109 protein-coding genes, 2 pseudogenes and 1 riboswitch are annotated in these 111,230 nt (G+C 74.3%); of the genes and pseudogenes, 49 read left to right on the forward strand and 62 right to left on the reverse strand.

Annotation, left to right across the window (positions count from 1 at the left end; translation table 11 throughout):
* Both AB0H75_RS20905 and AB0H75_RS20910 read left to right on the forward strand, forming a co-directional pair.
* Nucleotides 1-713: pseudogene (locus tag AB0H75_RS20905) on the forward strand (hypothetical protein); the annotation flags it as partial.
* A gap of 172 nt (nt 714-885) precedes the next feature.
* Nucleotides 886-1,884, forward strand: a complete 999-nt coding sequence (locus AB0H75_RS20910; protein ID WP_367798460.1) for a coiled-coil domain-containing protein — start codon at nt 886-888, stop codon at nt 1,882-1,884.
* Here the strand turns inward: AB0H75_RS20910 and AB0H75_RS20915 are convergent.
* The 3 genes from AB0H75_RS20915 to AB0H75_RS20925 form a co-directional block, all read right to left on the reverse strand.
* Nucleotides 1,878-2,807 carry a pirin family protein gene (locus tag AB0H75_RS20915; protein ID WP_367798462.1) on the reverse strand — a complete coding sequence of 310 codons (930 nt, stop codon included), beginning with the start codon at nt 2,805-2,807 and terminating at the stop codon, nt 1,878-1,880. The two genes, AB0H75_RS20910 and AB0H75_RS20915, sit on opposite strands and share 7 nt — an antisense overlap.
* A 34-nt stretch (nt 2,808-2,841) precedes the next feature.
* A complete protein-coding gene (locus tag AB0H75_RS20920; protein WP_367798464.1) occupies nt 2,842-3,963 on the reverse strand; it encodes an MBL fold metallo-hydrolase in 1,122 nt (373 codons plus the stop codon).
* A gap of 201 nt (nt 3,964-4,164) precedes the next feature.
* Complete coding sequence (locus tag AB0H75_RS20925; RefSeq protein ID WP_367798466.1) at nt 4,165-4,524, reverse strand: Ig domain-containing protein; 360 nt, start codon at nt 4,522-4,524, stop codon at nt 4,165-4,167.
* Between the two features lie 92 nt (nt 4,525-4,616).
* Here AB0H75_RS20925 and AB0H75_RS20930 point away from each other — a divergent pair, with 92 nt between their 5' ends.
* Nucleotides 4,617-4,844 carry a hypothetical protein gene (locus tag AB0H75_RS20930; RefSeq protein WP_367798467.1) on the forward strand — a complete coding sequence of 76 codons (228 nt, stop codon included), beginning with the start codon at nt 4,617-4,619 and terminating at the stop codon, nt 4,842-4,844.
* 211 nt (nt 4,845-5,055) lie between these two features.
* On the opposite strand, the gene AB0H75_RS20935 is transcribed toward AB0H75_RS20930, so the two are convergent.
* From AB0H75_RS20935 to AB0H75_RS20950, 4 genes are all read right to left on the reverse strand, one after another.
* A complete protein-coding gene (locus tag AB0H75_RS20935) occupies nt 5,056-5,781 on the reverse strand; it encodes a DUF3152 domain-containing protein (RefSeq protein ID WP_367798469.1) in 726 nt (241 codons plus the stop codon).
* An 84-nt stretch (nt 5,782-5,865) separates the two neighbouring features.
* Complete coding sequence (locus tag AB0H75_RS20940; RefSeq protein ID WP_367798471.1) at nt 5,866-7,341, reverse strand: NAD(P)/FAD-dependent oxidoreductase; 1,476 nt, start codon at nt 7,339-7,341, stop codon at nt 5,866-5,868.
* A 72-nt stretch (nt 7,342-7,413) separates the two neighbouring features.
* Nucleotides 7,414-7,851, reverse strand: coding sequence for a type II toxin-antitoxin system PemK/MazF family toxin (locus tag AB0H75_RS20945; RefSeq protein ID WP_367798473.1), 438 nt, complete (start codon nt 7,849-7,851; stop codon nt 7,414-7,416).
* Between the two features lie 41 nt (nt 7,852-7,892).
* Complete coding sequence (locus tag AB0H75_RS20950; RefSeq protein WP_367798475.1) at nt 7,893-8,729, reverse strand: helix-turn-helix domain-containing protein; 837 nt, start codon at nt 8,727-8,729, stop codon at nt 7,893-7,895.
* A 180-nt stretch (nt 8,730-8,909) separates the two neighbouring features.
* Here AB0H75_RS20950 and AB0H75_RS20955 point away from each other — a divergent pair, with 180 nt between their 5' ends.
* A complete protein-coding gene (locus tag AB0H75_RS20955; protein WP_367798477.1) occupies nt 8,910-9,689 on the forward strand; it encodes an acyl-CoA thioesterase domain-containing protein in 780 nt (259 codons plus the stop codon).
* A 7-nt stretch (nt 9,690-9,696) separates the two neighbouring features.
* Here AB0H75_RS20955 and gndA read toward each other — a convergent pair whose 3' ends face one another.
* Together gndA and AB0H75_RS20965 are read right to left on the reverse strand one after the other, a co-directional pair.
* The gene (gene gndA, locus AB0H75_RS20960) at nt 9,697-11,121 is read right to left on the reverse strand and encodes an NADP-dependent phosphogluconate dehydrogenase (protein ID WP_367798479.1); all 1,425 of its coding nucleotides are present in this window, start codon (nt 11,119-11,121) and stop codon (nt 9,697-9,699) included.
* Between the two features lie 69 nt (nt 11,122-11,190).
* A complete protein-coding gene (locus AB0H75_RS20965; RefSeq protein WP_367798481.1) occupies nt 11,191-11,883 on the reverse strand; it encodes an HAD family hydrolase in 693 nt (230 codons plus the stop codon).
* Between the two features lie 23 nt (nt 11,884-11,906).
* Here AB0H75_RS20965 and AB0H75_RS20970 point away from each other — a divergent pair, with 23 nt between their 5' ends.
* A complete protein-coding gene (locus AB0H75_RS20970) occupies nt 11,907-12,545 on the forward strand; it encodes an SDR family oxidoreductase (protein ID WP_367798483.1) in 639 nt (212 codons plus the stop codon).
* Between the two features lie 100 nt (nt 12,546-12,645).
* Here AB0H75_RS20970 and ptsP read toward each other — a convergent pair whose 3' ends face one another.
* From ptsP to AB0H75_RS21010, 8 genes are read right to left on the reverse strand one after another with little or no spacing between them, the layout of a single operon-like run.
* A complete protein-coding gene (gene ptsP, locus AB0H75_RS20975) occupies nt 12,646-14,418 on the reverse strand; it encodes a phosphoenolpyruvate--protein phosphotransferase (RefSeq protein WP_367798485.1) in 1,773 nt (590 codons plus the stop codon).
* Nucleotides 14,411-14,692, reverse strand: a complete 282-nt coding sequence (locus AB0H75_RS20980) for an HPr family phosphocarrier protein (RefSeq protein WP_367798487.1) — start codon at nt 14,690-14,692, stop codon at nt 14,411-14,413. The genes ptsP and AB0H75_RS20980 overlap by 8 nt, the downstream gene beginning before the upstream one ends.
* Before the next feature lie 18 nt (nt 14,693-14,710).
* Nucleotides 14,711-15,715 carry a zinc-dependent dehydrogenase gene (locus AB0H75_RS20985; RefSeq protein ID WP_367798489.1) on the reverse strand — a complete coding sequence of 335 codons (1,005 nt, stop codon included), beginning with the start codon at nt 15,713-15,715 and terminating at the stop codon, nt 14,711-14,713.
* Nucleotides 15,712-16,140 (reverse strand): PTS sugar transporter subunit IIA, encoded by a 429-nt coding sequence (locus tag AB0H75_RS20990; protein ID WP_367798491.1) that lies wholly within the window; start codon nt 16,138-16,140, stop codon nt 15,712-15,714. The genes AB0H75_RS20985 and AB0H75_RS20990 overlap by 4 nt, the downstream gene beginning before the upstream one ends.
* Nucleotides 16,133-16,441: a PTS lactose transporter subunit IIB gene (locus AB0H75_RS20995; protein ID WP_367798493.1), complete on the reverse strand. Its 309-nt coding sequence runs from the start codon at nt 16,439-16,441 to the stop codon at nt 16,133-16,135. Before AB0H75_RS20995 ends, AB0H75_RS20990 begins: the two co-directional genes overlap by 8 nt.
* A gap of 3 nt (nt 16,442-16,444) precedes the next feature.
* Nucleotides 16,445-17,569, reverse strand: a complete 1,125-nt coding sequence (mtlA, locus tag AB0H75_RS21000; protein WP_367798495.1) for a mannitol-specific PTS transporter subunit IIC — start codon at nt 17,567-17,569, stop codon at nt 16,445-16,447.
* A 32-nt stretch (nt 17,570-17,601) separates the two neighbouring features.
* Entirely contained in the window at nt 17,602-18,600 is a 999-nt protein-coding gene (pfkB, locus tag AB0H75_RS21005; protein WP_367798496.1) for a 1-phosphofructokinase, read from the reverse strand.
* Nucleotides 18,597-19,358: a DeoR/GlpR family DNA-binding transcription regulator gene (locus AB0H75_RS21010; RefSeq protein ID WP_367798498.1), complete on the reverse strand. Its 762-nt coding sequence runs from the start codon at nt 19,356-19,358 to the stop codon at nt 18,597-18,599. Before AB0H75_RS21010 ends, pfkB begins: the two co-directional genes overlap by 4 nt.
* Before the next feature lie 102 nt (nt 19,359-19,460).
* Here AB0H75_RS21010 and AB0H75_RS21015 point away from each other — a divergent pair, with 102 nt between their 5' ends.
* Complete coding sequence (locus AB0H75_RS21015; protein WP_367798500.1) at nt 19,461-20,339, forward strand: hypothetical protein; 879 nt, start codon at nt 19,461-19,463, stop codon at nt 20,337-20,339.
* Between the two features lie 56 nt (nt 20,340-20,395).
* A complete protein-coding gene (locus tag AB0H75_RS21020) occupies nt 20,396-21,274 on the forward strand; it encodes a hypothetical protein (RefSeq protein WP_367798502.1) in 879 nt (292 codons plus the stop codon).
* Nucleotides 21,275-21,339: 65 nt separating this feature from the next.
* Here AB0H75_RS21020 and AB0H75_RS21025 read toward each other — a convergent pair whose 3' ends face one another.
* The 4 genes from AB0H75_RS21025 to AB0H75_RS21040 form a co-directional block, all read right to left on the reverse strand.
* On the reverse strand, nt 21,340-21,702 hold the full coding sequence (locus AB0H75_RS21025) for an MmcQ/YjbR family DNA-binding protein (RefSeq protein ID WP_367798504.1): 363 nt from the start codon (nt 21,700-21,702) through the stop codon (nt 21,340-21,342).
* A gap of 99 nt (nt 21,703-21,801) precedes the next feature.
* Entirely contained in the window at nt 21,802-22,218 is a 417-nt protein-coding gene (locus AB0H75_RS21030) for a CBS domain-containing protein (protein WP_367798506.1), read from the reverse strand.
* 84 nt (nt 22,219-22,302) lie between these two features.
* Nucleotides 22,303-23,706, reverse strand: a complete 1,404-nt coding sequence (locus AB0H75_RS21035) for an aspartate aminotransferase family protein (RefSeq protein WP_367798508.1) — start codon at nt 23,704-23,706, stop codon at nt 22,303-22,305.
* Nucleotides 23,699-24,322 (reverse strand): helix-turn-helix domain-containing protein, encoded by a 624-nt coding sequence (locus AB0H75_RS21040; RefSeq protein ID WP_367798510.1) that lies wholly within the window; start codon nt 24,320-24,322, stop codon nt 23,699-23,701. The genes AB0H75_RS21035 and AB0H75_RS21040 overlap by 8 nt, the downstream gene beginning before the upstream one ends.
* 242 nt (nt 24,323-24,564) lie before the next feature.
* Here AB0H75_RS21040 and AB0H75_RS21045 point away from each other — a divergent pair, with 242 nt between their 5' ends.
* Nucleotides 24,565-25,371: a class I SAM-dependent methyltransferase gene (locus tag AB0H75_RS21045; RefSeq protein WP_367798512.1), complete on the forward strand. Its 807-nt coding sequence runs from the start codon at nt 24,565-24,567 to the stop codon at nt 25,369-25,371.
* A 31-nt stretch (nt 25,372-25,402) separates the two neighbouring features.
* On the opposite strand, the gene AB0H75_RS21050 is transcribed toward AB0H75_RS21045, so the two are convergent.
* Both AB0H75_RS21050 and AB0H75_RS21055 read right to left on the reverse strand, forming a co-directional pair.
* Nucleotides 25,403-25,918: a hypothetical protein gene (locus tag AB0H75_RS21050; RefSeq protein WP_367798514.1), complete on the reverse strand. Its 516-nt coding sequence runs from the start codon at nt 25,916-25,918 to the stop codon at nt 25,403-25,405.
* 67 nt (nt 25,919-25,985) lie between these two features.
* On the reverse strand, nt 25,986-26,999 hold the full coding sequence (locus AB0H75_RS21055) for a hypothetical protein (RefSeq protein ID WP_367798516.1): 1,014 nt from the start codon (nt 26,997-26,999) through the stop codon (nt 25,986-25,988).
* A gap of 131 nt (nt 27,000-27,130) precedes the next feature.
* On the opposite strand from AB0H75_RS21055, the gene AB0H75_RS21060 reads away from it, so the two are divergent.
* On the forward strand, nt 27,131-28,069 hold the full coding sequence (locus AB0H75_RS21060; RefSeq protein ID WP_367798518.1) for a GNAT family N-acetyltransferase: 939 nt from the start codon (nt 27,131-27,133) through the stop codon (nt 28,067-28,069).
* Nucleotides 28,070-28,122: 53 nt separating this feature from the next.
* Complete coding sequence (locus AB0H75_RS21065) at nt 28,123-28,902, forward strand: arylamine N-acetyltransferase (protein ID WP_367798520.1); 780 nt, start codon at nt 28,123-28,125, stop codon at nt 28,900-28,902.
* A gap of 28 nt (nt 28,903-28,930) precedes the next feature.
* On the opposite strand, the gene AB0H75_RS21070 is transcribed toward AB0H75_RS21065, so the two are convergent.
* Nucleotides 28,931-29,557 (reverse strand): nucleotidyltransferase domain-containing protein, encoded by a 627-nt coding sequence (locus AB0H75_RS21070; protein ID WP_367798522.1) that lies wholly within the window; start codon nt 29,555-29,557, stop codon nt 28,931-28,933.
* Nucleotides 29,558-29,600: 43 nt separating this feature from the next.
* Between AB0H75_RS21070 and AB0H75_RS21075 the strand changes: the two genes are divergently transcribed.
* The 4 genes from AB0H75_RS21075 (at nt 29,601) to AB0H75_RS21090 (ending at nt 36,651) form a co-directional block, all read left to right on the forward strand.
* Nucleotides 29,601-31,499 (forward strand): propionyl-CoA synthetase, encoded by a 1,899-nt coding sequence (locus AB0H75_RS21075; protein WP_367798524.1) that lies wholly within the window; start codon nt 29,601-29,603, stop codon nt 31,497-31,499.
* Nucleotides 31,500-31,583: 84 nt separating this feature from the next.
* Complete coding sequence (locus AB0H75_RS21080; protein ID WP_367798526.1) at nt 31,584-34,487, forward strand: NACHT domain-containing NTPase; 2,904 nt, start codon at nt 31,584-31,586, stop codon at nt 34,485-34,487.
* Between the two features lie 162 nt (nt 34,488-34,649).
* On the forward strand, nt 34,650-35,549 hold the full coding sequence (locus AB0H75_RS21085) for a hypothetical protein (protein WP_367798528.1): 900 nt from the start codon (nt 34,650-34,652) through the stop codon (nt 35,547-35,549).
* Nucleotides 35,550-35,694: 145 nt separating this feature from the next.
* Nucleotides 35,695-36,651 (forward strand): hypothetical protein, encoded by a 957-nt coding sequence (locus AB0H75_RS21090; RefSeq protein ID WP_367798530.1) that lies wholly within the window; start codon nt 35,695-35,697, stop codon nt 36,649-36,651.
* On the opposite strand, the gene AB0H75_RS21095 is transcribed toward AB0H75_RS21090, so the two are convergent.
* Nucleotides 36,582-37,859, reverse strand: coding sequence for a glycosyltransferase (locus AB0H75_RS21095; protein WP_367798532.1), 1,278 nt, complete (start codon nt 37,857-37,859; stop codon nt 36,582-36,584). The two genes, AB0H75_RS21090 and AB0H75_RS21095, sit on opposite strands and share 70 nt — an antisense overlap.
* A gap of 4 nt (nt 37,860-37,863) precedes the next feature.
* On the reverse strand, nt 37,864-38,763 hold the full coding sequence (locus AB0H75_RS21100) for a formylglycine-generating enzyme family protein (protein WP_367798534.1): 900 nt from the start codon (nt 38,761-38,763) through the stop codon (nt 37,864-37,866).
* 108 nt (nt 38,764-38,871) lie between these two features.
* Here AB0H75_RS21100 and AB0H75_RS21105 point away from each other — a divergent pair, with 108 nt between their 5' ends.
* From AB0H75_RS21105 to AB0H75_RS21115, 3 genes are all read left to right on the forward strand, one after another.
* The gene (locus AB0H75_RS21105) at nt 38,872-40,104 is read left to right on the forward strand and encodes a cytochrome P450 (RefSeq protein ID WP_367798536.1); all 1,233 of its coding nucleotides are present in this window, start codon (nt 38,872-38,874) and stop codon (nt 40,102-40,104) included.
* Nucleotides 40,105-40,114: 10 nt separating this feature from the next.
* On the forward strand, nt 40,115-41,074 hold the full coding sequence (locus AB0H75_RS21110; protein ID WP_367798537.1) for a Ppx/GppA family phosphatase: 960 nt from the start codon (nt 40,115-40,117) through the stop codon (nt 41,072-41,074).
* 84 nt (nt 41,075-41,158) lie between these two features.
* Nucleotides 41,159-41,524, forward strand: coding sequence for a hypothetical protein (locus tag AB0H75_RS21115; protein WP_367798538.1), 366 nt, complete (start codon nt 41,159-41,161; stop codon nt 41,522-41,524).
* Between the two features lie 126 nt (nt 41,525-41,650).
* Here the strand turns inward: AB0H75_RS21115 and AB0H75_RS21120 are convergent, their stop codons facing one another.
* Together AB0H75_RS21120 and AB0H75_RS21125 are read right to left on the reverse strand one after the other, a co-directional pair.
* The gene (locus AB0H75_RS21120) at nt 41,651-42,112 is read right to left on the reverse strand and encodes an ATP-binding protein (protein WP_367798539.1); all 462 of its coding nucleotides are present in this window, start codon (nt 42,110-42,112) and stop codon (nt 41,651-41,653) included.
* Between the two features lie 80 nt (nt 42,113-42,192).
* Nucleotides 42,193-42,738, reverse strand: coding sequence for a TetR/AcrR family transcriptional regulator (locus tag AB0H75_RS21125; RefSeq protein WP_367798540.1), 546 nt, complete (start codon nt 42,736-42,738; stop codon nt 42,193-42,195).
* 95 nt (nt 42,739-42,833) lie between these two features.
* Here AB0H75_RS21125 and AB0H75_RS21130 point away from each other — a divergent pair, with 95 nt between their 5' ends.
* A complete protein-coding gene (locus AB0H75_RS21130; RefSeq protein ID WP_367798541.1) occupies nt 42,834-44,417 on the forward strand; it encodes an MDR family MFS transporter in 1,584 nt (527 codons plus the stop codon).
* Here AB0H75_RS21130 and AB0H75_RS21135 read toward each other — a convergent pair.
* On the reverse strand, nt 44,398-44,718 hold the full coding sequence (locus AB0H75_RS21135) for an STAS domain-containing protein (RefSeq protein ID WP_367798543.1): 321 nt from the start codon (nt 44,716-44,718) through the stop codon (nt 44,398-44,400). The genes AB0H75_RS21130 and AB0H75_RS21135 overlap by 20 nt on opposite strands.
* A 69-nt stretch (nt 44,719-44,787) precedes the next feature.
* Here AB0H75_RS21135 and AB0H75_RS21140 point away from each other — a divergent pair, with 69 nt between their 5' ends.
* On the forward strand, nt 44,788-45,717 hold the full coding sequence (locus AB0H75_RS21140; RefSeq protein WP_367798545.1) for a GNAT family N-acetyltransferase: 930 nt from the start codon (nt 44,788-44,790) through the stop codon (nt 45,715-45,717).
* An 83-nt stretch (nt 45,718-45,800) separates the two neighbouring features.
* On the opposite strand, the gene AB0H75_RS21145 is transcribed toward AB0H75_RS21140, so the two are convergent.
* The 6 genes from AB0H75_RS21145 to AB0H75_RS21170 all read right to left on the reverse strand — a co-directional run bounded on the left by AB0H75_RS21145 (nt 45,801) and on the right by AB0H75_RS21170 (nt 51,687).
* Nucleotides 45,801-46,118, reverse strand: a complete 318-nt coding sequence (locus AB0H75_RS21145; RefSeq protein WP_367798547.1) for a DUF6355 family natural product biosynthesis protein — start codon at nt 46,116-46,118, stop codon at nt 45,801-45,803.
* A gap of 137 nt (nt 46,119-46,255) precedes the next feature.
* Nucleotides 46,256-47,554, reverse strand: coding sequence for an AAA family ATPase (locus AB0H75_RS21150; RefSeq protein WP_367798549.1), 1,299 nt, complete (start codon nt 47,552-47,554; stop codon nt 46,256-46,258).
* Nucleotides 47,551-48,978, reverse strand: coding sequence for a hypothetical protein (locus AB0H75_RS21155; RefSeq protein WP_367798551.1), 1,428 nt, complete (start codon nt 48,976-48,978; stop codon nt 47,551-47,553). Before AB0H75_RS21155 ends, AB0H75_RS21150 begins: the two co-directional genes overlap by 4 nt.
* A 3-nt stretch (nt 48,979-48,981) precedes the next feature.
* A complete protein-coding gene (locus AB0H75_RS21160; RefSeq protein ID WP_367798553.1) occupies nt 48,982-50,142 on the reverse strand; it encodes a hypothetical protein in 1,161 nt (386 codons plus the stop codon).
* Entirely contained in the window at nt 50,139-50,930 is a 792-nt protein-coding gene (locus AB0H75_RS21165) for a hypothetical protein (RefSeq protein WP_367798555.1), read from the reverse strand. The genes AB0H75_RS21160 and AB0H75_RS21165 overlap by 4 nt, the downstream gene beginning before the upstream one ends.
* 58 nt (nt 50,931-50,988) lie before the next feature.
* A complete protein-coding gene (locus tag AB0H75_RS21170) occupies nt 50,989-51,687 on the reverse strand; it encodes a class I SAM-dependent methyltransferase (RefSeq protein ID WP_367798557.1) in 699 nt (232 codons plus the stop codon).
* Between the two features lie 124 nt (nt 51,688-51,811).
* Between AB0H75_RS21170 and AB0H75_RS21175 the strand changes: the two genes are divergently transcribed.
* Together AB0H75_RS21175 and AB0H75_RS21180 are read left to right on the forward strand one after the other, a co-directional pair.
* Nucleotides 51,812-52,270 (forward strand): hypothetical protein, encoded by a 459-nt coding sequence (locus AB0H75_RS21175; RefSeq protein WP_367798558.1) that lies wholly within the window; start codon nt 51,812-51,814, stop codon nt 52,268-52,270.
* Nucleotides 52,267-52,896, forward strand: coding sequence for a TetR family transcriptional regulator (locus AB0H75_RS21180; RefSeq protein ID WP_367798560.1), 630 nt, complete (start codon nt 52,267-52,269; stop codon nt 52,894-52,896). The genes AB0H75_RS21175 and AB0H75_RS21180 overlap by 4 nt, the downstream gene beginning before the upstream one ends.
* Before the next feature lie 77 nt (nt 52,897-52,973).
* Here the strand turns inward: AB0H75_RS21180 and AB0H75_RS21185 are convergent, their stop codons facing one another.
* The 3 genes from AB0H75_RS21185 to AB0H75_RS21195 all read right to left on the reverse strand — a co-directional run bounded on the left by AB0H75_RS21185 (nt 52,974) and on the right by AB0H75_RS21195 (nt 56,101).
* Nucleotides 52,974-53,999, reverse strand: a complete 1,026-nt coding sequence (locus tag AB0H75_RS21185) for a phosphotransferase family protein (RefSeq protein ID WP_367798562.1) — start codon at nt 53,997-53,999, stop codon at nt 52,974-52,976.
* Nucleotides 54,000-54,087: 88 nt separating this feature from the next.
* Nucleotides 54,088-55,278 carry an acyl-CoA dehydrogenase family protein gene (locus AB0H75_RS21190; RefSeq protein ID WP_367798564.1) on the reverse strand — a complete coding sequence of 397 codons (1,191 nt, stop codon included), beginning with the start codon at nt 55,276-55,278 and terminating at the stop codon, nt 54,088-54,090.
* A gap of 40 nt (nt 55,279-55,318) precedes the next feature.
* The gene (locus AB0H75_RS21195) at nt 55,319-56,101 is read right to left on the reverse strand and encodes a CPBP family intramembrane glutamic endopeptidase (RefSeq protein ID WP_367798566.1); all 783 of its coding nucleotides are present in this window, start codon (nt 56,099-56,101) and stop codon (nt 55,319-55,321) included.
* Nucleotides 56,102-56,205: 104 nt separating this feature from the next.
* Between AB0H75_RS21195 and AB0H75_RS21200 the strand changes: the two genes are divergently transcribed.
* Nucleotides 56,206-56,559, forward strand: coding sequence for a DUF6285 domain-containing protein (locus AB0H75_RS21200; RefSeq protein WP_367798568.1), 354 nt, complete (start codon nt 56,206-56,208; stop codon nt 56,557-56,559).
* Nucleotides 56,560-56,591: 32 nt separating this feature from the next.
* Here the strand turns inward: AB0H75_RS21200 and mctP are convergent, their stop codons facing one another.
* The 3 genes from mctP to AB0H75_RS21215 form a co-directional block, all read right to left on the reverse strand.
* Nucleotides 56,592-58,202: a monocarboxylate uptake permease MctP gene (mctP, locus tag AB0H75_RS21205; protein WP_367798570.1), complete on the reverse strand. Its 1,611-nt coding sequence runs from the start codon at nt 58,200-58,202 to the stop codon at nt 56,592-56,594.
* Nucleotides 58,199-58,408 carry a DUF3311 domain-containing protein gene (locus AB0H75_RS21210; RefSeq protein ID WP_367798572.1) on the reverse strand — a complete coding sequence of 70 codons (210 nt, stop codon included), beginning with the start codon at nt 58,406-58,408 and terminating at the stop codon, nt 58,199-58,201. The genes mctP and AB0H75_RS21210 overlap by 4 nt, the downstream gene beginning before the upstream one ends.
* Nucleotides 58,409-58,696: 288 nt before the next feature.
* Nucleotides 58,697-59,245 carry a VOC family protein gene (locus tag AB0H75_RS21215; RefSeq protein WP_367798574.1) on the reverse strand — a complete coding sequence of 183 codons (549 nt, stop codon included), beginning with the start codon at nt 59,243-59,245 and terminating at the stop codon, nt 58,697-58,699.
* A gap of 78 nt (nt 59,246-59,323) precedes the next feature.
* Here AB0H75_RS21215 and AB0H75_RS21220 point away from each other — a divergent pair, with 78 nt between their 5' ends.
* Nucleotides 59,324-60,214 (forward strand): SDR family oxidoreductase, encoded by an 891-nt coding sequence (locus AB0H75_RS21220; protein WP_367798576.1) that lies wholly within the window; start codon nt 59,324-59,326, stop codon nt 60,212-60,214.
* An 88-nt stretch (nt 60,215-60,302) separates the two neighbouring features.
* Here the strand turns inward: AB0H75_RS21220 and AB0H75_RS21225 are convergent, their stop codons facing one another.
* The 7 genes and pseudogenes from AB0H75_RS21225 to AB0H75_RS21255 all read right to left on the reverse strand — a co-directional run.
* Nucleotides 60,303-61,247: a helix-turn-helix transcriptional regulator gene (locus tag AB0H75_RS21225; RefSeq protein ID WP_367798578.1), complete on the reverse strand. Its 945-nt coding sequence runs from the start codon at nt 61,245-61,247 to the stop codon at nt 60,303-60,305.
* A complete protein-coding gene (locus AB0H75_RS21230; RefSeq protein ID WP_367798580.1) occupies nt 61,229-62,833 on the reverse strand; it encodes a CocE/NonD family hydrolase in 1,605 nt (534 codons plus the stop codon). The genes AB0H75_RS21225 and AB0H75_RS21230 overlap by 19 nt, the downstream gene beginning before the upstream one ends.
* 82 nt (nt 62,834-62,915) lie before the next feature.
* Nucleotides 62,916-66,428: a S8 family serine peptidase gene (locus AB0H75_RS21235; RefSeq protein ID WP_367798582.1), complete on the reverse strand. Its 3,513-nt coding sequence runs from the start codon at nt 66,426-66,428 to the stop codon at nt 62,916-62,918.
* A gap of 138 nt (nt 66,429-66,566) precedes the next feature.
* On the reverse strand, nt 66,567-68,018 hold the full coding sequence (locus tag AB0H75_RS21240) for a glycosyltransferase family 39 protein (protein WP_367798584.1): 1,452 nt from the start codon (nt 68,016-68,018) through the stop codon (nt 66,567-66,569).
* Between the two features lie 34 nt (nt 68,019-68,052).
* Nucleotides 68,053-68,670, reverse strand: coding sequence for a TetR/AcrR family transcriptional regulator (locus AB0H75_RS21245; protein WP_367798586.1), 618 nt, complete (start codon nt 68,668-68,670; stop codon nt 68,053-68,055).
* The gene (locus AB0H75_RS21250) at nt 68,667-69,506 is read right to left on the reverse strand and encodes an oxidoreductase (protein WP_367798588.1); all 840 of its coding nucleotides are present in this window, start codon (nt 69,504-69,506) and stop codon (nt 68,667-68,669) included. Before AB0H75_RS21250 ends, AB0H75_RS21245 begins: the two co-directional genes overlap by 4 nt.
* A pseudogene (locus tag AB0H75_RS21255) lies at nt 69,502-69,702 on the reverse strand (hypothetical protein); the annotation flags it as partial. The pseudogene AB0H75_RS21255 and the gene AB0H75_RS21250, both read right to left, overlap by 5 nt.
* A gap of 269 nt (nt 69,703-69,971) precedes the next feature.
* On the opposite strand from AB0H75_RS21255, the gene AB0H75_RS21260 reads away from it, so the two are divergent.
* The 3 genes from AB0H75_RS21260 to thyX all read left to right on the forward strand — a co-directional run bounded on the left by AB0H75_RS21260 (nt 69,972) and on the right by thyX (nt 74,289).
* Complete coding sequence (locus AB0H75_RS21260; RefSeq protein ID WP_367798590.1) at nt 69,972-72,098, forward strand: anthranilate synthase component I; 2,127 nt, start codon at nt 69,972-69,974, stop codon at nt 72,096-72,098.
* A gap of 59 nt (nt 72,099-72,157) precedes the next feature.
* The gene (locus AB0H75_RS21265; RefSeq protein WP_367798592.1) at nt 72,158-73,417 is read left to right on the forward strand and encodes an amidohydrolase family protein; all 1,260 of its coding nucleotides are present in this window, start codon (nt 72,158-72,160) and stop codon (nt 73,415-73,417) included.
* 89 nt (nt 73,418-73,506) lie between these two features.
* Nucleotides 73,507-74,289: an FAD-dependent thymidylate synthase gene (thyX, locus tag AB0H75_RS21270; protein ID WP_367798594.1), complete on the forward strand. Its 783-nt coding sequence runs from the start codon at nt 73,507-73,509 to the stop codon at nt 74,287-74,289.
* A gap of 30 nt (nt 74,290-74,319) precedes the next feature.
* Here thyX and AB0H75_RS21275 read toward each other — a convergent pair whose 3' ends face one another.
* Genes AB0H75_RS21275 through AB0H75_RS21285 form a run of 3 tightly spaced genes read right to left on the reverse strand, consistent with a single transcriptional unit; the run spans nt 74,320 to nt 75,904 of the window.
* Nucleotides 74,320-74,628 (reverse strand): hypothetical protein, encoded by a 309-nt coding sequence (locus AB0H75_RS21275; RefSeq protein WP_367798596.1) that lies wholly within the window; start codon nt 74,626-74,628, stop codon nt 74,320-74,322.
* 2 nt (nt 74,629-74,630) lie between these two features.
* Nucleotides 74,631-75,710 carry a WD40/YVTN/BNR-like repeat-containing protein gene (locus AB0H75_RS21280; protein ID WP_367798598.1) on the reverse strand — a complete coding sequence of 360 codons (1,080 nt, stop codon included), beginning with the start codon at nt 75,708-75,710 and terminating at the stop codon, nt 74,631-74,633.
* Nucleotides 75,707-75,904 (reverse strand): hypothetical protein, encoded by a 198-nt coding sequence (locus tag AB0H75_RS21285; RefSeq protein ID WP_367798600.1) that lies wholly within the window; start codon nt 75,902-75,904, stop codon nt 75,707-75,709. The genes AB0H75_RS21280 and AB0H75_RS21285 overlap by 4 nt, the downstream gene beginning before the upstream one ends.
* 134 nt (nt 75,905-76,038) lie before the next feature.
* On the opposite strand from AB0H75_RS21285, the gene AB0H75_RS21290 reads away from it, so the two are divergent.
* Complete coding sequence (locus tag AB0H75_RS21290; RefSeq protein WP_367798602.1) at nt 76,039-76,833, forward strand: helix-turn-helix domain-containing protein; 795 nt, start codon at nt 76,039-76,041, stop codon at nt 76,831-76,833.
* A gap of 146 nt (nt 76,834-76,979) precedes the next feature.
* Here the strand turns inward: AB0H75_RS21290 and AB0H75_RS21295 are convergent, their stop codons facing one another.
* Nucleotides 76,980-78,794, reverse strand: coding sequence for a sialidase family protein (locus AB0H75_RS21295; RefSeq protein ID WP_367798604.1), 1,815 nt, complete (start codon nt 78,792-78,794; stop codon nt 76,980-76,982).
* Between the two features lie 88 nt (nt 78,795-78,882).
* A complete protein-coding gene (locus AB0H75_RS21300; protein WP_367798606.1) occupies nt 78,883-80,001 on the reverse strand; it encodes a globin domain-containing protein in 1,119 nt (372 codons plus the stop codon).
* Between the two features lie 382 nt (nt 80,002-80,383).
* On the opposite strand from AB0H75_RS21300, the gene AB0H75_RS21305 reads away from it, so the two are divergent.
* From AB0H75_RS21305 to AB0H75_RS21315, 3 genes are read left to right on the forward strand one after another with little or no spacing between them, the layout of a single operon-like run.
* The gene (locus AB0H75_RS21305; RefSeq protein ID WP_367798608.1) at nt 80,384-81,067 is read left to right on the forward strand and encodes a gamma-glutamyl-gamma-aminobutyrate hydrolase family protein; all 684 of its coding nucleotides are present in this window, start codon (nt 80,384-80,386) and stop codon (nt 81,065-81,067) included.
* 9 nt (nt 81,068-81,076) lie between these two features.
* Nucleotides 81,077-81,994 (forward strand): alpha/beta hydrolase, encoded by a 918-nt coding sequence (locus tag AB0H75_RS21310; RefSeq protein ID WP_367798610.1) that lies wholly within the window; start codon nt 81,077-81,079, stop codon nt 81,992-81,994.
* 40 nt (nt 81,995-82,034) lie between these two features.
* Nucleotides 82,035-82,832: an enoyl-CoA hydratase/isomerase family protein gene (locus AB0H75_RS21315; RefSeq protein ID WP_367798612.1), complete on the forward strand. Its 798-nt coding sequence runs from the start codon at nt 82,035-82,037 to the stop codon at nt 82,830-82,832.
* Nucleotides 82,833-83,267: 435 nt separating this feature from the next.
* On the opposite strand, the gene AB0H75_RS21320 is transcribed toward AB0H75_RS21315, so the two are convergent.
* On the reverse strand, nt 83,268-83,858 hold the full coding sequence (locus AB0H75_RS21320) for a class I SAM-dependent methyltransferase (protein ID WP_367798614.1): 591 nt from the start codon (nt 83,856-83,858) through the stop codon (nt 83,268-83,270).
* 128 nt (nt 83,859-83,986) lie between these two features.
* Here AB0H75_RS21320 and AB0H75_RS21325 point away from each other — a divergent pair, with 128 nt between their 5' ends.
* The 13 genes from AB0H75_RS21325 to AB0H75_RS21385 all read left to right on the forward strand — a co-directional run bounded on the left by AB0H75_RS21325 (nt 83,987) and on the right by AB0H75_RS21385 (nt 98,315).
* On the forward strand, nt 83,987-85,594 hold the full coding sequence (locus AB0H75_RS21325; protein WP_367798616.1) for a sensor histidine kinase: 1,608 nt from the start codon (nt 83,987-83,989) through the stop codon (nt 85,592-85,594).
* Nucleotides 85,591-86,262, forward strand: coding sequence for a response regulator (locus tag AB0H75_RS21330; protein WP_367798618.1), 672 nt, complete (start codon nt 85,591-85,593; stop codon nt 86,260-86,262). Before AB0H75_RS21325 ends, AB0H75_RS21330 begins: the two co-directional genes overlap by 4 nt.
* A gap of 154 nt (nt 86,263-86,416) precedes the next feature.
* Nucleotides 86,417-86,830: a hypothetical protein gene (locus tag AB0H75_RS21335; protein ID WP_367798620.1), complete on the forward strand. Its 414-nt coding sequence runs from the start codon at nt 86,417-86,419 to the stop codon at nt 86,828-86,830.
* A gap of 10 nt (nt 86,831-86,840) precedes the next feature.
* Nucleotides 86,841-87,434 carry a phosphoribosylanthranilate isomerase gene (locus AB0H75_RS21340; RefSeq protein WP_367798622.1) on the forward strand — a complete coding sequence of 198 codons (594 nt, stop codon included), beginning with the start codon at nt 86,841-86,843 and terminating at the stop codon, nt 87,432-87,434.
* A 48-nt stretch (nt 87,435-87,482) separates the two neighbouring features.
* Nucleotides 87,483-88,274 carry a GNAT family N-acetyltransferase gene (locus AB0H75_RS21345; RefSeq protein ID WP_367798624.1) on the forward strand — a complete coding sequence of 264 codons (792 nt, stop codon included), beginning with the start codon at nt 87,483-87,485 and terminating at the stop codon, nt 88,272-88,274.
* Between the two features lie 53 nt (nt 88,275-88,327).
* A complete protein-coding gene (locus AB0H75_RS21350; protein WP_367798626.1) occupies nt 88,328-88,909 on the forward strand; it encodes a CDP-alcohol phosphatidyltransferase family protein in 582 nt (193 codons plus the stop codon).
* A 4-nt stretch (nt 88,910-88,913) separates the two neighbouring features.
* On the forward strand, nt 88,914-91,418 hold the full coding sequence (locus tag AB0H75_RS21355) for a sugar phosphate nucleotidyltransferase (protein WP_367798628.1): 2,505 nt from the start codon (nt 88,914-88,916) through the stop codon (nt 91,416-91,418).
* 269 nt (nt 91,419-91,687) lie between these two features.
* A complete protein-coding gene (locus AB0H75_RS21360; protein ID WP_367798630.1) occupies nt 91,688-92,200 on the forward strand; it encodes an FHA domain-containing protein in 513 nt (170 codons plus the stop codon).
* 23 nt (nt 92,201-92,223) lie between these two features.
* The gene (locus AB0H75_RS21365) at nt 92,224-92,850 is read left to right on the forward strand and encodes a MerR family transcriptional regulator (protein ID WP_367798632.1); all 627 of its coding nucleotides are present in this window, start codon (nt 92,224-92,226) and stop codon (nt 92,848-92,850) included.
* A gap of 130 nt (nt 92,851-92,980) precedes the next feature.
* A complete protein-coding gene (locus AB0H75_RS21370; RefSeq protein WP_020539830.1) occupies nt 92,981-93,451 on the forward strand; it encodes a bifunctional nuclease family protein in 471 nt (156 codons plus the stop codon).
* A 195-nt stretch (nt 93,452-93,646) separates the two neighbouring features.
* Complete coding sequence (locus AB0H75_RS21375) at nt 93,647-94,219, forward strand: MerR family transcriptional regulator (protein WP_367799035.1); 573 nt, start codon at nt 93,647-93,649, stop codon at nt 94,217-94,219.
* 49 nt (nt 94,220-94,268) lie between these two features.
* Nucleotides 94,269-94,366, forward strand: a riboswitch (glycine riboswitch).
* Between the two features lie 167 nt (nt 94,367-94,533).
* Nucleotides 94,534-97,401 carry an aminomethyl-transferring glycine dehydrogenase gene (gcvP, locus tag AB0H75_RS21380; RefSeq protein WP_367798634.1) on the forward strand — a complete coding sequence of 956 codons (2,868 nt, stop codon included), beginning with the start codon at nt 94,534-94,536 and terminating at the stop codon, nt 97,399-97,401.
* Nucleotides 97,402-97,514: 113 nt separating this feature from the next.
* On the forward strand, nt 97,515-98,315 hold the full coding sequence (locus tag AB0H75_RS21385) for a tetratricopeptide repeat protein (RefSeq protein WP_367798636.1): 801 nt from the start codon (nt 97,515-97,517) through the stop codon (nt 98,313-98,315).
* A gap of 15 nt (nt 98,316-98,330) precedes the next feature.
* On the opposite strand, the gene AB0H75_RS21390 is transcribed toward AB0H75_RS21385, so the two are convergent.
* Nucleotides 98,331-98,690 (reverse strand): hypothetical protein, encoded by a 360-nt coding sequence (locus tag AB0H75_RS21390; protein ID WP_367798638.1) that lies wholly within the window; start codon nt 98,688-98,690, stop codon nt 98,331-98,333.
* Nucleotides 98,691-98,772: 82 nt separating this feature from the next.
* Between AB0H75_RS21390 and AB0H75_RS21395 the strand changes: the two genes are divergently transcribed.
* Nucleotides 98,773-99,372 (forward strand): alpha/beta family hydrolase, encoded by a 600-nt coding sequence (locus AB0H75_RS21395; protein ID WP_367798640.1) that lies wholly within the window; start codon nt 98,773-98,775, stop codon nt 99,370-99,372.
* A gap of 176 nt (nt 99,373-99,548) precedes the next feature.
* Here the strand turns inward: AB0H75_RS21395 and AB0H75_RS21400 are convergent, their stop codons facing one another.
* A complete protein-coding gene (locus AB0H75_RS21400) occupies nt 99,549-99,734 on the reverse strand; it encodes a DUF5999 family protein (RefSeq protein ID WP_242376759.1) in 186 nt (61 codons plus the stop codon).
* A gap of 197 nt (nt 99,735-99,931) precedes the next feature.
* Nucleotides 99,932-100,492, reverse strand: coding sequence for a TetR/AcrR family transcriptional regulator C-terminal domain-containing protein (locus AB0H75_RS21405; protein WP_367798643.1), 561 nt, complete (start codon nt 100,490-100,492; stop codon nt 99,932-99,934).
* Nucleotides 100,493-100,605: 113 nt separating this feature from the next.
* On the opposite strand from AB0H75_RS21405, the gene AB0H75_RS21410 reads away from it, so the two are divergent.
* Nucleotides 100,606-101,004 (forward strand): hypothetical protein, encoded by a 399-nt coding sequence (locus tag AB0H75_RS21410; RefSeq protein WP_367798645.1) that lies wholly within the window; start codon nt 100,606-100,608, stop codon nt 101,002-101,004.
* Nucleotides 101,005-101,108: 104 nt separating this feature from the next.
* On the opposite strand, the gene AB0H75_RS21415 is transcribed toward AB0H75_RS21410, so the two are convergent.
* The 3 genes from AB0H75_RS21415 to AB0H75_RS21425 all read right to left on the reverse strand — a co-directional run bounded on the left by AB0H75_RS21415 (nt 101,109) and on the right by AB0H75_RS21425 (nt 104,264).
* Nucleotides 101,109-102,494 (reverse strand): RNA polymerase sigma factor, encoded by a 1,386-nt coding sequence (locus tag AB0H75_RS21415; RefSeq protein ID WP_367798647.1) that lies wholly within the window; start codon nt 102,492-102,494, stop codon nt 101,109-101,111.
* Between the two features lie 164 nt (nt 102,495-102,658).
* Nucleotides 102,659-103,072 (reverse strand): hypothetical protein, encoded by a 414-nt coding sequence (locus tag AB0H75_RS21420; protein ID WP_367798649.1) that lies wholly within the window; start codon nt 103,070-103,072, stop codon nt 102,659-102,661.
* A 43-nt stretch (nt 103,073-103,115) separates the two neighbouring features.
* Nucleotides 103,116-104,264, reverse strand: coding sequence for an AMP-binding protein (locus tag AB0H75_RS21425; protein ID WP_367798651.1), 1,149 nt, complete (start codon nt 104,262-104,264; stop codon nt 103,116-103,118).
* Between the two features lie 99 nt (nt 104,265-104,363).
* Here AB0H75_RS21425 and AB0H75_RS21430 point away from each other — a divergent pair, with 99 nt between their 5' ends.
* Both AB0H75_RS21430 and menD read left to right on the forward strand, forming a co-directional pair.
* Nucleotides 104,364-105,275, forward strand: coding sequence for an o-succinylbenzoate synthase (locus AB0H75_RS21430; protein WP_367798653.1), 912 nt, complete (start codon nt 104,364-104,366; stop codon nt 105,273-105,275).
* A complete protein-coding gene (gene menD / locus AB0H75_RS21435; protein WP_367798655.1) occupies nt 105,272-106,936 on the forward strand; it encodes a 2-succinyl-5-enolpyruvyl-6-hydroxy-3-cyclohexene-1-carboxylic-acid synthase in 1,665 nt (554 codons plus the stop codon). The genes AB0H75_RS21430 and menD overlap by 4 nt, the downstream gene beginning before the upstream one ends.
* Before the next feature lie 22 nt (nt 106,937-106,958).
* Here the strand turns inward: menD and AB0H75_RS21440 are convergent, their stop codons facing one another.
* Together AB0H75_RS21440 and AB0H75_RS21445 are read right to left on the reverse strand one after the other, a co-directional pair.
* Nucleotides 106,959-107,855, reverse strand: a complete 897-nt coding sequence (locus AB0H75_RS21440) for a 5'-3' exonuclease H3TH domain-containing protein (RefSeq protein ID WP_367799037.1) — start codon at nt 107,853-107,855, stop codon at nt 106,959-106,961.
* Nucleotides 107,855-109,051, reverse strand: a complete 1,197-nt coding sequence (locus AB0H75_RS21445; protein ID WP_367798657.1) for a PP2C family protein-serine/threonine phosphatase — start codon at nt 109,049-109,051, stop codon at nt 107,855-107,857. The genes AB0H75_RS21440 and AB0H75_RS21445 overlap by 1 nt, the downstream gene beginning before the upstream one ends.
* A 155-nt stretch (nt 109,052-109,206) precedes the next feature.
* On the opposite strand from AB0H75_RS21445, the gene AB0H75_RS21450 reads away from it, so the two are divergent.
* Both AB0H75_RS21450 and AB0H75_RS21455 read left to right on the forward strand, forming a co-directional pair.
* Entirely contained in the window at nt 109,207-110,316 is a 1,110-nt protein-coding gene (locus tag AB0H75_RS21450; RefSeq protein WP_367798659.1) for a M24 family metallopeptidase, read from the forward strand.
* 59 nt (nt 110,317-110,375) lie between these two features.
* Nucleotides 110,376-111,143, forward strand: coding sequence for a protein phosphatase 2C domain-containing protein (locus AB0H75_RS21455; RefSeq protein WP_367798661.1), 768 nt, complete (start codon nt 110,376-110,378; stop codon nt 111,141-111,143).
* Nucleotides 111,144-111,230 lie beyond the last annotated feature (87 nt).

Raw genomic sequence — 111,230 nt, forward strand, 5'->3', positions numbered from 1 at the left:
CCGGCGCCCTGCCCGGTACGGCCCTGCCCGGCACGGCTCCGCCTGGCGCCACCGCTCAGCCCACCCCCGGCGGCCCGGTCGCCACGCCGCCGGCCGCCGCCCTGCCCGGTACGCGGGGCATCCGTCCGGCGGTTCCGCCGACCGGCTCGCCCGGCGGTGACCTTCCGCGTCCCGCCCGTCCTCCGGTGACCCGCGGGCCCGCCACCCCCACCGCCGCGCCGCCGCGCTCCCAAGAGCCGCGCCCGTCCTCCCACGCCACCTCTGCGCCCCCGGCCGCCAGGACCGCCGTGCGTGCCACCGCCACCACCGAGCCCGCCGGCCCGCCTCCGGCCACGACCAAGGCCCCGGGCGCCACGAAGGCCCCGGCCACCAGGGAGGTCCCGGCCACGAAAGCCCCGGCCACGAAAGTCCCGGCCACGAAAGCCCCAGTCACGACGAAAGCCCCAGTCACGACGAAAGCCCCGGCCGCCACGAAGTCCCCCGCCATTGGCGAGCCGTCCGGCCGCCGGCCAGGGCCGTTGTTGTCGGTCTCGGTGCGGGTCTCGGTCGGCGTGCCGCTGCTCGACGGCGGCGTCAAGCAGCTGGAGGCGGACATCGGCGTCGGCCTGGGCTCCAGCCTCCTCGGCCTGGTCGCGGTGCCCGGCTCGGTGCTGGCCGGGCGGCAGATCGTGGTCCGCAGGACCCGCCGTCCCGGCGAAAAGGGCACCCCATAATCGTCATAAGGCGCATACCGCCGCACATGATCCTCTACTATCGGGCGTCGGACGGAGGGCCCCGGCCCTCGCGGCTTCGCGGACAAGGAGAAGTGTGGCGGCTGCGTCCCCCGCTCGGCGCCCACGCGCCGGACGGCCGCACCCGGCCGCCGCCCCCACCGTGGCCCCCACCGTGGCTCCCACCGTGGCCCCCGCCGCAGTCCTGGTCACCGTCCTGGTCACCGTCCTGGTCGCGGCCCTGGCCGCAGGGCTCCCGGTCGCCGCGGGCCCGGCGCACGCCGACCCCAAGCCCACCGCCGAGCGGCTCAAGCGGGAGCTGGCCACCCTCCAGAAGGACACCGACCGGCTCATCACCGACTACTACGACAGCCGCATCGCCCACCAGAGGGCCGACAAGGCCGCCAGGGCCGCCCGTGCGAAGCTCGCCGCCGCCCAGCAGGTCTACGACCTGCGCTCCACCGAGCTACGCGCCCTGGCCGTCGCCCACTACACCGGCGCCCGGCCGGACCAGGCCACCCTGCTCGCCTCCGGCGCGGATCCCGGGGCGCTGCTCAACCGGCTGGCTCTCGTCCAGCACCTGGTCACCCTCCAGGACGCCAGGCTGCGCGGGTTCGCCCGGGTCAGGGACGAGCGCGCGCGGGCCCAGGAGGAGACCGCGGCCCGCGCCGAGGAGCTGGAGCGCGCGCTCGGCGAGCTGGAGGAGCGCAAGGAGAAGGCCGAGAAGCAGATCGAACGCGTCAAGGACAAGATCGACCAGCTCTACCGGGCGCCCGGGATGCGGCCCGACGGCACGTTCGTCCCGCAGCTCCCGCAGGGGCCGGACAACATCACGCCGCGCATGGCGCTGGTCAAGCAGCTCATCGCCGAACGCTTCGAGGTGCCGTTCGGGATCGGCTGCTACCGCGCCATCCAGGACGGCGGCGAGCACCCGCTCGGCCGGGCCTGCGACTTCATGCTGAGCCGCGGCGGCGCGCTGCCGTCGGCGGCCGAGCGCGCCCGCGGCGACCGGATCGCCGCCTGGGCCATCAAGAACGCCCGGCGCCTCGGCATCATGTACATCATCTACCGCCAGCGCATCTGGCACGCCCGCACGGGCACGTGGCGGGCCATGTCGGACCGCGGCGGCACCACCGCCAACCACTACGACCACCCGCACATCTCCGTCTACTGAGGGGGCCGCCCGCGGACCCGCCCGCGCGGCTTGAGCCGGACGGCGGGCAGGGCGGGCGCGGGCAGCGGGTCGCCGTCGAACCCCTCGACGGTGCCGAACCCCTCGCCCTGCGCCCACTCCTTGCGGAAGGCGGCGATCTCCTCGTGCGAGCGTCCCACGAAGTTCCACCACATGACGATCTCCTCGCCGAACGGCGCGCCGCCGATGAGCAGCACCCGCCCACGCCCGGACAGCCGCACCCCGGACCGGCCCGGCGGCAGGTAGGCCAGCGGCCCCCGTTCCAGCCCGCCGACCTGCCCGTCGAGCAGCAGCAGCCCGTGCTCGAACCCGGGGTCGAGGGGCACCTCGCCCGCTCCGTCCACCGCGATCTCCGCGCCCGTGAGCGGGGTGCGGGCGGTGGCGGGGGAGAGCACCCCGCCGAGCGACCCCATGATCACCGTGGCGGTGTATCCCGGGCCCTCCAGCACCGGCAGCGCCGCGTGGTGCTCGAAGGCGGGCGCGTCGTGCCGGTGCTCGGCGGGCAGCGCCACCCAGAGCTGCACCCCGTGCAGCACCTCCTCGGCCGACTCCTCCGAGTGGGAGATGCCGCGGCCGGCGGTCATGAGATTGAGCTGCCCAGGGCGTACCTGCTGCCGGCTGCCCAGGCTGTCGCGGTGCAGCACCTCGCCGGCGAGCAGCCAGGTCACGGTCTGCAGGCCGGTGTGGGGGTGCGGGGGCACGCGCATGGCGGTCAGCTCGGGGCCGTAGGCGTCCAGGAAGCACCAGGCGCCGATGAGGCGCCGGTGGGCGCCAGGGAGGGTGCGGCTGACCGCCATCGCGCGCGGCCCGCCCAGCGGCACCGCGCGCCCCGGCAGCAGCTCGTCGCCGGGGCCGGGCTCGGCGCCGCAGCGGATCTCCTCCGGCTCACGCTCCAGGTTGCTCACCCTGGCACTGTACGCCCGCCCGTACCCTCGCGGTTCAGCCCAGCGTCTCCCACCAGCCGTCCACCGCCGGGGCGGCCGCGGCGTCCACGACCTCGCCGGGGCGCGGCACCACGATGGAGACCTCGCGGGCCTTGGCCTCGCGCCACAGCCGGTCCACCGGCTCCGCCCACGGGTGCAGCGCCAGCGTGAACGTCGCCCAGTGCACCGGCAGCAGCAGCTCGCCGCCCAGGTCGAGGTGGGCGCGGACGGCCTCCTCCGGGTTCATGTGCACGTCCGGCCAGGAGGGGCTGTAGGCGCCGATCGGCATGAGCGTCAGGTCGAACGGCCCGTGTGCCGACCCGATGCCCCGGTAGCCCTCGAAGTAGCCCGAGTCGCCCGCGTAGAAGACCCGCTTGGCCGCCCCCGCGACCACCCAGGAGCCCCACAGCGTGTCGTTGCGGCGCAGGGTCCGCCCGGAGAAGTGCCGGGCCGCCGTGGCGACGAAGCGCAGCCCCGCGACCTCGGTCTCCTCCTCCCAGTCCAGCTCGACGATCCGGTACGCGGGCACGCCCCACCGCTCCAGGTGCGCCCCGATGCCGAGCGGCACCAGGAAGGGGGCCTTCTGCGTCCGGGTCAGCGAGCGCACCGTCGCCATGTCGAGGTGGTCGTAGTGGTCGTGGGAGATCGCGATGGCGTCCACCTGCGGCAGCCCGGCGAGCGCGACCGGCAGCGGGTGGTGCCGCTTGGGGCCGACGAGCTGGGAGGGCGAGACGCGCTCGCTCCACACCGGGTCGAACAACACCCGCCTGCCCTCGATCTCCACCAGCGTCGAGGCGTGGCCGTACCAGACGGCGCGCAGGCCGTCGGCGGGGGCGGGGCCGGCCGGCGGCACGCGCAGCGGCACGGGGCCGGCCGGGCGGCGCTGCTCCTTGTTCTTGGCCAGCTCGCCGAGCAGGTTGACCGGCGGCGTGTTCATCAGGTCGGTCGGCTCGGGCATCGGGTTGTAGAAGGACCCGTCCTTGAACTGCTTCGATCCGAGGATGCGTGCCGCCCGCTCCGGGCCCGAGCCCAGCGGCCGCACGCCCAGCTCGGCCGGCACGTCGCGCAGCACCCAGCCCGCCGCCGCCAGGGCGGCGCCGCCCGTCAGGATCCGCCGTGCCGTCCGCATTCCTGCCATCGCCCACTCTCCCCTGGAGTTTCCGAGCAATCCACGTCACTCAATTCCCGTAACCGGGACCGGAGTCCCGGTGTTCCACCTCCGTACGATATATCGCGACAGTTTCGGCCGTGACGACCGGCCCCAGGGGAAGGCGCGCGCCGCCGCCGTCGTCGTAGAAGTAGACCTCGGCCGAGCCGACGGTCTGCGGCGAGGGCCAGGTCAGCTCGGCCCACTGCGCGCCGGTCCGGGGCCAGGTGCCCCAGCGGGGGTTGGCGGGGTCGCCGGGGTGCTGGGCCGGTCGTGGTCGCGGAGCCGCACGGTGAAGGTGGAGGTACCGGGCGCGGCCGGGGTGCCGGTGATCGCGCCGGTGAAGCGGTCCAGGGCGAGCCCGGCCGGCAGCGAGCCGCCGGTGACCGTGTCGTAGCGGTAGTCGAAGGTGATCGGGAGCGTGGGCTCCAGCGCGGTCTTCTCGTCCTGCTGCACGTGGATGGGCATGGACTGCTGGGACGTGGTCCCGCCCGCGTCCCGGACCGACAGCCGCAGCGTGTACTGCTCGTCGGGGCCCGGCCGCGCTTCCACCGTGGTCAGCGGCGAGCGGCACCCCGCCGCGGCGAGGGCGAGCGCGCAGCCCCGCGGCGCGCTCGCGGGCCGCCTGGAAACCCTCCGGGCCGGTGATGTGCCCGATCCGGGCGCGGCCGGTCGCCGGCAGGTGGCGGGTGGCCAGGACGCCGCCGCCCCGGTCGTCGAAGATGATCGAGTGGTCCGACTCGTCGGTGGAGCGCGTCATCGCGTACACCACCGGGACCGGCAGGTCCGGCCCGATGCTGGGGCGCGGCTCGGTGCGGCGGCCGGTGACGATGAGGCCCTCCACCCGGCGGGCCGGCAGCCGCTCCAGGTAGTGGCGCTCCCTGATGGGGTCGTCGCGGGTCTCGTCCCGCATCCGGCCCCGGCCGTTGAGCGCCTTGGAGGCGGTGCCGACCGACACGGCGACCGCCGCCGCGACGTCCCTGATCGTGGCCGGGCGGGCGGCCTGCCCGGAGGGCTGGCCAATCGTCGGTCCTTCGCGTGCTCGTGGCCCTACGGAGGTGCGTGCCACTCTACGCGGCGCCCTCACGGCCTCCTGTCCGCGGGCCGCGGCGTGCCGGGCGTGCGGCCGGGGAAGGGCCACGGGTTCGGCCGGCAGCGGCCCAGCGACTTCGACTGCTGCGCCATGACCGGGGCCGGTCGTCCGGGGCCGGGGCAGGAGAGGTGGCCGTGGCCGAGGGCGTGGCCCACCTCGTGGCTGATGAGGTAGCCGCGGTAGGCGGTCAGGTCGCCGCCGTACTGGGGGACGCCCACCGCCCAGCGCAGGGCGTTGATGATCGAGCGGGTGCCGTTCCAGCAGGACAGCTCGCCGCCGGTGCGCAGCGGGCGGCACTGGCGGATCGTCGTGCCCGGGCTGGTCAGAGCGACGCGGACCCGCACCGGGCCGTGGTCCACCCGCTGGAAGCGGGCCCAGCCGCGGGCGTCGTTGAGGATGCGGTGCACCTGGGCGGCGAACTCGCGGGGCGCGAACGGCAGCCCTCGCTCCACCTCCACCAGGTAGCGCACGGGGCTGCCGGGGCCGGGCCGCGCGGGTGCGGTGCCGGGGACGACGGCGTACCTGCCGGAGGCCGCGAACGGCACCTGGACCACGGGCGGGGGCCGTTCGGCCGGTCCCGGCCCCGGCGGCGGCGCGGGCGCGACGGATCTCCGGGACGGGCCGGGCGGTCCCGGGACGGACCGCACGGCGGGCTCCGCGCCGCAGCCGGCGGCGAGCAGGAGCACGAACAGCAGGAACGGTACAGCGCGCGGCAATCCGGCCTCCCCACGACAAGAACGACGGTGGGGAGGAAACCGATCATACGCTGGGCAAACCGAACGTCCGCGGGCAGGGGGACGTCAGGAACGGGCCGGGGCGTAGGGCGCGAGATCGATGGGCGGGCTCTCGCCGAGCGCCAGCGCCGCGGCCACCTGGCCCGCGAACGGCCCGGCCGTCAGCCCGTACGCGCTGAGGCCCGTCGCCACCACCACGCGGGAGGTCAGCGGGCCGATCAGCGGCCGGCCCGGGGCGTTCACCGGCCGCAGGCCCACCCGGGTCTCCGTCACCGTCGCCGCCGCCAGCCCCGGCGCGATCCGCAGCCCCGCGCTGAGCACCTCCTCCAGCCCGCCCAGGGTCACCCTCGGCGCGAACCCGACGTCCTCCACCGTCGCCCCGATCACCACCCGCGAGCCGGGGAAACCCAGCAGGTACGGCGCGGCGCTGGGCAGCACGATCGGCCACCACGCGGTGTCCACGCCCTCCAGGGTGGCGTGCAGGATCTGGCCCCGCCTGGGGAACACCGGCAACTCGGCGCCGAGCGGCCGGCACACCTCCCCGGTCCACGCCCCGGCCGCCACGATCACCACATCGGCCGCCACGGGAACCCCGTCACCGTCGCTGGCCGCCACGGGAACCCCATCACCGTCGCTGGCCGCCACGGCAAACCCGTCGCCGTCCCCCGCTGCCACTGGGGCTCCGTCGCCGGGCACCCGAGCCGTGCCCGCGCTCGCGTTCGCGCCCGCGCTCGTGCCCGCGTTCGTGCCCGCGCTCGTGCCCGTGGGCGGTGGCGCGGGCGTCCCGGCGGCGGGGGCGAACGGCGTGGCCTGCCGCCACGACCCAGCGCCCCCGCTCCCGGCCTCGGCCCCGCTCCCGGGCTCGGCCCCGCTTCCGGCCTCGGCCCCGCTTCCGGCCGCTGGGGCGCGGCCGGTCTTCGCTCCGCTCTCGGCTCGCGTGCCGGGGGAGACCGGGTGCGGCGGCCGGTGGCCCGCCTCGTTCGGTCGCGGGGCGGTCGAGGGGTGGACGAGGACCTGGCCGTCCGGGGTGAGGGTGGCGGTGCCGGGGTGGATCCGGGCGCCCCGAGCGACGGCGGCCTGGAGCAGGGCGTCGCGGACCGAGCGGCCGTCCACGCGGGCGGCCCCCGGCACGAGCAGCGCGCTCAGGCTGTCCGACAGCGGCGGGAACAGCTCGGACGGAGCCGCCACGTCCGTGACCTCGCCCATCTCCGGCGCCTGCGCGTACCGGCGGCGCAGCAGAGAGCGCACCGGCTCCAGCTCCGCCGGGTCCTCGGCCACCAGCAGCGCGCCGACCTTGGCGTACCCGATGTCCTCGCCCAGCGCCTCCACGAGGTCCGGGTAGCGGCGCGCGCCCTCGCGGGTGAGCCGGTACCAGTCGTCGTCCTCGGGATGGTCCACCCACGGGCAGACGATGCCCGCGCCCGCCTGCGTCGCCTCGCCCGGATACCCGCCGTCCACGACGGTCACGGACACGCCCCGGCCCGCCAGGTGGTAGGCCGCGCTGGCCCCGACGATGCCGCCCCCGATCACCACAACACGCATACGCCAATGATCGCAGCCCCCTGACCAGCGCCGATGGCCGGGTCAGCGGACACCGTGGCGGTGGCGGGCGGGTCAGTGGCGGCGGGCCGCGTCCCAGCCGTACGCGTGCGTCAGGTGGGCCGCCACCCGGGCGAAGCGGTCGGCGTCGAGGACGGCGCCCTCGCGCCGCAGGTCGTCCTCGCCGAGGACGAAGACCCGGTCGAGCCGGAGATAGGAGGCCCGGCCGTCGCTGCCCCACGCGCCGATCGGCAGCCACTCGGGGCCGCCGTCGCCCTTGCTGGAGAGCATCATGCCCAGCAGGCGGCGGCCGGTGCGGCCGACCACCAGCAGCGGCCGGTCCTTGCCGCGGGACGGGTCCTCCTCGTACGGCACCCACGCCCAGACGATCTCGCCCGGGTCGGCCAGCCCGTCGAGGTCGGGGGAGTAGGCCAGCGTCACCGGCCCGTCGAGGGAGTGGATCTCGCGTACCGCACCCCGGGCGGGCCGGGGGTCCTCACCTAGATCGCGCATTGGGGGAGCTTATGGCCGGTGGCGGGCGGAAGGCGACTTGATCATTCCCTTCCGGGCGGGGCGAGCAGGCGGCGCAGGGCGGCCGGGGTGTGGCCGGCGTGCCGGCGGATCGTGCGCGTCATGTGGGCCTGGTCGCTGAAGCCCAGCTCGGCGGCGAGCTCGGCCAGGCTCGTCGCCCCGCCCTCCAGGCGGTCGAGCGCCCGCCCGACGCGGACCCGGTTGCGGTAGTGGGTCAGCGAGACGCCGAGCTCCTGGGTGAAGGCCCTGCTCAGCCGGTAGGGGGAGACCTTCAGCAGCGCCGCCAGCGACAGCAGGCCGCCGGCCGCGGGATGGCCGGCGGCGATGGCCTCCCGCGCGGCACCCACGACGGCCCCTGCCCCCGCCCCCGCTCCGGCCCCAGCTCGCGCGGCGGTGGCCGGAGTGGCGCCGGTGACCTGGGACAGGGCGGCCGCGACGAGGGGAAGCAGGGACTCGGTCAGCGCGAACGCCGGATCGCCGGACCGGGCGGCCGCCAGGACGCGGCGGTGCGCCAGGTCGAGGCGGGCGTCCACGTAGAGGGTGGAGCGGGCGGGGCGGGTGTCGTCGCCCGCGAGCGTGCGCCACAGGCCGGGCGACAGGGCCAGCGACGTGCACAGGTCGCCGCCGCCCGCCGGGTGGGCGAAGCGCTCCTCCTCGCCCGGCAGCGCCAGGTAGGCCGTCGCCGGATCGACCACGGCCGCACGCCCGCCCGCCCGGCGGCGGAACGTGCCGCGGCGCGCCAGCACCACCCGGTGCCGGTCGCTCAGCTCGGCGGCCGACCAGCCCCGGTGGTCGTCGACGCAGGTGACGGCGTCAAGGTCGAACCCGGGCCCGGTGGCGACACGGACGGACGAACGCACGCCCAGCACTTTACGCGGCCCCTCCGACAAAAGGCCGCGCCCGGACGCCGCGCCCGGACGCCGTGCCCGAACTCCGTGCCCGGACGCCGTGCCCGAACTCCGTGCCCGGACGCCGCCGCCGCGCCCGAACTCCGCCGCCGCGCCCGGCACGGGCCGTCCCCTGCTCTAGAATCTGATTCTGTGCCGTTGACGACAGCGTTCTTCACCCGCAAGCAGGGCGAGCTGGTCCCCGCGCCGCACGCCCGCGGTCCCTGGTCCCCCGACATGCTCCACGGCCGCCTCCTCGGCGGGCTGGCCGCCCGCGCCCTGGAGGAGCGCCACGCCGAGCCGGGCCTGCACTTCGCCCGGCTGACGGTCGACCTGTTCCGCAACAGCCCGCTGCTGCCGGTCACCGTCGAGACGTCCCTGGTCAGGGACGGGCGCAGGATCCGCGTCGCCGACGCCGTGATCTCCACCGACCAGGGCGTCATCGGCCGGGCCAGCGCCGTGCTGCTGCGCCAGGGCGAGCAGCCCGGCGGCGAGCAGAGCATCGTCACGCCCGCCTGGGACGAGCGCCCGCCCGAGGGCCCGCCGGTCACCTCCGAGGGCTGGCAGCCGCCGTTCGACCTGTGGCGGATCACCGAATGGGGCGGCCCCGGCGCCGGCCGGGTGTGGCTGCGCGAGACGTTCCCGCTAGTGGACGACGAGCCGGTGACGCCGTTCGTGCGCGCCGCGCTGGCCGCCGACTTCGCCAGCCCGATCAGCAACGTCGGCACGAACGGCCTCGGCTTCATCAACGCCGACTACACGCTCACCCTGGCCCGCCTGCCCGAGGGCGAGCTGGTCGGCGTCGAGGCCACCGGCCACCTCAGCGCGGCCGGCGTCGCGACCGGGCAGGTCACCCTGCACGACACGGCGGGGCCGTTCGGCTTCTGCGCGGTGACGGCGGTGGCCAACCCGGTCGCTCTCATCAGCCGGTGACCGGCGGTCAGGCCGGCCGCTCGGTACGGTCGCCGGACCAGTCGACGTGGAAGGCGCCCTCGCGGTCCACCCGGCGGTAGGTGTGCGCGCCGAAGTAGTCGCGCAGCCCCTGCACCAGCGCGGCCGGCAGCCGGTCGCGGCGCAGCCCGTCGTAGTAGGCCAGCGCCGAGGAGAAGCCGGGCGTCGGCACGCCGATCCGCACGGCCGTGGTCACCACGCGCCGCCACGCCTCCTGGCCCGCCGCCAGCGCCGCCGCGAACGTCGGGTCGGCCAGCAGCGTCGGCAGGTGCGGGTCGGCGTCGTAGGCGGCCCGGATCCGGTCCAGGAACTTGGCCCGGATGATGCAGCCGCCCCGCCAGATGGTGGCCATCGCGCCCAGGTCGAGGTCCCAGCCGTACTCCCGGGACGCGGCCGCCATCTGGTCGAAGCCCTGCGCGTACGCCACGATCTTGGACGCGTACAGCGCCTGCCGCACGTCCTCGACCAGCTCGCGCCCGTCCACCCCGGACAGCTTCGGGCCGGCGAGCGAGGCCGCGGCGGCCCGCTGCTCCGGATGGCCGGACAGCGCCCGCGCGAACGTCGCCTCGGCGATGCCCGTCACCGGCACGCCCAGGTCGAGCGCGCTCTGCACGGTCCAGCGGCCGGTGCCCTTCTGCTCGGCCTGGTCCACCACCACGTCCACGAACGGCCGGCCGGTCGCGGCGTCCACTTGCTCCAGCACCTCGGCGGTGATCTCGATCAGGTACGAGTCCAGCTCGCCCCGGTTCCACTCCCGGAACACCTCCGCCAGCTCGGCCGGCGTCGTGCCCAGGGCCTGCCGCAGCAGGTCGTAGGACTCGGCGATGAGCTGCATGTCGGAGTACTCGATGCCGTTGTGCACCATCTTGACGAAGTGGCCCGCGCCGTCCGGCCCGACGTGCACGCAGCACGGCACGCCGTCCACCTTCGCCGAGATGTCCTGCAGGATCGGCCCGAGCGCCTCCCACGACTCCGCCGAGCCGCCGGGCATGATGCTCGGCCCGTTGAGCGCGCCCTCCTCGCCGCCGGAGATCCCGGTGCCGACGAAGTGCAGGCCGCGCTCGCGCAGCGCGGCCTCGCGCCGCCGGGTGTCGGCGAAGTGCGCGTTGCCGCCGTCCACGATCATGTCGCCGGGCTCCATCAGCTCGGCGAGCTGGTCGATGACCGCGTCGGTGCCGGCGCCGGCCTTGACCATGATGATGGCCCGGCGTGGCCGCTTGAGCGAGGCCACGAAGCCGGCGAGGTCCTCCGACGGCACGAACGTGCCCTCGCCGCCGAACTCCTCGACCAGCGCCTGCGTGCGGCCGTGCGAGCGGTTGTGCACGGCCACGGCGTAGCCGTGCCTGGCGAGGTTGCGCGCCAGGTTGCGCCCCATGGTGGCCAGGCCGGTGACGCCGATGTCTGCCAAGTCCATTTCAAGCTCCTCTACGGGGAATACGCATGATCCAGCCCGGGAGTTCGGCACGGTATTCCGGATCCGGGCTCAATCGTCGAGCCGCACGCCGAGTTCGTCGAGCCGGCTCAGCATGTCGGCCGGGTCGGCGTACACCCGGAACGCGCCTGTCCGCTCCAGCTCGTCCCTTCCGTACCCACCCGACAGCAGCCCGATGCCGAGCGCGCCGGCCCGGCGGGCCGCGAGCAGGTCCCAGACGCTGTCGCCCACCACCATGGCATGGACCGGCTCCACCCGGACCAGAGCCGCACCGGCGAGGAACAGGTCGGGGTCCGGCTTGGCCCGCCGCACCAGGTCGCGGGTGACCATCGGGGTGTCCTCGGGCAGGCCCAGCAGGGCGAGGGACAGGCGGGCGGTGCGGGCGTAGCCGCTGGTGCAGATGGCCCACGGCACGCCGCGCGAGGTCAGCTCGGCCAGCAGCTCGGGCGCGCCGGGCAGCGGCCGCACCGAGTCGGCCTGCCGCTCGTACGCCTCCATGTGGGCCACCTGCAACCGGTCGATCTGCTCGCGCGACAGCTTGAGCCCGGTCTCGCGCAGCAGCGCGTGGACGAACAGCCCGCCGCTCATGCCGATGCGCCGGTGGATCCGCCACACCGACAGGTCGATCCCCATGCTCGACAACGCCTGCCGCCAGGCGATCACGTGCTGGTAGACGCTGTCGATCAGGGTGCCGTCGAGGTCGAACAGAAACGCCGGGGTCGGGGCGTGCGGAAACTGCGTCATGCCTCCATGACACCATGAGTCCCATGCGGATCATCATCGCGGGCGGTCATGGGAAGATAGCGCTGCGGCTGGCGGCGCGCCTCAGGGAGGGCGCGGTCGGCCTGGTGCGCAACCCCGCGCACGTCGCCGACGTCGAGGCCACCGGGGCACAGGCCGTGGTGTGCGACCTGGAGCGGGCGAGCGCCGAGGAGGTCACCGCCATCGTGCGCGGCGCCGACGCCGTCGTGTTCGCGGCCGGCGCCGGGCCCGGCAGCGGCGCGGCCCGCAAGGACACCGTCGACCGGGCCGCGTCCGTGCTCGTGGCCGACGCCGCCGAGCGCGCCGGCGTGGGGCGCTTCATCCAGATCTCCTCGATGGGCGCGGGCCGGCCCGCCGCCGGCGGCGACGAGGTGTGGGCCGCCTACATCAGGGCCAAGACCGAGGCCGAGGACGACCTGCGCCGCCGCGACCTGGCCTGGACGATCCTGCGCCCCGGCCGCCTCACCGACGAGCCCGGCACCGGCCTGGTCAGGCTCGCCCCCGAGGTGCCGCCGGGGGAGGTGCCGCGCGACGACGTGGCCGCCGTGATCATGGCGCTGCTGGAGCACCCCGGCACCGCCCGGCAGACCCTTGAGCTGGTCTCCGGCGACACGCCCATCATCGACCTCATCGCGACGGAGTAAGCCCCGGACGGCGGCGTGAGGCCGAGTGAGCCCCGAGACAGCGGCGTGAGGCCGAGCACCCGGGCGTACCGGTCCCGGGGCCGGCCGCTCCGCCGGGACGTCAGGCGAGCGCGGCGCGCGCCCGCTCGCGGCACTCCTCCAGCGTCAGCCCCGCCAGGGCCTCGCGCACCAGGGGGACGCAGGACGAGGCCATGGACAGGCTCGTCACGCCCAGGCCCGCCAGCAGCGGCGCGACGGCCGGGTCGCCCGCCGCCTCGCCGCACACCCCCACCGGCTTGCCCGCCTCCCGGCCCGCGGCGGCGCACCACTCCACCAGCCGCAGCAGGGCGGGCTGGCGCGGATCGAGCAGGTCGGCCAGGGCGGAGTGCTGGCGGTCGGCGGCGAAGGTGTACTGGGCCAGGTCGTTGGTGCCGAGGCTGAGGAAGTCCACCTCGCGCAGCAGCTCGGCGGCCCGCAGCGCGGCGGCGGGGACCTCGACCATCACGCCCGCCCGCGCGATGCCCGCGGCCCGGGCGCGGCGGGCGAAACCGGCCGCCTCCGCCACCGTCGTCACCATCGGCGCCATGACCCGCACGTCCGCCCCGGTCGCGCGGGCCGCCGCGGCGATCGCGGCGAGCTGGGCGTCCAGGACGCCGGGCAGCAGGCGGTCCACGCGCAGGCCGCGCACGCCCAGCGCCGGGTTCGGCTCCTCCGGCAGGCCCAGGAAGGGGAGGGGCTTGTCGCTGCCGGCGTCCAGCGTGCGGACGATCACCGGGCCGCCGGCGGCCGCGAACACCTCGGCGTAGGCCGCCTCCTGCTCCTCCGGCGACGGCGGCTGCCTGCGGCCCAGGAACAGGAACTCCGTGCGGAACAGGCCCACGCCCTCCGCGCCCGGGCGCAGGTCGGCGGCCGAGCCGACGTTGAGCAGCAGCGCCACCGGGTGGCCGTCGGCGGTCCTGCCGGGGCCGGTGGCGGCGGCCAGCCTGGCCCGCTCGGCGCGGTCGCGCTCCATGACCTCGGCCGCCCGCTCGGGGGTGAGGCCGACGGCGACCTCGCCGGTGACGCCGTCCACGCCGACGAGCGTGCCGTCCGGGACGTCCGCGATGGCGGGGCAGGCGACCACGGCGGGCAGGCCGCGGGCGCGGGCCAGGATCGCGGTGTGGCTGGTGGGGCCGCCCCGCTCGGTGACCAGCGCCAGCACGTCCGGGCCCAGGCCGGCGGTGTCGGCGGGGGAGAGGTCCGCGGCGGCCAGCACGTACGGGTGGCCGGGGTCGGGCAGGCCCGGCACGGGCAGGCCGAGGGCTGCGGCCACCGCCCGGTGCTTGAGGTCGTCGAGGTCGGCGGCGCGCTCGGCCAGGTAGCCGCCCAGGGCGGCCAGGGTGTCGCGGTGACCGGTGAAGGCGGCCTCCAGGGCGTGGGCCGCGTCCGCGCCGCCCCTGGCACGGCTCTCGGCCTCCTCGCGCAGCAGCGGGTCGTCGGCAATCATCGCCAGGGCCTCAAGGATCTCCGCCGCCTCGTCCCCCGCCGCGGCTCCGTCCCTCGCCGCGGCTCCGGCCGGCACGTCCCCGGTCGGTCCGGCTCCGGGCAGGGGGCCTTTCCCCGGTGCGGACGCTTCCCTCGCCGTCGCGGCTGCGGCTGCCGTACGGGCGGCGGCGGCGCGCCGGTTGAGGTCGGCGGCCACCGCCTCCAGGGCCCTGGCGACCGTCGCCGCCTCGGCCTCGGGATCCGTCACCGGGCGCGGCGCGGGCAGCCGCGGCGGCCCGGCCATCCGCACCAGCGGCCCCGCCGCCCGCCCCTGGCTGACCCCGACCCCGGCAATCCGCCCCCGCGCCCCCTCCCAGCCACCCGCCCGGTCGCCTGGCTGGTTGCCGGTGGAAGGGGACGGGTCAGGCATCCAGGGCCTCCTCCGTGTCCAGGTCGCGGGAGAGCAGGGCCGCCAGCGCGTCCAGGGCCTCCTCGGCCCCCGGGCCGTCCGCCTCCAGGGTCACCTCCGTGCCCCGCACGGCCCCCAGGGACAACACCCCCAGCATGCTCCGGGCGGGCACGGCCTTGTCGCCGAGCCGCACCGTCACCGGCACCCCCAGCCGCGCCGCCTCCTGCACGAACAGTTTGGCGGGACGGGCGTGCAGACCGCTGGCCGAGGCCACGGCCACCGTTCGCTGTGCCATGACGAAAGCCTCCAGATGTCAGGGTTCGATGGTGACCTTGATGGCCGCGCCCCGGCTGACGAGGTCGATCCCGTCGAGCACGCGCGGCAGCGGCAGCCGGTGGGTGATGAGGTCGGCCACCGGCACCGCGCCCTCCGACACCAGCCGCAGCGCGGCGGCGTTGTGGGCGGGGCTGGAGCCGTTCGCGCCGACGATGGTCAGTTCGCGGTAGTGCACCAGGTTGGCGTCCAGCGCGATGACCGGGTCGTCCTTCGGCAGCCCGCCGAAGAAGCTGATCCGCCCCTGCCGGGCCGCCATGCGCACCGCCTGCTCCTGGGCCGCGCCCGACGCGGCGGCGGTGACGACCACGTCCGCGCCCCGGCCGCCGGTCAGCTTGAGCACCTGCGCGACCGGGTCGGAGTCGATCGCGGCGTCCGGCCGTACCAGCTCGGCGGCCATCGCCAGCCGCTCGGCGTTGACGTCCACGAGGAACACCCGGGCCGCGCCGCGTGCCCGCGCCAGCCGTACGTGCAGGCAGCCGATCGGGCCCGCGCCCATGACCACCACGTCGTCGCCGGGGCCGACCCGCGCCAGCTCCTGGCCGTTGAGCACGCACGCCAGCGGCTCGGCGACCGACGCCTCGGCGAAGCCGACGTTCTCCGGGATGGCGTTGACGCCGTTGACGGCCAGCACCTTCGCCGGGACGATCAGGTACTCGGCGAAACCGCCGTCGTAGTGGTAGCCCATCGACTCCTGGTTGGGGCAGACCGTCAGGCGGCCCCGCAGGCACTCGGCGCACGACCCGCACGGGATCGCCGCGATGACCTGCACCCGGGCGCCGCTGTCGACGACCTCCCCGGCGATCTCGTGGCCCATCACCCGGGGCGGCACGATGTGGTGGTGCCCGAACTTGTAGATCTTGGCGTCGGTGCCGCAGGTCGAGCAGTTGCGCACCCGGATCTTCAGCTCGCCGGGCCCGGCGACCGGCTCGGGCGCTTCCTCGATCCTGATGTCGCCGGGGGCGTGGAATCTCGCGACCTTCACGACGTCAGCTCCTTCATCACCTGCGCCACCTCCGTGGCCTCGCGCAGTGTCCGGGCGCGTTCCGGATCGAGCAGGATCTCGGCCAGCGCCGCCAGCAGGGGAACGTGCCCGCCGTCGCGGGCGGCTATGCCGACGCACACCGTGACCCGCTCGCCGTCCCAGTCCACTCCGTCCGGGAAGCGCACGAAGCACAGCGCGTCGCGCAGGATGTCGTCCTTGGAGGCGTTCGTCCCGTGGGGGATGGCGACCCCCTCGCCGACGTAGGTGGAGAGGGAGCGCTCGCGTTCGAGCATCGCCTCCCCGTACGCCGGCGTGACCGCCCCCACCTCCAGCAGTGCCCGGCCGCAGCGGCGCACGGCCGACTCGCGGTCGGGGGCGCTCTCGTGCAGCAGCACCGCGCGGGGGTCGAGCAGGTCCTCACGCATCGACGACGCCGCCGCTCTTGATCGCGTTCACCAGCCGGGCCACGGCCGGGTCGCCGAGGAAGATCTGGAACGGCACCAGCGCCTTCCCCGGCGCGGCGGCCCGGGCGCGGGCGGCCAGGCCCGCGTGGCAGAGCACCACGTCGGCGTCGTCCGGGATGGAGTCGACCGGGGTGTGCTCCACGGTCACGCCGCTGTCCTTGAGCTGCTTGCGGAGCTGGGAGGCGAGCATCACGCTGCTGCCCATCCCGGCGTCGCAGGCGACGATGATCTTGTGGATGTCCTTGCTGTCGATGCCGGCCATGGCTCAGGCCTCCTTGGTGGTGACGGGTTCGGGGGCAACGGTCCCGGCGTCGCCGCCGGAGGTCTCCTCGTCCTCCTTCTTCTCGCCCCTGCCGAAGCCCAGCAGGACGGCGGCGACGGCGAACGACACGGCGGCGGCGACGAGGATGCCCAGGCTGGAGGCGAGCCAGCCGCCCCGGGGCGTGACGGCGAGGTAGGCGAAGATGCTGCCCGGCGACGGGGTGGCGACCAGGCCCGCCCCGGTGACCATGAACGTGAACACCCCGGCCGCGCCGCCCAGGATGACGGCCGCGATGAGGCGCGGCTTCATGAGCACGTACGGGAAGTAGATCTCGTGGATGCCGCCGAAGAAGTGGATGATCATCGCGGCGGGCGTGCTCGGCCGCAGCGCGCGCGGCCCGAACAGCAGGTACGCCAGCAGCAGCCCCAGCCCGGGACCGGGGTTGGACTCCAGCATGAACAGGATCGACTTGCCGGTCTGGGCCGCCTCGGCCACGCCCAGCGGGCTGAGCACGCCGTGGTTGATGGCGTTGTTGAGGAACAGCACCTTGGCCGGCTCGATGAGCAGCGAGGCGACCGGCAGCAGGTTGTTGGTGATCAGCCACTCGACGGCGTTGCCGGCGGCCGTGGTGATCGCCTGCACGACGGGCCCGATGGCGAGGAAGCCGACCACGGCCATCGCGGCGCCCACGATGCCGGCGGAGAAGTTGTCCACCAGCATCTCGAACCCGGCCCGGGTCCGCTCCTGCGTGAACTTGTCCACATATTTCAGGATCAGGGCGGTGAGCGGGCCGATGATCATCGCGCCGAGGAACATCGGCGCGTCCGTGCCCACCACGACGCCCATCACCGCCACCGCGCCGACGACCGCCCCGCGCTGCCCGTGCACCATCCGCCCGCCCGTGTAGGCGATGAGGACCGGCAGCAGGGTCGAGATGATCGGGCCGACCATCTTGCCCAGGCTCTCGTTGGGCAGCCAGCCGGTCGGGATGAACAACGCGGTGATCAGGCCCCAGGCGATGAACGCCCCGATGTTGGGCATGATCATTCCGGCCAGGTAGCCGCCGACGCGCTGGATCGTGGCCTTGACGCCGGTGCCGGTGACCGGAGGTGTGTAGGTGTCGGCCATGGGCTTGCTCCTTCGGGGGGTTGAGCAGTGGTTCAGCCGTGCTGAGTCAGAGGAGCGGGTGCTGGGGTGATCGGGGAGGCGATCGGGGGAGCGGGGAAGGGCACGGCGAGCGGCCGGTCGGGGTCGGGCGGGCCGACCACCACGGGCGCCGGGTCGATGTCGGAGGGGCCCGGCATGCGGCTGCCGGGCAGCAGGACGGCGGCGGCGCCCCAGGCCAGCGCGCCCGCCAGCGCCTCGGGGCCCCGCCCGCCGGCGGCGAGGAAACCGGCCAGCATGGCGTCGCCCGCGCCGACCGCGCTGCGCGGCCCGGCGACGGGCGCCCGGCCGTGCCAGACGCCGCACTCCTCGACCAGCACGGCGCCGTCGGCGCCCAGGCTGGCCAGCACCGTGCGCGCGCCGGCCGCCCGCAGCGCGCCCGCGGCCGCCACGACGTCGCCGAGGCGGGCCAGGGGACGGCCGGTGGCCTGGCCCAGCTCCTCCAGGTTGGGCTTGACCAGGGCGGGCGCCGCGCCCAGCGCGCACGACAGCGCCGGGCCGCTGGTGTCGACCGCGACCCGGATGCCCGCCTCGGCGAACCGGTGGCACAGCCGGGCGTAGACGTCGGCGGGCACCTCGGGCGGCAGGCTGCCGGAGGCGACCACCCAGTCCGGCTGGGCGGCGGCGAGGACGGCGTCGGCGATCGTGTCCAGCTCGGCGGGCGACAGCGCGGTGCCCGGCTCGTTGATCTTGGTGATGGTGCCGTCCGGCTCGGCCAGCGTGACGTTCGACCGGGTCCGTCCCGCCACCGGCACGGTCACCATGTCCAGGCCCTCGGCGGCCAGCAGGCGTACGAGCTGGCGGCCCTCGTCCCCGCCGAACGGCACCACCGCCCGCGAGGCCACGCCGTTGGCCAGCAGCGCGCGCGAGACGTTCACGCCCTTGCCGCCGGGATCGAGGCGGGCGGCGGCGGCCCGGATCACCGCGCCCCGGTCCAGCGAGGCGATCTCGATCGTGCGGTCCAGGCTCGGGTTGAGCGTCAGCGTCAGGATCACGCCCGGATCACCTCCGGCCCGGCCGCGGCCACGTCGGCGGCCAGCGCGGGGTCCAGCCCGGCGTCGCTGACCACCACGTCGATCTCGCCCAGTTCGGCGAACGTGGCCAGGTAGGTGTTGGAGAACTTCGTGTGGTCGGCCAGCAGCACGCTGCGCTGCGCCGCCCGCACCATGGCCCGCTTGATCGCCGCCTCGGCCGGGTCGGGCGTGGTCAGGCCGCGCTCCAGCGAGCAGCCGTTGGTGCCCATGAACGCCACGTCCACGTTGAGGTGCTCCAGCGGGCGCAGCGCCCAGTCGTCCACCGTCGCCAGGGTCTTGCCGCGCAGCCGCCCGCCCAGCACGATCACGTGCAGGTTGGCCCGCGCGGCCAGGGCCGTGGCCAGCGGCGGCGAGTTGACCACGACGGTCAGCTCACGGTCGGCGGGCAGCACCTGCACCAGGCGGCCCGTGGTGGTGCCGGCGTCGATGATGACCGAGCCGTCCTCGGGCAGCTCGGCCAGCGCCGCCTTGGCGATGCGCTCCTTCTCGGCCGTCATCACCTCGTCGCGGGCGGCCAGCGCGGGCTCGAAGCCGAGCCGCTCGACGGGGATCGCACCCCCGTGCACCCGGCGCAGCACGCCCGCCCGCTCCAGCGCCGTCAGGTCGCGGCGGATCGTCTCGGTGGTCACGTCGAGCTCGGCGGCCAGCGTCACCACGTCGACGCGACCCGCGGTGCGCGCCCTGCGCAGGATCTCCTGCTGCCGCTCCTCGGCGTACATGATGTTGGTTCACCGCCGTTTCGATGTGGTTTCCCCTGTGTTTATACCCGCTTGCGTTGGCGGGTCAAGAGTGCGCCACGGGAATCTGGTAGTTATAGGCGGATGCGCATCAAGCCCTTCGCGGCCGTGGCGGTGGCCGTCCCGCTCCTCGCCGCCCCCCTCGCCGTGCTCGCCCCGCCCGCCCTCGCCACGGCGGGGCCGCCCCGGGTGCCGGCCGGCACCACGGCCGCCTGGGTGGTCTTCGACCGGCAGGCGGGCAGGTTCGTCGCGGCGCGCAACGCCCACCGCAAGTACCGCTCGGCGTCAGTGGTGAAGATCCTCATCGCCATCGACTACCTGGAGCGGCGCGCGAGCGTGCCCCGGGAGGACGCCGCCCTGCTGAAGGTCATGCTGCGGGCCAGCGACGACGACGCGGCCTCGGCGTTCTGGGACCGGGGCGGCAAGGGGCGGATCATCGTGCGGATGGCGCGCAAGCTCGGCCTGTCCGACACCGCGCCGCCGCCCGCGTCCCAGCCCGGCTTCTGGGGCTACACCTCGCTCAGCGCGTACGACATCGTCCGCACCTACCGCTACCTGCTCGACACCGCCGACGCCCGGGTCCGCGACACCATCCTCGGCCACCTGCGCCAGGCCGCCCCCTGCGGCACCGACGGCTTCGACCAGACCTTCGGCATCCCCGACGCCGTGCCGCGGCCGTACGCCGTCAAGCAGGGCTGGTCCGGGTTCGGCGCCACGCCGCCCACCCGGTGCAGGGACGCCAAGGCCCTCGGCGCCCCCGTATCCTGGATCGCCCAGCGCTCCACCGGCTCCGGCGTCCCCGACTACGGCCGCCCCGTGCTGCACACCACCGGCCTGGTCGGCAAGGGGGAGCGGTACGTCATGGCGGTGCTGACCGCGCACCCGGCCGGCGGCACGTGGAGCGCCTCCGTCAAGCGCATCACCGCCATCGCCAGGGGCCTCTACCGCGACGTGACCTCCTGAGCCGCCGCGCGGAAAACCGCTCGCCCGGCCCGGCGGCGGACCGATAGGGATGGAGGATGGCGAAGCGAACGAACGCACTCGACCGCGTCCTGCGCGGCGCGGGCGGCCCCGGCGTCCTCGACGTCCTGGCCGAGCGGCTGTCCGGATCCGATCTCACCACGTTGCTGCTGGAGGTCATGCGGCGGCGGGCCGGCTCGCTCACGCCCGCCGACGTGCTGCGCCGTTACGGGCACGACCGCTTCGCCGCCCCGGCCGCGATCCCCTTCCGCGACCTGCGGCGGGCCGAGGACGCCGCGCTGTCGGCGCTGCCGGCCGCCTTCGAGCCGGTCGTGCTCTCGCCGGTGGCGCCGCTCGGCACCTGCTCCGTGCCGGCCACCGTGGACCAGAACAAGGTCGTCTCCACCATCAGGAACGGCGAGGTCGCCGCCGACCCCACCAACGCCCTCGCCCTGGAGGCGGCGCTGCGCCGCCGCGCCGCGGGCGGTGCGGAGCCGGTGCGGCTGGCGGCCGTGCAGCGCGTCGTGCGGGCCCAGCACGTCGAGGGCGCCGCGCGCTTCGCCCACTTCACCCTGTTCGCGCTGGTGACCGCCGGTCGCGACACCGGCGACCTGGCCTTCGAGCGGCAGCACGCGGCCGAGCACCTGGCCGTCCTGGCCGACGCGGTGCGCGCGTGCGGGGCGGGGGAGCCCGAGATGCGGGTCACGGTCCTCGACGAGCGGTACGAGCGCGTGGCGGCCGGCCTCGGCGGCACCCCGGACCCGGGGCGGAGGAGCGGGCGGGGGTACTACACCGGGCTGTGCTTCAAGGTGTACGCGGGCGGGGCGGAGGTGGGTGACGGCGGGTTCACCGACTGGACGGCCCGCCTGCTCGGCAACCACAAGGAACGCCTGCTCGTCAGCGCCCTGGGGCTCGACCGCCTCGCCATGACCACCTGACCCCGCGGGCCGCACGGGTGGTGACGGCGGGGACGGGGCTGCGGGACGGTGGCAGCGGGGTAGGGCTACGGGGCTGGCCGGGCGATGGACAGGCGCTCCTGCTCGGCGCGGACCTTCTTCGGCACGCACATCCGCCACGCCTCCAGCACCAGCTCGCGCATCTCCGGCACGTCGAGCGCGTCCGTGCGCGCCACCACCCAGTTGAAGCGCAGGTCGGACTCGCGCGGTAACTGGAACTTGGTCGGCTCCGACGCCACCAGGGCTTCGCGTTCCTCCTTCGGGAACCCGAAGCCCATCAGCGTCTCGTCGCGGGAGAACGCCACGTAGACGATCCTGCCCACCCGGAACTTGACGCGGTCGCGGATCAGGTGCTCCGACGAGCGCGGAAGGGTCGCGGCGAAGCGCCGCACGTCCTCGACTGTGACCACGGAGGTCACGTTAGCGGCCGCGCCCGACAGTTCCGGGTCCGACAGTTCCGGGCGGTCGGCGGCCCCGCGTCGGGCGGCCCTGCGTCGGGCGGCCCCGCGTCAGCGGTTGCCCTCGGCGGCCGAGATGTCGGCCAGCGCCGAGTCGGAGTCGCGCTCCATCGCCAGGTCGCCGATGCTGACGATGCCGACCGCCCGGCCGTCCTCGACGACCGGCAGGCGGCGCACGGCGTGCGCGCGCATGAGCTGCACGGCCTGCTCGATGCTGGTGTCCGGGCCGACGGCCTCGACGTCGGCGCTGCACGCCTCGCGGACCGGCGTCCGCGGGTCCTTGTCGTCGGCCACCACCCGCACCGCGATGTCACGGTCGGTGACGATGCCGAGCACGCGCCCGTTGTCGTTGACGATCACGGCGCCCGCGTCGTTGTCGCGCATCAGCGCCGCCGCGACGGACACCGGCTGCTCGGCCTCGATCGCCGCCGGGTCCCTCGTCATCACCTCTGCCACGGTCCTCGCCATGGGAGATCCTCCTGTCGGTCGGATGTCGTCAGGCGACCCCTACCCGGCCGGCTGGAGGACTCACCCGGCGGGCGGCCCGCTCGCCTACAGGGCCTTGGCCGCCAGGCGGATCTCGTCGAGCAGGATCTCCAGATCACGCTCCGTGGTGTCGGGGTGCAGGAAGCAGGCGCGCAACGCGTCCCGGCCGCCGAGCCGGGTGCCGGTCAGGAACGCGTTCCCGCGCGCCTGCACCGCGGCCGGGATGGCCCGGTTGAGCGCGTCCAGCCCGCCGGCGCGCGGGGTGTGCCGGAAGGCGGTGATCGAGGTGGTCACCGGGGCCAGCAGCTCGAAGTCGCCGGCCTGCTCGACCATGGCGGCCAGCGTCCTGGCCAGGCCCGTCGTGTGCTCGACCAGCCGCACCACGCCGGACCGGCCCAGGGACGACAGGGTGGCCCACGTCTTCAACGCCCGGAACGGGCGGGTCTGCTCCGGCCCGTACTCGGCGAACCAGCCCAGCTCGCCCGCGTTGTCGTCCACCAGGTACGACGGCACCAGGCTGAACGCGGCCCGCGCCGCCGCCGGATCGCGCAGCAGCGCGCACCCGCAGCCGACCGGCACGCCGAGCCACTTGTGCGGGTCGAGGGCGAGCGAGTCGGCCCGCTCCAGCCCCGCGTAGTGCGGCGCCGCGCCCCCGGCGAGCACGCCGAGCGCGCCGTAGGCGCCGTCCACGTGGAACCACAGCCCGTACTCGGCCGCCACGTCCGCGATCGCGTCGAGGGGGTCCACCGCGCCGGAGTTGACGGTGCCGGCGCTGCCCGCCACGCAGAACGGCCGCCGCCCGGCCGCCAGGTCCTCGGCCACCATCGCGCGCAGCGCGGCCACGTCCATCCGGTACGCGGAGTCCACCGGCACGGCCCGCACGTTCCGCGCGCCGAGCCCGAGGAGCTGGGCCGCCTTGTGCAGGCAGCTGTGCCCCTCCTCGGTGAGGTACAGGACGAACGGCGGCCGCCCGGCCAGCCCCTCCTCGCGGGCGTCCCACCCGTCGGCGAGCGCGGCCCGCTGCCGGGCACTGGCCAGGCAGACGATCGTGGCCATGGACGCCCCGCTGGTCAGCAGCCCGCCGCCGGGCGGGTGCGGGAAGCCCACCAGCTCCGCCAGCCAGCGCACCACCGCCCGCTCCAGGTGCGGCCCGGCGTGGTCGCCGCCCGCGCAGCTCGGGTCGAGCGCGGCGGCCAGCGGCTCGACGAGCACGCCCGCCGGGTTGGGCGGGGAGTTGACCCAGCCGAAGAAGCGCGGGTGGCCGTTGCCCATCGGGTGCGGCAGCACGTGCGCGCGGACGTCGGCGAGCAGGTCGGCGAGGGGCCGGCCGTCCTCGGGCAGCTCCTGGCCGCTCAGCCAGGCGCGCTCCGCGTCGGGGACCGGCTGCCAGACCGGGCCGGCGGGGACCTCCGCGAGGTGGCCGGCCACGAGGGCGGCGGCCTGCTCACCGGCGGCGCGCAGGTCAGTCATCGAGCTGTTCCTTCCGTGGTGGTTCGTGGTGCCCGGGGGCGCCGAGCTGCATCGCGAGGTAGTAGACGCAGTCGGCGTCGCCGTCGTTGGCGAAGGCGTGGCGGCAGTCGCCCGGGTAGTATGCCGAGTCGCCGGCCTCCAGCGCGTACGGCCGCCCGTCGATCGTCAGCCGCAGCGTGCCGCGCTCGACCGCGAGGTACTCCCGCGACCCCGGCGCGTGCGGCGCGAACTCGCCCGCGTCCACGCCCGGCCCGATGGTCGTGCGCATGAACTCGAACTCCACGTCCCCGAGCACCGGCGACAACACCCGCCGCTCCCAGCCCGAGGGGTCGCGCAGCACCCGCTGCTCGGCGTGGCGCAGCACCCGCATCGCGCCGTGCGCCGGCTCGTCCAGCAGCCGGGCGATGGACGTGCCGAGCGCCGTGGCCAGCCGGTCGAGCACCAGCACGGTCGGTGTCCTGGCGCCGCGCTCGACGTCGGAGACCATGCTGCGGCTGATGCCGCTCAGCTCGGCCAGCCGCTCGATGGACAACCCGCGTGCCCGGCGCTCGCCGCGGACCCGCCGCCCCAGCTCGGCCATGGACAGCCCGCTGGACAGCACCCCTTCGCCCGTCATTCCTCCACTATAGCGGCTATTTGTCCGCTATCGCGGATCGTGTCTCCTGGCAGGCGGCAGACACCTGCTCGCGGCGCTCGGTCGGCAGGCGGGGCCTCTCCCCGCGGTTTCCTTCCGAACGCCTCTGTGCCGCGTCAAGTGTAGGCTCACCAGACTCATGTCTCACTATTCAAGACATTTTCTCTTGAATGGTGAGACTCGCGCTAGGGTTGCGGCATCCGAGGCGAACGAAGGAGTTGACGATGGACGGTTCGGCGAACGCCGTATACACCCACGGGCACCACGAGTCGGTGCTGCGCTCGCACCGCTGGCGTACCGCGGAGAACTCGGCGGGCTACCTGCTGCCGCACCTCAAGCCGCACATGAAGGTCCTGGACGTGGGCAGCGGGCCCGGCACGATCACCGCCGACCTGGCCGGCCTGGTGGGGCACGTGACGGCGTCGGAGGTCACCGCGGACGCGCTGGAGCTGGCCAGGGCAGAGATCGCCGCCCGCGGCGCGGCCAACGTGGACTTCGCCGTCGCCGACGTGCACGACCTGCCGTTCGAGGACGACACGTTCTGCGTGGTCCACGCCCACCAGGTGCTGCAGCACGTCGGCGACCCCGTACGGGCGCTGCGCGAGATGCGCCGGGTGACCAAGCCCACCGGTTACGTCGCCGTCCGCGACAGCGACTACGCCGCCTTCACCTGGTGGCCGCTGCTGCCCGAGCTGGACGAGTGGCTGGACCTCTACCAGCGCGTCGCGCGGGGCAACGGCGGCGAGCCGGACGCCGGGCGGCGGCTGCTGTCGTGGGCCCGCGCCGCGGGCTTCGAGGACGTCACCGCCACCTCCTCCACCTGGTGCTTCGCCACGCCCGAGGACCGCGCCTGGTGGGGCGGCATGTGGGCCGAGCGCGTCCTGAGCTCCGCGATGGCCGGGCAGGCGCTGGCCACCGGCGCGGCCACGGAGGCCGACCTGCGGCGCATCTCGGACGGCTGGCGGAAGTGGGCGGCGGCCGGGGACGGCTGGCTGTCCGTCCTGCACGGCGAGATCGTCTGCCGCGCGTAGCGGCCCTCGGCGCGCGGGGCCTTGGGGGCGGTCAGAGGCCGAGGGTGCGGGCGCGCTGCCAGCGCGGGTCGCGGTAGAGCACCATGTCGCTGCCGAGCATCTCGTCCGGCGCCGACAACATGGCGATCTCGCCCGCCGCCTGGAGCTGCAGCAGCAGGTCGCGCACCCGCGGCCCCACCGGCAGCCGCCCCGCGGGCAGGCCGAGCCCGGCCCGCACCGTGTCGGCGATCTCCGACAGGTGGAACGGCCCGTCGAAGCGCGCCACGATGCCGCGTACCACGCTCATCGTGATCAGGTTCTCGGCCTCGGCGTAGGCGAGCTGCCAGGTGATCTGCTCCTTGCGCCGCCCGCTGCCCGCGCAGGCCGGACAGCCGCGCGCCAGGCCCGGCGCGATCTCCTCCTCGGCCGAGCCGAGGCAGACCGAGCACAGGTTGTTCTCGGCGGCGTGCAGCTCGGCCGTCATGCGGCCACCGAGGATGACGCCGCACTCGCAGGCGAACGCCTCACCGAGGATGCTGTTCTGCTGGGAGATCGTATGCTTCGTCACCGAGCCGACTCTACCGCGATCAGCGGCCTCCCGATCACGCCCCGATCACGCCCCGATCATGCCTGGATCATGCCCGGAAGTCCGACAGGCCGCGCAGCCGGCGCAGCGCCTTCCTGGCCGCCGCCACGATCCGCTCGTCCGGATGGTGGTCGATGAAGACCCGCAGCACCCGCCCGGTCCACGGATGGTCCCCGAACGCCAGGAGCGCGATCGTCCCGGCCTGCTCCTCGGAGTTCATCCCCATCGCGATGGACTTGATCACCTCGCCCGGCGCATCCCCGAACTCCAGCAGCGCCGCCGCCATGTCCACCAGCACCCACGCGATCTCCTCCGGCACCGGCTGGCGCTGCGGGTTCGCCGTCCTGGCCGCGATCACCGCGCCCAGCTTCGGCTCCTCCAGCAGCCGCAGCAGCGCGTGCCGCCCCTCGTCGCCGAAGGCGGACGACAGCAGCTCCACGCCCACCGCCCGGCTCAGCGGGCTCACCGTGCCCAGCGCCGCGGCCAGCTCGGCGATCGCCTCCTCGCGGTCGCGGCCCCGCAGCCACCCCGCCAGCTCCTCGTCGCGCTCGGCCTCGGGGTAGGAGCGCAGGCCGTGCAGCAGCGCCGCCGCGTCGGCGTCCGCGAGCGACCCCATGACGGGGATCTCCTGGCCGGTGGTGTCGGCGATGATCAGCCGCGCCGCCCACAGGCCGAGCCAGCTCAGCGTGTACGGCTCCGCCGTCCGGACCAGCCCGAGCTCCGCCAGCACCGGCGGCACCTCGCCCTTGACCGCCTCCCGCGACAGGAACAGCCGGATGAGCTCCACCAGCAGCCCCTCGTCGGCGGCCAGCCGCTCCCGGCAGTGGTCCGCCCAGGCGGCCAGCACCTCGGCGTCGTCGCCCTCCGGTCTCAGCTCCTCCGCCAGCGGGGCGGCGCGCACGGCCGCGGCCAGCGTGGCCTCGCCGGGCAGCCGGATGGGCGGCTGCAGGGGCAGCGTCTCGTCATCCGGGGAGCCACCCGGGGAGCCGTCGGGGGAGCTGTCGTGGGAACTGTCGGGGGAGCCGGCGTGGGAGCTGTCGTGGGAACTCTCGTGGGAACTCACTGGGCCATCCTTCCGCGTTCTGTGCGTTAGGGTGACCCGCTGACGCCGAAAAGTCGGAAGAAGGGAGGCGCTGTTATGTTCGGCACCGTTCCGGGCGCTCATGGCGCCCACTTCCCCTTCTCGGAGGAATCGTGCATTTCCGTCCTGCGGTCGACGGCGATCTGGACCGCTTGCTGGGCTGCGTCGTCGACGAGTCCGTGAGCTGGGCGCATCCCGAGCGCCTGCTGTCGTTCCTGGAGAGCGGCAACTACCGTTACGACCACATCTGGCTGGCCCTCGACGAGGATTCCGGCGAGGTCCTCGCCCGCGCCGTCTGGTGGGGCTTCCCCGGCGGCGAGCCGTACGCGCTCGACTGCGTCTACGTCCACCCCTCGGTCCCCGACCGCGTCGCGACGGCGGCCGAGCTGCTGGAGCGCGCGCACGCCGCGTTCGGGGCGCGGCCGGCGTACCACGTGTTCCTGACCGGCGACTGGCGCGAGGACCCCAAGGCCCTCGCCGGGCTCGCCTGGCGCAGGGAGGCCGTCGCCAGGGCCGGGCTCACCGACGAGCTGGAGCGCCTGCGCTTCGCCTGGACCTCGGACGAGGCCGTGCCCGAGCCGTCCGGGCGGCTCGTCCTGCGCGGCGATGACGACGACGAGGTCTTCGCCGAGGCGTTCCGCCGGGTGGCCGAGGGGACGCTCGACCACGCCACCCGGCTCGCCCTGCGCGCCACGGACCCCCTGGCCCAGGCGCGCCAGGACGTCGCCGAGTACCGGCAGATGCCGGGCGACCGGTCGTGGTGGCGGCTGGCGTACTCGGCCGCCGACGGGTCCCTGGTGGGCGTCGCGCTGCCGTCGGCCAACAACGCCGGCCCCGTCGTCGGCTACCTCGGCGTCGTGCCCGAGCACCGCGGCAACGGCTACGTGGACGACCTGCTCGCCGAGATCACCCGCTTCCACGCCGAGCGGGGCGTCCAGCGCGTCGTCGCCGACACCGACCGCGGCAACATCCCGATGGCCAGGGCGTTCGAGCGGGCCGGTTACCGCGTCTTCGCCGTCCGGCTCGTCCTGTCGGCCGCTCCGGACGCCTGAGCCCGGGCGCCCCGGGATGCGCGCGGGCCGCCGTACCCGGCATTGTTGACCGCATGACTGTTGATCACATGACCTGGGACAGGGAGAAGCTCGACCTCGACGCCTACCTGGCCCGGATCGGGTACGACGGCCCCCGCGTCCCGACGGCCGCCACGCTGCGCGCCGTGCACCGGGCGCACGTCCAGGCGATCCCCTTCGAGAACCTGGACGTGCTCCTCGGCCGGGACATCGCCCTCGACCTCGGCAGCCTGCAGGACAAGCTGGTGACCGGCGGGCGGGGCGGCTACTGCCACGAGCACAACCTGCTGTTCGCCGCCGCCCTGGAACGCCTCGGCTTCCCGGTGACCCGCCACCTGGCCCGCATCCGGTTCGGCCGCCGCCACCTGCCACGCACCCACGCCACGCTCACCGTGGCCGCGGACGGCCGCACCTGGCTGGCCGACGTGGGGTTCGGCGGCGACGGGCTGGTGGAGCCGATGCCGCTGGAGGACGGCGCCACGCTGGAGGCTGGGCCCTGGAAGTGGCGGCTCGGCCGCGACGACGACCACTGGGTGCTGCACACCCCGGACGCCGAGCTGTACGCCTTCCGGCCCGGGGAGCCGCACCTGCCGAGCGACTTCGAGGTGGCCAACTTCTACGTCTCCCGGTTCCCGCACTCGCCGTTCCGCCACCACCTGCTCGTCCAGCGCACCACCCCGCACGCGCGGCTGCGCATCGAGGACCACCTGCCGCTGACCGGCGCGGAGGAGCTGCGGGCCACCCTGCGCGACACCTTCGGCATCGAGTTCGGCCCGGACGACGCCGCGGCCCTGCTGCCGCGGACCGCGGGCTGAGCCCCGCCCGAAGGGCTCAGCGACCGGCTCAGCGACCGGCCAGGCGGGCGCCCAGCACCAGGTCGTGCAGCGCGTCCGCCGCCAGCCCCGGCACCGGCGGAGCGGGGGCGTGCTCGGCCTCCCGCTTCGCCGCCACCAGCTCCGGCAGGTACGCCGGCCCGTACCCGTACAGCCGCGTCAGATCGGCCTCCAGCTCCCCGGTACGCATGAGGTGGAGGCCGGCGGCACGCCGGGCCCGGCGGCGGCCGGCTCCGCCACCAGGGCGGCCCGCCAGGCGTCCACCTCCGGCCACGGCAGCTCGCCCCTCCTGACCGCCAGCAGCCGCTCCCGGTGCGGCCCACCTGGACCAGCGGCTCGCCGTGCCGCGCAGCTCCCGCAGCCGCAGTCCGGCCGGGGTGGCCACCTCCACCAGCGGCGACCACAGGCACTCCAGCACGGTGGGGTCGGCCTCCAGCGCCAGCCGGCAGAACCGCTCCACCTCCCACGAGAACTGCTCGGGCAGCGGCCCGTCGCGGTGCGTGGGCGGCTTGTCCAGCCGCCAGAAGGCCGCCGTCGGCGCGGCGAACACGCCCCGCCGGTCGGTGTCGGAGGCGCCGGTGTCCAGCCCGTACGCCCGCGACCCCATCACCACGGAAAGGATCAGATCATCGTCCACCGAACATCTTGCGCCATCCGGCCGGCGCTGGTCTGATCGACAAGTGGGCGCTTACGAAGAGGCTTACCGGCGCAGCATCCGGCATCCCGAGGAGTTCTGGGCCGAGGCGGCCCGCGGCGTCGAGTGGGACGTGGCCCCGGCCACGATCCTCGGCGGCGACGGCCGCTGGTTCCCCGACGGGCGGCTCAACACCTGCCACAACGCGCTCGACCGGCACGTGGCGGCCGGTCGCGGCGGGCAGCCGGCGCTGATCCACGACAGCCCGGTCACCGGCACCGTGCGCGTCCACACCTACGCCGAGCTGCTCGACGAGGTCGCGCGGGCCGCGGGCATGCTGCGCGGGCTCGGCGTGTCCGCCGGCGACACCGTGGTCATCTACATGCCGATGGTGCCCGAGGCCGTGATCGCGATGCTGGCCTGCGCGCGCATCGGGGCGGTGCACTCGGTGGTGTTCGGCGGGTTCGCCGCCCGGGAGCTGGCGGTGCGCGTCGATCACGCCCGGCCCAAGGTGGTGCTGTCCGCCTCGTGCGGCATCGAGCCGAGCCGGGTGGTGGCGTACAAGCCGCTGCTGGACGCCGCGCTGGAGCAGGCCGCCCACCGGCCCGACCGGTGCGTGATCGTGCAGCGCCCGCAGGCGCCGGCCGCGCTGACCGAGGGCCGCGACCTCGACTGGGCCGAGGCCGTGCGCGCCGCCGAGCCGGCCCCCTGCGTGAGCGTGGCCGCCACCGACCCGCTCTACGTCCTCTACACCTCCGGCACCACCGGCTCGCCCAAGGGCGTGCTGCGCGACAACGGCGGCCACGCCGTCGCGCTGCACTGGAGCATGGCCAACGTCTACGGCGCCGCGCCCGGCGAGGTCTTCTGGGCGGCCTCCGACGTGGGCTGGGTGGTCGGCCACTCCTACATCGTCTACGCCCCGTTGCTGGCCGGCTGCACCACCGTCCTGTACGAGGGCAAGCCGGTCGGCACCCCCGACCCCGGCGCGTACTGGCGGGTGGTGGCCACGCACGGCGTGCGCACGCTGTTCACCGCGCCGACCGCGATCCGCGCCATCAAGAAGGAGGACCCCTCCGGAAGTTTCGCCAGGAAGTGGGACCTGTCCGGGCTGCGGCACCTCTTCCTCGCCGGCGAGCGCCTCGACCCCGACACCTACCACTGGGCCCACGACCTGCTCGGCATCCCGGTCATCGACCACTGGTGGCAGACCGAGACCGGCTGGCCCGTCGCCGCCAACTGCGTCGGCATCGAGACCCTGCCGATCAGGCCCGGCAGCCCGACCAAGCCCGTCCCCGGCTGGGACGTGCACGTCCTGGACGCCGCCGGCGACGACTGCCCGCCCGGTGTCGAGGGCGCGGTCACCGTCAAGCTGCCGCTGCCGCCCGGCGCCCTGCCCGCCCTCTACCGCGACGAGGCCCGCTTCCGCGCCTCCTACCTGGACCGCTACCCCGGCCACTACCTGACCGGCGACGGCGGCCACCTCGACGCCGACGGCTACCTCTACGTCATGGGCCGCATCGACGACGTCATCAACGTCGCCGGGCACCGGCTGTCCACCGGTTCGATGGAGGAGGTCGTCGCCGCCCACCCCGACGTCGCCGAGTGCGCGGTGATCGGCGTGGCCGACGAGGTCAAGGGCCAGGTGCCGGTCGGTTTCGTGGTGCTGAAGGCCGGGTCCGAGCGCGACCCGGAGGAGCTGGAGCGCGAGCTGGTCGCCCTGGTGCGCGAGCGCATCGGCCCGGTCGCCGCCTTCCGCCGGGCCGTCGTCGTCGGCCGCCTGCCCAAGACCCGCTCCGGCAAGATCCTGCGCGGCACGATGCGCGACATCGCCGACGGCCGCTCCTACACCGCCCCGTCCACGATCGAGGACCCCGCCGCCCTGCCGGAGATCGCCGAGGCGGTGAAGGCCCGAGCCGTGCGGCCCCCGGGCGTGAAGGAAGGGTGACCGGCGGGTGACGTCCCGCCGGGACGCCTGCGCGCCCGCGGCGCGCCGCGCATGATGGGACATCCAGCCCCGGGAGAAGGCCCCATGATCGAGACTCCGAGCTACGCCGACGCCCTGAGGATCCTCGGCTGCAAGGACGGCCGGCTGGCCAAGGTGATCGGGTTCGCCTCGGCGGCCGAGCGTACGGGCTGGGCGCTGGCCGGCGCCGGGCAGCTCGTGACGGGCGTGGCAGACATGCGCGCCTCCGTGGTCCGCTACGGCGAGGACGTCCTCGGCCGCCTGCCCGAGCTGCGCGGCGGGGTGAACCGGCACACCCGCACCCAGCGCCTGGCCGCCGCGCACGCCGTCATCGTGGTCACGGCGTTCTTCAGGGCCCTCGGCGAGGCCGCGCTGCCGTTCACGCTGGAGCAGCTCGACCGCACCGACCAGATCTCCCGCGGCGTGCCCACGCCGGAGCGCTTCGCCCGGCTGATGGCCGCCCTGCTGCTGGAACGCCTGCCCACGCCCGAGCCGCACCTGCCCTACGCCGAGACCCGCAAGGCCGTGGAACGTGCCTATCTGCGCATGGCGGAGGCCGTGGCCGGTTACGCCGCCGGCCTGCCGGTCTGGGACGAGCTGAGCCACGACGACCAGCTCCTGCTGCCCCGGCTGCTCGCCGAGGGCCCGCCCGCCCACGCCCTGCGCGTCTACGACGAGGACTACCGGTCGCTGTCGCTGGACAGCCACGAGTTCGGCGTGCGCAGCCTGGTCACCGAGCGCCCCCAGCCGTCCACCGCCCTGTCCCGGGTGGCGTGGCTGCTGGCCGAGCTGGCCCCGCCCCGCGTCGGCGACCGCCCCCTGGTCCACCTGGCCAGGATGGCGGCCAACCTCCTGGACCAGCCGCTGCTGCTGGCCGGCAAGCTGCCCGAGGACGTCTACCTGCCGCTGCTCGGCGAGGGCTACCTGACCCCGCGCTGCCGGGTGGCCGAGCTGACCCGCGACGCCTCGCCCGCGCTCGACGGCTGGTGGGAGGACCAGCGGCTGCTGCCCGACACCGAGGCGTTCCTGGTCGGGCACCTCACCTCGCTGCGCGCCACCCAGGCGCCCCTGCTGGTGCTCGGCGACCCCGGCCTGGGCAAGACCAAGCTGACCGAGGTGCTGGCCGCCCGCCTGGCCCGCTCGGAGTTCCTGCCGATCCGGGTGGACCTCCAGGGGGTCGCGCCGCGGGCGGGCGTCACCGAGCAGATCGAGCAGGCCCTCGCCGCCGTCCTGGAGGAGGAGGTCCCGTACGCCGACCTGGTGGCGGCCGCCGGCGGCGCGCTGCCGGTGATCCTCCTGGACGGCCTCGACGAGCTGCTGCTGGGCGGCGCCGGCCGCTACGACTACCTGGCCAGGGTCCAGGAGTTCCAGCAGCACGAGGCCGGGCTCGGCCGGCCGGTCGCGGTCATCGTCACCGGGCGCACGGTGGTCGCCGAGCGGGTGCGCTTCCCCGAGGGGCTGCTGGCGCTGCGGCTGCTGCCGTTCGAGGACGACCAGGTCCGCCAGTGGCTGGACGTCTGGGACCAGGCCAACCGCGCCCTGCTGGCCCGCCGCGACCTCAAGCCGCTGCCCGCCGAGGCCGCGCTGGCCCACGGCGAGATGGCCCGCCTGCCGCTGCTGCTGCTCCTGCTCGCCCTCTACGACGCCGGCGGCAACGCCCTGCAACATCCCGACACCCATCCCGCCGCGCGGCCGCTCAAGCGTTCGCGCCTGTACGAGGTGCTGCTGCGCGACTACACCGAGCGCGAGACCGGCGGCGCCCGGCGGGTGCTCATCGACCAGGAGCTGGTGCTGCTCGGCGCGGCGGCGCTGTCCATGCTGGCCCGCGGCCGCCAGGTCATCACCGACGAGGCGCTCGAACGCGACCTGCCCGCCCTGTGCCACGGCGGCGAGGACGAGCCGGAGGACGGCCCGGCGGACTGGACGGGGGACGAGAGGAGGCCGGGCCCGGCGGGCGGGACGGCGGGCGGAAGGGCGGGCGGGAGGGCCGGGGCCGGGTGGGCGCGCAAGGCCACCGAGCGCTTCTTCTTCGTCCGCCGCGGCGGGCACGCCTTCCTGCACGCCACCTTCGGCGAGTTCCTGGTCGCCTGGCTGGCCGTCTACGCCCTGCGCGACCTGGACCGCAGGCGCGCCCAGGCCGGCGACGAGCCCCTGGCGCTGGTGCAGAGCGTCGATGACGACCTGCTCTACGCCGTCACCTCCCACTCCTGCCTGGCCGAGCGCGGCCCGATCGCCGCGTTCGTCGCCGAGCTGCTGGACGACGTGCCGGCCGCGGTGCGGGCCCGCTGCGTCGAGCAGCTGTCCGGGCTGCTGCGCCGCTCCCTGCACGAGCGCGGCCGCCGCCACTTCACCGGCTTCCGCCCGGTGCGGCACACGCTGGCCCGGCGGCTGGCGGCGTATTCGGCGAACCTCGCGTTGCTCATCGTCGCGGCGGCCGACGAGCCGGTCCGGGTCTCCGCCCTGCTGCCCGGCCCCGACTCGCTGGAGCGGTGGTCCTCCTTCACCCACCTGTGGAAGGGGCAGCTCGGGGAGGAGGGCTGGACGGGGCTGGTGACCGCGCTGTCCGCGCGCCGGGTGATCGAGGACGGCGTGGAGGACGTCGTGCTCGGCGCCGACGACCCCACCGGCATGGGCGACGCGGTCGTCGCCGTCGCCACCGGCCAGGGCCCCCGCCACCGCCGCCTGCTCGACCTGCTGCTGCGCGCGCTGGGGGAGGGCCGGGCCCTGCCGTTCCGTGACCGGGCCGCCATCCTGGAGGAGCTGGTGCGCACGGCCGCGGTCCGCTCGCCGGCCATGTACCAGGCGCTCGGCGCGCTGTGGGCGGAGGGCGGCGCCGATCACGCGCGGCTGCGGCCCCTCCTGCGGGCCATGCTGGCCGATCCGCGTGACCGCATGGCCACCTGGGAGCTGCTGGTCAAGGCGGGCATCCCCGAGACGGCGTTGTGGGAGATCCAGCAGAGCGGCGACTGAAGGGCGTCCGTCCCGGCCGGGACGTGCTTCGGTGCTGGTCAGGGCGCCGGGCCGGCCGGCGGGCGCGATCTAGAGGGAAATTCGAGGCTGACACGCAAGCGGATCGTTACGTAATATCCACATATCACGAGCGTTGGGGGCGCCAAGGTGCCAGGGCAGAGCGTGGGTGTGGTCGTCGATCCGGCGGTTCCGGCGGAAGTCGCCGGGCTGTTACGCGCCAACGCCTCGCTGCTGTCCAGGATGCGCGCCGGATGGGCGCCGCACGCCCTCGCCGGCCGGGCCCCCGCGCACCGCTCGCGCCGCGGGCCCTCCAGCGCCCTGCTGCTGGCCGCCACGCCGGTGGTGATCGCGCTCATGGCCGTGCTGCTGGACTCGCCGCTCGCGCCGGCCGGGTTCGTGCTGCTCGGCACGTACGTCTTCATCGTCCTGGTCAAGGTCGCCTCGATGAGCGAGCCCCCCGAGGACGAGCGCCCGCACGAGCGCCACGTCTACGAGCAGGCCCGCTGGTACGACGGCCGCTACCTGCTCGGCGAGGACTTCGACCAGGAGGCCAGGCTGGTGCTGGGCCGCGCGCAGCGCGCGATCGGCTCGGTGCTGCGTTCCCACGTCAACGCCGAGGGCCTGCTCGACGGCGCGAGCAACGCCGTCACCCTGCCCGCCCAGGAGTGGGAGATCGCCCGCCTGCTGGCCAAGCTCTCCACCCTGCGCCGCGAGCACCGCGAGCTGCTGGGACGCGGCCTCGCGCCCGAGGTCGCCCCCGTGGTCGAGCCGCTGGAGCGGGCGCTGTCGGCCAGCGAGGCGGCGGTGGTCGCCCGCGTCGAGGCCCTGGAACGTTACGCCTCCCGCGTCAAGGAGGCCGAGCGCGCCTACCACGCGCACGCCCAGATCGAGGAGCTGCGGGAACGGCTGCCGCGTTACGAGGAGCTGCTGGCCGAGTCGGGAGCCGACCGGATGGCGGTGCCCGAGATCGAGAAGCTGGCCGAGGACGCCGACACGCTGGAGCGCTCGCTGCGGCGCAGCGTGGAGTCCGCCCATGAGGCTTTCAAGTATCTGGAGGGCTGACGTGCGGACCGTACGGATTTTTCGGCAAAGCACGGCATAACTTCGCTTAGGATCCGATTTCGTGGCGGATGTGGTGGTAGACCCCGGAGTACCGCCGGATGACGCGCAGGCGTTACGGAACGACGGCCGGCGAGTGCTCCTGAAGATGCGTCAGGGATGGGCTCCGCAGCCGCGCCGGGGGCTGTCGGCCGCGCACCGGCGAATGGCGGGCGCCTTCGCCACGGTGGCCTTCCTCGGGCTGCTGCTCGGCCTCGGCGCCGGCGGCGGGCTCGGCCTGCTCATGCTCGTGCTGTTCGGCATCCCGCTGGTGATCGTGCTGTTCGTCCGCGACGACCTGCCGATCGAGGAGGCCGAGGACGAGGCCGATCGGGTGATCCACGAGCGGCTGCGCTGGTACGAGGGCCGCTACGTGCTCCTCGACGACCTCGACGAGTCCTCCAGGCGGCTGCTCGCCCGCGCCCAGCGGGCCATCGCCACCGTCACCGGCTCCCGCGTCAACGCCGAGGGCCTGCTGGACGACGCCCGCAACGCCGTCACCCTGCCCGCCCAGGAGTGGGAGATCGCCCGCCTGCTGGCCAAGCTGTCAGCCCTGCGCGCCAAGCACAGGGAGACCGTCTCGCGGGGCCTCACGCCCGAGGTGGAGGCCGTCGCCGGGCCGCTGGCGCGGGCCCTGGACAGCAGCGAGGAGGCGGTGCTCGCGCGGGTGGAGGCCCTGGAGCGTTACGCGGCCAACGTCACCGAGGCCGAGCGTGCCTACCGCGCCCACCAGCAGGTCGAGGAACTGCGCGGGCGGCTGCACCAGTACGAGGAGCTGGTGGCCGAGACCGGCGCGGACGGCTTCGCCGTTCCCGAGCTGGACCGGCTGGCCGCGGACGCCGACCGCCTGCGGCAGGCGCTCGGGCGGAGCGTGAGCTCCGCCCGCGAGGCGTTCCGCCACCTGGACCAGGACGGGCACGCGGACCCCGGCCTCCGCCTGGACCCGGACCACCTGGACCAGGACCGCCGCCTGGACCCGGACGGACACCCGGGCCGTCACCTGGGTCCGGGCGCCCCGCCGAAGGAGGTCCCCGGCACCCCGGAGGATTCCCCGGACGGCCCCTGACCCCCGCCCGCCTGAGCCTCGCCCGCCGGACCCCCGCCCGCCGGACCCCCGCCCGCCGGACCCTGGCCGGTCGCGGCGCCGCCGGTGTGGGCCACCTCCAGCAGCAGGTCGCACAGCGCGTCCGCGGCGTCCACCCGGCCCAGCCCGGCCGCCGCCTGCCCCATCGACGCCCGCAGCGCCGGATCGGCCAGCAGCGGCATCAGCTCGGCCAGCAGTTGCTCGGCCGTCGGGCCCGGCTCCAGCAGCGCCCGCGCCGCCCCCGCCGAGGCCAGGTAGCCGGCGTTCTTGCGCTGCTCGTCGCCGCCGGTCGGGATGAGCGGGATCAGCACGGCGGGCTTGCCGATCGCGGTCAGCTCCGACACCGTCCCGGCGCCGCTGCGCGCGATCACCACGTCGGCCGCGGCGAACAGGTCGGCCAGCTCCGCCCCCACGTACGGCACCGGGTGGTAGCGCTCGGCCAGCTCCGGCGGCACCGGCACGGCCCGCATCTGCTCGATCCAGCTCGGCCCGCACTGGTGCACGACCTGCGCGTGCGGCAGCAGTCGCGGCAGGATCTCGGCGATCAGCGTGTTGATCTGCTTGCTGCCCTGCGCGCCGCCCGTCACGTAGATCAGCGGCACCTCGAACGTCAGCCCGAACATGTCGTAGGCCGCCGCCCGGTTGCCCGACAGCAGCTCCGGCCGCACCGGGTTGCCGGTCACGACGGCCTTCGCGCGGGCCGAGGCGGGCAGGTGCTCCAGCGACGACTCGTGCGACAGGGCGATCCTGGTGGCCAGGCGCGACAGGATCCGGTTGGCCAGCCCGACCACGGTCGTCTGCTCGTGCATGACCAGCGGCCGCCGGATCAGCTTGGCCGCCACGCCGATCGGCACCGCCACGTAACCCCCGGTCGACAGCACCACGTCGGGCAGGTAGCGCGCCGCGTGCCCGATCGCCTGGAGCACCCCCACCGGGATGCGGAACACGTCCGCGATGTTGGTGCCCAGCTCCCGGAGATCGGGGCGGCGGCGCAGCTTGCCCGTGGTGATCGCCTTGAACGGGATGCCGTGCTCGGCCGTGATCCTGGCCTCCAAGCCGCTGGCGGTGCCCACCCAGAGCACGTCGTGCGGCACCCGGCGGCGCTGGAGGGCCGACAGGGTCGTCAGGGCCGGGTAGGTGTGACCACCGGTGCCGCCGCCGGTGATCAACAGTCGCAGGGTTCGTGACATGCGATCAGAGTATGGCCGCACAACGGAAACCCGTGTGCCCGGTCGAGGAGTCGGGAGTGTTGGAGGTGCGCGCGGCGACCCGGTAGCGGTTGCAGTAGGAGTCGTGGCACAGGTACGACCCGCCGCGCATCACCTTGGCCGTGCCCTCGGCCGGCCCGGCCGGGTTCTCGGCGTACGGCGGCCAGCCGGTGGCCCACCAGTCGGCCGTCCACTCCCACACGTTGCCGGAGACGTTGTACAGCCCGTAGCCGTTGGGCTGGAACGACTTGACCGGCATCGTCCCCTTGCTCGGCGCCGTGGGGAAGTGGCCCTGCCAGATGTTGCACCGCTGCCGCCCGTTCGGCGCCAGCTCGTCGCCCCACGGGTAACGCCGGCGCTCCAGCCCGCCGCGGGCGGCCATCTCCCACTCCGCCTCGGTGGGCAGCCGCTTGCCGGCCCACGTCGCGTAGGCGTGCGCGTCGTTCCACGAGACGTGCACGACCGGGTGGTTCTGCCGGTGGCCGATCGACGAGCCCGGCCCCTCGGGGGCGCGCCAGGACGCCCCCTCGACGCCCGCCCACCAGGGCGCGCCGGGCACGGTGGCGTCCATGACCCCGGCCGCGGCGAACTGGCGGAAGACGAACGACCAGCCGATCCGCTCGGCCTCGGTGACGTACCCGGTGTCCTTGACGAACGTGGCGAACTGCGCGTTCGTCACGCACGCCGGATCGATGAGGAACGGGTCCAGCCGCACCTCGCGGACCGGGCCCTCGCCGTCCTCCGGCCGGCCGTCCGGGTCGTCGCCGCCCATGAGGAACGTGCCGCCCGGGACGCGTACCATGCCGCGCGGCGCCGGCCGCCGCGCCGCCGATCCCGCCGCCGGCCCCGCCTGCCCGGCGGCGGGCGCGGCGGGCGCGGCGAGCACGGCGGGCTGCGGGTGCGATCCCGTGGCGCCGTCCCTGCTCGGACCACAGCAAGCGCTCAAAGCCCCCCCAAACGTGTCATGCCACCAAGGAAGGGTAGTCCCTGGAACATGCCCACGATCACGCGGCTGCCGTTGATCACCCCCGCGCAGTCGCTCGCGCTGGCCGCCACGCTGGTGCTGCCGACCGTGGCGCAGGGCCCGGTCATCCGCCGCCCGGGAGCGGTGCGCCTGGCCGGGATGGCCGACGCCGACGCCCGAGCGGTGCGGCTGCTCGGGCGGCTGCGTGCGCGGTACGGGGACGGCCCGCTGCTGGCCCGCCTGCCCGGCCGGGGCCTGGCCGTGCTGCCGCTCGCCGCCGCGGACGTGCGGCGGGTGCTGGAGGACCGGGCCTTCACCCCGGCCAACGCCGAGAAGCGCGGCGCGCTCGCGCACTTCCAGCCCGACGGCGTGCTCATCACCCGCGAGCCCGGGCTGCGCGAGCGGCGGCGGGAGCTGAACGAGCGGGTGCTGTGCCCGGGCGCGGGCGCGTTCGACCACGTGGCGGAGGAGGAGAGCGCCCTGCTGCCCCGCGCGGGCACGCTCACCTGGCCCCAGTGGCACGCCGCGCACGGGCGGATCGCCCGCCGCGTGGTGCTCGGCGACGCCGCCCGCGACGACGTGCGGCTCACCGCCCTGCTCGACCGGCTGCGCCGCGACGCCAACTGGTCCTCGCTGCGCGGCCACCGCACCGACGTCCGCGACGCCTTCCGCCGCCGCCTGGCCGCGCACCTGGAACGTGCCGAGCCGGGCAGCCTGGCCGCCAGGCTCGCCGCGGCGCGCGCCACGCCGGAGGTGCACGCCGAGGGGCAGGTGCCGCACTGGCTGTTCGCCTTCGACGCGGCCGGGATCGCCGGCTACCGGGCGTTGGCCCTGCTCGCCTCCTTCCACGGCGACGGCCTTCCCCGGGACGGCGGGTTCCCGCGGGCGAGCGTCCTGGAGTCGCTGCGGCTGTGGCCCACCACGCCCGCCATCCTGCGCGACGTCGCCGGCCCCAACCCGTGGGACCTGCCCGAGGGCACGCTGGTGGTGATCTACGCCCCGTACGTCAACCGCGCCGAGCCCGGCGACGCCTACCGCCCGGAGCTGTGGCTCGGCGGCGGTGACGCCTGGGCCGGGGTGCCCTTCAGCGCCGGGTTCGCCGCCTGCCCGGCGCGCGAGCTGGTGCTGTCCACGACCTCCGCCCTGCTGCGGGCGTTCCTGCGCGAGCGCTCAGCCGTCCCCTCCCTCACCTTGGAGGACCCCCTGCCTGCCACCTTCGACCACATTCGTCTGCGTTTCGCCGTGAAACCTGTGGAGCGGTAGCGTCTGCTCCATGCGACTCGGCGTGCTGGACATCGGTTCGAACACCGTTCACCTCCTGGTCGTGGACGCCCACCGCGGCGCCCGGCCCATCCCCGCGTACTCGCACAAGGAGGGGCTGCGCCTGACGGAGTACCTCGGCGAGGACAACCGGCTCGCCGAGAGGGGCATCGAGCGGCTGTGCGCCTTCGTCAAGGAGGCCGTCCAGCTCGCCGAGGACAAGGGCGTGGAGAACCTGCTGGCCTTCGCCACCTCCGCCGTGCGCGAGGCGGCCAACGGCGAAGAGGTGCTGAGCCGCGTCGAGGACGGCTGCGGCGTGCACATCGAGGTGCTGTCCGGCCGCGACGAGGCCCGGCTGACCTTCCTCGCCGTGCGCCGCTGGTTCGGCTGGTCGTCGGGGCGGTTGCTGGCCTTCGACATCGGCGGCGGCTCGCTGGAGATCGCGGCCGGCGTGGACGAGGAGCCCGACGTGGCCGTCTCGCTGCCGCTGGGCGCCGGGCGGCTGACCCGCGGCTGGTTCACCGCCGACCCGCCCTCCGCCGAGGAGGTGCGCGCGCTGCGCCGGCACGTGCGCACCGAGATCGCCCGCACCGTCGGCTCGGTCGCCCGCTACGGCGAGCCCGACCGCGCCGTGGCCACCTCCAAGACCTTCAAGCAGCTCGCCAGGATCGCCGGGGCCGCGCCCTCCAGCGACGGCCTGTACGTGCCGCGCTGGCTCTCCCGCCAGGACATGGCCCACTGGGCGGTCAAGCTCACCACGATGAGGTCGGCCGAGCGGGCGCAGCTCTCGGGCGTCTCGGAGGGACGGGCGGCGCAGCTCGCCGCCGGGGCGCTGGTCGCGGACGCGGCCATGGACCTGTTCGAGGTGGACCGGCTGGAGGTGTGCCCGTGGGCGCTGCGCGAGGGTGTCATCCTGCGCCGGCTCGACCTGCTGCCCGGCCGCCTTGACCAGTCAGGACTCATCATCGAATGACGGGTGCCCTCGGGTAAGAGCGAACTATCCCCAGAAATCGGCATAAATAGCTGGTGGGCGGGCACTTCTCGGCAAATGTTGGACGTGCTCGGCGTTATCGGGTCCCTGGTGGTCGTGCTCGTGCTCTTCGTCGTCGCGGTCGCCGCCATCGCCGTGATCGCCCTGGTCGCGCTCGTGGCCATGGCCGGATCGATGGTCGACTGGCGGCGCCGGTGGCGGCGGCTGACCCGCCGGGACGGACGGCTGACGGTCAGGCTCAGCGGGGACGGCGTGCCCGAACGGCGGCGCGGCGAGCTGACCGGCGGCACCCCGCGGCTACGGCGCCACTTCCGCCTGGGCGCCCCCGACCCGCACGGCTCCCGGCCCCCCGACCCACACGGCGACCCGCACGGCTCCCGGCCCCCCGTCCGCTCCCTCTCCCGCGAGCACCGCTCCCTGGAACCCCGCTGACCCGCCCCTCGGGCCCCGCGCGGGCAGGGGAAAAGGCAGGGGAAGGACGAGTGGAGGAGAGCGCCAGGCGAGGAGCGGGGGGCGGGGAAGCCAGTGGGGTGAAGGGGCCCCGGTGGGGTGAAGGGGTCAGCGGGGAGCGTGGGAGGGGGAGCGGCCGTCGCTGGCCATGAGGTGCGGCCCCGCCGCGCCCGGCATGAACCGCAGCCGCTTCTCCAGGCACACCACCGCGCCGTTCTCCTTCTTGTTGGTGAAGCGGATGTCGTCGGCGAGCGCGCGCATGATCTGCAGCCCCCGCCCGTGCTCGGCGCCCGGCTCGGGCTCCTTCAGCTCGGCCGGGTCGAAGCCGTCGCCGGTGTCGACGACGCGGATGTAGCACCGGTCGTCGTGGACGGTGGCGCTGACGGTGTACTCGTCACTGGGCTCTGCGTGCCGGATGACATTGGAGCAAGCCTCGGTGAGCATGAGCTCGATGTCGTCGCGGATCTGGTGCTCGACGCCGAGCGAGCGCAGCGTGCCGTCCAGCATCTGCCGGATCAGCGGGACGCTCGCGGCATCCCGGGGCAGCCGGAGCGCTATCGAGGCCTCCACCGGTTCTCCTTCCTCGCGGATGTGTGGGTGCCCTCCTGCCCGAGATCGCCCGGCCCAATCGTGCGGGATCGCGGAGCGGGTCAGGCTTCCAGCAGCCGCCTGGCCACCTCCATGGACGCCTTGGCGATCTCGTCCTCGGTGAGGTCGTCCTGCGGCCGCATCCACTTGCCCGCGTGCAACGCGAACAGCGCCAGCGAGCGGCTGATCCGCTCCACCGGGTCCGCGCCGGGCTCGCTCAGCTCCGCGGTCAGGGCCAGCATCGCCTCGCGCATCTTGATGAGCTTGGGGTGGGCGCGCAGCGCCGTCTGGTTGCGCTCCAGGAAACGGGTGATCTCCAGGTGGCGGGGCCTGGCCAGGTTCTCGGCGTAGCGTTCCAGGAGCTCCAGGCGGGTCTCGGGGGTCTTCGGACGCGAACGGACCCACTCCACCAGCTCCTCGGTCTCGGCCACGAGCAGGTCGACCAGGCTCGCCACGATGTCGTCCTTGGTCTTGAAGTGGTAGTAAAGGGCCGCTTTGGTCACGCCGAGCTCCTCGGCGATCTCCCGCAACGAGGTCGCCTCGTACCCCTGCTCGGTGAAGAGCCGCAGCGCTACCTCCTGAATCCGGGTCCGCGTGTCTTCCCGCACTTTGCACCTATTTCAACTTGACGGCCGGTAAGTAAGTATCTACCTTATTCTATGCTTGCCGGGCGGCAAGTAAGCAAGATCAACAAGGGGGGAACATGGGGGAGCCCGTGACGCAGAGCGGGGGACGGCGCCGCGAGGTCATGGTGGTCCTGCCGGGGCTCATGCTGGCCATGGTCCTGGCGATGCTGGACAACATGATCGTCGGCACCGCGATGCCCCGCATCGTGGGCGAGTTAGGCGGGCTGACGCACCTGTCCTGGGTGGTCACGGCGTACGTGCTGGGCACCACCGTCTCGACCCCGATCTGGGGCAAGATCGGCGACCTGTACGGCCGCAAGACCATCTTCCTGATCTCGATCGTCATCTTCATGATCGGCTCCGCGCTGTGCGGCATGGCCGGCTCGGACCTGCTCGGCGGCCCCGGCGGCGGCATGGCCGAGCTGATCGCCTTCCGCGCGGTCCAGGGCCTCGGCGCCGGCGGCCTCATGGTGAACGTCATGGCCATCATCGGCGACCTGGTGCCGCCCCGCGAGCGCGGCCAGTACCAGGGCATCATGGCCGGGGTCATGTCGCTGGCGATGATCGCCGGCCCGCTGGTCGGCGGCTTCATCACCGACCACCTCGACTGGCGCTGGGCCTTCTACGTCAACCTCCCGGTCGGCGCGGTCGCGCTGCTGCTCATCGCGGCCCGGCTGCACCTGCCGAGCGTCCACCAGCGGGTGCGCATCGACTGGGCGGGCGCGATCCTGCTGTCCGTCAGCATCACCGCGATGGTGCTCATCACCACCTGGGGCGGCAACCAGTACGCCTGGGGCTCCTGGCAGATCCTCGCCCTGGCCGCGGTCGCCGTGCTCACGCTCGTGCTGTTCGTGCTGGTCGAGCGCCGCGCCGCCGAGCCGATCATGCCGCTGCAGCTCTTCCGCATCCGTAACTTCACGCTGATCTCGGCCATCGGTTTCCTGCTCGGCTTCGCCATGTTCGGCGCGATCAACTTCCTGCCGCTGTTCCAGCAGACCGTGCAGGGCGCCAGCGCCACCAACTCGGGGCTGCTCCTGCTGCCGATGATGGCCGCGGCCATGGTCGTGTCGCTGTTCGTCGGGCGGGCCATCACCGCCACCGGCAGATACAAGATCTACCCGGTCATCGGCGGCGTCGGCATGGCCGCGGGCATGTGGCTGCTGTCCACGATGGACGTGAGCACGCCGTCCTGGCAGACCGGCGTCTACATCGCGGTGCTCGGCCTCGGCATGGGCTTCCTCATGCAGACCACCCTGCTCATCGCGCAGAACAGCGTCGAGCAGCGCGACCTCGGCGTCTCCAGCAGCGCGACCACGTTCTTCCGCTCGATCGGCGGCTCGTTCGGGGTGTCGGTCTTCGGCGCGGTCTTCAACAGCCACTTCACCTCCGAGCTGACCGGCAGGTTCGGCCCGCAGGCGGCCGGGCGCATGGCGGGGGCCGGCGGCCGGATGGACCCGGCGGCGCTGGCCCAGCTCCCCGCGCAGCAGCGCACCGGGCTGCTGGAGGCGCTGGCCACCTCCATCTCGGGCGTCTTCTGGTGGGCCATCGCGTTCGCGATCGTGGTGCCGGTGCTGGCGGCGTTCATCAAGGAGATCCCGCTGCGCGGCGGCGCGCCGGTGGAGTCGGGGCAGGCCGAGCAGGTCAACCCGGTGGCAGGATGAAGATCCGGTCGACCGCGGTCATCGCCAGCAGCCCGCGCAGGTAGGGCGTCAGCGCCACCAGGTGCACCACGGCCTGGGCGGCCGCGGCCCGCTGCTGCAGGCGCACCAGCGCGGCCAGGCCCGAGGAGTCGATGAAGGTCAGCGCCGACAGATCGACGTCGATGCGGCGGTAGCCCTCCGCGAACGCCAGGGCCGTGAGCTGGGGCACCGAGGCGTGGTCGAGGTCGCCGCTGAGCGCGAGGGCGACGGTCGTCGCGTCCGGCGCGGCGACCTCGATGCGCAGCGGGATGCCCTGGAGCACGCCCACAGCCTAGCCCGCGCGGCGGAAAACGAGAGGTACTCGCTGGGTGCTTTGTGGACAATTGCCCACATGCATACCTTCCGACGGCCACGACTGGACGACGCGGCCGCCATGTACGACCTCATCTCGGCCTACGAGAGCGCGGTGCTCGGCGCGCCGGACATGACCCTTCAGGACGTCGAGGACGAGCTCGTCGAGCCCGCCTTCGACCGGGACAGGGACGGCTGGCTCGCCGAGGAGCCCGGCGGCCGCCTGCTCGCCTCGGCGTGGGCCTGCGCCAACGGCGACAGCGACCTGGTGGACGCCGACGTCATCGTCCGCCCCGGCGCGCCGGAGCTGTCCGCGCCGCTGTGGGAGAAGGTGCTCGGCCGGGCCCGCGAGCTGGCCGCCGAGCGCGGCCACGACGGCGCCACCGTCCACGTCGGTACCTACCGCGCCGACCACGGCAAGCAGACCCTGCTCAAGGAGCGGGGCTTCGAGCCGGGCACCAGCTTCCACCGCATGCGGATCGACTTCTCGGGGCCGGTCGAGCCGCCGGCCGTGCCCGCCGGGCTCACCCTGCACACCGGCGAGAGCGAGGAGGTGCGGCGCGAGGCGCACCGCGTCCACCAGGAGGGCTTCGCCGAGCACTTCGGCTTCGTCCCCACCACCTACGAGCAGTGGTACGAGCGCCGCCAGGCCCAGAGCGCCACCGACTGGAGCCAGCTCACCGTGGCCAGGATCGACGGCCGCCCGGCCGGGCTGGTGATCGGCAGCGACCAGTTCCTGCCCGACCAGGGCTGCGGCTACGTCGCCACGCTCGCCGTGCTGCCGGAGTTCCGCGGGCGCGGGCTCGGCCGGTTCCTGCTGCGGCACGCCTTCGCCGCCGACGCCGCCCGCGGCCGCAAGGGCACGATCCTGCACGTCGACTCCAACAACACCACCCCGGCGCTCGGCCTGTACGAGTCGGCCGGCATGCGCCAGGTGCTGGCCTTCGACGTCTGGCGCCGCCGCGTCTGACCAGTGCCGCGTCTGACCGGTGCCGGGTCTGACCGCCGCCGCGTCCGGCCGATGCCGTGCCCGGCCGGTGCCGCGTCCGGCCCTTACGAGAAGCAGAGCCTGCCCGTGTACCAGGCGTACTTGATCTCGTAGCTGTGGCCGAGATGGGTCGTGCCGGGCGCGACGCACCAGTCGGAGCCCGGCATCCCGAGCCACCGTTCGACCCGGATCACCACGAGGCTGTTGCCACAGTGGTTGTAGTAGGACTCCCCGCCCTCTTCGTAGTAGCCGCAGGCGGACGCCCCCGCCCGGGCCGTGCTCCCGGCCGCCGCCCCCGCCGTGGTGCCGGCGTACGCCGGTGCCGTGGCCAGCGCCAGCGCGGCAAGCGTCCCGCCGATCGCCTTGAGCATCTGTGCCCGCATGTCGCCTCACCCTCCCCGTCCGGTGATCTCGATGTCTCGACGGTAGGGGGCCCCGCCGGCCATCCACCATGCGCAAACTGCCAATAAGTGCCGGATAACCGACAAATGTCCCGCCGGCAGGGGTGCGGGTCCAGGCGCTAGTCCGCCCGGACCCGGTGCCGGGACAGGTGCTCCAGCACCGCCTGGTTCGCCTCCCACCCGTCGGGGAACTTCACCGGCACGCCGAGCTGCACCGGCTCGGCCGACGGGTGGGCGTCCAGCAGCTCGGCGATCCCGGCCCTGGCCACCACCACGCAGGCGTGCCGGTGCCGGGAGGCCAGCACGCACAGCCGCCCCGACTCCAGGTGGAAGGCCGTCGCGTCGCGCCGCCCCGACAGCGGGTGCAGCACGATCGTCACGTCGTACTCGCGGCCCTGCAGGCGGTTGGCGGTGTCCACGGTGACCTCCGGCGGCAGGCCGGCCGCCCGGATCGCCGCCACCTGGTCGCGGTGCGCGGCCCCGACCGCGATCCGGTCGGCGGTGACCGGCCGCTCGCCCTGCTCCGAGCCCGCCACCGCGCCGCGCTGCAACAGCCGCGCGGCCAGCAGCGCCACCGCCCGCACCGCCTCGCCGTCGGTGCGCACCGTGTGCCGGTTGGGCAGCTCCAGCAGCGCCCAGCCGGAGCGGGCCGCCTCCTCCAGCGCCCGGTCGTGCGCGGTGCCCATGCCGCCGGTGGCCAGCTCCAGCCGCCGCTCACCCGGCCCGGTGCCCGAACGGAACCCGGTGAACGGGTAGAACGCCCGCGACACCACCGGCGCGGCCGTGGCCGGCAGCCGCCACGACACCGGCAGCCGGTGCACCGGCAGGTCGGGGTTGTGGCGCAGCAGCACCGACACCGCGCTCTGCAGCGGGTCCCACGACAGCCCCGACCAGCGGTCGCCGTCCACGATCGAGAACGGGTCGAGCTGCCCCGGGTCGCCCACGAACAGCGCCCGCTCGAACAGCCCCGCGATGCGCAGCAGCTTGTCCGAGCGCATCTGGTACGCCTCGTCCACGATCGCCCACGGCCACCGCCGCTCGCCGATCCACGCCCACTTGTCGGCGGTGGCGATGACGATGTCCGGGTCGCCGAGGTCCTGGACGCGGGTGCCGACCCGCACGCCGCCCAGCTCCAGCAGGCGCGGCGGGGGCGCGTACCCGCTCGCCGACAGCCGCCCCACCGTCAGGTGCGGATGCCTGTCGCTGATGCGCACCACCAGGTCGTCGACCTGCTCGTTGGTCTGCGCGACGATCATCAGCGGCTCGCCGGTGGCCGCGAGGTGCGCCGCGGCGCGCACTACCAGCGTGGACTTGCCCGCGCCCGGCGGGGAGTCCACCACCACGCCCCGGTGCCGGGGCAGGTCGGCCAGCACGGCCGCGATGACCTGCTCGGGGCTGCGGGTGGGACCGGTGGTCACGACCACTCCTCCTGGGCGTCCTCGTCGTCGGGCACGTATTCCTGGGGCGGGCCGCCGTGCGTCCACGGCGTGGCCTCGGCGTCGGGCAGGGCGGGCGAGCCCTGGAAGTCGCCGGTGAGCGAGGTGTAGCAGACCCGCTCGCCGACCTCCGGCACCGAGCCCGGCGCGGGAGTCTTCCCCCTCCCCATGCCCTTGGTGATCTTGATGGTGACCAGGCCCTCGTGTGCCTCCACCAGCTCCGCGCCCTGAGCGCGGCGCTGCGGGGTGCCGAGCGCCGTGCCGGGGGCGAGCAGCACCGGGTCGTCGGTCTTGAGCACCACCAGCGGGCGCAGCTTGCGCGAGCGGCCCTCGCCCTCGGCGTTGTCGGGAACGGTCTCGATCACCTCGCCGGCGAACGCCTCCCCGGTCAGCCGGTAGTCGGCCATCACCAGCGGGTCGTCGTAGGCGCGCTGCACCTCGTAGCCGGCCTGGGCGCGCTCCATACGGGCCAGCCGGGCCGCGGCGGCCACCGCGCCGTCCCTGCGGGGCTGCGGCGGCCCGCCCTCGGCGAGGCTGTCGGCCATCGCGCTGAACGAGCCGCGGTCCTGCTCCCACCGCTGCGCCACGCTCGCCCCCGGCTCCAGCCCCGCCAGCAGGTCGATCGCCCGCCACACCAGCCGCCAGGTCGGCTCCAGCTGGGTGCGCAGCGCCTCGGCCACGCGCTCGGCCGACCCGCTCTCGATCGCCGGGGCCAGCACCTCCGCGTCGAACCCCGGGTCCGTCGCCGGGCCGGCGGGCGGCCACACGAGCGGGTCCTCGGCCTCCTCGCTCGGCCCCTCGGTGATCCAGCCGACCAGGGCGGCCAGGTTGCCGTCCTCCAGCCCGCTCTGCCCGCTGGCCCAGTGCCGGCCCAGCTCCTCGGTCGCGGCCAGCATGAGCGAGGAGCCCGGGTAGGCGGCCCGCTCGGCGAAGTACGTCAGCCACCGGCCCAGCAGCGGCACCGACTCCGGCACCGGGTAGGGGCCGTCGGCGCGGCGGAAGCGGGTCGAGCGGCCGAGCAGCCGGGTGAAGGCCACGCCGCCGGTGTTGGGCACGACGAGCTGCGGCGCGTCCAGGACCCGCTCGTACGGGTCGCCGCCGCGCCGCTCGACCGTCTCGGTGTCGCGGGTGAAACCCTCGACGTACGGCAGCAGCACCCCGGCCAGCTCCGCCGCCCAGGCGAAGCGCAGGTCGCGGTTGCGCGGCTGGGGCACCACGAGCAGCCGCGGCCGGTCGCGGTCGTCGCCGAGCATGGCCGCCAGCGGCGCGGCGGCCTCGCCGGACAGCCGGAGCGGGATGAACACCATCGGCCGCGGCGACAGGTGGCAGTGCCGCACGGTCGCGATCGGCTGGGCGATGCCCTCGTCCAGGGCCCGCAGCCGGGCCAGCGAGGTCAGCAGGCTCACTTGTCACACACTCCCGAGGCACTCCCTGCGCAGGCGCTCGGCGGCGCGCAGCAGCCGGGCGATCTCCTCCTGGCCCTCGGCCGGCTCGCGGGTGCCGTCGGCCAGGCCCAGGGCCTCGGCCACCGACGCCACCCCGCCCAGCTCGTCGCGCACCTGCCGGCCCAGCAGGTCGGAGGCGCCCTCCTGGCGGGCCTCGTCGCGGCAGAAGAAGCACAGGTCGCAGGTGGACAGGCACTCGGGCGCGTAGCGGGCGGTGGTGCGCCGCAGCGCGTCGGCCAGCTCGGCGACCGGCCTGGTGGGGCGGCCGTCCTCGCCGGGGCGCAGGTCGAAGGTGAGGTCGTCGGGCAGGCCGTCCATCAGCCGGTCCAGCCGGGTCATCCGGGAGAGCTGGCGGCGCAGCACGGCGAGCTGCCTGCGCACGTCCACCAGGGTCGCGACCGGGCGGTTGGCGAAGTTCTCCGGGCAGACCAGCACCACCTCGTGGGAGACCCGCAGCGGGTCGTGGCCCAGCTCCTCCAGCAGCGTGCGCAGCGCCAGCACGTACACCGCCGCCTGCCGGGCCGCGCCGGCCACCGCCGCCGGGTCGGCCTGACCGTCGATCACCGCGAACGACTTGATCTCCACGATGTGGAAGCGGCCGCCGAGCTGGAAGGCCACCACGTCGGGCTCCAGGTAGGCGGTGTGGCCGGCGATGTCCAGGGCGAGCAGCGGGTGGTCGTAGAGCGTGCCGGCGTCGTGCTCGCCGCGCGCGGCCCGGTCGACCAGGGCGCGGGTGTGCGCGTGGCGCAGGTGCGCCCCCACCCTGGCGTCGGCGTCCTGCCCGACGTTCTGCACGTCGTGGTAGGCGACCTCGGAGACCGGCAGGCTCAGCAGCTCGCGCAGCAGCCGCAGCAGCTCCGCGCACCCGTCGGCCTTGACCAGCGCCTCGAACGCGTTGCCGCGGGTGATCGCGAACGGCGACTGCCCGAACGGCGCGGGGAAGCCGAGGTGCCGGGCGGCGGCGTCCTTGTCGAGGCCGGCGCCGTCCATGAGGGCGCGGCGGGTGCACCCGGGGTTGGCGGCCAGGGCCGCGATGGCGCGGGCGTCGTGGGGGCGTGGCGGCGTCGTGCCGCGCAGCGCGTCCAGCCGGTGCATGGGGTCGCCCTCGCGCTTCAAGCCGCTCACGTGGCGTACTCCTTCTTGATCATGCTCAGCGTAGCGGCGCCGAACAGGCGGGCGGCGTCGTCGAGCTGCCGCTCTGCGCGCCGGGCCAGCTCGGCACGGTCGCGCGTGTCGCGCTCGGCGTGCACGGCCAGCTCGGCGCGGGCGGCCCGGACGACCCGGGCGGGATCGGGCGGACCCAGGGCGGTGTCGGTGGCGCCGGGGATGTTCCTGGCCATGCGCAGCAGCAGCCGGACCGCCCGCGGGTCGGCCGGCTCACGGGCGCCCTGGTGCGAGGCGACCGCGATCGCGCAGGTCAGGAAGTCGACGCGGGGGCTGAGCGGCCCGACCACGCGCCGCTCCAGCGGCCAGGTGCTCAGCGTGAGCAGGCCGCGGGCGGGGGAGAGGCGGTCGGTCAGCGCCGCGCACAGGTAGTAGGGCCGCCCGAACGGCGCGGAGCGGAACGAGCGCTCCTCGTCCCTGCGCAGGCTGGTGAGCTGGGCGCTGCGGATGGTGCCGCCGAGGAACGCCTCGCTCACCGCCACCACCAGCCGCGGCTGGGCGGTCGCGCCGAGCAGCCGCAGCCCCTGGTGGACCTGCTCGCGGACGGTGACCAGCGGGAGCGCCTTCCGGGCGGCGGGCGCGTCGTCGGGCTGCTCGCCGCCGACCAGGGCGTCCCAGGACCGCTCGGCGGCGCGCAGCTCGGCCCGCAGCCGGCGGGCGGCGGCGCCGTCCCTGGCCCGCACGGCCCTGCGTACCCCGGCCCGCAGCTCGTCGATCCTCCGTTCGAGATCGTCCAGCCGGTCACTCATGGCGCGAGCGTACCAACAGTCCCAGCATTTTCCAGTAAATTCGCGGCGTTTCGTGAATCTACGTTGTAAGGGGGCGGGCCTCGGCCCACGTACGGTCCTCGGTCAGGAACCGCTCCAGCCGCAGCCCGACGGCGGCCAGCTCGGCCGCCAGCTCGTCGTCGGTCAGCCGCCGGGACGAGAACGACTGGGTCCACACCTTGGTCCCGCCGCTGTCGCCGCCGTAGGTGTAGCGCATGGTGGCCTCGAAGATCCCGGGGGAGACCTGCTCGACGGCCGCCATCGTGATCGTCACGTCGCCGTCGGCGCGTCCCGTGCCCACGTGCCAGCGGTCGTGCCCCTCGGCCGGCACCCACTGCAGCAGCACCGACCCGCCCGGCGCCACGTGCCGGGCGCACGTCTCCAGCAGCGCGCGCCGGACCCCGTCGTCCACGGTGTTGACGAACTGCGAGGCCAGGACGACGGTGTCGAAGCGCCGCTCCAGCCGCAGCTCCTCCACCCGCGCGAGCACGGTCTCGGCGCCGCGCACGCAGGCCAGCATCTCGGGGGACTCGTCCACGGCCACCACCCGGAAGCCGCGCTCGACCAGGGGATGCGTCACCCGGCCGACGCCCGATCCGAGCTCCAGCACCGTGCCGCCGGGCGGGGTGGCCCCGGCGATGACGTCGGGCTCGGCGCCGGCGCCGAGGTGGCGGTAGAACTCGACCGGGGATCCGTCGGGGGTGATGGGCCCTGGGCCCGTACCGGTGTTGTCCATCATGATCCGACGCTAACCGACCGAAGCCGACTCTGCCTCCCATAACGGTTCTGACCTGGGCGAACGCTCCTGTCCTGATGTGGCCGGACCCGAGTAGGGAAGCGGCGGGGCGGGGAGACTGGCCGGTGTGAGCCGTGGCATGTGGCATCTGCTGGGCGGCGCCGCCGGGCTGGCGGCCCTCGTCCCCGTGTACTACCTCACCGAGGCCGCCGCGCGGGCCCTGCGGGCGGGCACGGTCGCCGCCGGTCCCGCGCCCGCCGGGCTCGGCCTGCTCATGGCGGTGGCGGCGATCGTCACGCTCCTGGCCGCCTGGCCCGCGGCGGCACTGGCGTGCGGCCTGCCGCTGCTGGCCGCGGGCGTGCTGTTCGCGCTCGACGCCGCCGACGCGATCTCCGCCGCGGCCACCCTCCCGTACGCGGACGCCGGCGGCCTGCCCTGGTCGCGGCCGGACGCGGCGCCGTGGGCGGAGGCGGCCGAGCCGCCCGGCACGCTGGCCGGCCTGACCGGCCTGTACGCGCTGACCGGCATCGTCCTGGTGCTCTCGGCGCTGCTCCCGCACGGCCGGCGATCTATCCTGAGGCGGTGAACGGACGGGACCCGGCTCGGCGCAGGGCACTGCTCGACGCGGCCGACCGCGTCATCGCCGCCGAGGGCCCCGAGGTGTCGATGGCGGCCATCGCGGCCGCCGCCGGCGTCACCAAGCCCATCCTCTACCGCCACTTCGGCGACCGGAGCGGCCTGTACGAGGCGCTGGCCGACCGCCACGTGCGCACCGTGATCGCCCAGCTCCGCCCCCTGTTCGCCGAGGCGGGCACGGACCTGCGCGCCCGCGCGCGGGCCACCGTCACCGCCTACCTCGACCTTCTCTCGGCCAACGCCAACCTCTACCGCTTCCTGTTCCACCGGGCCGGCGCCGAGGACGTCCGCACCCGCTCCCACATGACCTCCCTGGTCCGCGGCCTCGGCGAGGAGCTGGGCGGCGTGCTGGCCGCCGAGCGGGCGGTGCCCGACCCGGTGCGGGCGCAGGTGCTGGGGCACGCGTTCGTCGGCATGGTGCAGGCCGCCGGCGACTGGTGGCTGGAGCACCCGGGTCTCGACCGCGACCAGGTCGTGGAGGGCCTGGTGGACGTGGTCGCCGCCGCCGTCGCCCCGCCGCGGCGCGGGCTCGCCCCCCGGGGCGCGGCGGCCTCCCGCGCCACCGGGCGTACGTGAGCGCGCCGCCCCCGCGACCGCGCCCTCGCCACGACCGCGCCGTCGCCACGGCGTCGCCGCCGGCCGCCCGGACGGGCTCAGGCGTGGCCCTGGAGCATCCGCAGCAGGTCCCACTCGCTCTCGCACACCCGGCGGCCGATCGCCGCCAGCTCCACCGAGCGGGCGCCGCCGCGCAGATGCCGCATGGCCTGCATGACGCAGATGACGCCCCACTTGAGCACGCCGAAGGTCTCCCACCAGCGCAGCGCGTCGCGGTCCACCTCGGCGCCGCTCGCCTCCTCGTACGCGGTGATCAGCTCGTCGTAGCCGCCGAACCCGCCGACCGGCAGCGGCGAGCCGAACCGCCACGCCTTCGCGCACAGCCACCCCAGGTCCTCCAGGGGGTCGCCGGCGTGCGCCAGCTCCCAGTCGAGCACGGCCCGGACGCCCTCGGGCCCGACGACGAGGTTGCCGTTGCGGAAGTCGCCGTGCACCACCGTGCGCCGCCCGCCCGGCGGCCGGGACGCGGCCAGCCGCCGCAGCGCCAGCTCGAACACCGGGTGCGGCTCGCCCAGCAGGTCGAGCACGTCGCGCCAGCGCCGCAGCGGGTCGTCCCCCGCCCGGGAGTCGTCCGGGAGGCAGGACAGCGGCATCCGGTGGACGGCGGCCAGCGCCCGCCCGCACTGCGCGGCCAGCCGGGGCCGGGCGGCGGCGTAGGCGTCGTCGCGCAGGATCCTGCGCGGAATGGTCTCCCCGGCGACCCGCTCCATGAGCACGTACGGCACCCCACCGGCAACCCCGCCCCCCAGCCCCACCGCCCCGCCCGCGACCGTGCCGTCCGCGAGGACGCGCGGTACCGGGACCCCCGCCCGCGCGGCCGCGCGCATGAGGCGTGCCTCGGCCGCCAGCGTGGTCCCGGCCTCGCCGGCGCCGCCGGGGGAGTCCAGCCGCAGCACCAGCTCGTGCCGCCGCCCGTCCGGCGCGACGACGTCCAGCGCCCACGTCTCCCGCGACGCCCCGCCGGGCAGCCGCGCCCGGGAGGCGATCGCCGCCCCCGGCCCGAACACCCCGTCCACGACCGCGTCCATGACCGCGTCCGCGACCCCGCCCGCCGTCCCGCCCACTGCCCCTCCCGCCACCGCGCCTACGACCCCGCCCGTGACCCCGTTCGCGGGCCTGTTCGCGGGCCGGTGGCGGTGGCCCGTGGCCCGTTCATCGGAGGCCGAACTCCCAGTTGCCGCCCGCCGCGTACGCGCCCAGGATCCGCCGGCCCACCGAGTCGATGTGCACCTCGTCCGGCCCGTCGTAGATGCGCCCGGCCCGCGCGTGCCGGTACATCCGGTCCAGCGGCGTGTCCGGCGTCAGCCCGGCGGCCCCGTGCACCTGGATGGCCCGGTCGATGACGTTGTGCAGGGTCCGCGCCCCGACGACCTTGATCGCCCCGATCTCCACCCGCGCGTCCGACCCCGCGTCGATCGCCTCGGCGGCGTGCAGGGTGAGCAGCCGGGCGGACTGGATCTCGGCGTAGGAGTCGAACACGTGCTGGCGCATGAGCTGCTTGTCCGCCAGCGGCTCGCCGAAGGCGGTGCGCTCGTGCAGCCGCCGGCACATCAGGTCGAAGGCACGCTGCGCCTGCCCGAGCCAGCGCATGCAATGGAAGATCCGCCCCGGCCCGAGCCGCCTCTGCGCGATCACGAACCCCTGCCCCCGCTCGCCCAGCAGGTTCGCGGCCGGCACGCGCACGTCGTCGTAGCGCACCTCGCAGTGCGCGCCGTCCAGCCCGAGCACGGGCGTCTCGCGCACGATCGTGTAGCCGGGCGTGTCGGTCGGCACCAGGATCATGGAGAAGGCCCGGTGCGGCGGCGCGTCGGGCTCGGTGCGGCACATCACGGTCGTGTACGCCGCCCGCGACGCCCCGGTGGTGAACCACTTGTGCCCGTCGATCACCCACTCGTCGCCGTCGAGCGTGGCCGAGGTGCGGATCTGCGTGGGGTCGGAGCTGGACACGCCCGGCTCGGTCATGGCGAAGCTGGGCCAGATGTCGCCGCGCACCAGCGGCTCCAGGTAGCGCTCGCGCTGCTCGGGCGAGGCGTGCTCGTGCAGCATCAGCGAGTCCTGCAGCGTGAAGGTGCCCAGCGCGAGCTGCCCGAACTCGCTGCGCCCCTGCACCTCGTTGACGTAGACGTAGTCGAGGAACGGCAGCCCGCCCCCGCCCAGCTCGCGCGGATGGCCGAGCGCCCACAGGCCCTGCTTCCTGGCCTCGGCGCGCAGCTCCTCCAGGGCGGCCGCGGCGGCGGGCCCGCCGCCGTGCAGCACCGGCTCGGCGGGCTCGACCCGCTCGGTCATGAACGCGTGGACGGCGTCGCGGATCGGCCGGACGCCGGCGGGCACGGCGAAGCTCATGCCAGGATCTCAACCGAGAATCGTTGCCCGGTCAACGGTCTCAGGGCAGCCAGCTCACCCGGCCGCGCAGGAACGCGTACCCGACGAAGGCCACCGCGTCGATGAGCGTGTGCGCCACGACCAGCGGCGCCGTCCGCCCCCACCGCTGGTAGGCGCGCCCGAACACCACGCCCATCACCACGTTCCCGACGAACCCCCCGAACCCCTGATACAGGTGGTACGACCCGCGCAGCAGCGCCGACACCACCACCGCCCGCCACGGCGTCCAGCCGGCCTGCCCCAGCCGGTGCAGCAGGTAACCGGCGACCAGCACCTCCTCCAGCACGCCGTTCTGCGCCGCCGCCAGCAGCAGCACCGGCACCTGCCACCACACCTGGGGCAGCGCGCCGGGCACGACGGTGAGGTTGACGCCGGAGGCCCACACCGCCAGGTAGAACGCCAGCCCGCTGCCGCCGATCACGGCCGCGAGCAGCACGCCGCGCGGCAGGTCCCGGCGCGGCTCGCGCAGGTCGGCGCCGATCGTGCGCAGCGACTCCCCGGAACGCACCAGCAGGTACGCCACCAGCCCGACCGGCGCGACCGCGATCGCGATCTGCGCGAGCTGGAGCGACAGGTCCAGCCACGGCCGCCCCGGCGCCATCGAGCCGACGAGCACGGCGTGCTGGCTCCTCAGCTCCTTCGGCGCGGTGAGCGCCCCGATCAGCCGGATGAACGCGATCAGGCCGCTCGCGCCGAGCGACACCGACATCACGACGAAGATCTCGGCCCGGATGAGGCGGGGCGCGAGCGCCGGGACGGGCGCGGGCGGCAACGGAGTGCTCATGAGCGCAGATTAGCCGCATCTCTCATCGGGCCCGGATAAAGGTCCCATCGGGCCCCGACAACGGACCCGGCCGCACCGGGGAAGGGTGTGCTAGAAGGGAGACCATGACGACGACCGGCCCGCACGACGTCCCGACGGCGGCGCAGCTCGTGGCCGCGGTGCGCGACTTCCTCGGCTCCGACGTGCTGCCGGCCGTCGAGGGCCGCACCCGCTTCCACACCCGGATCGCGATCAACGTGCTCGGCATGGTGGAGCGGGAGATCGAGCTGGGCCGGGCCCAGGCCGAGGAGCACGCCGCCCGGCTGGCCGCCCTGGGCGTGGCCGGCGACGCCGAGCTGGCCGCCGCCATCCGCGACGGCGGCCTGCCCGACGACCACGCGCTGGTGAGGGCCCTGGAGGGGGCGGTGCGGGCGAAGCTGGAGGTCGCCAACCCCGCCTACCTCCAGGAGGAGACCTGACCGGTCAGCGTGGACCGGTCAGCGTGGACCGATCAGTGCGAGCCGGTCAGGTCGAGGTCCTTGACCCGCGGGTCGCCCTCGTCCACGAAGTAGTGCTCGCGCCGGGTCGCGTCCGGCCCGTCGGCCACCTTGGCCGCCCGGAACGCCAGCGTGCCGAGCACCGCCACCACCAGGTTGACGATGAGCGCGAGGAATCCGGCGTAGAGCGTCATCTTGGTGTCGAACCCGAAGTTGGCCAGCGGGAACGCCGACCCGCCGAAGTGCGCCTTGCCGTTGGCCGGGTTGGGGATGAGGTAGAGCATCCACATGCCCGCCGCGAGGCCGGCCGCCCAGCCCGCGAGCAGCCCGCCCCGGTGGAACCAGCGGGTGTAGAGGCCGAGCGCCACGGCCGGCAGCGTCTGCAGGATGATCACGCCGCCGATGAGCTGCAGGTCGATCGAGAACTGCGGGTCGAGCAGCAGGATGCACAGCACCGCGCCCACCTTGACCACCAGCGACACGACCTTGGAGACCTTGGCCTCCTGGGCGTCGGTGGCGTCCTTGTTGAGGTACTCGCGGTAGATGTTGCGGGTGAACAGGTTGGCCGCCGCGATCGACATGATGGCGGCCGGGACGAGCGCGCCGATGCCGATGGCCGCGTAGGCCACGCCGGTGAACCAGTCGGGGAAGAGCTGGTCGAACAGGCGCGGCACGATCGTGTTGGTGTCGGGCCGGCCGTTGGCGCCGACCACCGGCTTGGTGCCGGCCGCGATGGCCATGTAGCCGAGCAGCGCGATCAGGCCGAGCACCAGGCTGTAGGCGGGCAGGGCCGACATGTTCCGCTTGATGACGTTGCGGTTCTTGGAGGCCAGCACGCCGGTGAGGCTGTGCGGGTAGAGGAACAGCGCCAGCGCCGAGCCGAAGGCCAGCGTCACGTACTGGAGCTGGTTGTTGGCGTTGAGCGTGATGCCGTCCCCCGGCGCGGGGGTGGCGTCGAACTTGGCCTTGGCCGCGTCGAAGATCGAGCCCCAGCCGCCCAGCTTGGCCGGGAGGTAGAGGACCGCGACCAGGATGACGATGTAGATGAGCGCGTCCTTGACGAAGGCGATCAGCGCGGGCGCGCGCAGCCCCGACTGGTAGGTGTAGGCCGCCAGGATCGCGAACGCGATGACGATCGGCAGGTGGCCGGTGATGCCCATCGACTTGAGCACGGCCTCGATGCCGACGAGCTGCAGCGCGATGTAGGGCATCGTCGCCACCAGCCCGGTGATCGCGATGGCCAGGGCCAGCGTCGGCGAGCCGAACCGGGCCCGGACGAAGTCGGCCGGCGTCACGAACCCGTGCACGTGCGAGACCGACCACATCCTGGTCAGCACCAGGAACACCAGCGGGTAGACCACCACGGTGTACGGCAGCGCGTAGAAGCCCAGCGCGCCCGCCCCGAACACCAGCGCGGGCACCGCGACGAAGGTGTAGGCGGTGTAGAGGTCGCCGCCCACCAGGAACCAGGTGATCCAGGAGCCGAAGTTGCGCCCGCCGAGGCCCCACTCGTGCAGGCTCTCGATGGTCTCCGGCCGCCGCCAGCGGGCCGCGACGAAGCCCATGACGCTCACGGCCAGGAACAGCACGACGAAGACGACCAGCTCGGTCACGTGCCCGCTCATCGGGTCATCCTGTAGACGAGCGTGGTGCACGAGACGCCGACGACGATGAAGGCGATCTGCAGCCAGTAGAACAGCGGGAAGCCGAGCAGGCGGGGCTCGTCGGCGTTGAAAAGGAACGTCAGCAGCGGCAGCACGATCGGCAGGACCAGCAGCCAGTTCCAGGGGCTGCGGTCGGTGCGTGGCTGTCCGGGTTCTCCGGTAGTCATCGACCCTCCTACGACGAAGATCAGCGGCCGGCGGTGACCGGCCCTGACAGGTGGCGTCAACGGAGGGACATTAGCTTTGCGGCGGTATTAAACCCAATGTCACGGACATTACGGTTTGGCCTAAATGTCGGGACGTGGTCTCACGCTATGAGACAAACGGCATGACACAGCAGGTCCCGGCCTCGCACTCTACTGACGGGACGGCCACCCGCCGGACGGCGATCGGTGAGCGGTCGGTCGGCCGCGCCGAACGGTCAGGTAACCGGCGAGGGCGCGAGGGCGCGCGCGTCAGACGGTCCTGTCGGCGGCCGTCCGCGGCTCGTGGCGCACGTCGCCGGGCCCGCCGATCGCCCGGGTCCAGGCCGCGAACTCGACGAGGACGCCGTCGGGGTCCCTGAAGTAGATCGAGCGGACGAACACGCCGTCGTGCATCCGGGGCGCCACGCCGAACTCGCTGTCGTCGTGGTTGAGCAGCACGCCCACGTCCACGCCCTTGGCGACGAGCCGGTCGCGGTACTCCTCGATACGCTCCGGCGGCACGTCGAAGGCGATGTGGTTCATCGAGCCGACGGCCGAGACCAGCTCGCCCCGGTCGGGCAGGTCGCGCGGCGCGGACACGCCGGGCACGCCGTCCGGCGCGTCGGGGAACCAGAAGAAGGCCAGCGCGTTGCCGCCGCCGCAGTCGAAGAAGAAGTGCTGCCCCCAGCCCATCGGCAGCTCGATGGTCTTGATCAGCGGCATGCCCAGCACGCCGGAGTAGAAGTCGACCGTCCGCTTCATGTCCGAGCAGACGAGCGCGATGTGGTTGACCCCGCGAAGCTCGAATTCGCTGTTCATGGTAACTCCGTGCTTATCACAGGGTCGCGCGATAAAACATGACACGAGGTGTCCTCTTTGGGCGGCACGCTCGCGGTCATGATTGCTTTGGTAGCGGGAGCCACCCGCGGGACAGGACGGGGCATCGCGGTCGCCCTGGGCGAGATCGGCGCGACCGTCTACTGCACGGGCCGCAGTACACGCGAGCGGCCCTCGGAGATCGGCCGCCCGGAGACCATCGAGGAGACCGCCGAGCGGGTGAGCGCCGCCGGCGGCACCGGCATCCCGGTCCAGGTGGACCACCTGGACCCGGAGCAGGTGGCGGCGCTGGCCGAGCGCGTGGAGCGCAAGCAGGGACGGCTCGACGTGCTGGTCAACGACGTGTGGGGCAGCGACCACCTGTGGGAGTGGGACACCCCGGTCTGGAAGCACGACATGGACAAGGGGCTGCGGCTGCTGCGGCTGGCGGTGGAGACCCACATCGTCACCAGCCGCTTCCTGCTGCCGCTGCTCATCCGCGGCGGCGACGGGCTGGTCGTCGAGGTCACCGACGGCACCTGGGAGTTCAACCAGACCCGCTACCGCGAGAACGTCTACTACGACCTGGCCAAGATGTCGGTGAACCGGCTGGCCTTCGCCTGGTCGAACGAGCTGCGCCCGCACGGCGGGACGGCGGTGGCCATCACGCCCGGCTTCCTGCGCTCGGAGGCCATGCTCGACGGCTTCGGCGTCACCGAGGAGAACTGGCGGGAGGCCAAGGCCGACCCCACCTGGCTGGTCTCCGAGACGCCGCTCTACGCCGGCCGCGCCGTCGCCGCCCTGGCCGCCGACCCCGACCGGCGCCGCTGGTCCGGGCGGTCGCTGACCAGCGGCGAGCTGGCCGAGGCGTACGGCTTCACCGACGCGGACGGCAGCCGCCCCCAGGTGTGGCGCTTCATCACCGAGGTACGCGAGCCGGGCGGTGACGCCGACCCGGCCGCCTACCGCTGACGGCCGCCTACCGCTGACGCCGCCGCCTGCCTTTGACGGCCGCCCACGCTGACGCCGCCGCCCGCCTTTGGACGGCCGCCGGCCCCGCCTACCCCTGGTAGAGCGCGGCCGTGCGGGCGGCGGCCTCGGCGACCATCGCGCGCAGCTCCGGCGGCTCCAGCACCTCCGCCTCCGGCCCGAACCCCAGCACCTGCGCGAAGGCCACCTCGATCGACTCCACCGCCAGCCGCACGGTCCCGTCGGGCCGCAACGAGGCCAGCGCGTCCGGCAGCGCCGCCGGGTCGGCGACGCGGCGCAACATCCGCCGCCCGCGCTCGCTGAGCCGCAGCGTGATCTCCTCGCGCAGCAGCGAGCGGGTGAACTCGGCCGACTGCCCGGCCCAGAAGCCCGCCAGGTCGAAGCCGGGGTCCCGGTCGAAGGTCTCGGGCAGCACGCCCACCTCGCCGAACCGGTCCACCCGGAAGATCAGGAACCGGGTGCCGAGCCGCGCGACCAGGTACCAGGCCCCCGCCTTGAGCACCAGCCCGTACGGCTCCAGCGTCCGCGGCCGGTCCTTGTAGAGCGCCCGCACCCGCCGGTCGTTCCACACCGCCCTGGCCAGCGAGGTGAGGGCGGCCGGCGGCGGCTGGTCGGCGGCGAACCAGCCGGGCGCGTCCAGGTGGAAGCGCTGCGCCGCGGTCGCCGGGGCGTCGCGCAGGCCGGGGGAGAGCGCGGCGGCCGCCTTCAGCCGGGCGGTGGCCGCCACGTCCTGCAGCCCCATCTCGCGCAGCGCGGCCGGCACGCCGGACAGGAACAGCGCCTCGGCCTCGGCGCGGTCCAGCCCGGTCAGCCGGGTGCGATAGCCCTCCAGCAGCCGGTAGCCGCCGCCCCGGCCGCGGTCGGCGTAGACCGGCACGCCGGCCGCGGCCAGCGCGAGCACGTCGCGGTGCACCGTGCGCTCGGAGACCTCCAGCTCCTTGGCCAGCTCGGCCGCCGTCATCCCGCCCCGGCCCTGCAGCAGCAGGACCAGCGACATCAGCCGCGCGGCGCGCACAGCGGCAGCACCACGGCGGACGGCAGCCCGGGGGAGTGGAAGACCTCGACGTCGGAGGCCACCAGGGGCCCGCCGCCGGCGAGGGGACGGCCGGTGCCCGGGTTGCGGGCGATCGTCGGGTAGGCCCCGGCGGCCACGTGGACCCGGATGCGGTGGCCGCGCCGGAACCGGTGCGCGATCGGCCACAGCTCCACCTCGGCCCGCCGCACGCCCTCGGGCCCGGAGGCGGCCGGGCGGCCCGCGCTCTCCGGGCCGAGGCGGCGCACGCCCTCGCACACGTTGAAGGAACGCCCGTCCGGCCACACGTCGCACACCCGCACCACGACGTCAATGTACGGGGTGCTGGGACGCACGAACACCTCCGCGCGCACCGGGCCGATCATCTCCACGTCCGCCGCCAGCGCGGGCGAGCTGTAGACCAGCACGTCGCGGCGCTGCTCCAGCCTGCGCTGGTCGCGCGGCCGGGAGTCGCCCAGCAGCACCGGCCCGCCGATGACCGGCGTCGGCCGGGCCGGGTCGTAGCGGAAGCGGTCGGGCGCGGACTCGCGGGGGCCGTCCACGCCGAGCCCGAAGCCGTGCTGCAGGTGCCAGCGCTGCTCGCGCGTGCCCGGCGGCGGCCAGTCGGGGTAGTCGCGCCACTCCCCGGCGCCGGTCACGTGCAGGCGCACCGGGTCAGGGCGCAGCCCCGACGGGTCGCCCATCAGGTGCGCGCGGAACCACGCCGACGCCTCGGCCATGGTGGGGCGGGCGTGCCTGGCGTCGATGTGGTACCAGGGGCCGATCGTCAGGTGCGGGCGGCGGCCCGCCCGGCGCAGCGCCGCGTAGTCCTTGAGCTGCCAGGGCAGGAACACGTCGTACCAGCCGCCCAGCATGGTGACGGCCGCGTCCACCTCGCCCACCTTCGGCGAGAAGTCCCGCTTGTCCCAGTAAGGGACGGCCGGGTCGGCGTGATGCGTCACCAGGTCCCGGAAGAACGGCAGCGGCCGGCCCGCCGACACCAGGTCCAGCTCGGCCACCGGCCGCCCGGACAGCACCGCCCGGCGGGTCAGGCGCGGCGCGGTCAGCACCGCGGCCCCGCCGAAGCGGCGCGACATGCCGTCGGTGAGCGTGGTCCAGCTCAGCGCCGACTCCAGCGCGAACGCGCCGCCCACGTAGGCGGCGTCGCGGAACTGGGAGGCGGTGATCTGGGTGGCCATCGCCTTCAGCTCCGGGCCGGCGTAGGGGGCGACGGCCCACTGCGTGTATCCCAGGTAGGAGGGGCCGAACATGGCGAACGAGCCGCCGTACCAGGGCTGCGCGCGCAGCCAGGCGACGGTGGCCAGGCCGTCCTCGTGCTCGTCGCCGAGCGGGTCCAGGGTGCCGCCGGAGCCGAAGCCGCCCCGGCAGCTCTGGATGACGACGTGGAAACCCTGCCGGGCGAAGCCGCGGCCGTACAGCAGCCCGAACAGGCCGCGCCGCCCGTAGGGGGAGCGGATGAGGACCGCGGGCGCCCGCCGCGCCCCCGCCGGGGCGTAGTGGTCGGCCAGCAGCGTCACGCCGTCGGGCATCGGCACCCGCAGGTCGCGCTGGAGACGGACGCGTGTCATGTACCAACCAGTAACATACGTCGGCCCGCCCGCGGTAGCCCCGGCCCCGCCCCCTCGGGGAGGCGGGGCCGGGACGGGCCGGCTACGGCGCCGTGCGGTCGGGCCGCTCGGAGACGCGGATCGCGTTCACGATCGGCGCGCCCTGCCGGGTGGCGAAGCGCACGTTGAGCTGGCCGTCGCTCACCCGCACCGTGTACTGCCTGGACACCGCCGTGTAGGTGCCCGCCTCCAGCGCCAGGTCCAGCGCCGGGATCGCGAGCTGCCCCTCGGCCAGCACGTCGAAGACGCGCTTGCCGATCTGCGTGCTCTTCACCTCGGCGAAGTCCAGCTCCACCGTGTACGTCCCGGCCGGCACGCCGTCGAAGCGGTACTCCAGCATGCCCTCGCGGGCGGTGCGGAACAGCGCCTGGTCGGTGGTCCCGGCGATGGTCCTGGACGTGCTCTGCGTACGGCTGGAGGTGGCCACGTACCCGTAGGAGCCCTGCGTGTACCTGCGGTCGGCCACCCAGGCGTCACCGGCGGCGTCGGTCACCGCCTTGGAGCCGCCCGCGTCGATCGCCACCTGGAGCTTGGGCACCACGACCGTCACCTTGATCTCGATCGTGGGCTGCCGCCCGCTGGCCGACTTCACCAGGATCCTCCCGGCGCGCAGCGCCCCCGGCGCGACCCCGTCGCTGGAGACCGTCACCGTGAGCGTCACCTGCTGCCCGGTGGCCAGCTCCCCGGCGGCCGGCGTCACCGTCGCCCAGGTCTCGCCGGTCACCGTGTACGGCGTGGGCGAGCCCAGGTTGGTGAGCGTCAGCGTCCGCGTGCGGGTGGCCCCGGCCGGCATGACCACGGTCAGCTCCGCCACCGACGCGCTCACCCGCCCGGTCACCAGCTTCGTGTCGATCCGGGTCACCGAGCCCGGGGCGATCGAGACGGCCCGGGTGAAGGTGCCGTAGTCGGCCTTGGACACCACCACGTCGTAGTCGCCGGCCAGCACCTGCCCGTAGAAGGAGCCGTCCGCGCCGGTGGTGAACGTCGCCACGTCGCCCACCTTCACCGTCGCGCCCGCGATCGGGTCGCCGTCGTTGGCGTCGGTGACCGTGCCGGTGACCAGGCCGTGCCGGCTCGCGGTGAACGTCACGCCCTGCCCGGAGGCCAGCGCTGCCTCCTCGTAGGAGTACAGCAGCGCGTCGGAGCCGTTGGCGTTCTCGATGCCGACCGTGGCGCTGGTGCCCTGGGCGCGCTCGCTGCCGAGGTCCTTGTAGCGGAAGGCGATCGAGCCGTCCTCGCCCAGCAGCGCCGCGAACGAGATGCGCTGGGTGTCGTCGGTGTAGAAGGTGACATCGCGCCACTCCACCACGAACGCCCGGTGCGGCGCGGTGCCGGTCACCGCCGTGTAGACCCCGGCCCGCGCGTCCACGATCAGGTCGTCCCAGTACGGGTAGACCGCGTTGTTCGGGGTGCCGGAGGTGGGCAGGCGGCCGTTGCCGGCGGTCACGATCCGGTCGGGGGCGAAGGTGAGGAAGCCGTTCGTGGCGATCCACGCCCGGCTCTGGCCCGCGCCGTAGAACGGCACCGGGAACGGCAGCGTCACCTGCACGGCCTCGTCGTCGCCGGTCAGCGCGAGCTTCTCGGTCCCGGCCTGGTACGGCTGCGCCCCGGCCCGGCAGGTGTAGCCGAACCCGTCGCCGCGCAGCGGCAGCTCGATGTCCTTGGTCACGTCCCCGGAGACGGTGACCGCCGCGCTCGCGGAGGTGGAGCAGCGGGAGGCCGGGGTGACGGTCAGCTCGTAGTCGCCCTCGGGCAGCGTCAGGCTGTAGCGGCCGGCCGCGTCGGTGACGGCGCTGACCGGCGTGCCGGCGGCGGCGACGGTCGCGCCCGCCTCGGGCGTGCCGGCCGTGCTGACCGTGCCGGAGACCGTGCCCGCGGCCTGCCGGGTCAGCGGCACGTCCGCGGTGGCGGCCTGCCCGGCGGTGATCGTCACCTGGGCGGTCGCGGTGTCGTAGCCGAACCTGGAGGCGGTGATCTCGTACTCGCCGGCCAGCAGGCGCGGGATCGTGTACGTGCCGTCCGCGCCGGTGGTCACCGTCCGCCGCAGCGGGCCCGCCACGGTCACCGTGGCCCCGGCCACCGGCGTGCCGCCGGAGGTGACGGTGCCGCTCAGGTCGCCGGTCCCGCCCGCGGGCGCGGCGCGCACGGCCGCGTAGGCGTCGAGGCGGCCCTCGCCCCACACGTTGTTGTCGGCCGCGGTGCCGCCGCAGCTCGTGTCGTTCACGTCGATGGCGGTGGAGTCCAGCAGCGGCCGGGTGTCGGCCACGTGGTTCTGCAGCGCGGGCGCCGCCGACCAGATCAGCGCCACCGTGGCCGCCACGTGCGGCGAGGCCATCGAGGTGCCGGTGTAGGTGTCGTAGGTGCCGCCCGGCGTGGAGGAGCGCACGTTGACGGCGGGGGCGGCGATGTTCGGCTTGATCTCGCCGTTCTCGCCCTCGCCCTTGCTGGAGCGGGCGTACAGGGCGTTGTTGACGTCGAAGCCGCCCGCGCTGTAGCTGGCGACGTACTGGCCGGGCGAGCCGGAGGTGTCGCAGGCCGGGCCCTCGTTGCCGTTGGCGAAGGCCGGGAAGATGCCGGCCGCCACCCACGCGTCCACGGTCTCCTTGTACCAGGGGTCGTACCCGTCGCCGCCCCAGGAGTTGTTGACGATGTCCGGGGCCAGGTCCGGGCGCGGGTTGCGGCCCGACAGGTCCGTCGGCTGCAGGATCCACTGCCCGGCCTTCAGCAGGGAGGCGTCGGTGCAGGTGTTGGACTCGCAGCCCTTGACGGCGATCCAGCGGGCGCCGGGGGCGACGCCGATGCCGTTCGCGCCGACCATGGTGCCCATCACGTGGGTGCCGTGGCCGTTGTTGTCGCACGGCGCCTGCGCCGGGCAGACCTGGGCCGGGTCGTACCAGTTGTAGTCGTGGCTGAGCGTGCCGTCGGCGCTCCTGCCCCGGTAGCTCGCGGCCAGCTCGGGATGGTCGAACTGGACGCCGGAGTCGATGGTGGCGACCACGATGCCCTCGCCCCGGTCGCCCGTCTCGCTCCACACGCGCGGCGCGCCGATCCGGTCGATGTTCCACTCGACCGCGTTGACCCGCGCCTCGGCCCGGCCCTCGACCGGCTTGGGCAGGCTGAGGGTGCGGACCGGGAGGATGCGCTCGACCTCGGGCAGCTTGGCGATCTCGGCGGCCAGCTTCTCGTCGGCGGTCACCCGTACGGCGTTGACGATCCAGAAGGAGGTGTAGTCGGCCGCGCGGGCGTCCAGCAGCTTGCGCAGCCCCTGCTGGGCGGCGTCGGCGCGGGCGGTCTTGGCCTCGACGACCAGCTCGGTCCTGGCCTGCTTGGTGGGGGCGCGGCGGGCGGCGCTCAGGTCGGCCGCGCCCTTCATCCGGACCCAGAAGGTGGCCTTGCCGTCCTGGTCCAGCTCGGCCTGGACGGAGGTGTCGATCTTCCCGGGATCGGGTGCGGCCTGGGCCACGGCCTGCGGGGACAACGCCACGGCCTGCGAGGATAACAGCGCGGCGACGACGGCCCCGATGAGGACCGCCCGCCGGCGGAGGGTGTTGGGCACGCGCTCTCCTTACGGCATCGGGCAGGGGGTGATCTTTCCGCCCTCTGTCGAGAAGAGTGAGGCGCGCTTGTCGGGAAAGCAAGCGTTGTCGTCAACCGTAACGTGACGGAGTGAAATGTAATCTGGTCAGCTGAAATATCAGCTGAAATGCCGCCAGCGTGGCCAGGTGGCCGACCAGGGCGTGCGCAGGTCCCGGCACAACCACACCCCGAGGCCCCGCTCCTCGTTGTTCACCCCCGCCCGGTTGCCGATCGTGGCCCGCTGCTCGCACCGCCCGAACTGGGCCCGGGCGCGCGGCCCCTGGTTGATCAGGATCGCCGTGGTGCCGGTATCGGGGGGCGGGCCGTACAGCCAGAGCTGGTTGTGGCCCGAGTACACGCGCGGCACCCCGGCCCTGACCAGGGCGCCGTGCTCGCCGTAGCTGCCGGTGAACACCACCGCCGTGGCCTGCTCGGCGGGCGGCAGCGAGCGCCTGACGCCCTCGACCGCCGCCACGAACTCCGGCCAGCCGACCGACTCGCGCGCCACCTCGTTGAGGTCCGGCACCGGCGTCGCGGCCAGGCTCGTCACCGGCACCAGCGGCAGCGCCAGCACCACCGAGACCAGCGCGCTCAGCGCCAGCCCGCCGGCCGCCAGCCGGATCCGCCTGGCCGCGGTCGCGACGGGGGCGGTCACCGCGACGCAGCCGGCCGCGAACAGCAGCAGGATCAGCCCGCCGGTGTAGTCGAAACGCCCGCCGCTGGCCAGCGTCAGCGCCGCCGCCACCGGATAGGCCACCGCCAGCGCCCGCACCCGCCGGTCGCGCCACAGCCGGACGAACCCGAACACCGCGATCACCGACACCGCCGGCCCGAACAGCGTGAGCTGCATCGGCACGAACATCATCCGCAGCTCCGCGCCCTTGTCCGCGCTGAGCGCCGCCGCCATCTTGAGCTGCGGCCAGTCGTTGGTCACCTGGTAGACCAGGTTGGGCAGGGCCAGCGCGAGCGCCAGCAGCGCCCCCGCCCACGGCCACGGCGTACGCAGCACCCGCCGCGGCCCGGCCGTCACCAGCCCGGCCGCCAGGCCCAGCACCAGCAGCGCGATGAGGTGCTTGTTGTAGGTGGCCAGCCCGATCACCGCCCCGGCCGCCAGCCACCAGCGCGGTTCCTGCTCGCGCAGCAACGCCTTCAGCAGGAACAACACGGCCGCCGCCCACAGCGGCAGGTCGAAGCTGAGCGTCAGCAGCGTGTGCCCGGCGATCAGCGTGTACGCCCCCGTCGCCGTGCCCGCCGCCGCCAGCGTCTGGGCCAGCCGGCCGCCGTCCAGCTCGCGGGCGATCAGCGCCACCAGCACGACCAGCACCGCCACCGCCAGAGCCGGGAACACCCGGATGCCGGTCACCGTGTCGCCGAACAGCCGGATGCTCGCCCCGGCCAGCAACGGGGTCAGCGGCGGCTGGTCGACGTATCCCCAGTCGGGGTGCGCCGCCAGCACCCGGAAGTACAGCTCGTCACGGTGGTAGCCGTACCAGGGGCTCAGGGCCAGCAGCGCCCCGGCCAGCAGGACCGCGATCACCGTGACCGACCGCCACGCCAAGGGCCGCTCCATGAACGCCCAAGCTAGATCCTCTGACCCACCTTTGTCACGGCGGCCGTCGCGGCGGAGGGGTTCCGGCCGGGTCATAACCCGCCAGCCGAAGCACCCCCATGAAGTACGCCTCGATCCTCGCGGCGCTCTCGTCGTCGGGATGCAGGCCCACGTGGTTGAGCACCGCGGCCGTCAGCATCTCCTGCAGCACGTCGAGGTCGGTGCCCGGCGGCAGCAGGCCGCTCGCGCGGGCGCGGGCCAGCGTCTCGCGCACCGCCGCCCGGCGGCGGCCGCCGTTGACCACGCGGTAGGTCTCGCCCAGCTCCGGGTAGTCGTCGCGGGCGGCGTACAGGCGGCGCAGCAGCCGCCGGTGGCGCGGCACCTCCAGGTAGGCCGCCCAGTCGCCGACCATGTGCTCCAGGTCGCGCCAGCCGGTGAAGGCCGGGTCGCCGTCGTGGTTGGCCCACTCCAGCGCCCGCACCAGCAGCTCGGTCTTGCCGGCGTAGCGGCGGTAGACCGTCGCCCGGGTCACCCCCGCCCGCCGCGCGACCTGCTCGATGCTGGTCTGCTCGGCGCCCACCTCGACCAGCAGGTCGATCGCGGCGGTCAGGATGGCGAGGTCGGCCTCCTGACTGCGCGGCCGGCCCGCCGGCCGCGGCGCTCTGGTCGTCATGCCTGCGGGGTCACCATCCTGTCGAAGAGCCGGTCAGGCAGGAGTCTATTGAGCCCGAGCAGCAGCCTGGCCAGGTGCCCGACCGGGTAGCGCGGCCGCGGGCGGCGGGCGGCGACGATCCGCGCCACCGCCCGGCCCACCACGGCCGGGTCCGAGCCGATCGGCCGCGCCCCGAACGCGCGCTCGGCCCGGGCCGCCATCGTCTCCGCCGCCGCCGCGTACGGCCCGCGCCCCGAGTACTCCAGGAGCTGGCGCGGCGTGTCGTCCTCGAAGCCCGTCCTGATGACGCCCGGCTGCACCACGACCACCCGCACCCCGAAGCGCCCGACCTCCTGCCGCAGCGTGTCGGAGTACGCCTCCAGCGCGTGCTTGGAGGCGTAGTACCAGGCGCCCAGCGGCAGCGCCAGCTCCCCGCCGATCGAGGAGACGTTGACGATCGTGCCCGAGCCGCGCTCGCGCATGCCCGGCAGCACGAGCTGCACCAGCCGCGCCGGGCCGAACACGTTGACCTCGAACACCTCCCTGGCCCGTGCCGGCGGCACCTCCTCGGCCGAGCCGTGCACGACCGTGCCCGCGTTGTTGACCAGCACGTCGATCCGGCCCTCGGCGGCGAGCACGGCGCCGGTGACCCGGGTCAGGTCGGCCTCGCTGCCGACGTCCATGGCCAGCGCGTGGCCGCCGGCCGCGCGGATCGCGCCCATCCGCTCGGGGCGGCGGGCCAGGCCGTAGACGGTGTGGCCGGCGCGCAGCAGCTCCAGCGCGATGGCGTGGCCGATGCCCGCCGACGCGCCGGTGACCAGGCAGACCTTCCTGCCGGTGGCGGGCTCAGCGCTCATCGGCGCGCTCCTCGACCCGCTCGGTCAGCAGCCGCATCCGCCGCGCCGTGAACTCGCCGGTCAGCAGGTGGCGGCAGCGGGTGTGCCCGGGCGGGCCGGCCAGGCGGGACAGGGGGCCGCGCTCGCGCAGCTCCCGGGGCGGGTCGAAGGGGGTGGGCCGCTCGACGGGCAGGGGCGCCGCCGTGGTCTCGGTCATCGTGACGTCTCCTCAGGGGATCGCTCGGAACCCTTCCGAATACCAATACAGTACAGCTCTGTATTGGAATATGCGCACGGCGGGTCGCGTTGCGCGATCTTGGATGGCCGGTTACCCTGGCGTCATGCGAAACAGCGCTCAGCTCCAGTGGTGGCGCCGCTCCTAGGCGGCGCGAGTTTCGCATTCCTCAACGGACGGCCGCCCCGGATGGCGGCCTTTCTCGTGTCCGCCCCCGGGGCTCGATCATGTGACGTGGTAAGGGGCAGCAAGTGGAGACGAGCGGATATACCACCGCCGGGGGGATCGGCGTCGAGCGCGAGGCGCGGCAGGCCGACGAGGCGGCGCTCGAAGAGATCGTGACCGCCCTGGGAGAGCGCCGCGGCGGCGCCTTCTCCTCGGGCATGGACTATCCGGGCCGCTACAGCCGATGGGCCTTCGGCTACGTCGACCCGTGCCTGGAGCTGGTCGCCAAGGGGCGCACCATCGCCGCCGTCGCGCTCAACGAGCGCGGCAGGGTCGTGCTGCCCGCCGTCGCCTCGTGCCTGCTGGCCGCGGGCAAGCCGGTCAGCGAGCCGACCCGCGACCGCGTCGAGGTGCACGTCCCCGAGTCCGAGGACCTGCTGCCGGAGGAGCTGCGCAGCCGCCGGCCCACCGTGTTCACCGCCATCCGCGAGGTCATCGCCGCCTTCCGCGGCGACGACCCCCACCTGGGCCTGTACGGCGCCTTCGGCTACGACCTGGCCTTCCAGTTCGAGCCCATCAGGCAGGAGCTCGTCCGCCCCGGCGACCAGCGCGACCTCGTCCTGCACCTGCCGGACCGGCTCGTCGTCGTCGACCGCCAGCGCGAGACCTGCGTCGAGTACCGCTACGAGTTCACCGTCGACGGCGTCACCACCCGCGGCCTGGAGCGCACCGGCTCGGCCACGCCCCTGAGCGAGCCCGGCGAGCTGCCGCCCGACCCGGAGAAGGGCGCGTACGCCAAGGTCGTGGCCGCCGCCAAGGAGAGGTTCAAGCGCGGCGACCTGTTCGAGGTGGTGCCCGGCCAGGTCTTCCACGCCGCCTGCACCGACCCGGCCGCCTTCTACCGGAGCCTGCGCCACAGCAACCCCGCCCCGTACGAGTTCATCATCAGCCTCGGCGAGGGCGAGCACCTGGTCGGCGCCTCGCCCGAGATGTACGTCCGGGTCAGCGGCGACCGCGTCGAGACCTGCCCCATCTCCGGCACCATCGCCCGCGGCAGCAACCCGGTCGAGGACGCCGAGGCCATCCGCACCCTCCTGTCCAGCGTCAAGGAGGAGTCGGAGCTGACCATGTGCACCGACGTCGACCGCAACGACAAGTCGCGCATCTGCGTCCCCGGCACGGTCAAGGTCATCGGCCGCCGCCAGATCGAGCTCTACTCCCGGCTGATCCACACCGTCGACCACATCGAGGGCCGCCTGCGCCCCGAGTTCGACGCGCTCGACGCCTTCCTCACCCACATGTGGGCCGTCACCGTCACCGGCGCGCCCAAGACCTGGGCCATGCAGTTCATCGAGGACCACGAGGCCACCACCCGCCGCTGGTACGGCGGCGCCATCGGCTTCGTCGGCTTCGACGGCTCCATGAACACCGGCCTCACCCTGCGCACCGCCCAGGTCAAGCACGGCGTGGCCACCGTCCGCGCCGGCGCCACGCTGCTGTTCGACAGCGACCCCGAGGCCGAGGAGCGCGAGACCGAGCTGAAGGCCAGCGCCCTGCTCGGCGCCCTGGCCGCGGTCAACCAGCCCGAGGCCGTGCCGCGGGCCGTGCCCAGGGAGCAGCCGGGCCAGGGCATGAAGGTGCTGCTCGTCGATCACGAGGACTCCTTCGTCAACACCCTGGCCGACTACTTCCGGCAGGAGGGCGCCGACGTCGTGACCCTGCGCCACGGCTTCCCCGCCCACATGATCGACGACATCGCGCCCGACCTCGTCGTGCTCTCGCCCGGCCCCGGCTGGCCCACCGACTTCGGCATGTCCGCCCTGCTCGACCAGATCTACGCCCGCGACCTGCCGGTCTTCGGCGTCTGCCTCGGCCTGCAGGCGATGGTCGAGCACGCCGGCGGCACCCTGGAGCTGCTCGGCTACCCCGAGCACGGCAAGCGCGGCCAGGTCGGCAGGCTCGGCGACAGCGCGCTGCTCGACGGCCTGCCCGAGCGGTTCACCGCCGCCCGCTACCACTCGCTGCACGCCAAGCAGCCGGGGGTGGTCGGCTTCACCGCCACCGCGCTCACGCCCGACGGCAACGTCATGGCCATCGAGGACACCGAGCGGCGCCGCTTCGCCGTCCAGTTCCACCCCGAGTCGATCCTCACCCAGGAGGGCGGCGCGGGCGCCCGGATCATCGCGAACGTGCTGCGCCTGTGCCGTAGGTAGTTCCTCACGTTCGCAAAACCCGGGGCGGGAGCGTGCGGGGCTCCCCTAGAGTCTCCCGCATGCTCCCCGTCGATCTGCCCGGCACGGTGCGTGACGCGCTGCTGGCCCCGCTCGTGGACCACCACTGCCACGGGGTGCGCCGGGACGACCTCACCCGGGCCCGGTTCGAGCTGCTGCTGAGTGAGGGCGGGGCGCCGGCGCCGCCCGGCACCACGCACTTCGACACCCCGTACGGGCTGGCGCTGCGGCGCTGGTGCGCGCCCCTGCTCGACCTGGAGCCGCACGCCCCGCCCGCCGTCTACCTGGCCCGCCGGGCCGACCTCGGGGCCGTGGAGGTCAACCGGCGGCTGCTGGCCGCGTCCGGGGTGGTGGCCTTCCTCGTCGACACCGGGCCCGAGGACCTCGACCTGCTGTCGGCCGCCGAGATGGGCCGCCACGGCGGCGCGGCGGCCGACGAGCTGGTCCGCGTCGAGCAGATCGAGCAGGACGTCGCCGAGACCGCCGCGCTCGCCGTCGACTACCTCGACACCCTCGCCGAGGAGCTGTCCGCCCGCGCCGCGCGCGCCGTCGGGCTGAAGACCGTCCTGGCCACCCGGTGCGGCCTCGACCTCGACCCGGCCCGGCCGACCCGTGGCGCGGTGATCGCCGCCGCCAACCGCCGCCTGGCGGCGCCCAAGGACCCGCTGACCGACCCGGTGCTGCTGCGCCACCTGCTGTGGAGCGCCGTGGACGTGGCCAGGGAACGCGGCCTGCCCCTCCAGTTCCACACCGGCCTGCCCACCTCCGCCGCCCCCGTCCCGCGTCCCGACCCCGCCCGCCCGCCCGCCGCCGGCGGGCCAGGAGAGGGCGGGCTGAGCCCGTCCGAGCTGCTTCTCAGCGGCCGCGGCGCCCCGCACGAGCCACCCGACCTGCACCGCACCGACCCGGCCCGGCTCAGCGGCCTCATCGCCGCCCTGCAACCGCTGGGCCTGCCGGTGATCCTGCTCGGCTGCTACCCGTTCCACCGCCAGGCCGCCTACCTGGCCGCCCTCCACCCGCACGTGTACGTGGACGTCGGCCTCGCGCTGCCGCACACCGCCGCCGCGGCGGCCCGCGTCATGGAGGAGCTGCTGGAGCTGGCCCCCTTCCACAAGCAGCTCTTCAGCTCCGGCTCCCGCGGCCTGGCCGAGAGCTGCCTGCTCGGCGCCCTGTACTACCGCCGCGCCCTGGGCACGGCCCTGGCCGCCCGCGTCCGGGACGGCGAGTGGAGCGCCGCCGACGCCGCCCGCGTCGCCCACATGATCGGCTCCGGCAACGCCCGCCGCGTCTACCGCCTCTGACCCGCCCCGATTTCCAACCGGCCGCTCCACCTGGTTGGATGCATGACTGCTGGCACCACCAACCCGAGCGAAGCGGGGGCTTCAGAAAAATGCGCAGTGTCGAACCCGAGGTCTTCATCGTCGCCCGTCCGGCGCTCGACTACGACGAGCTGGGCCGCTACCTCGCCGAGGTCGGCGGCGAGAGCTGGCTGGAGCGGCTCGACCGCGGCGACCTCGACGCCCAGAACCTCGCCGAGTTCGCCGGCCGGCTCTGCTACCGCTCCTTCGAGCCCGGCCTCAACCCCAACGTCGTGCGCATCCGGGAGAACCAGGACGACTACCTGCGCAACATCCTGGCCAGCGCGCACGGCTCGGTGCTGGAGCACGTCAGCTTCAGCTTCGTGCTGCACAACGTGAGCCGCGTGCTCACCCACGAGCTGGTCCGGCACCGCCCCGGGGTGGCGATCTCCCAGGAGTCGCTGCGCTTCGTCCGCCTCGACGAGCTGCCGTTCTGGTTCCCCGAGTGGGCGCGGGCCGACGAGGAGCTGATGAAGCGGGCCACGGCCGTGCTGGAGCAGCTGGAGCAGTTCCAGCTCTGGATGGCCGGCCACTTCGGGCTCGACGAGGAGGGCGTGCCGTTCTCGGAGAAGAAGCACCGCACCTCCTTCATGCGCAGGTTCGCCCCCGAGGGCCTGGCCACCGGGCTGGTGTGGACGGCGAACGTACGCACCCTGCGGCACACCATCGAGGCCCGCACCGCCGCCGGCGCGGAGGAGGAGATCCGCCTGCTGTTCCAGCGCATCGGCGAGCTCATGCGCCAGGAGGCGCCCGCCCTCTTCGGCGACTACGTCGTCGAGGACGGGGCCTGGATCCCCGGCTGGCGCAAGGTCTGACCCCGCCCCCGCGGGCTCGGGTGCCTTCGCCTACGCCAGGGCGGGCATCACGTAGACCTCGGCGCCCGGCGGCAGGGCGCAGTCGAGCCCGCCCAGCCCGCGGGCGTTCTCCCCGCAGACGAACATGCTGATGTGCCGGCGGATGCGGCCGTAGTCGTCACGCAGCCGCTCCTCCAGCAGCGGATGCGTACGGCGCAGCATGTCGAGGGCCGAGCCCAGGGTGGGCGGCGAGTCGCGGTCGGCGCCCACGGCGAAGACCTTGACCTCGGCCCGCCCGCTCACCCACCGCCGCAGCGTGGCGGGCAGCACGAAGACGACCATCGTCACGGATCCGGACACGGTCACACCACCGCCGCCCGCACGGTGAGGACGTCGGGCAGGTGGCGGGCCACCAGCTCCCAGCTCTCGCCGTCGTCGCGCGAGCAGTAGACCTCCCCGTCGCGGGTGCCGAAGAACAGGCCCGCCTCCGACATGCTCATCGCGTCGCGCAGCACGGTGGCGTGCACCGGCCCCTCCGGCAGGCCGCGGTCGAACGGCTGCCAGGTGGCGCCCGCGTCGTCGCTGCGGTAGACGCGGTAGCGGTGGCCGACCGGTGTGCGGTCCAGGTCGGCGTGGAGCGGCAGCACGTAGACCGTGCCCGGCCGGGTGGGGTGGGCCGCGATCGGGAAGCCGAAGTCGGACGGGAGCGGCGAGCCGATGTCGTGCCAGGTGCCGCCGAAGTCGTCGCTGCGGTAGACGCCGAAGTGGTGCTGGAGGTAGAGCCGGCCAGGGTCGGCCGGGTCGGGCGCGACCTTGTGCACGCACTGCCCGAACTCCGGGAACTGCCGCCCCTCGGGCAGGAACGGGGCCCGGATGTCGCGGTTGGCCGCCTCCCAGGACGAGCCGCCGTCGGCGGTGCGGTAGAATCCGCCCGTGGAGATCGCCACGCCCATGACGCGGGGGTCGGCGGGATGGCAGACGACGGTGTGCAGGCACAGCCCGCCGCCGCCCGGCACCCAGCTCGCCCGGTGCGGATGCTCCCACAGCCCCTCGACCAGCCGGTAGGTCACCCCGCCGTCCTCCGAGCGGAACAACGCGCCCGGCTCGACCCCCGCCCACACCACGCCGGGCTCGGAGGGGGAGGGCGCGAGCTGCCACACCCGGGCCAGCGTGGCCCCGGTGCCGGCGGGGAAGGCGATGGGCGGCCGCTCGGCCTCGCCCCACGTGCGGCCCAGGTCGTCGCTGTACATGACGGAGGGGCCGAAGTGGCCGTACTCGATGCCGGCCAGCAGCCGGGGGGTGGCGGCGCGCGTGTCGACGGCCACCGCGGAGACCCCGACCGTGGAGAAGCGGATCGGCTCGACCTCGAACGGCCCGCCGCCGCGCGAGCGGGCGAGGAACAGCCCCTTGCGGGTACCGATCGCGAGCATTGCGTCTGTCATCGATTCTCCTTCATCGTGAAAATCCTGCCGTCGAGAAGACGCTGATCGGGGACGAGGACGAAGATCATGGCGCGGTGAGAGGAACGGGCGCGCGCCGCCCGGCCGTCGGCCCGGTGATCGGCCCGGTGATCGGCCGGGTGATCGGCCGGGTGATCGGCTTGGTTGTTCGCTCGGTTGTTCGCTTGGCGACCCATCGTGCCACGTGGCGCCGACAAGTTCCGGGGACTGGGCCATTCGCCCCGGCACGTCCTGGAGCCCCGGGTGGCCGGGTTCCGCATTACCTGGCGGGTAATCGTGACGATTCCCCCGGACCGGTAGGTTGCCGGACATGGGAGCGGTTGCCATACGAGAAGAGACCTTTGGAGAGCTGCTGCGATCGTGGCGGCAGCGGCGGCGGGTGAGCCAGCTCGACCTGGGCATCGAGGCCGAGGTGTCGGCCCGCCACATCAGCTTTCTGGAGACCGGGCGGGCCCGGCCGAGCCGCGAGATGGTGATGAAGCTGGCCGAGGAGCTGGAGGTGCCGTTGAGGCAGCGCAACAGGCTGCTGGTGGCGGCCGGGTTCGCGCCGGTCTACCCCGAGCGCGAGGTGCGCGCGCCCGAGATGGAGGTCGTGCGCAAGGCGCTGGACCGGATCCTGGCCGGGCACGAGCCGTACCCGGCGGTGGTGGTGGACGCGGCGTGGAACCTGGTCGCGGCCAACCAGGCGGCCGGGATGTTCATGGAAGGGGTGCCGGCGGAGCTGCTGAAGGAGCCGGTCAACGTGATGCGGCTGTCGCTGCACCCGCAGGCGATGGGCGGGCGGCTGCTCAACCTGCCGGAGGTGCGGGCCCATCTGCTGCACCAGCTCCGCAGGCAGGTCGAGTCCTCGGCGGACGGGCGGCTGGCCGAGCTGTACGAGGAGCTGGCCTCCTACACCTATCCGGGGGTGGACCTGAACGTGGCGCACGTGCCGGGGCCGGCCGACATCCTGGTGCCGCTGCGGATCGCGGCCGGTGACCGGGTGCTGTCGATGTTCACGACGATCGCGACGTTCGGCACCCCGCTGGACGTGACCGTCGCGGAGCTGGCCATCGAGACGTTCTGGCCGAGCGACGAGGAGACCGCCGCGTCCTTCCGCACCTGACCCGCGCCTGACCCGGCCCGGACAGCCCGCCGGGCGGCCCGGCAGGCGGCTCGGCGGAGGGCTCGGCGGGTGGCTCGGCGGGCGGCCCGGCAGGCGGCTCGGAGGAGGGCTCGGCGGGTGGCTCGGCGGAGGGCTCGGCAGGCGGCTCAGCGGGCGGTGAGCGGGAGGCCGGAGAACGGCTCGCCGGCCGCGATGGGGATCTCCACCGACAGCGGGGCCGGGCCGCCGCCGGTGACCGGCAGGCCGCCCGCGACCGTGTACGCGCGCACGCCGGACACCCCGCCCGAGGGCGCGCCGCCCGCGACGAAGACGGGCAGGGCGTTGCCGCCGGGGACGATCGAGGTGGAGAGGTAGTCCCCGGCCATGCGGCCCTGCGCGGAGCCGGCCAGCCAGGCCGGGTCCATCGGCCCGTGCAGCTCCACCGGCGGCGACCAGGTGCGGCCGCCGTTGACGGAGGAGGTGTAGGCGACGGTCAGGCGGCAGGCGGAGGCGGCGCAGGCGGCGTCGGGATAGCGGTAGTAGGCCAGGGCCAGCCGGGCCGTGCCGCCGGAGCTGGACCGGTCGACGCCGAGCCCCGGGATGAAGTGGTCACCGGCGCCGGACGTCACGCGCAGGACGGGGCCCCACCGGCCGCCGTCCCGGGAGGCGGCCAGCACGATGTCGTTGCCGGCGCAGGCGAGCTGGAAGCGGCAGTCGTGCCAGGCGACGTACACGGTGCCCGTGGCGTCGGCCTCGGCCGACGGCAGCGGCAGGGCGCGCATGCCGCCCCCGACCGTGTGCCGCTGCACCCCGGAGACCAGCGTGTCGCCGCCCCAGGTGGCGCCGCCGTCGCGGGAGCGGAAGGCGCGGATCGAGCCGTCGCCGCCCAGGTAGGGGACGACCACGGACCCGTCGGGGCGGACCACCGGTTGCGCGCCGGTCCCGGCGGCCGGCGTACCGGTCGCCGCCCAGGTCAGCCCGCCGTCGGCGGAGCGGGCCATGAGGATCGTGTCACCCGCCGCGTGGTCGCCGAAGGCCACGTGGCAGCGGCCGTGGTGAGGGCTGGCGGGCGTGTTGTCGCAGGCGATCCAGGGCTTGTCCAGATCACGGTCACCACCCGGGCCGCCGGCGGTGGGACGGGTGGCGTCGGAGCTGCGGCCGTCAGAGCCGCCGGCGCCGGGACGGGTGGCGTCGGGGCCACCGGCAGCGGAATCGCCGGCGTCGGAATCGCCGGCGTCGGAATCGCCGGCGTCGGAATCGCCGGTGTCCGAATCGCCGGTGTCGGAATCGTCGGCGTCGGGGCGGGTGGCGTCCCGGTCGGGGGTGCCGGCGGCGGCGAGCCGAAGCGGGAGGCCCCAGGTGCGGCCGCCGTCGGTGGAACGGCTGACGAGCACCGCCGTCCCGGTGACGCCACGGATGCCGGGTTCGGGGTCGGTGAGCGCCAGAGAGGTGATCAGCCAGACGCCGTGGCGGGCGTCGTACGCCACCGACGGGTCGCTGACCCGCTGGTACGGCCCGCCCCCGGCCCGGGTGATCCCCGGCAGCGCGACGCTCTCCCAGGTGACGCCGCCGTCACCGGAGACGCTGACGGCCAGACCGGCGGACCCGCCGTCGAAGAAGCGGCCGGCCTGCCGCACGGCCACGACGGTGGCACCCCACTGGTAGGTGTCGGCACCGGCCTGGGCTCCAGCGACCTGGTAGGGGTCACGGCCGAGGTCGACCAGCGGAACGCCCGCCACGGCCACCGGGGCGCCCGCCGTAGCCACCGGAACATCCGCCGCCACCAGCGAGACAGCCCCCGCGACCGGCGGGACAGCCCCCGCGACCGGCGGGACAGTCCCCGCGACCGGCGGGACGCCCGCCACGGCCACCGGGGCGTCCGCCGAGGCGGGCGGCGGGGGCGGCAGGAGGAGTGACGCGCCGGTGAGGGCCGTCGCGGCCACGAGCGCGGCGGCTTTCCGGCGACCGGCGGGACCTGGCACGGGCGGCCTCCATGAGGGGTCTCACCCTCCACATGGCACCCGCCGGCCGCCCCTGTCAACCATCTGATCGCGCCGGTGCGGTGGTGGGTCAGGGCTCGCCGTGGGCGATGTCGCGGCGGATGCGGGCCAGGGGGACGCCGTCGGCCTGGAGGCGGCGTACGGTCTCGTTGACCATGCCGGGCGGGCCGCACACGTACACGTCGTGCTCGACCCAGGAGTGGAGGCGTCGCGCGACCTCGGGCAGTTCGCCGCTCATCCCGTCCCAGGACGGCTCGCCGGAGACCACGGGCAGCACCCGCAGCCACGGGAACGCGGCCGCCATCCGCAGCAGGTCGGGCAGGTCGTACAGCTCGGCGGCGGTGCGGGCCCCGTGCAGCAGGTGGATGTCGGGCCGCCGCCCGGAGGCGATGACGTGCTCGACGACCGCCTTCAGCGGCGCCAGGCCGGTGCCGCCCGCCACGCACAGGATGTCGCGCGTGCTGCGCTCGCACGGCGTCATGCCGCCCATGGCCGGCCCCAGCATGACCGTGTCGCCGACGCCGGTGTGCCGGGTCAGCGCCGTGGACACCCAGCCGCCGGGCACCGAGCGGACGTGCAGCCGGATCGTGTTGTCCGGGCGCGGCGCGTTGGCGATGGAGAACGTGCGCCAGACCCGCGGCCAGCGGGCGGTCTGCACGGTCACGTACTGCCCGGGCCGGTACGGCAGCCGCTGCGCCGGCCGCAGCGTGATGACCGCGATGTCGCGGTGGCGCAGCTCGTGGCCGACGACCTCGGCCGGCCACCAGGCGGGGGAGACCCCGGCGTCGGCCTCGGCCGCCTCGATCATGTGGTTGGCCGCGGCCGTGTAGGCCGACACCCAGGCCGCCTCGATCTCGTGGTCCCAGATGTCGGCGGCGAAGCGGCGGATCGTGGCCAGCAGGGCGTTGCCGACGGCGGTGTAGTGCTCGGCGAGCACCCCGTACTTGCGATGGTCCCGGCCGAGCTGCCCCAGGTAGGCGGACAGGCCGCCGGGGCTGTCGAGGCTCCAGACGATCCGGGTCAGCGCACCGAAGAGCCGGTCGCGCTGGACGTTCATGGCGGGCGGGAACATCGCGCGCAGATGCGGGTTCTCGGCGAACAGCCGGCCGTAGAAATAGGCGGTGGCCCGGTCTGCGTGCGGCTCGACAACGGAGAAACTCTCCTTGACCAGGCGCGGATTCAACGACATATGACGCAACCCCACTTTGCCGACCGGAAACGCGTTCCGGTCTCGTCGTTCCACCTCCCTGACGGCTCCGGGTCGTGAGCGGCGCGGCAGGCCCCGGCTTCCACGCGCGCTCGAAAAGGAGTCTTACACCCTGCCTGACATGGCACAACCGTTTCACTGCAATACGTGTGAATTTCTCCGTGCTTTTCGTTCTCTTTTCTCTTTCTCCGGGTGTCGTGAATAAAAGTCCTGTTCGCGTTCGGAACGCCGCCCCGGCCGCCCGCCCCCGGCGCCGGGTGGCGAAGTGGATGAAAGCCGGAAGTCCCGTACGCCATGATGGGCGTCAAGCACGTCGGCGCCGACGGGCGGCCGGCGGCACGACCCCCCACGCCCGGGAGAGCGCATGTCCCGACCGCTGATCGGCATCACCGCCTACTTCGAGGCCGCCCGCTGGGGCGACTGGGTCAGGGAGGCGGTCCTGTCGCCTCCCTCCTACGCCAAGGCGGTGCTACGGGCGGGCGGCGCCCCCGTGGTCCTGCCGCCCGTCAGCGGGCACGCCGTCGAGGACTACGTCCGCGGCCTGGACGGCCTGGTGCTGGCCGGCGGCGTCGAGCTGGGCGCCGGCACCTACAACGGCGAGCAGGACGCCCGCGTCCCCGCCCCGCAGGCGCACCGCGACCGCTTCGAGCTGGCCCTGGCCCGCGCCGCCGTCCGCGCCGACGTGCCGATCCTGGCCGTCGCCCGCGGCATGCACGTGCTCAACGTCGCGCAGGGCGGCACCCTGATCCCGTGGCTGCCCGACGCCCTCGGCAGCGACCGCCACGCCGGGACCGGCCCGCACGTCATCCAGGTCGGCGCCGCCAGCAGGCTCGGCAAGGCCGTCGGCGACCGCGTCGAGGTCGTGGCGCCGCACCACCAGTCCGTCCGCCGCCTGGGTGCCGGGCTGATGGCCGTGGCCTGGGCCGAGGACCAGATCGTCGAGGCCGTCGAGCTGCGGGGCCACCGCTTCGGCGTGGGCGTCCAGTGGCATCCCGAGCGCGGCGAGGACCACCGGCTCTTCGATGCGTTCATGGAGGCGGCCCGCTAGGCTGCGATCATGCCGCTGCACCCACAGGCGCGGACCTTCCTCGCCACCATCGGGTCTGACGAGGGCACCGATTACGACTCGCTCACGCTGGAGGACATCCGGCGCACGCGGGCGCTGCCCGATCAGGTGGCGCTCCACCGCGGCCCGCTGACCACGCTGCCCTTCGTCCGCGACGAGGTGGCCGAGGGCGTGCCGATCCGGATCTACCGCGCCGACCCGGGCGACGCGCTCCTGCCGGTCGTGGTCCACTTCCACGGCGGCGGCTTCGTCCACGGCAGCGTCAAGCGCTTCGACGCCACGGGCCGCTTCCTGGCCGCGCGCACCGGGGCGGTGGTGGTGTCGGCCGGCTACCGGCTCGCCCCCGAGCACCCGTTCCCGGCCGCCGCCGACGACGCCTGGACGGTCGTGCGCGACATCTTCGCCCGGCCCGCCTTCTACCAGAGCAACGGCACCGTGGCCGTCGCCGGTGAGGGCGCGGGCGGCAACCTCGCGGCCGTGGCCGCCTGGCAGGCGCGCGACGCCGGGCTGCGGCTGGCGCACCAGGCCCTGGTCTGCCCCGTGCTGGACGCCGCCATGGAGCTGCCCAGCCACCGCGAGTTCGCCAAGGGCTACGCGCTCCGCTCCGCCGAGCTGGCCTGGCTCCTGCGCTGCTACGCCGCCGGCGCCGATCCCGCCGACCCCCGCCTGTCGCCGCTGCGGCTGCCCGACGTCGCCGGCCTGCCGCCCGCCACCGTGGTGACCGCCGAGTACGACGTGCTGCGCGACGAGGGCGAGGCCTACGCCCGCCGGCTGGCCGCGGCCGGCGTCCCCGCCGAGTTCCGCCGCTGGGACGGCGCCGTGCACGGCTTCTTCGGCCTGCCCGGCCTGTTCGACCAGGCCGCCGAGGCCCGCGACTACCTGGCCACCCGCCTCAAGGAGGCCCTGTGACCCCGCCTCAAGGAGGCCCTGTGACCCCCGAGGGAGCACTGTGAAGCACGACGCCTATGCCGCGTACGAGAAGCTGCGCCTCGACAGCCCGGCCGATGGCGTGCTGCGCGTCACGATCAGCCAGCCCGCCCGGCTCAACGCCGTCGACGCCACCGCCCACCGCGAGCTGGCCGGCATCTGGCGCGACGCCGACCGCGACGACACCGTGCGGGCCGTGCTCGTCAGGGGCGAGGGCGAGGCGTTCTCCGCCGGCGGCGACCTGTCGATGATCGAGGAGATGATGGCCGACCACGCCACCCGGCTGCGCGTGTTCACCGAGGCCCGCGACATCGTCTACAACGTGCTCAACTGCTCCAAGCCGGTCGTCTCCGCCATCCAGGGCCCGGCCGTCGGCGCCGGGCTGGCGGTGGCGCTGCTCGCCGACGTCTCCGTGGCCGGCCGCACCGCCCGCATCATCGACGGCCACACCCGCCTCGGCGTCGCGGCCGGCGACCACGCCGCCATCGTCTGGCCGCTGCTGTGCGGCCTGGCCAAGGCCAAGTACCACCTGCTGCTGTGCGAGCCGGTCAGCGGCGAGGACGCCGAGCGCATGGGGCTGGTCAGCCTCTGCGTGGACGACGACCAGGTCCACGACAAGGCCCTGGAGCTGGCCGTCCGCCTGGCCACCGGCGCGCAGGAGGCCATCCGGCTGACCAAGTACGCGCTCAACAACTGGCTGCGCCTGGCCGGGCCGTCCTTCGACGCCTCGCTGGCCATGGAGTTCCTCGGCTTCACCGGACCCGACATCGCCGAGGGCGTGCGCGCCCTGCGCGAGAAGCGGCCTCCCGCATTCGGCTGAAATCAAGGCGTGTGCTTCCCTCAGCTTCGGGTAGGCGCAGGCCATATGACGGACCGTCCGGTGAGGTCGAGAACGCAGCCCCGGCGGACGGGCCGAGAAGGTGGCGGCTGCCGGTCGCGCGCGAGACAGCGAAGGAGGGGTTCGTGCACGCGCGGGCGGCCACCGGGGGGACCTGACCGGAGCCGCCGAGGCGATGACGCCCCGCGCATCCGTCCACTTGGGGGCCGGGACGGCGCCGCAGACCCTGTTGACGGGCCCGCCCGTCGTGGCCGCGCACGGGCCCGTGCGCGACCGGCGAGGCGACGGGCACGCAGGGCTGCCGGCCTCCGGGCATTGCGCGGGCGAGCACCTGGGGCGTGAGGTGGTTGAGCCAAAGCTTCCTCCGTCACGGGTGCGCCCCCGTACCCCTTGGCGCGTCCCCCGCCGTTCCGTCGATCACGCCCGAGGACGCCGAGCGTGGAAGACGAACGCCGGGGGAGCGTTGCGCCACACCGTCCGGCCGGGGACGACCTCCTCGAACCGCTCGGCCAGCAGCGCGCGGAAGCGCCGGGCCGAGCTGAGCGGGATGGCGTGGATGTAGGAGAACGTGGTGAACGCCGCGCCCTGGCCCATCACCGCAGTCACCGCCCCCAGCAGGTCCCGCTGCAGTTCCGAGGGGAACGCGGCCCAGGGCAGCCCGCTGATCACGACGTCCGCCTGCCGCAGCCCCCGCTCCCGCAACAGCTCGCCCAGCCGGGCCGCGTCCGCGTGCGCCACGTCCACCCGCGGGAAACGCTCGGCCAGCAGCAGCGCCATCGGCGCGTTCAGCTCCACCGCCAGGTGGTGGCCGCGCCCGGCCAGCCGCTGCTGGATCTCCGCCGTGAAGGGCCCCGTGCCCGGCCCCAGCTCGACCACGGTGGGCTCGCCGCGCTCCGGCACCGGCGCGCAGACGGCGGCGGCCAGCCGCCGCGAGCTGGGCGCGACCGCTCCGATCACGGCGGGGGAGCGCAGGAACTGGCCGAGGAAAAGTGCGCTGTCGTTGGACATGCGATGAACGTAGGGCCAAGATCCCTTCTGCCCGCTCCGCCCACCGGACGCATCTGCGGCCAGTCGGAGGAGGCGGCATCCTTCGACAGGAGGATCAGCCGCTCACGGCGGACGGATAGCGTGAGCGCATGCGTTGGCGCGGTGTGCCGCTGGATCTCCTGCTCGCGGTCTCGGGAGTGGCACTGGACCTGTTCACCACGGCCCACGCGGGTGACACGGCCTACCTGCCCGCCGAGGCGAACATCCCGCTGGGGCTGCTGGCCGGGCTGCCGATGGGGTTCGTACGCCGCTGGCCGGTGCCCGTCACCCTCTACCTGGCCGCCCTGCTGGCCGCCACCGACCAGCTCGGGTCGTTCACCTCCAACACCGCGCAGATCCTCGTCTGCGTCGCGGTCGGCGTGGCCGGGTTCCGCTCCGGGCTGCGCGGCACGGTGGTGGCCGTGGCGGCCACCATCACCGCCACGGCGTTCAACATCGCCGATCCCGGCATCGCGTTCACCGCCAACACCTGGATGTACTCCGTCCTGCTGCCCGTCTTCCCGGCCGCGCTCGGCGCCTACCTGCGCGGCTCCGCCGGGCCGCTGGAGGAGCGCGACGTCACCCCCGACGCGCTGCTGGCGGCCGGCGGGGTGGCGATGACCGTGCTCAGCACGTGGACCACCTGGCACTCCGGCAGCCAGCCCGTCTGGGTGGTGGGGCTGCTGGCCGTGGTGGGCGGCCTGTCGCTGGGCGTGGCCCGGCGGCTGCCCGGCCTGGTCCTCCTGGCCCAGGGCGTGCTGCTGCTGTGCGCCGACACCTACCTGAACGAGGCCGTCAACACCTGCGTGATCCTGACGCTCGTCGCGGTCTGCGTGTTCGCCATGCGGGTGGCCTCCTGGGCGTGGACGGTCGCCGCCTACTTCGCCGGCTGCCTGCTGACCTCGATCGCCGTCGTCGGCGAGGGCACCGGGATCACCCCCTTCCGCGTCGGCGTCCTCATGACGCTGGTCGCCACGCCCGTCGCGATCGGCCGCTACCTCGGCATGCGGCAGGCCGCCGCGGCCGCCGAGCGGCTGCGCGCCGAGGAGGCGGCCCGGGCCGCCGTCGCCCAGGTGCGGGCCGACCAGCTCGCCGAGCGCGAGCGCATCGCCCGCGACGTGCACGACATCGTCGCCCACCACGTCGGCGCGATGGTGCTGCGGGCCGGCGCCGCCCGCTACGCCGCGCCCGACGGCCCCGTCGCCGACGCGCTCAGCGACATCCGGGAGACCGGCCACCAGGTGCTCCAGGACCTGCGCGACCTGCTCGACCTGCTGCGCGAGCCGGAACGCGAGCCCCACCTGCTGGCCAACCCGGCCGACGTGGTCCGCGAGGCGGCCGAGCGCATGACCGCCGCCGGGCTCCTCGTGGACCTCGACCTCGACCCGGCCACCGACCAGGCGCCGCTCACCGCCCGGGCCTCCGCCGCCCGCATCGTCCAGGAAGGACTCACGAACGTGCTCAAACACGCCGGCCCCGGCACCCGGGTCAGCGTCACCGTGGCCCCCGCAGGGGAGGGGCTGTCGGTGGAGATCCGCAACGGCCGCCCGCCCGCCACCGCCGAACGCCCGCCCGCCGGCGGCCTGCCCTCCTCGGGACGCGGCCTGGCCGGCATGCGCGAGCGGGTGCGCGCCCTCGGCGGCACCCTCAGCGCCGGCCCCGACGGCGAGGGCGGCTGGCTGCTGGCGGCCAGCCTGCCGGCGAGGAGCGCCGCGTGATCCGGGTGCTGGTGGCCGACGACCAGGCGCTCGTCCGCGCGGGCGTGCGCATGCTGCTGCAGGCCACGGGGGACATGGAGGTCGTCGGCGAGGCCGAGGACGGCGGCGAGGCGGTGCGCCTGGCCGAGCGGCACCTGCCCGACGTGATCCTCATGGACCTGCGCATGCCCCGGGTGGACGGCCTGGAGGCGATCAGGCGCGTGCTGGCCGCCCGGCCGGGCGCCAGGATCGTCGTGCTGACCACGTTCGCCGAGGACGCGAACGTCTACGCCGCGCTGCGCGCCGGAGCGGTCGGGTTCCTGGTCAAGGACGACGAGCCGGAGCGCATGGTGGACGCCGTGCGCCGCGCCGCGGCCGGCGAGCAGTTGCTCGCGCCGTCGGTGCTGCGCCGCGTCGTGGAGCGCTTCCTGGCCGCCGAGGAGCAGGCCGCCACGCCGCCGCCCGCCGGGCTGACCGAGCGCGAGCTGGAGGTGCTCGCCCTGGTCGGCACCGGGCTGTCCAACGCCGAGATCGCCGAGGAGCTGCACGTCGGCGTCACCACCGTCAAGACCCACGTCGCCGCCGCGATGGACAAGCTGGGGCTGCGCAACCGCATCCAGGCGGCCGTGGTCGCCCACCGCGCCGGCCTCGTGGACGCCGCCTTCCGCCCCGTCCGCCGCGCCCCGTGACAGCCCGGCGGCCCGCCCGGGGGTCCGCCCGCGGGCCCGCCCGGGGGTCCGCCGCGGGAGGGACCGGCTCTCCTCCAGCAGGCTGACGACCGCGCGAGCGCCGCGCGGCCACGATGAGGTCCCGTACCGAACCTTCTGGAAAGGACCCCACGACATGGACAAGACCGCGGTCATGAGCCCGCCCGCGACCACCGGCCAGGTCCCGGCCGGCCTGCTGTACGCGCTGCGCGTGGCCGTCATCGCCCAGGCGGCCGCGCTGATGGTGGCCGCCTCGTTCGCCGGGCAGGCGGTGGAGTCGGAGGCGATGGCCGAGACCCACGTCATGGCCGGGATGGTCGTCCACCTCGTGGCGCTCGTGCAGATCGTGCTGGCCGTGCTGGTGTGGCGGCCGGGCCGCGGCGCCGGCTGGCCCGCCCTGGCCAGCCTGGTGCTGTTCGTCCTCGGCATGGCCCAGCACTTCACCTGGGCGGTCCTGGGCGCGCACCTGCCCAACGGGGTGCTGATGTCCGGGCTGACCGTGGCGCTGCTGATCTGGTCCTGGTCGCCGGCAGCCGCCCGGCGCCGCTAATGTCTTGGGTGTGTACGTCAAGATCTGCGGCCTGAGCGAGCCCGCCCACGTGGCGGCCGCCGTCGAGGCGGGCGCCGACGCCATCGGGTTCGTCATGACCCGCAGCCCCCGGCGCGTCGAGCCGGAGCGCGCCGCCGAGCTGGCCGCGCTGGTGCCCGGGCACGTCCTGACCGTGGGCGTCTTCCGCGGCGAGGACCCGCCGACGGTCCGCGCGGCGGCGCTGGCCTCCGGGGTGCGCGCGGTCCAGCTCCACGGCCGGCACCCGCACGCCGACTTCGTCGCGCTGAAGGACCTCGGCGTCACCCTGGTCAGGGCCGTGGACTCCGGGGCCGACCTGCGCTGCGGCGCCTACGACGAGGACCTGCTCCTGGTCGACGCCCCGCACGCCGGCTCCGGCCGGCCCTGGGACTGGGCGGCGGTGCGGGGCCGCCCGTCGGGCCGCTGGCTGCTGGCCGGCGGCCTCAGCCCCGACAACGTGGCCGAGGCCGTCGCGGCGGCCGCGCCCTGGGGCGTCGACGTCTCCAGCGGCGTCGAGACCGCGCCGGGCGTGAAGGACCCCGCCCTCATCGCGGCGTTCGTCAAGGCGGTGCGCGATGCGTCCTGACGGGCACCGGCACAAGCATCGGCGTGGCAGCCGGGCGGGGCGGCCCTGATGGACGACCTCGCCCACCTGGCGGCCGTCCGGCGCGAGAGCGACGCGGCCGACCTGGCCCGCGCGCTCGCCTTCGTCCGCGACTTCGCCCGCCGCAAGGCGCCGCGCGAGGTGGCGGTCCCGGGCGGGGTGGCCGTCCTCGACGAGCGCTACCCGGGCTCCTACGACGACAACAAGCTCCTCGTCTGGGAGGAGGCCGACCCGCGCGAGGTGCTGCGGGCCGCCGACGAGGCCCTGGCCGGCCGCGCCCACCGGTTGGTGGAGGTCCACGACGACCGCCTCGGCGAGGCGTTCGCGCCGGTCCTCGCGCGGGCCGGCTACACCCACGCGGTCAACCTGGTCATGGCCTTCCGCGGCGACGTCCCCGACGACCCGCCCCCGGCCGAGCGCCTGGGCCTGGCCGAGCTGCTGCCCGTCCTGCGCCGCGAGTGGCGGCAGAGCCTGCCCGAGGCCGGCGACGAGGTGGTCGAGGCGCTCGCCCGGCGCGCGGAGGCCCGCACGGCGGGAGCCGAGACGGTCGCCTTCCGCGGCGTGCGCGCCCCCGGCGGCGAGCTGGCCGCCCGGGCCGACCTCTACGTCCACGGCGGCGTCGCCCAGATCGAGGACGTCCACACCGCCCCCGCGCACCGCGGCCGGGGTCACGCGCGTGCCCTGATGGGCGCGCTGCTCGCCGAGGCGGCCGGCGCCGAGCTGGTCTTCCTGGTCGCCGACGCGGCCGACTGGCCGAAGGACTTCTACGCCCGCCTCGGCTTCGCCGGGCTCGGCCGCACCCATTCCTTCCTGCGCGCCTGACCTCTCAAGGTCCGGCCCGCTGCGGCCGAGTTCCACGCAGTAGGGTCTCCTGCGTGAGCGAAACTTCCGCCGAGGACCGGATCTGGACGGTTCCCAACCTGCTGAGCTTCCTGCGCCTTCTCGGCGTGCCGGTGTTCCTGTGGCTGGTTCTCGGGCCGAAGGCCGACGGGTGGGCCATCGGGGTGCTCGCCTTCGCCGGGTTCACCGACTGGCTGGACGGGAAGATCGCCCGGGCGTTCGACCAGACCAGCGCGCTCGGCCGGATCATCGACCCGGCGGCCGACAAGCTCTACGTCTTCGCCACGATCCTGGCGCTGCTGCTGCGCGAGGTCATCCCGTGGTGGCTGGTGGCGATCATCCTGGGACGGGAGCTGTTCGTCGCGTGTTTCATCCCCGTCCTCCGCAAGCACGGCTACCAGGCACTTCAGGTGCATTTCCTGGGCAAGGCCGCGATGTTCAACCTGATGTACGCCTTCCCGCTCCTCTTCCTTGCCTCCCACTCCGGGTGGTATGCCGATATAGCCCGAATCGTCGGCTGGGCCTTCGCCCTCTGGGGCACGGGCCTGTACTGGTGGGCCGGGGCGCTGTACGTGATCCAGGTGCGGCAGCTCGTGGCCTCGGCCAAGAAGGGGTGATCGGGTGAAGGCGGTCGTCATGGCGGGCGGGGAGGGCACTCGGCTGCGCCCCATGACCGCCAACCAGCCCAAGCCCCTCCTCCCCGTGGTCAACCGCCCGATCATGGAGCACGTCCTGCGGCTGCTCAAGCGGCACGGCATCACCGAGACGGTGGTCACCGTGCAGTTCCTGGCGGCGCTGGTGCGCAACTACTTCGGCGACGGCGACGAGCTGGGCATGCACCTGCAGTACGCCACCGAGGACGTGCCCCTCGGCACCGCCGGCAGCGTCAAGAACGCCGCCGACCGCCTGCGTGACGACCGGTTCCTGGTGATCTCCGGGGACGCCCTGACCGACATCGACCTGACCGACATGATCCGCTTCCACCGGGAGAACTCGGCACTCGTCACGATCGGCCTCAAGCGCGTCCCCAACCCCCTCGAGTTCGGGATCATCATCGTGGACGAGGGCGGCCGCGTGCAGCGCTTCCTGGAGAAGCCGACATGGGGGCAGGTCTTCTCCGACACCGTCAACACCGGCGTCTACGTCATGGAGCCCGAGGTCCTCGACGCCGTCGCGCCCGGCGAGCCCGTCGACTGGTCCGGCGACGTCTTCCCCGCCCTGCTGGAACGCGGCGCCGCCATCTACGGCTACGTCGCCGACGGCTACTGGGAGGACGTCGGCACCCACGACAGCTACCTCAAGGCCCAGGCCGACGCGCTGTCCGGCAAGGTCGGCCTGGACATCGGCGGCTTCGAGCTCTCGCCCGGCGTCTGGGTCGCCGAGTCCGCCTCGGTGGACCCCGACGCCGTGCTCAAGGGCCCGCTGCTCATCGGCGACTACGCCAAGGTCGAGGCGGGCGCCGAGCTGCGCGAGTACACCGTGCTGGGCAGCAACGTCGTGGTGCGCGAGGGCGCCTTCCTGCACCGGGCGGTCGTCCACGACAACGTCTACCTGGGCCCCGGCGCCCACCTGCGCGGCTGCGTGGTCGGCAAGAGCACCGACATCATGACCGGTGCCCGCATCGAGGAGAACGCGGTCATCGGCGACGAGTGCGTCATCGAGTCCGAGGCGTACGTCTCCAGCGGGGTCAAGGTCTACCCGTTCAAGACGATCGAGGCCGGCGCGGTGGTCAACACCAGCGTCATCTGGGAGTCGCGGGGCCAGCGCAGCCTGTTCGGCCCCCGGGGCGTGAGCGGGCTGGTCAACGTCGAGATCACCGCCGAGCTGTGCGTCCGCCTGGCCAGCGCCTACGCCACCACCCTCAAGAAGGGCGAGCACGTCGTCACCTCCCGCGACTGCTCCCTGGCCGCCCGCGCGCTCAAGCACGCGGTCAACGGCGCGCTCACCGCCGGGGCGATCAACGTCCTGGACCTGGAGGCCGCCCCCCTGCCGGTGGCCCGCTTCCACACCGGCCGCGAGGGGGCGGCCGGCGGCATCGCGCTGCGCACCACCCCCGGCGACCCGCAGAGCGTGGACATCGTGCTCATGGACGGCCGCGGCGCCGACCTCGCGCCCGGCGCGCAGCGCAAGCTGGAGCGGGTCTTCTCCCGGCAGGAGTTCCGCCGGGCCTTCCCCGGCGAGATCGCCGAGCTCGCCCACCCGGCCCGCGCCGTCGAGGACTACACCCACGAGCTGCTGCGCCAGGTCGGCGTGGGCGACGTCCGGGACATGAAGGTGGTGGTGGACTGCGCCGGCGGCACCTCCTCGCTGGTGCTGCCCACCCTGCTCGGCCGGGTCGGCGTGGACGTGCTGACCGTCAACGCCCGCCTCGACGACGTCTCGCCCACCGAGACGCTGGCCGAGCGCCGCCGCGACCTGCAACGCCTGTCGGAGCTGGTCAGCTCCTCGCGGGCGGCCTTCGGCGTGCGCTTCGACCCGGTCGGCGAGCGCATCGCGCTGGTGGACGAGATGGGCCAGCTCATCAACGAGGAACGCGCCCTGCTCGTGGTGCTCGACCTGGTCGCCGCCGAGCGCAGGGGCGGCCGCGTGGCGCTGCCGGTGACCACCACCCGGGTGGCCGAGCAGGTCTGCCGCTTCCACGGCGTTCAGGTGCAGTGGACCTCCACCTCTCTCGACGCGCTCACCGCGGCCGCCGCCGGCCCGGACATGATCTTCGCCGCCGACGGCCGCGGCGGGTTCGTGGTGCCCGAGTTCAGCCCGGCCATCGACGGGCTGGCCGCGTTCATGCGGCTGCTGGGGCTGGTGGCCCGCACCCGCCTGTCGCTCAGCCAGATCGACGCCAGGATTCCCGAGGTCAGACTGCTCAAACGCACGGTGCCCACGCCGTGGGCGGCCAAGGGCGCGGTGATGCGCTCGGTCATCGAGGCCGCCGAGGGCGAGCCCGAGGGCTACCGCGTCGACACCACCGACGGGGTACGGGTGGCCCGCGACGACGGGAGCTGGGTGCTGGTGCTGCCCGCCGCCACCGAGCCGGTCACCGACCTGTGGGCCGAGGCCCCCGACATGGACGGCGCCCAGGCGCTGCTGGAGCGCTGGGCGCGGGTGGTGGAGCAGGCCGCCGGCTGAGCCGGGATCACGGAGGGTGGCGAAGACCACGCCCCTTCCGGTTGCGCGCCCGGCGCGGCAAGATCGTAATGTAGAAACGCGCGGCGGCATGGACCACGGGGCGGAAGCGGCGGTAACTTTGTCTGCGTCCAAACCACCGTCCAGCGCCCCGAGTTGACCTTTGCCGCTGATCAGCGTATGTTGCGGCATTCGCAAACTTGAAAAAAGCGAAGCGAGGCGCGTTCTGAGCACTGTCGCCGCGTCTTCGCGGTAGGAGGCCGAGCCGATCGATGCCGAGCGTCTACTGCACGCAGTGCGGGCACGCCAACCCCGAGGATGCCCGTTTCTGTTCCCGCTGCGGGTCACCGCTGACCAGACATGAGGTCTCCGGGGACACCACATCGACGATCTCCGTCGCGGGAATCGAGGCGTACGAGGCTGAGACAGGCGACATGCTCCTGCAGGAGCGGGCGCTGGTGGAGCAGCTCCCGCCCGGCACGGCGTTGCTCACCGTGACCAGGGGCCCCAACCAGGGCAGCCGTTTCAAGCTGGACAAGGACCTCACCACGACCGGGCGTCATCCCGAGAGCGACATCTTCCTCGACGACATCACCGTCTCCCGGCGGCACGTGGAGTTCTACCGCCATCGCGGCGGCCAGTTCTCCGTGCGCGACGTGGGCAGCCTCAACGGCACCTATGTCAACCGCGAGCGCATCGAGGAAGTCCCCCTGCACTCCGGCGACGAGGTGCAGATCGGCAAGTTCCGCCTGGTCTTCCTCATGCGGGGCAACCACAGCGCATGACTTCACAGGCGGCGCGGTCGCACATGAGCATCGGGGAGGTGCTCGCCCTGCTACGGGCGGAGTTCCCCGATGTGACCGTCTCCAAGATCAGGTTCTTGGAGGGCGAGGGGCTCATCGAGCCCGAGCGCAGCCCCTCGGGCTTCCGCAAGTTCACCCACCTGCACGTCGAGCAGCTCCGCTTCATCCTCACCGAGCAGCGCGACCACTACCTGCCGCTGCGGGTCATCAAGGACAAGATGGCCGAGAGCTTCGGCCGGCCGCGAGCGGTGCAGGGCAAGCAGGAGATCCGGCTGAGCCGGGGTGAGCTGCTGGAGGCCGCCGGCATCGACGAGGAGACCCTCGCCGAGCTGGAGGACTACGGCCTGCTGGACCCGGTGGCCCGCCGCTACGACGAGGAGGCGCTGAAGGTCGCCCGCACGGTGGGCGCGCTGTCCCGCTTCGGCCTGCGCGCCCGGCACCTGCGGGCGGTCAAGGCCGCCGCCGAGCGCGAGTGCGGCCTGGTCGAGCAGACCGTCGCGCCCGTGCTCAAGCGCCGCGCCCCGGGGGCGATCGGCGAGGCCGAGGAGACCGCCCGCGAGCTGTCCACCCTGCTGCTCGACCTGCACGCGTCGCTGGTTCGCTCGGGGGTACGTTCGGTCCTGGGACGATGATGCGAGCCTGCGACGGCCCGGAGGAGCATTCCGGGCGTCCCGGGTGTTACGTTGAATGAAGTAGCCAGTCAGCAGATAACGACGAGCCAAGAGCTGTGCCGGGTCACCGGTCAGGAATACGGAGCAGCCCGTGTTGCAGATGGAGGTCGTGGGCGTAAGAGTTGAAATGCCCACAAATCAACCGATCGTCTTGCTCAAGGAGGCACACGGGGAACGGTTCCTTCCGATCTGGATCGGCATGACCGAGGCGACGGCCATCGCCCTGGCCCAGGCGGAGGAGCCCCCGCCGCGGCCGCTCACCCACGACCTGTTCCGGGACGTGCTGAGCGCTCTGGGCGTCGGATTGCGCGCGGTCAACATCGTCGCCCTGCGCGACGGCATCTTCTTCGCCGACCTGGTCTTCTCCAACGGCGTGGAGGTGAGCGCCCGGCCCTCCGACTCCATCGCGCTGGCACTGCGCACGGGAGCACGCATCTTCGCCAGCGAGGAGGTGGTCCAGGAGGCCGGCGTGGTCATCCCCGACGACCAGGAGGACGAGGTGGAGAAGTTCAGGGAGTTCCTTGACACGATCACTCCCGAGGACTTCGGCAGGGCGGGGTAGGTATTTCGGTGCATTTACGCTTCACGACGCGCCGAGCCGGATCGTTGACTGAGCATGGTCGCGGTCCTACGGTGCAAGTGAAACCCGTGGTCGCCTTATAAGAACCCCCAGATCAGACCACGGGATGAGAGAAAGCCGGAGGTCCGCGTGGCGGTCAGCAGCGGCGAGGGAAAGACGGCCGGCCAGGAAGATCCGGTGCGGCGCGAGGACGCGCGGCAGCGTGCCGGGGAGCAGGGCCTGCTCTTCGACGAGCAGCCGGCCGCGCTGCCGGACGACATCGGATACCGCGGGCCCACAGCCTGCGCGGCGGCCGGCATCACCTACAGGCAGCTCGACTACTGGGCACGCACGGGCCTGGTGGAGCCGACGATCAGGGCCGCCCACGGCTCGGGATCCCAGCGGCTCTACAGCTTCCGCGACATCCTGGTGCTCAAGGTCGTCAAGCGGCTGCTCGACACCGGGGTGTCGTTGCAGCAGATCCGCACGGCCGTGCAGCACCTGCGTGACCGCGGGGTCGCCGACCTCGCGCAGATCACGCTCATGAGCGACGGCGTCAGCGTCTACGAGTGCACCTCGGCCGACGAGGTGATAGACCTGCTCCAGGGCGGCCAGGGCGTGTTCGGCATCGCGCTCGGCCGGGTCTGGCGCGAGGTCGAGGGAAGCCTCGCGGAGCTGCCGGGGGAACGCGCGGCGGTCGAGGACACCGTCCCGGCCGACCACCCCGCTGACGAGCTCGCCCGCCGCCGCCGCGCGCGGCGCATGGGGTAGTAATCCTCGCGTAACGCACAAGGTAGTAATCTAGGACAGGCAAGGCCGACGACCCCGTGCGGGAGAGTCCCCGGGCATCGCGACCCGGGGCGCCGAAGGAGCAACCCTCCCCGGAATCTCTCAGGCAACCTGTACCGCTCGGGCGAGGCAACTCTGGAAAGCAGGCACGCCCGCCAGGCGCGTCTCACCGACGGTGCAAGCCCTCGCAGGGGGTGAAGCTCTCAGGTCGCGGTGCCGCCGCGCTGACAGAGGGGGAGACCCGGCATCCGCCCGCGCCCCGGCGCCGGTCTCCATAGCCTCGGGAGGCACTGTCCATGACCGACCTGTCAGCGTCCCTGCCGACCTCACCTCTGACGTCCCTGGCGGCCCCGCCGTTCGCCAGCAGGCACATCGGCCCCTCGGAGGCCGAGCGCGAGCGCATGCTCGAGGCCGTCGGCTTCGAGTCCGTCGCCGACCTGGTGGGGGCGGCGGTCCCCGAGGCCATCCGGGCCAAGGACCGGCTGATGCTGCCCGCCGCCGCGAGCGAGGCCGAGGCCATCGCCGAGCTGCGTGCCCTGGCCGGGCGCAACCGGGTGCTCACCTCCATGATCGGCCTGGGCTACCACGACACGATCACGCCCGCGGTCATCCGCCGCAACCTGCTGGAGAACCCGGGCTGGTACACCGCGTACACGCCGTACCAGCCGGAGATCTCGCAGGGCCGGCTGGAGGCGCTGCTCAACTTCCAGACCGTCGTCTCCGACCTGACCGGCCTGCCCGTGGCCGGCGCGTCCCTGCTGGACGAGAGCACCGCCGCCGCCGAGGCCATGACGCTGGCCCGGCGTGGCGGCAAGGCGCGGAGCAACGTGTTCGTGGTCGACGCCGACGCGCTGCCGCAGACCAAGCGGGTGCTGGCCACCCGCGCCGAGCCGCTCGGCATCGAGCTCGTCGAGCACTCCCTCGACGGTGAGCTGCCCGAGTGCTTCGGCGTGCTCGTCCAGTACCCGGGAGCCTCCGGGCGGCTGCGCGACTTCCGCGCCGTGGCCGCCGCCGCGCACGAGGCCGGGGCGCTCGTCGTGGCCGCCGCCGACCTGCTCGCGCTCACGCTCGTCGCCGCGCCGGGCGAGCTGGGCGCCGACATCGCGATCGGCACCTCGCAGCGCTTCGGCGTGCCGTTCGGCTTCGGCGGGCCGCACGCCGCCTACATGTCCGTCCGCGAGGGCCTGCAGCGCCAGCTTCCCGGCCGCCTGGTCGGCGTGTCCGTGGACGCCGACGGCGCCCCCGCCTACCGGCTCGCCCTGCAGACCCGCGAGCAGCACATCCGCCGCGAGAAGGCCACCAGCAACATCTGCACCGCGCAGGTCCTGCTGGCCGTCATCGCGAGCATGTACGCCGTCTACCACGGCCCCGAGGGCCTGCGCCGCATCGCCCGCCGGGTGCACCGGCACGCCTCCGCCCTCGCCGAGGGCCTGCGCGCCGGCGGCCTGGAGGTCGTGCACGGCACGTTCTTCGACACCGTCCTGGTCCGCGTGCCCGGCCGGGCCGCCGAGGTGGTCGCCGCGGCCGCCGAGCGCGGCGTCAACCTGTGGCGGGCCGACGACGACCACGTCTCGGTCGCCTGCGACGAGAAGACCGGCGCGGCCGAGCTGCGAGCCGTCTGGGCGGCGTTCGGCGTGCCCGCGCGCGAGGCCGACCCCGAGGCCGCGCCCGACGCGCTGCCCGCCGAGCTGCTGCGCGAGTCCGCCTACCTCACCCACCCGGTCTTCCACAGCCACCACTCCGAGACCGCGATGCTGCGCTACCTGCGCAGGCTCCAGGACAAGGACATCGCCCTGGACCGGTCGATGATCCCGCTCGGCTCCTGCACGATGAAGCTCAACGCCAGCACCGAGATGGAGCCGATCACCTGGCCGGAGTTCGCGGACGTGCACCCGTACGCGCCGCGCGAGCAGTCCGAGGGCTACCTGGAGCTGATCGCCACGCTGGAGGGCTGGCTGGCCGAGGTGACCGGCTACGACGAGGTCTCGCTGCAGCCCAACGCCGGCTCGCAGGGCGAGTTCGCCGGGCTGCTGGCCATCCGCGCCTACCACCGCGCCAACGGCCAGGACGGCCGCGACGTGTGCCTCATCCCGTCCTCGGCGCACGGCACCAACGCCGCCAGCGCCGTCATGGCCGGCCTGCGGGTCGTGGTCGTCGCCTGCGACGCCGACGGCAACGTGGACCTCGCCGACCTCGACGCCAAGATCGACAAGCACCGCGACGAGCTCGCCGCGATCATGGTCACCTACCCGTCCACGCACGGCGTGTACGAGGAGAGCATCACCGAGGTCTGCGCCAAGGTGCACGAGGCCGGCGGCCAGGTGTACGTGGACGGCGCCAACCTCAACGCCCTGGTCGGCCTGTCCAAGCCGGGCGAGTTCGGCGCCGACGTGTCCCACCTCAACCTGCACAAGACCTTCTGCATCCCGCACGGCGGCGGCGGCCCCGGCGTCGGCCCGGTCGCGGTCCGCGGCCACCTGGCCCCCTACCTGCCCGGCCACCCGCTGCACAACGGCACCCCGGTCGGGCCGGTCTCGGCGGCCCCGTACGGGTCGGCAGGCATCCTGCCCATCTCGTGGGCCTACATCCGCATGATGGGCGCCGACGGCCTCACCGCCGCCACCGAGCAGGCGATCCTGTCGGCCAACTACCTGGCCAGGCGGCTGTCCCCGCACTACCCGGTGCTCTACACCGGCCGCGGCGGGCTGGTCGCGCACGAGTGCATCATCGACCTGCGGCAGATCACCAAGGAGACCGGCGTCACCGTGGACGACGTGGCCAAGCGGCTCATCGACTACGGTTTCCACGCGCCGACGATGTCGTTCCCGGTGGCCGGCACGCTCATGATCGAGCCGACCGAGAGCGAGGACCTGGCCGAGCTGGACCGCTTCGCCGACGCCATGATCGCCATCCGCGGGGAGATCGCCAAGGTGGCCTCCGGGGCGTACGACAGGACCGACAACCCGCTGCGCAACGCCCCGCACACGGCCGCGTCGGTCACCGCCGACGAGTGGCCGCACCCCTACAGCCGGAGCGAGGCCGCCTACCCGGTGGCGTCGCTGCGGGAGAGCAAGTACTGGGTGCCGGTGCGCCGCATCGACCAGGCCTACGGCGACCGCAACCTGGTCTGCTCCTGCCCGCCGCTGGAGGCGTACGAGGACTGAGCCGGGCACGGCGGGGGATCCGGTTCCGCATCGTCAAGTGAGCAGACATGATCGCCGGAAGTCGTTAGGCTTCGGTGCGACCACAGGCCACGCGGCGCCTTGAAGGAGCTCTCTTGACGTCCTCAGAGCTGGCGACCCCGCCCCTCGACTCGCCCCTCGACACCGCCCGGCGCCTGGCCGAGGACGGCGACCTCGACGGCGCCGCGGCCATCCTGCGCGGGCTGGTCGCCGAGCCCGACGGGCCCGACCGGGCCCAGGCCGCCGTCGGGCTCGCGGTGGTGCTGGAGGAGCGCGGCGACGTCGAGGCCGCCCGCGCCGCGGCCCGCACCGCGCTGGCCACCGGCCACCCCGAGTACGCCGCCCAGGCCGCCTGCCACCTGGCCCAGGGCTTCGAGCGCGAGGGGCGGGCCGAGCAGGCCAGGGCCGCCTGGCAGGCCGTGCTGGGCGTCGGCAACCCGGCCTACCTGGCGCACGCCCACCTCGCGCTGGCCCGCCTCGCCGAGAGCCTGGAGGAGGCCGACCACGAGCTGCGGGCCGCCATGTCCGCCGGCGACGAGCAGGTGGCCGCCCTGGCCGCGCGGGAGCTGGCCGACCTGCTGCTGGAGCACGGCGAGCCAGGGCCGGCGGCCGACGTGCTGCTGGAGGCGCTGGAGACCGCCCCCGAGGGCGAGGTGCCGGGGCTGCGGGTGCGGCTCGGGATCGCGCACCTGGAGCTGGCCTGCGCCGAGTTCGCCGGGACCGTGGAGGGCGGCGCCGACGCCCGGACCAGCGCGCTGGCCATCGAGCTGCTGGCCCGCACGCTGCCGCTGCGCGGCCGGCCGGAGGACGCCGACCAGGTGTGGTCGTACGGGCTGGAGCACGCCGACGAGGCGCTGGCCGCCGAGGTGCGCCTCCGCTACCAGCGCGAGCCCTGAGACCTCCGGGGCCGGTCAGCCGCGGCGCATGACGGCCGCCGCGGCGGCCACGTTGATGATGACGATGGAGAGCCAGGCGATGACCAGGCCCTGCAGGCCCGCGCTGCCGCCCGCGATCGCGGTCAGCGGGACGCCGATGCCCAGCGAGCCGAGCGAGATGGGGATCATCGCCTTGGCCGGCACCTGCTCCTTGGGCCGGGCGGGACGGTGACCGGCCGCCCCCGCGCCCAGCTCGGCCCGCACCCGGGCGGCGATGGTCTCGTCGAGGCGGTCCATGAAGGACTCGACGAGCGCGGTCTCGTAGTCGGGGCCGAGGTCGCGGCGGGCGTCGAGGGTGGCCTTCAGGTCCTCGCGGAGAGGGCGCTTGTCCTGCATGAGGACATCATGCCGCCCTCGGCGGCACGCCGTCATCAGACCTGAGGGCCAACACCGCATCCTCCCCAGGTACGGTTCTGCCATGCGGATCACGACCCCGAGGGGGCCCGCCCTGGTGGAGCTGGACGAGGTGGCCGAGCCCCGGCTGCTGCTCGTGCTCACCCACGGCTCCGCCGGGGGAGTGGACGCCCCCGACCTGCTGGCGGTGCGCGACGCCGCGGTCGGGGCGGGGTTCAGCGTGGCCCGGGTGACGCAGCCGTTCCGGCTGGCGGGAGCGCGCGCGCCGGGCTCGCCGGCGCGCCAGGACGAGGCGTGGGAGGCCGTCCTGGCGGAGCTGCGGGCACGCCGGCCCGGCCTGCCCCTGGTGCAGGGCGGGCGGAGCAACGGGGCGCGGGTGGCCTGCCGCACGGCGGCCGCGGTGGGCGCGGCGGCGGTCGTGGCGCTGGCCTTCCCCCTGCATCCGCCCGGCAAGCCGGACAGGTCGAGGGCCGGCGAGCTGCGCGGGGCCGGGGTGGACGTGCTGGTGGTCAACGGCGAGCGCGACCCGTTCGGCGTCCCGGCCGCCGCGGACGCGGCGCGCCTGGTGGTGCTGCCCGGCGAGGGGCACGACCTGAAGCGGGACCCCGCCCGCGTGGGCGAGATCGTGGCGGAGTGGCTCGGCCGCTACGCGCCGGCGGGGTAGCGGCGGCCTCGGGGCGCGAGGGCCCGGACGAGCGGGGCGGGGCCTGACGGAGCCCCGGCGGGGCCGACGGAGCCTCGCGGGAGCCCGGCGGGGCCTGACGGAGCCTCGCGGAGCCTGACAGAGCCTCGTGGGGCCTGGCGCGGCCTGGCGGTCGGCCTGGTGGCCTGGCGGGCCGGTCAGACGGCCACGGGGCGGTGCGGCTCGATGGTGGCGCCGCTGGGCAGGAGCTCCCCGGTGTCCTCGAACAGGACGACGCCGTTGCAGAGCAGGCTCCAACCCTGCTCGGGGTGGCAGGCGAGGGTGCGTGCCGCCTCGCGGTCGGGCGCCTCTGCATCCGGACAGGCCGGGACGTGCGGGCACATCGGCGTGCCTCCGATATCTCGTGGATGCTCCCGTTGTGTGGGGCGGGAGCGGCTCGGGTGGTCTTTCTGGCATGTGTGCGCTGCAGGCACACGTTCCGACACGGCCCGTCAGGGTCGCGGCAGGAGGGTCCCCGTAACGTGTGACCTTCGACACAGCGTGCCTTATGCAGGATAACGGGCCAAGCGCGACACGCGCATCACGTTTGCAAACCCTTGAGCAGAGCGTCGAGTCCGCGCTCGAAGTCCGCATCGGCACGTTCGTCCCGTCTGACCCATTCGTCCACCTCGGGGTCGGCCCAGCCGGACCGCTGGACCTCGACGGCCACGCTGCCGTACACGAACGCGCGCAGCGTGCGCACCGCGTCGGCGGCGTCGTCCAGGCCGCCCTCGGCCAGCTGCTCGACCTGCTCGCGGATGGCGATCAGGGTGGCCCCCTTGGGGGGTTTGGTGAGCGCCAGCGCCAGCACGCCGGGGTGCTCGCGCAGCAGCTCCCGCTCGGCCCGGCACCACGCCCTGGCCGTCTCCTGCCAGGTCGGGCCCGGCTCCACGTGGACGGTGGTGACGTGCTCGGCCAGGGCGTCCATCAGCGCCTCCTTGCCCCGGGGCAGGTGGTGGTAGATGGCCATGGCCTCTACCTGGAGGGCGTCGCCCAGGCGGCGCATGGTGAGCCGGCGCAGGCCCTGGCTGTCGGCGATGTGCAGAGCGGCTTCGAGGATGCGCTCTCGGGAGAGGGGGATCGGTGGTCGCTTGGCGGGCATGAAGATCATCTTACTATGTAAAGGGCGTCGCACCGGGGTGATTTCCGGGTGTGTCGCGCGGAGGCGTACGCTTGGCCGTGCATGACGTACCGGCTGGTGAAAGGGCAGGGTCGATGGCGTTTTTCCGTCCGCGGGTGAGCCGGGAGGCCGAGGTTCGCTACCACGCGGACCAGGAGATCTCCAGGAGCTTCCCCGAGCTGCTCGACAAGGCCAGGCAGGCCGAGCGGACACTGAGGGAGCTGCGGGCCGCGTCGGCCGACGAGATCGAGCTGCTGGCGGCGGGGCGGGCGTTCGACAAGGCGCTGACCGAGGCGCTGCGGGCCGCCGAGGCGGGGCAGCGGGCCACCTTCGGCGTCAAGGCCTACGACGACCGCATCGCGCGCCGCAAGGCCAAGGCGACGCCGGCGGGGCGGGAGTGGACGGCCGAGGTCGACCGGCTGCGCACCCTCCGCGAGGAGAACCGCCTGTGGGGCATGCCGCGCGTCCCGCGCCCGGTGCCCGCCACCCGCTGATCCCCGGCCCGGGGCTGATGGCCCGGGGCTGATGGCACGGAAAAGGGGCCCGGCCACCACGTACGGTGACCGGGCCCCTTCCCGGTGCCCCTGCCTGCCCGGGCTCAGCTGGCCCAGTCGAGCAGCGGGCGGGTGTTGCTCGGGTGACGCAGCTTGGACAGCGACTCCTTCTCCAGCTGGCGGATCCGCTCCCGGGTCAGGCCCAGGTACTTGCCGATCTCGTCCAGGGTGTGCGGCTTGCCGTCCACCAGGCCGAAGCGCAGCGCCATGATCTTCGACTCGCGGGGCGAGAGGTTGTCGAGCACGCCCCGCAGCTGGTCGCCCAGCAGCTGGCGGTCGACGATCTCCGACGCCTCCGGCGAGTCGACGTCCTCGATGAGGTCGCCGATCGTGGTCTCGCCGTCCTCGCCGATCGTCGCGTTCAGCGAGATCGGCTGGCGGCTGGTGCGCAGCAGCTCCTCGATCTGGTCCGGGGTCTTGTCCAGCTCGACCGCCAGCTCCTCGGGCGTGGGCTCGCGCCCCAGGCGCTGGTGCATGTCACGCTCCACCCGCGACAGCTTGGAGAGCATCTCCAGCACGTGCACGGGCAGCCGGATCGTGCGGGCCGAGTCGGCGAAGCCGCGCTGGATGGCCTGCCTGATCCACCACATGGCGTACGTGGAGAACTTGAACCCCTTGGTGTAGTCGAACTTCTCCACGGCCCGGATGAGGCCGAGGTTGCCCTCCTGCACCACGTCCAGCAGCGACATGCCGCGGTCGGTGTACTTCTTGGCCACCGAGACCACCAGCCGCAGGTTGGCCTCCAGCATGTGGTCCTTGGCGCGCCGGCCGTCCTCGACCACCATGTGCAGGTCCTCCTGGACCTCCGGCGGCAGGTCCGGATGGGTCTCCAGCTTGTACTCGGCGTACAGGCCGGCCTCGATCCGCCGGGCCAGCTCGACCTCCTGGGCGGCGGTCAGCAGGGTGCGGCGGCCGATCGACTTCAGGTACGTGTGCACCGAGTCGCCCATGACGGACTGCGTGTCGTCCAGGTCGATCTGCTCGGTCTCCAGCTCGGCCTCGTCGAGCACGAGGTCGTCGGGTACGTCCTCCTCGTGCTCCGGCTTGGCCTCGGCGGGCACCAGGCTCCTGGCGTCGGCGGTTTTTGCCTTGGCCGCCTTGCGGCCGGTAGCCTGGGATCGCGAGGGCGAAACCTTCTTCGGAGCACCTTCCTCTTGCTCCGCGGCAGGCTTCGTCCGGGCGGTCCTGGGCTGGGCGCTCCTCCGGGTCTTTCTGGGGGCGGTCTTGCTGAGAGACGGCTCGTTCTCGGCGGCCAGGCTGACCCCGGCCTCCGAGAGCTCACGCAGGATCGTGCGGCCCTCTGCGGGGCTGACACCGGCTTCGGCGAACGCGTCACGCAGTTCCGCCAGAGAAAGGTGACCCTGGGAACGTCCTCGTTCTATCAACTGGTCTAGCGTCGCGGGCGAGGTAGCCACGGCGGTTCTGGGCATGAGGACACCTCCTCCGTACGGAGTAAGCAGCAATCAGGCAGGTTGTGGCGGGGCGGCTTCGCTGTCCGCACGGCGCACCAGTATCAATAACGCCAATCCGCGCCATTTGTTCCCGACGGAGATGAATTACCGGAAAGGGCCTGGGTTCGGGGCCCCCGGGGCGGTCATTCGGTGATGTGGAACGTCCCGCTCTCCGTGACCGCCGGCATCGGCATGGGCTCGGCGTCCTCCATGCGGTCGTCGCTCCAGTACTGGAGGACCTTTCCGGGGTCGGGGTTGACCTCTTCGGAGACCACGAGGCCGTCGTCCTCGGCGGCCTGCTGGTCGGGGGCGGACTGCTCCTGCTCCGGACGGCCCGACGGCGACGTGCCGTCCGCCGCGGCCCCGTCGTCCGCCGCGCCCCCGCCGGTCACCGCGCCCCCGCCGGTCACTGCGGCCCTGTCGTCCACCACGGCCCTGGTCTCCCCGGCCGCCTGGTCGAGCCTGCCCGCCGAGGCGGCCGCCGCGATCGAGACGCCTCCGGCGACGATGACGCCGACGACTGCCGCGGATGCCCACATCTTGCGGGTCTGGTCCATGAAGGCTCCCTCCTTCTCCCCACTCTGACGCAGCGGCGCGTCGTCAGGTTCCTGCCTTGAGGCCGACCAGATCGGTCTTGCCGTTCGGCAGCAGGGGCAGCGCGGGGACGACGCGCAGCTCGCGGGGAGCGGCGTAGGCGGGCAGCCTATCGCGGCAGTACGCCCGCAATTGCTCAAGCGTGAGGGGCGTGTCGGGGGTGGCGGGCACCACGACGGCGGTGACCCGCTCGCCCCACTCGGGATCGGGAACGCCGATCACGGCCACGTCGGCGACCTCGGGATGGGTGGACACCACGGCGGCCACGGCACCGGCCACGACCTTCTCGCCGCCGGTGTTGATGACATCGTCGGCCCGGCCCAGCACCCGCAGCCGCCCGCCGGACAGCTCGCCGAGGTCGGAGGTGACGAACCAGCCGCCGTCGAACGGCGCGCTCTCGCCGGAGCGGTAGCCGGAGAACAGCACGGGGCCGGCGATCCTGATGCGCCCGTCCGCGCCGATCTTGAGATCTACATTGTAAAGGGGCTGGCCGTCGTACACGCAGCCGCCGCAGGTCTCGCTCATCCCGTACGTCGTCACGATCCTGGCGCCGAGCTCCCTGGCCCGCTCCACCAGGCCGGGCCGGGGCGCGGCGCCGCCGAGCAGGATCGTCCGGAACACCGACAGGTCGGCCTCCAGCTCCACCAGCCGGTGGAGCTGCGTGGGCACCAGGGAGACGTGGTGGGCCCCCGACTCCAGCACCGCGCGCGGGTCGAAGCGCGCGTGGATCAGCGGCTCGGTGCCCGACAGCAGCGCGCGCACCAGCACCTGCAGGCCGGAGACGTGCGCGACCGGCAGGCAGCACAGCCAGCGCTCGCCCTTGGACGCCTCCAGGCGGCGCAGCGAGGCCGCCGCGGAGGCGCGCAGCGCGGTGGCCGACAGCATGACGCCCTTGGGCGCGCCGGTGCTGCCGCTGGTGGCGATGACCACGGCCACGTCCTCGGGCACTCCGGCGCCGCCGTCGAGCGGGACGCCGTCGGCGTGGGTGGGGCGCAGCGAGGCGACGGCGGCCGCGGCGGGCCCGCCGGGCGCCAGCGGGAGGACGGCCGGTCCTGTGCCGTCGAGCGCCGCGCGGACCGCCGCGAACAGGGCGGGCCCGGGAGGCTGCACAATGGCATGCAGCGGGCGGTCCGGATGCGACGGGTTCCTCCACATGCTCGTAAGGTTAATGGCGACAGGTCGGACAGGTGCGCAGGGAAGCGGGGGAGGGTCGTGGCGCGTTCTCCCGAGGCTCCCGAGGCTTGCGGGGCTCCGGTGGTCTTCAGGATCCCGATGCGGACGCGGTTCCGGGGGCAGACCGCCAGGGAAGGGGTGCTGCTGCGCGGCCCGGCGGGATGGGGCGAGTTCTCCCCGTTCCCCGAGTACGGCCCGCGCGAGTGCGCCCGCTGGCTGGCCTGCGCGCGGGAGGCGGCGTTCGAGGGCTGGCCGGAGCCGGTGCGCGAGCGCGTCCCGGTCAACGCCACCGTGCCGGCGGTGGACCCCGAGGAGGCGCACGCGATCGTGCGGCGCTCCGGGTGCGGCACGGCCAAGGTCAAGGTGGCCGAGCGCGGGCAGGGCTTCGGCGACGACGTGGCCAGGGTGGAGGCCGTGCGCGACGCGCTCGGGCCGTCGGGCAGGCTGCGGGTGGACGTCAACGGCGCCTGGAGCGTCGAGGAGGCCGTCTCGCGGCTGAAGCGCCTGGACAAGTTCGACCTGGAGTACGCCGAGCAGCCGTGCGCCACGCTGGAGGAGCTGGCCGCCGTGCGGCGCGCCTGCGACGTGCCGATCGCGGCCGACGAGTCGATCCGGCGCGCCGAGGACCCCCTCCGGGTGCGGGCGGCCGAGGCGGCCGACGTGGCGGTGGTCAAGGTGCAGCCGCTGGGCGGGGTGCGCGCGGCGCTGCGGGTGGTGGAGGCGTGCGGCCTGCCGGCCGTGGTCTCCAGCGCGGTGGAGACGTCCGTGGGGCTGGCCGCGGGGCTGGCGCTGGCGGCGGCGCTGCCGTCGCTGCCGTACGCGTGCGGGCTCGGCACGATGTCGCTGCTGAGCGGCGACGTGGTGGACGACTCGCTGGTGCCCGTGGACGGCGCGCTGACGGTCCGCCGCCCCGAGGTGAATTTTCAGCTTTTGTCGGCATTTGAGATTGAATCCCCCCAGTGGCTTCGCCGGATGCAGGAGGCGTCACGTTGAACCCCGCCACCGCGCTGGCCACGGTGCTGATCGACGAGCTGGTGCGCTGCGGCCTGACCGACGTGGTGCTCGCCCCCGGCTCCCGCTCCGCCCCGCTGGCGCTGGCGCTGCACGCCGAGTCGCGGGTGCGCCTGCACGTGCGCATCGACGAGCGCTCGGCGTCCTACCTGGCGCTCGGGCTGGCCAAGCGCGGCGAGCGGCCGGTGGCGCTGATCTGCTCCTCCGGCACCGCCACGGCCAACTTCCACCCGGCCGTCGTCGAGGCCGCAGAGGCCGGCGTCCCGCTGCTGGTCCTCACCGCCGACCGGCCGCCCGAGCTGCGCGGCACCGGCGCCAACCAGACGATCGACCAGATCAAGATGTACGGCGCCGCGACCCGCTGGTTCGCCGAGGTCGGCGTGCCCGAGGACCGCCCCGGCCAGGTCGCCTACTGGCGCTCGCTGGCCTGCCGCGCCTACCAGCGCGCCGCCGGCCCCGCCGACCCCGGCCCCGTCCACCTCAACCTGGCCTTCCGCGAGCCGCTCGTCCCCGACGGCGACACCGGCTGGTGCGAGCCGCTGGACGGCGCCGCCAGCGGCCCCTGGGTACGCGCCCGCGTGGCGCCCCCGCCGATCGCCCTGCACATCCCGCCCACCCGGCGCGGCGTGCTCGTCGTCGGCGACGGCGCCGCCAACGTGCGCCGCTACGTGGCCGCCGCCGGCATGGCGGGCTGGCCGGTGCTGTCGGAGCCCAACGGCGGCGCCCGCTACGGCGACCACGCCATCTCGACCTACCACTACCTGCTGGGCACGCCCGAGTTCGCCGACGCCCACCGGCCCGACGTGGTGGTCACCCTGGGCCGGCCCGGCCTGTCGCGGCCGCTGCTGTCGTGGCTGGGGCGGGCGGGCGAGCACATCGTGGTGGCCCCCGACCTCGACCGCTGGCCCGACCCGACCCGCTCGGCCACCCAGGTCGCGCAGGCCGTGGAGATCCCCGTGGCGGCCGGCGACGACAGCTGGCTGCACGCCTGGCGGCACGCCGAGCAGGCCGCCAGGGCCGCCGTGGACGAGGTGCTGGACGCCTCGGGCACCAGCGAGCCGCGCCTGGCCAGGGACCTCGTGGACGCGCTGCCCAACGGGGCGCTGCTGTTCTGCGGCTCCTCGATGCCCATCCGCGACCTGGACCAGGCGATGCGGCCGCGGCGCGGCATCCGGCTCATGGCCAACCGGGGGGCCTCCGGCATCGACGGGCTGGTGTCCACGGCGATGGGCGCGGCGCTGGCGCACAACGGGCCGTCGTACGCGCTGCTGGGCGACCTGACGTTCCTGCACGACCAGAACGGGCTCATCCTCGGCCCCCGCGAGCCGCGGCCCGACCTGTGCCTGGTGGTGGTCAACAACGACGGGGGCGGGATCTTCTCGCTGCTGCCGCAGGCCGCCGTGCGCGACCCGTTCGAGCGGGTCTTCGGCACGCCGCACGGAGTGGACCTGGGGTACGTGGCGGCGGCCACCGGGACGCCGTACACGCTGGTGTCGGACATCGCGGACCTGCCGAAGGCGCTGCGCGGCGAGGGGCCGCGGGTGGTCGAGGTGCGTACCGACCGCGAGGAGAACGTGCTGGTGCACGCCCGCCTGCGCGAGGCCGCCCAGGAGGCGGTCCGCGCCGCGCTGAGCGCCGCCTGACCGCCCCCCGGGCCGGCGGTTCTCAGCGGCCCAGGGCGGTGAGCAGGCGGTTGAGCGGGCTGTCCAGGTTCCAGCGGGCGGCCAGCGCCGCCAGGGCCTCCGGGTCGCGCGGCTTGACCGGCACGGCGAGGTCGGCGTCGGGCAGCGGCGCGTCGCGGGCGACCTCGACGACGGCGGGCGCGGCGCGCAGGTAGTCGCGGGCGGCGGCCAGCTTGGCGCGGCTGCCGGCCGGGAACCCCTCGGTCGTGCCCGCGTCCAGGGCCTCCAGCAGCGCCGGCAGCGAGCCGAAGCGGGTGATGAGGGCCGAGGCGGTCTTCTCGCCGACGCCCGCCACGCCCGGCAGGCCGTCGCTGGGGTCGCCGCGCAGGGTGGCGAAGTCGGCGTAGCGGCGGCCGGGCACGCCGTACCTGCCGGTGACGAACTCCTCGTCCACGATCTGCAGGTTGCGCAGGCCGCGCGCGGTGTAGAGCACGCGGACGGGACGGGAGTCGTCCACGAGCTGGAACAGGTCGCGGTCGCCGGTGACGATGTCGACCGCGCCGCGGCCCGCCCGGTGGGTGAGGGTGCCGATGACGTCGTCGGCCTCGTAGCCGGGCGACTCCAGGCGGGCGATGCCGACCGCGTCCAGCACCTCGTTGATGACCGTCACCTGCGGGACCAGCGCCGCCGGGACCTCCTCCTCGTCGCCCTGGGCGACCCGGTGCGCCTTGTACGTCGGGATCGCCGCCACCCGGAAGGCCGGCCGCCAGTCGGCGTCCATCGTGGCCACCAGCCGGGCGGGGGAGTGGTCGCGCACCAGCGTGGCGATCATGTCGATGAGCCCGCGCACCGCGTTGACCGGCGTGCCGTCGGGAGCCGTGACCGACTCCGGCACGCCGTAGAAGGCGCGGAAGTAGAGGGACGGGGTGTCCAGAAGCATCAGCACCCGCCCAGTATGCACACTCCCAGCAGGCAGGCGTCGTCCTCCGGGTTGGGGCCGCCGATGTCGGCCAGCAGCTTGTCGAGCCCGGACTCCAGGTCGTGACCCGGCACGGCGCCGGCCGCCGCCAGCACCAGGTCGAGGCCGACGCCGAGGTCGCGGGTGCGCCGCTCGACCAGCCCGTCGGTGAACAGCAGCAGCACGTCGCCGGGCCGCAGGCGGGTCATCGCCAGCTCGTACGGCCGCCCGGACGTGGCCCCCAGCAGCACCCCCCGGGGCGGGTCCAGCCGGGTCGCGACGCCGTCGCGCACCAGCACGGGCGCCGGATGCCCGGCCTGGCTCCAGGCGAACACCCGCGTCTGCGGATCCAGGTGGCCGATGACGGCCGTGGCGGTGGTGGTGTCCTTGAACCGGTGCAGCACCAGCTCGTTGAGCCAGTCGAGCAGCTGGTGCGCGGGCCGGCCGGTCATGGCCAGGCCGATCAGCGCGTGGCGGAGCTGGGCCATGTGGGCGATGGCGGGCAGGCCGTGGCCGGAGACGTCCCCGACGGCCAGCAGCAGGCGGCCGTCGGGGGCCGGGGCCGCCTCGAACCAGTCGCCGCCCAGGTTCGCGGTCCGCTCGCCGGGCACGTAGCGCACCGCGACCCGCAGGTCCGGCAGGCCGGGGCAGCGGGCCGGGCCGGGCAGGATCGCCTCGCGCAGCGCCAGCATCACGTGGCGCTCCTCGGCGGCCCGGTCGCGCGCCTCCAGCAGGCGGCGGCGCGAGTCGGCCATGATGCGCTCGGCGCGGCGCAGGCCGGTGACGTCCTGGATGACGCCGTGCAGCCCGGACGGGCCACCGGCGGCCATCAGGGGCTCCAGCACCACGCGCACGTCGCGCAGGTCGCTCCAGTTGCCGCCGCGGCGGATGCGCAGCTCGGCCTGGACCGGCTCGGCGCCCCGCAGCGCGGACCACAACAACCGGTCGAGCGTGGCCGCGTCGGCGGGCTCCACGTGCTCGGCCAGCCCGGGCAGCGCTATGGGGCCGTGCGCGGGGTCCCGGCCGAAGATCGTATAGACCTGGTCGGACCAGATCGTCTCGCCGGTGTGGAAGTGCCACTCGGCCCAGCCGAGGTTGCCGAGCCGCTGCGCGTGGGTCAGCCGGGCGGCCAGCGTCTCCGCATCCGTCTCCGGCCCGAGCAGCCCCGCCGCGCTCATGACGTCGACCATAATCTCACTCTCAAAGCGCAGTGGATCTGGACAATTGTTCTCACACTACGTGATCAGCAAGGAACGGAGTGTAGTGCTCCGAGGGGGCGTGGTGAGAGCTTTCCGCGGATTTTAGAAGGGCCCGGCGCGAGTAGATTGGGCCAGTGACGTCCTCAGACTTGTATCCCGTGTCCCGGCTGGCCGCCGTCCAGGAGGCCGCCGCCAAGGGCGGGCTCGACGCCCTGCTGCTCACGCCCGGCCCCGACCTGCGCTACGTCAGCGGCTACGACGCCAAGCCGCTGGAGCGGCTGACGTGCCTGGTGGTGCCGGCGGCCGGCGAGCCCTACATGATGGTGCCCCGCCTGGAGCTGCCCGCCGCCGAGGCCTCGCCCGCCTCGCGGCTCGGGCTGGAGTTCGTGGCCTGGGACGAGACGGACGACCCCTACGCGATCGCCGCGGCCCGGCTCGGCCGGCCGGCGAAGGTGGGGCTGGCCGACCGCATGTGGGCCATGGCGTCGCTGCGCTTCCGCGAGGTGCTGCCGGGCACCGAGCAGGTGCTGGCCGGCAGCGTGCTGCGAGAGCTGCGGATGCGCAAGTCCCCGGCCGAGGTGGCGGCGCTGCGCGAGGCGGGGGAGGCGATCGACGCCGTCCACCGCCAGGTGCCCGGGCTGCTGCGGGCCGGGCGCACCGAGCGCGAGGTGGCCCGCGACATCGCCGAGGCGATCCTGGCCGCCGGCCACGCCACCGTCGACTTCGTGATCGTCGCCTCCGGGCCCAACGGCGCCAGCCCGCACCACGACGTGTCCGACCGAGTCATCCAGGCGGGCGAGCCGGTCGTGGTCGACATCGGCGGCCAGCTCCCCAACGGCTACTGCTCCGACTCCACCCGCACCTACAGCGTCGGCGAGCCGCCGGCCGAGTTCGCCGCTTACTACGAGGTGCTGCGCCAGGCCCAGGAGGCCGCGTGCGCCGCCGTGCGGCCCGGCGTGTCGTGCGAGTCCGTCGACGCCGCCGCGCGCGAGCACATCGCGGCGGCCGGCCACGGCGACCACTTCGTCCACCGCACCGGGCACGGCATCGGCATCGAGACGCACGAGGAGCCCTACATCGTGGCCGGCAACGGCGAGCCGCTGGAGCCCGGGCACGCCTTCTCCGTCGAGCCCGGCATCTACCTGCCGGGCCGGCACGGCGCCCGCATCGAGGACATCGTCGTGTGCACCGAGAGCGGCGGCGAGCGGCTCAACAACACGCCGCGCGAGCTGGTGGTCGTCTGAACGGCTCCGGCCGGCGCGCGCCGTCACCCGGCGGCCCCGCGCGGACGGGCCCCGCGTAGGTGTTCGCCGACCTCGCCTGCGCCACCAGCCCCGGCTCCCCCGGGCGCCCCAACGAGGACCTGATGATCGCCGGGCCGTCGTGGGCGGTCGTCCTCGACGGCGCCACGGCGGCCGCCGGGGTCGACAGCGGGTGCGCCCACGACGTGCCGTGGCTGGTGGCGTGGCTCGGCGGGGCGCTCGCGGCCCGGCTGTCCACCGGCGCAGCGGCCCCGCTGGCCGCGATCCTGGAGGCGGCCATCGCCGACACCGCGGCGGCGCACGGCGGCGGCTGCGACCTGGGCAACCCCGACTCGCCGTCGGCGACGGTGGCGATGGCGCGGATCGCGGGCGGCCGGCTGGAGTACCTCGTCCTGGGCGACTCGCCGGTGCTGCTCGCGACCGCGGGCGGCGGGGTGCGGGTGGTGGCCGACGACCGGCTGGAACGGCTGCCGGGCGGGCGGCCGTACTCGCTGGAGCTGGTGCGGCGCCTGCGCAACGCGCCCGGCGGGTTCTGGGTGGCCGCCGCCCGCCCCGAGGCCGCCGCCGAGGCCGTCACCGGCGCCGCCGACCTGCGGGAGGTGCACGCGGCCGGGCTGTGCACCGACGGGATCACCCGGCTGGTCGACTGGTACGGCTGGACCTGGGACGACCTCGCCGCGGCGCTGGAGGAGCGGGGGCCGCGGGCGGTCATCGAGGCGGTGCGGGCGCGGGAGAGCGCCCAGGGCCCGGTGCGCGGCAAGACCCACGACGACGCGACCGCCGTGTGGGGGCGGTTGACCGTTCCGTGACCGGGCCGTGACGTTCCGCTGGTATCTGTGGCCGCCGCCGGGACTCTTCCCTGTCACAGGGGTCGGGGGCAGCGGAGCGGCGGAGGG

Origin of the sequence: Nonomuraea sp. NPDC050783 (assembly GCF_040802095.1) — a bacterium.
Taxonomy (GTDB): Bacteria; Actinomycetota; Actinomycetes; order Streptosporangiales; family Streptosporangiaceae; genus Nonomuraea.

Excerpts from the sequence above, each read along its gene's own strand:
- AB0H75_RS20920 (WP_367798464.1), bottom strand. The coding sequence starts at position 3,963 with ATGGCAGGAATGCGGACGGCACGGCGGATCCTGACGGGCGGCGCCGCC.
- AB0H75_RS20940 (WP_367798471.1), bottom strand. The coding sequence starts at position 7,341 with ATGCGTGTTGTGGTGATCGGGGGCGGCATCGTCGGGGCCAGCGCGGCC.
- AB0H75_RS20945 (WP_367798473.1), bottom strand. The coding sequence starts at position 7,851 with ATGCGCGATCTAGGTGAGGACCCCCGGCCCGCCCGGGGTGCGGTACGC.
- gndA (WP_367798479.1), bottom strand. The coding sequence starts at position 11,121 with ATGGACTTGGCAGACATCGGCGTCACCGGCCTGGCCACCATGGGGCGC.
- AB0H75_RS20965 (WP_367798481.1), bottom strand. The coding sequence starts at position 11,883 with ATGACGCAGTTTCCGCACGCCCCGACCCCGGCGTTTCTGTTCGACCTC.
- AB0H75_RS20970 (WP_367798483.1), top strand. The coding sequence starts at position 11,907 with ATGCGGATCATCATCGCGGGCGGTCATGGGAAGATAGCGCTGCGGCTG.
- ptsP (WP_367798485.1), bottom strand. The coding sequence starts at position 14,418 with ATGCCTGACCCGTCCCCTTCCACCGGCAACCAGCCAGGCGACCGGGCG.
- AB0H75_RS20980 (WP_367798487.1), bottom strand. The coding sequence starts at position 14,692 with ATGGCACAGCGAACGGTGGCCGTGGCCTCGGCCAGCGGTCTGCACGCC.
- AB0H75_RS20990 (WP_367798491.1), bottom strand. The coding sequence starts at position 16,140 with ATGCGTGAGGACCTGCTCGACCCCCGCGCGGTGCTGCTGCACGAGAGC.
- AB0H75_RS20995 (WP_367798493.1), bottom strand. The coding sequence starts at position 16,441 with ATGGCCGGCATCGACAGCAAGGACATCCACAAGATCATCGTCGCCTGC.
- mtlA (WP_367798495.1), bottom strand. The coding sequence starts at position 17,569 with ATGGCCGACACCTACACACCTCCGGTCACCGGCACCGGCGTCAAGGCC.
- AB0H75_RS21010 (WP_367798498.1), bottom strand. The coding sequence starts at position 19,358 with ATGTACGCCGAGGAGCGGCAGCAGGAGATCCTGCGCAGGGCGCGCACC.
- AB0H75_RS21015 (WP_367798500.1), top strand. The coding sequence starts at position 19,461 with ATGCGCATCAAGCCCTTCGCGGCCGTGGCGGTGGCCGTCCCGCTCCTC.
- AB0H75_RS21020 (WP_367798502.1), top strand. The coding sequence starts at position 20,396 with ATGGCGAAGCGAACGAACGCACTCGACCGCGTCCTGCGCGGCGCGGGC.
- AB0H75_RS21030 (WP_367798506.1), bottom strand. The coding sequence starts at position 22,218 with ATGGCGAGGACCGTGGCAGAGGTGATGACGAGGGACCCGGCGGCGATC.
- AB0H75_RS21035 (WP_367798508.1), bottom strand. The coding sequence starts at position 23,706 with ATGACTGACCTGCGCGCCGCCGGTGAGCAGGCCGCCGCCCTCGTGGCC.
- AB0H75_RS21040 (WP_367798510.1), bottom strand. The coding sequence starts at position 24,322 with ATGACGGGCGAAGGGGTGCTGTCCAGCGGGCTGTCCATGGCCGAGCTG.
- AB0H75_RS21045 (WP_367798512.1), top strand. The coding sequence starts at position 24,565 with ATGGACGGTTCGGCGAACGCCGTATACACCCACGGGCACCACGAGTCG.
- AB0H75_RS21065 (WP_367798520.1), top strand. The coding sequence starts at position 28,123 with ATGACTGTTGATCACATGACCTGGGACAGGGAGAAGCTCGACCTCGAC.
- AB0H75_RS21080 (WP_367798526.1), top strand. The coding sequence starts at position 31,584 with ATGATCGAGACTCCGAGCTACGCCGACGCCCTGAGGATCCTCGGCTGC.
- AB0H75_RS21090 (WP_367798530.1), top strand. The coding sequence starts at position 35,695 with ATGCGTCAGGGATGGGCTCCGCAGCCGCGCCGGGGGCTGTCGGCCGCG.
- AB0H75_RS21095 (WP_367798532.1), bottom strand. The coding sequence starts at position 37,859 with ATGTCACGAACCCTGCGACTGTTGATCACCGGCGGCGGCACCGGTGGT.
- AB0H75_RS21105 (WP_367798536.1), top strand. The coding sequence starts at position 38,872 with ATGCCCACGATCACGCGGCTGCCGTTGATCACCCCCGCGCAGTCGCTC.
- AB0H75_RS21110 (WP_367798537.1), top strand. The coding sequence starts at position 40,115 with ATGCGACTCGGCGTGCTGGACATCGGTTCGAACACCGTTCACCTCCTG.
- AB0H75_RS21130 (WP_367798541.1), top strand. The coding sequence starts at position 42,834 with ATGGGGGAGCCCGTGACGCAGAGCGGGGGACGGCGCCGCGAGGTCATG.
- AB0H75_RS21140 (WP_367798545.1), top strand. The coding sequence starts at position 44,788 with ATGCATACCTTCCGACGGCCACGACTGGACGACGCGGCCGCCATGTAC.
- AB0H75_RS21145 (WP_367798547.1), bottom strand. The coding sequence starts at position 46,118 with ATGCGGGCACAGATGCTCAAGGCGATCGGCGGGACGCTTGCCGCGCTG.
- AB0H75_RS21165 (WP_367798555.1), bottom strand. The coding sequence starts at position 50,930 with ATGAGTGACCGGCTGGACGATCTCGAACGGAGGATCGACGAGCTGCGG.
- AB0H75_RS21170 (WP_367798557.1), bottom strand. The coding sequence starts at position 51,687 with ATGATGGACAACACCGGTACGGGCCCAGGGCCCATCACCCCCGACGGA.
- AB0H75_RS21190 (WP_367798564.1), bottom strand. The coding sequence starts at position 55,278 with ATGAGCTTCGCCGTGCCCGCCGGCGTCCGGCCGATCCGCGACGCCGTC.
- AB0H75_RS21195 (WP_367798566.1), bottom strand. The coding sequence starts at position 56,101 with ATGAGCACTCCGTTGCCGCCCGCGCCCGTCCCGGCGCTCGCGCCCCGC.
- AB0H75_RS21200 (WP_367798568.1), top strand. The coding sequence starts at position 56,206 with ATGACGACGACCGGCCCGCACGACGTCCCGACGGCGGCGCAGCTCGTG.
- mctP (WP_367798570.1), bottom strand. The coding sequence starts at position 58,202 with ATGAGCGGGCACGTGACCGAGCTGGTCGTCTTCGTCGTGCTGTTCCTG.
- AB0H75_RS21210 (WP_367798572.1), bottom strand. The coding sequence starts at position 58,408 with ATGACTACCGGAGAACCCGGACAGCCACGCACCGACCGCAGCCCCTGG.
- AB0H75_RS21215 (WP_367798574.1), bottom strand. The coding sequence starts at position 59,245 with ATGAACAGCGAATTCGAGCTTCGCGGGGTCAACCACATCGCGCTCGTC.
- AB0H75_RS21220 (WP_367798576.1), top strand. The coding sequence starts at position 59,324 with ATGATTGCTTTGGTAGCGGGAGCCACCCGCGGGACAGGACGGGGCATC.
- AB0H75_RS21230 (WP_367798580.1), bottom strand. The coding sequence starts at position 62,833 with ATGACACGCGTCCGTCTCCAGCGCGACCTGCGGGTGCCGATGCCCGAC.
- AB0H75_RS21240 (WP_367798584.1), bottom strand. The coding sequence starts at position 68,018 with ATGGAGCGGCCCTTGGCGTGGCGGTCGGTCACGGTGATCGCGGTCCTG.
- AB0H75_RS21245 (WP_367798586.1), bottom strand. The coding sequence starts at position 68,670 with ATGACGACCAGAGCGCCGCGGCCGGCGGGCCGGCCGCGCAGTCAGGAG.
- AB0H75_RS21250 (WP_367798588.1), bottom strand. The coding sequence starts at position 69,506 with ATGAGCGCTGAGCCCGCCACCGGCAGGAAGGTCTGCCTGGTCACCGGC.
- AB0H75_RS21265 (WP_367798592.1), top strand. The coding sequence starts at position 72,158 with ATGCTCCCCGTCGATCTGCCCGGCACGGTGCGTGACGCGCTGCTGGCC.
- thyX (WP_367798594.1), top strand. The coding sequence starts at position 73,507 with ATGCGCAGTGTCGAACCCGAGGTCTTCATCGTCGCCCGTCCGGCGCTC.
- AB0H75_RS21280 (WP_367798598.1), bottom strand. The coding sequence starts at position 75,710 with ATGACAGACGCAATGCTCGCGATCGGTACCCGCAAGGGGCTGTTCCTC.
- AB0H75_RS21285 (WP_367798600.1), bottom strand. The coding sequence starts at position 75,904 with ATGGGTCGCCAAGCGAACAACCGAGCGAACAACCAAGCCGATCACCCG.
- AB0H75_RS21290 (WP_367798602.1), top strand. The coding sequence starts at position 76,039 with ATGGGAGCGGTTGCCATACGAGAAGAGACCTTTGGAGAGCTGCTGCGA.
- AB0H75_RS21300 (WP_367798606.1), bottom strand. The coding sequence starts at position 80,001 with ATGTCGTTGAATCCGCGCCTGGTCAAGGAGAGTTTCTCCGTTGTCGAG.
- AB0H75_RS21305 (WP_367798608.1), top strand. The coding sequence starts at position 80,384 with ATGTCCCGACCGCTGATCGGCATCACCGCCTACTTCGAGGCCGCCCGC.
- AB0H75_RS21310 (WP_367798610.1), top strand. The coding sequence starts at position 81,077 with ATGCCGCTGCACCCACAGGCGCGGACCTTCCTCGCCACCATCGGGTCT.
- AB0H75_RS21320 (WP_367798614.1), bottom strand. The coding sequence starts at position 83,858 with ATGTCCAACGACAGCGCACTTTTCCTCGGCCAGTTCCTGCGCTCCCCC.
- AB0H75_RS21325 (WP_367798616.1), top strand. The coding sequence starts at position 83,987 with ATGCGTTGGCGCGGTGTGCCGCTGGATCTCCTGCTCGCGGTCTCGGGA.
- AB0H75_RS21335 (WP_367798620.1), top strand. The coding sequence starts at position 86,417 with ATGGACAAGACCGCGGTCATGAGCCCGCCCGCGACCACCGGCCAGGTC.
- AB0H75_RS21345 (WP_367798624.1), top strand. The coding sequence starts at position 87,483 with ATGGACGACCTCGCCCACCTGGCGGCCGTCCGGCGCGAGAGCGACGCG.
- AB0H75_RS21360 (WP_367798630.1), top strand. The coding sequence starts at position 91,688 with ATGCCGAGCGTCTACTGCACGCAGTGCGGGCACGCCAACCCCGAGGAT.
- AB0H75_RS21365 (WP_367798632.1), top strand. The coding sequence starts at position 92,224 with ATGAGCATCGGGGAGGTGCTCGCCCTGCTACGGGCGGAGTTCCCCGAT.
- gcvP (WP_367798634.1), top strand. The coding sequence starts at position 94,534 with ATGACCGACCTGTCAGCGTCCCTGCCGACCTCACCTCTGACGTCCCTG.
- AB0H75_RS21390 (WP_367798638.1), bottom strand. The coding sequence starts at position 98,690 with ATGCAGGACAAGCGCCCTCTCCGCGAGGACCTGAAGGCCACCCTCGAC.
- AB0H75_RS21395 (WP_367798640.1), top strand. The coding sequence starts at position 98,773 with ATGCGGATCACGACCCCGAGGGGGCCCGCCCTGGTGGAGCTGGACGAG.
- AB0H75_RS21400 (WP_242376759.1), bottom strand. The coding sequence starts at position 99,734 with ATGTGCCCGCACGTCCCGGCCTGTCCGGATGCAGAGGCGCCCGACCGC.
- AB0H75_RS21405 (WP_367798643.1), bottom strand. The coding sequence starts at position 100,492 with ATGCCCGCCAAGCGACCACCGATCCCCCTCTCCCGAGAGCGCATCCTC.
- AB0H75_RS21410 (WP_367798645.1), top strand. The coding sequence starts at position 100,606 with ATGGCGTTTTTCCGTCCGCGGGTGAGCCGGGAGGCCGAGGTTCGCTAC.
- AB0H75_RS21415 (WP_367798647.1), bottom strand. The coding sequence starts at position 102,494 with ATGCCCAGAACCGCCGTGGCTACCTCGCCCGCGACGCTAGACCAGTTG.
- AB0H75_RS21420 (WP_367798649.1), bottom strand. The coding sequence starts at position 103,072 with ATGGACCAGACCCGCAAGATGTGGGCATCCGCGGCAGTCGTCGGCGTC.
- AB0H75_RS21425 (WP_367798651.1), bottom strand. The coding sequence starts at position 104,264 with ATGTGGAGGAACCCGTCGCATCCGGACCGCCCGCTGCATGCCATTGTG.
- AB0H75_RS21440 (WP_367799037.1), bottom strand. The coding sequence starts at position 107,855 with ATGCTTCTGGACACCCCGTCCCTCTACTTCCGCGCCTTCTACGGCGTG.
- AB0H75_RS21445 (WP_367798657.1), bottom strand. The coding sequence starts at position 109,051 with ATGAGCGCGGCGGGGCTGCTCGGGCCGGAGACGGATGCGGAGACGCTG.